Below are 115,343 nucleotides of genomic sequence, written 5' to 3'. Positions count from 1 at the left end.
GTTGTGATTATCAGCGCATTGATGATGAAGGACTGCATTTGACGGTTAATGGTGAAGCTCGTTGTCTTGATGTCGATACGATTGTTGTGTGTGCTGGACAAGAACCAAATCGATTGTTGGAGCGTGAGATTGGTCATGCGGTTCATTTTATTGGTGGCGCAGATGTGGCTTCTGAGTTAGATGCTAAACGGGCTATTAAACAGGGAACCTTGCTGGCAAGCTCGATTTAAGCAATGTTCAGAGAGTGATGGTTAGATATATAGATCCATCACTCTCTATATTTAATGTTGTGACAGTTCTCTTGGTTTTTTGTTTATCCTTCCTTGTAAGCCTTCTGTAAATGACTTTATCTTGTCGATTAATGCTGTAACGTATTAAGTATAAATTGCGTGATAAAATCAGTCATGATTTTAGACAAATCACGCCGACAGTAGATTCATTGAGTTGGAGCCTATGCAGATTTTTGACGTTTTGATTGATTGGATTCGTTTCTATTGGGTAACCATTATTGTGCTTTTACATATTGGGTTGTCAGTAGTGACTTCTCTGCATGTATTGCTTTATAAAGAAAATGATCGAACTTCACTTGCCTGGATTGGACTGGTTATTTTTTCTCCCGTTTTAGGTAGCTTATTTTACTGGTTGTTTGGCATAAACCGCATTAAGCGCTTAGCGAAAAGAGAGCATCCTCAAAAACTGAAGCAAGATTTTCGTTACCAAGAGGATTGTATTGATTTTCATGGTCAGCCGAAACATTGGCAACCGTCGATCATTGCAGGTTACACCATTCATCCCGTTAACTATGTCGATGCGAATAGTATAGAGCCACTGGTTAATGGCGATAACGCTTACCCCGCAATGATAGAGTCTATTCGAGCAGCCAAGCATCATATTGTACTATCGAGTTATATATTTGATTACGATTCACTAGGGCGAGAGTTTGTAACGGCACTGGCGCAAGCAAAAGATCGAGGTGTTGATGTTTATGTGTTGTTAGATGGAATCGGGGTGGGTTACAGTTGGCGAAAATCGGATAGGGCACTAAAGAAACGAGGTGTCAGAACCGCTCAATTCTTACCGGCTATTTCCTTGACTGGTATTCGTTTTATTAATCTAAGAAACCATAGAAAAATACTTTGTATAGACGGCCAAGAAGCTTACATCGGTGGTATGAATATCAGTAAGGGCAATTTGGTAGAGTCTGCTAAACAGCCTATTGATGATGTTCATTTTAAAGTGATAGGTCCTGTGATAGATCAGATCAGCCAGGTCTTTATTGAGGATTGGTTTTTCGCGACGGGTGAGTTAATTAAATGCCCCGCTTACAATCCAGCTACTACGGAGCTAAAAAAAGCGTCTGTTGTGTCCCGAGTGATTCAAGATGGGCCCGATGAGCATCATAATAGAATACGTTGGACATTAATGAACGCACTCGTTTGTGCGCAAACAAGCGTTAAGATCATTACGCCTTATTTCATCCCTGACCAGACCTTGATGACGTCTCTTCATGCTGCGGCTTTGCGTGGTGTGTCTGTTGAAATTATTGTGCCCGAGCGCAGTAATATTCTTTTTGTTGATTGGGTAATGGAAGCCAATTACCTTCGGATTATAGAACACGGTATAAAAATCTATAAAAATAAACGGCCTTTTGATCACAGTAAAATTGTTCTTATTGACGATGTGTGGTCGTTTATAGGTTCTACTAATTGGGATGCAAGGAGTTTAGAGTTTAACTTCGAAATTAACCTTGAGTGTTTTGATAGTAATCTTAATTCAGAGCTTACAGCGTTATATGAGTCGAAAAAGCTCAATGCAGAGCAGGTTTTAGAAGAAGATATGGCAAGCTTGCCTATGTATAAAAGGATTCGGAATAACTTGTTTCGATTGTTTTCTCCCTATTTGTAAGGTCATTTATTATGATTAAAAGCCGTTTCAGCCGCGTTGAATCATTAAAGGTTATGGGGAGTGCATCGAAGCAGGCGATAGGGCCAGATATGAGTGTCTTATTGTGGAATGTGTTCAAGTGCAAAAGAAAAGGTTGGCAAAGTGATTTCACCTCACTGATTGATGGCAAAGACTTAATTTTGCTCCAAGAGGCTATTTTGAACTCGCCTTTCGATGGTCTTTTTCATCATTCTTCACAGCATCAATGGATTATGGCCAGCAGTTTTAAGAGTGTTAAAACCAATATTGAAACAGGTGTTAAAACTGGGGCAAACGTTGAGGCAAACAGGCACTTTTTTTCGGTTTCTGCTCATAGTGAGCCTATTTCTAACACCAAAAAAATGGTGTTAGCGACTGAGTACCCCTTAATGAATATGGGCGGTTCGTTTATAGAGTCGTCCTTGCTGGTTATTAATACCCACATGATCAACTTTGTCTCCTTCGAGAAATTCAGGGCGCATCTTGATCAGGCTTTCCAAGCGTTTGAACATCACAACGGGCCAATATTATTGGCAGGTGATTTTAATACTTGGAATGGTAAACGTATGGCCTATTTTGATGAGATGGCTAAGTCCTGTTTACTAAAAGAAGTGCCTATTATGCGCCAGCCTAAGTTGGGGCATTTACTCCGTCATCTTGATCATATCTATTGTCGTGGATTGGATGTGCTTGATGTGAAGGTGCATACGGATATCCACTCATCCGACCACCATCCCATTAGTCTGTCGCTTCGTCTTGCAGAATAACAGTGGGTTAGTTAGCGAGTAATTGTGGCGTATTACGCCCTTTCTATTAACTCGTTTAAGGTTCTAAGGCGAGTAGATACTTCTTGTTTATCCAAGTCGACGAGTTGTTGTTGCTCAAGTCCGTGCTCTAACATGAGCTTCTGATGGCATACAAAAGACCAGTGTGTTGAATGGTTTGCCTGCTCCGCAATACGTATCACACCTTCTAATTGACGCAATTGCACAGCCAAGCAAGACTGAGAGTACTGGCGGATTTGATTGAAGGCAATGTTAGCTAAGTTTTCGAAGGAGGTGGTTTTGTAAGTGACTCTTTCTACACCACTCTCATCGTAAGTTATGCCTTCAGGGAAGCTTTTTTGGGTTAAATCACATACCGCGGCGGTGAGTTTATCAATGCAAGCGATGGCAGAATATGGGTCGTTGATACCTGGGGAGAGGGCTCTTAAGGCAATCTCAACCAGTTGATGAACGGCAAATTCTGGGTCTTGTATCGGGGTGCGTTTTGGTCCTAGGGTGAAACACTCATGCAATGTTTGTCTGTCTTCTTCTGAAAACGCTTCAATGTCACTTGTCATGATGACCATTCGTTTTACGACAAAGTCTCCAGGGTTCACTAATATATCCAAGTGTCCGTCCAATTTGCTCATCACATGGGTTAGATCGGCGTAGTTTATCGCCTGAATATAGCCGCATGATTGGCTTTGAAACTGGAACTGCTGTCGTGTTTTATCTGCTGTTTTTGTCCTCTGAGGTTGTTTTTGACTTGTTGAAGAGTCGGCGTCTTCTTCCTCTTTTTGTTGTTTAAAAATCTGCTTGATGCTGGATTGCAGTTCGCTATACACATTGTCGATGACGCTGTCAGATTGCAAATTGAGTGAAACATGGTGGATGAAGTAAATGAGCAGAAGAATGCCAAACAGTGTCATGGCTATTGCGCCAGCAATCGTCAGTCCTGGCAGGAAAGCACCACCGGCAAAATCATCTGTCATCCGAACCAGTATTAGGCAATAAACAAATAAGGAGATAAATACGCCAAGCACGATTTGAGTGCTTGAGTCTTCCATAAAGTTACGAATTAACCTAGGTCCAAATTGTGATGAGGCGTTAGTGAGTGCAACGATGGTAATAGAAAAGGTGATACTGACAACAGTCATGACACTGCTCGCGACGGTGGTCAGAAGATCGCGAGTGATCTCTGCATTGGCGTGGTATAAAAAAGTCAGCCAAGGCAATGTATCTAGCCCTGCGTATAAATCGATAAGCAGTAAGGTTAAACAACCTAAAATAGTGAGTGACAAAATAAGACAGGGGGTAAACCAAAAGCTGGTCTTAATGGTGTCGTATGCTTTTAAGATACTGGTGTTTTTTATTGTTGATAATGGCAATTGATTCATCCCTGTCTATGGTGTGATGTTTCTGCTATTGACTCTTTTCATTTGGTTCGCCTGTTTTTAGTATCTTGAGTAGGTCTTCTCTTTCGATACTGCCTTTTAGTGCGAGGTCTAACTGGTATTGGTATTGGTTATTCCAATCCGATGTTCTGGGGTTCAATGCTGAAAGGTCTCTCATCGCAGATTTCATGACTTTTAGGTAAGCCTGAATGTTACGCTCTTGATCAATCAAGATGTTTTTTAAAGCCGTTGAGCTACTGTGTCTAAGGTAGAGTTTTAGCACCTCGCTTTGTTCTTCAATAGTTTTTATTTTAGCGTTTTGTTGGGAAATGGTTCGCTCCATCGTGGCGATTAATTTGCTTTGGTCTGTAGAGGTATCAGCTGCTTTGGCAGTTTCTGGTGCGGGTTTAAGCAAGACATAGGCAACACCAGATGATGCTGAAACACTAAAAATAAAGCACAGCAGAAAAGCAATAATTAGCATGGTTGGCTTTTTCTTGGGAGTGTCTGCTGCAGCGTTATCAACCTGATTTTTAGGTGGCATATTATTCTCCTTTATTGGCTTTGGTGCTGTACTTCAAGGTACAAAATACGATTTGAGTGATCTTATCATCATTATGTGTATTGTCTTGCGCTGCAATCTTCTATTTGAGTTTCTTTCGCAACAGGGTCTTATTATACCCAGCATATCCTCGATATCCCTATTCAGCAGTTTAGTTTTTCCTTTTGTGCACGTAAAATACGCGCTAATTAATTTAGAGAGTAATAACCTACCAAAATAGTCAGGTAAATACTTGATCAAAACAGTAGGTTTTGTGTACTATTTGTTCTCACAGAATAATCTAAATTGGATGGCTTATGCGTCTGACAACAAAAGGTCGTTATGCGGTAACCGCCATGCTTGATTTGGCATTACACTCAGATAAGGGACCCGTATCCTTGTCTGATATTTCAAGCCGACAAGGGATATCGCTATCTTATCTTGAACAATTGTTCTCCAAGCTGCGCAAAAGGGCACTAGTAAACAGTGTCAGAGGGCCAGGTGGAGGCTATCGTTTGAGTCGTTCAAATAGTGATATTTTTGTTGCGCAAATAGTTGATGCTGTAAATGAGTCGGTTGACGCAACAGGTTGCAAGGGGCGAAGTGATTGCCAAAGTGGTAACACCTGCCTGACCCATCATTTGTGGTGTGATTTAAGTGATCAAATACATGATTTTTTAAATCAAATTAGCCTAGATCAATTAGTGCGCCGAAATGATGTCCGCCAAGTCGCAGAGCGGCAAGAACTTGAAAGCCGCCAGCGTAGTTTTGAAAATGACAAAATTAGCGCGGCGATTGTTGATTAAATAGAGAATAAATTAGTAGAGCTTGATGCACTGATTGACAGTGTATTGGTGACTATAATTGAGTGAGTTTTTATATGACTGAGCAGATAGATAAGGCGCTGGCACGGGAATACGAAGCGGGCTTTGTGTCTGATGTAGAATCAGAAACATTTGAGCCAGGTTTGAATGAAGACGTTATTCGTCGTATTTCTGGAATGAAAGGTGAGCCTGAATGGATGCTCGAATGGCGTCTAGGCGCATTTCGTGAATGGCTAGAAATGGAAGAGCCAGACTGGGCGTTAGTTGATTACCCAAAAATAGATTTTCAGTCCATTTCTTACTACTCTGCACCAAAGAGTATGAAGGACAAGCCTAAATCTTTGGACGAGGTTGACCCTGAGTTACTGCGTACTTATGAGAAGCTTGGTATTCCTCTTATTGAGCAGCAGATGTTGGCTGGTGTCGCGGTTGATGCCGTATTTGACTCTGTGTCAGTTGTGACCACATTCCGTGAAAAACTAGAAGAAGCGGGTGTTATCTTTTGCCCAATTTCTGAAGCCGTTCACAAGTATCCTGATCTTGTTAAAAAATACATTGGCAGTGTTGTTCCTAAAAAAGACAACTACTATGCCGCGTTGAACTGCGCCGTGTTTACCGATGGTTCTTTTGTTTATATCCCAAAAGGCACTCGTTGCCCAATGGAGTTATCTACCTACTTCCGAATCAATGAACAAAACACAGGTCAATTTGAACGTACCTTGATTGTTGCTGATGAAGGCAGTCATGTAAGTTATCTTGAAGGTTGTACAGCGCCACAGCGCGATGAGAACCAGCTACACGCTGCTGTTGTCGAATTGGTTGCTATGGATAACGCTGAGATTAAATACTCAACCGTACAGAACTGGTATCCAGGCGATGAGAACGGTAAAGGCGGTATCTACAACTTTGTTACCAAACGTGGCATTTGCCATACCAACGCTAAAATTTCATGGACGCAGGTAGAAACAGGTTCTTCTGTTACTTGGAAATACCCAAGCTGTATTTTGAAAGGCGATAACAGTGTTGGTGAGTTCTACTCGGTGGCTTTGACGCGTGGTCGTCAGCAAGCCGACACCGGGACCAAGATGATCCACCTTGGTAAAAATACCAAGTCCACTATCATTTCAAAAGGCATTTCGGCAGGCAGAAGTAACAACAGTTACCGTGGTCTTGTGCGTATGAACCCAGGTGCTGAAGGTGCTCGTAACTTTACCCAGTGTGATTCTTTGCTGATTGGTGATCAATGTGGCGCGCATACTTTCCCTTATGTGGAAAGCCGTAATCCGTCCGCTATTGTTGAGCACGAAGCAACGACCTCGAAAGTCAGTGACGAGCAGATGTTCTTGTGTCGCCAACGTGGACTAGATCCTGAAAAAGCCGTCTCTATGATTGTGAATGGCTTCTGTAAGGAAGTATTTAAAGAATTACCAATGGAATTTGCCGTTGAAGCGGGCAAGTTACTAGAAATAAGCCTTGAAGGCTCAGTAGGTTAAGGAATTATTAAAAATGTCGAACACGAACAGTTTGTTGACGATAAAAGATTTGCACGCCAGCGTTGAAGAAAAACAAATTATCAAAGGGTTGGATTTAGATATTAAACCTGGCGAAGTTCACGCGATCATGGGCCCCAATGGTGCAGGTAAAAGTACCCTAGGCTATGTTTTGTCTGGCCGCGATGGTTACAGCGTTGAAAGTGGTAGTGTGACGCTTGACGGTGAAGATTTACTTGAAATGGAAACAGAAGAACGTGCGCGCGCAGGTTTATTCTTAGCGTTCCAGTATCCTGTCGAGATTCCAGGTGTGAGTAATCTGGAGTTCTTGAAAGCTTCTGTTGATGCGCAACGCGAAGCTCGTGGCGAAGAGGCGATAAGTTCAGCTGATTTTCTAAAAGAAGCGAAAGCGGCTTGTAAACAAGTTAATTTGCCTGTGGCTTTCTTGAAGCGTGGCGTTAACGAAGGTTTTTCTGGTGGTGAGAAAAAGCGTAATGAGCTAATGCAAATGTTATTGCTTAAGCCAAAGCTTTGCATTCTGGATGAAACCGACTCTGGCTTGGATATCGATGCGCTGCAAGTGGTAGCGGAAGGCGTAAACAGCCAGCGTTCAGCTGATCGTAGTTTTATTGTGGTAACGCATTATCAGCGTCTTTTGGATTACATTAAGCCTGACTTTGTACATGTATTGTCTGACGGCAAAATCGTTAAGAGCGGTGATGCTTCTCTTGCTCTTGAGTTGGAAGCTCAAGGTTACTCTTGGTTGCAGAAAGAGCCGTCTGAAGACGAACTTGAGGGGTAATGCATGAGTGAATGGTTAGAAAGCGCCATTACTCGAGCGCAAGGTATTAATGACTGGTTAGCGCCAAAACGTGCACATGCACTGGATCTTTTAGCAAAGACGAAATGGCCAACACGCAAAACCGAAGCATGGCGTTACACGCCGCTTCGTCCAGTAGAGCGTACGCCGGCAAAAGTGATCAGCGATAAAGTGGATTTGTCTCCTGTCGTTATTGCTGATTTGTCTGCCATTGAAGTGGTGTTTGTTAACGGTCAGTTTGATCAAGCTCAATTAGCAAAAACATTACCTGCAGGCTTGTCTATCGCCTTGGGTGCTGATTTGAATGCAGCGCAGCAAGCGGACGCATTGACTGCATTTTCGACAATTAAGCCTGAGCGCCACATTTTTGGTTTGATTAACGATGCGCTAGCACAAGATGTGGTGGTTGTATCTGTTGCTGAAGGGGTTGAAATTACCCAGCCAGTCCGTATTAGTTCTTTATTGAGCTTAGGCGCAGAATCTCATACACGGGTTCAGGTTGTTTTAGCAGCAGGCTCTAAGTTAACGGTAATTGAAGATATTCAGGCGCAAGGTGACAGTCTGAATACGGCGTTTGTTGAATACAATATTGCCGCTAATGCACGCCTTGAACATTATCGTTTTGCTCTGCAGACAGGCAGCAATGTGGCTGTTGGCGGTAGTCACTTCAATTTGCATGATCATGCGAAAATGAACAGCACTATTGTTGGTTTTGGTAGTGAGTTATCTCGTTTAGACACAGATATTATCCATGCTGGTGAATTTGCTGATGCCAAGCTAAATGCTATGTATTTGCTAGACGGTAAAGAGTTGTTTGATCTTCATGCGACGGTTGAGCACGCGATGCCAAATGGTAAAACAGAAGAGAATGTTCGTTGTATTGTCGCGGATCGCTCTCGTGCCGTATTTAATGGCCGCATTCATATTCATCGTGATGCGCAAAAAACCTTGGCTGAACTGAATAACCGTAACTTGTTGTTATCAGACAAAGCGGAAATCAACACTAAGCCAGAGCTAGAAATATACGCTGACGATGTGAAATGTGCTCATGGCGCTACGGTTGCTCAAATTGATAAGCAAGCTTTGTATTACTTGCAAACTCGCGGTGTAAGCCGTTCCAAAGCGCAAGTGATGCTTAACTTTGGTTTTATTAATGAGCTGATTGATTTGATGCCAAATGCCGCGTTAGCTGAGTGGATTCGTCCTATTATCCGTGAGCGCTTTGCGCAAATGGAAGTGAAATAAGCGAGAATCGAATGAGTTTTGATGTAGCGGCTATCCGCGAGCAATTTCCGATTTTAAAGCGTGTCATTGACGGTAAACCACTTGTTTATCTTGATAATGCTGCGACAACGCAAAAGCCGCAGTGTGTGATTGATGCTTTGGTGGATTATTACTCGACCTGCAACTCTAATGTGCATCGTGGTGCTCACCGTCTTGCGGATGAAGCAACGCGTCGCTTTGAAGATGCTCGTGATATTGTCAAAGACTTCATTAATGCACCGAAGCGTGAAGAAGTAATTTGGACAACCGGCACCACCGAGGCGATTAATATTGTTGCCAATGGCTTGGGTTCTTTGTTGTCTCCAGGTGATGAAATTATCGCAACCGAGATGGATCATCATGCCAACTTGGTGACTTGGCAGCAGGCATGTAAAGCGTCCGGTGCGACATTAAGAACCATTCCGGTAACGGATGCGGGTGAATTAGATCAAACTGCTTATGATGCCATGTTAAATGAGCACACTAAGTTTGTCGCTTTTCCACATGTTTCTAATGCATTGGGCACCATAAACCCAATTAAAGAAATGACGGCGAAAGCCAAAAAAGTTGGGGCTTGGGTGCTGGTGGATGGTGCTCAAGGCGCTGCTCATGGCTATGCGGATGTGCAAGATATTGGTTGTGATTTTTATGCCTTTTCGGGTCATAAAATCTATGGGCCAATGGGTGTCGGTGTGCTGTGGGGTAAAGAGTCAGTATTGTCGAATTGGCCTGTCTGGCGCACTGGTGGTGAGATGATCTCTACCGTGACTTTGCAAGATGCAACATGGAATGTATTGCCGTATCGGTTTGAGGCTGGTACTCCCAATGTAGGTGATGCCATTGCATTGGGCGAGGCAATTCGTTGGTTTAGTGCTTTGGATCAAGAGGCGGTAGCTGCCCATGAAAAGGCATTATTAGATCGAGCGACAGAGCTAGCAAAAGAGTTCGAAGGTTTAACCATCATTGGTAACGCTAAAGATAAAGTCGGTGTGCTGAGTTTTGTGATGGATCAAGGGCATCCTGCTGATATTGGTTTTTTGCTAGATCGCCAAGGCATTGCAGTGCGAACTGGTGATCATTGTGCCCAGCCTTTGATGGCGCGCTTTAATGTGCCTGGAACGGCACGCGCATCCTTTGCAATTTATAATACATTAGAAGAAGTTGACGCTTTGTTTGTGGCACTGAAAAAAGTGCGAACAATGCTGGCTTAGGAGGTTTCAATGACAGTAACAACGTTTGATCCTGTCTCTAGCGTGTCTTTAACCGCTTCTGCACAGAAATATTTTGCCTCGAAATTGGCTAAACAGCCAAGTAAGCTGATTCGATTGAGTACTAAGGAAAGCGGTTGTACAGGCTTTTCTTACGTATTGGATATCGTTGATGCAGCATTGGATAATGATACCGTTTTAGAATTTGGTGATGTTGTTCTTGCGGTGGATTCGCAATCCGTTTCCATGCTTCAAGGAACAGAGATTGACTTAGTGCGTGAAGGCGTTAACGAAGTTGTGAAGTTTAAAAACCCTAACGTTGTAGCAGAATGTGGCTGTGGCGAAAGCTTTAGTGTGAGTTAGCTTCATGCAAAAAATGGTAGTAACACAGCGAGCATGTCCTGCGCGCCGAGTACCAAGCGGTGACCCTGTTAGCATTCCTGAAGGTCAGTTTATTACGATTAACCAGAGTCTTGGTGGAAATTATACCGTGACTTGGCAAGGTAATATGCTGCGCATTGATGGTACAGATGCTGAGGCGATTGGTCAGCAACCAGAGGTTTTGAATTTTGAAGATCTCGGTACTGGCGGAATCAGTGAAGAGCAGGTTTGGCAAGCTCTAGATACTATTTATGACCCAGAAATTCCGATAAGTTTGGTGTCGTTAGGCTTGGTTTATAAAGTAACAGTAGACCAAGACAGCAAGTCTGTTTTAATCGATATGACATTGACGGCGCCGGGTTGCGGAATGGGACCTGTGCTGGTTGGTGATGTTAAGTATCGAGTAGCGAAAGTGCCTAATGTCGAAACGGTAAAAGTGGAGCTGGTATTTGATCCGCCATGGTCTCGAGAAATGATGAGTGAAGAGGCACAGCTAGAAGCCGGTCTTTTCTTTTAGTCTTCGGTCACTCATTGAAATCGAATACAATATTAAACGGCCTTGGCACTTTGCCAATGCCGTTTTTGTTTTAATAGGCTTGATGTAAAAAAGAGGGTAGTCATGGCTTTACCTAGTACAGAAGACATCGTAGATGATCTGTCGTTTTTTGACGACTGGGAAGATAAGTACAAGTACATCATTGATCTGGGGAAATCCTTACCTGCATTTGATGATGAATGGCGCACTTCAGAGCGTTTGGTAAAGGGCTGTCAGAGCAGTGTTTGGATTCAGCCGGATAGTGAGCAAGATGCGACAAAAGGTGAGGTTCTGACATTTGCCGTAGACAGTGATGCCATTATAGTGCGTGGTTTACTAGGATTGGTTTTGGCTGCTTTGGACCATAAAACACCACAAGAAATTTTAGATTTTGATGTCGCTGCTTATTTCGAAGAGCTGGATCTTGAGCGACATTTGAGTCCCACTCGTGGCAATGGTTTGCGTTCTATTGTTGGGCGTATAAAAGGCATTGCACAGGCAGCGGCTTAATTGATATTGGAGAGCGTTAAATGAACACCCCTGTTTACCTAGATAATTCTGCTACCACACCAGTCGACCCTAGAGTGGCGGAAAAAATGATGGTGTGCCTAACGCAGGATGGTAATTTTGGTAATCCTGCCTCGCGTTCCCATCTCTTTGGTTGGCGTGCGGAAGAGGCGGTAGAAGAAGCTAGGTTGCAAGTGGCAAGTTTGATCAAAGCGGATTCACGTGAAATTGTTTGGACGTCTGGTGCGACGGAGGCCAATAATTTGGCGCTTAAAGGCGTTGCCTATGCTTACCGCCAAAAAGGTCGTCATATTATTACTTCAATGATTGAGCACAAGGCAGTCTTAGATCCTTGTAAGCAGCTTGAGAAAGAAGGCTTTGAGGTAACGTATCTGCAGCCTGATGTGCATGGTGTGATTTCACCGAGTCAAGTTGAAGGGGCGCTTCGTGAAGATACTATTCTTGTGTCTTTGATGCATGGTAATAATGAGCTTGGAGTTTTGACTGACATTACAGCAATAGGGCAATTGACCCGTTCGCATGGTGTCTTTCTTCACGTTGATGCAGCTCAGACGACGGGCAAAATTGACATCGATGTTAATGCCATGAAAGTCGATTTAATGTCACTGACGGCTCATAAAACCTACGGCCCTAAAGGCATAGGGGCCTTGTTTGTGCGTCGCTCGCCCAAGGTTAAGTTGGAGGCGCAAATTCATGGCGGTGGTCATGAGCGCGGTATGCGTTCTGGTACATTGGCAACCCATCAGATTGTTGGTATGGGCGAAGCGTTCCGTCTGGCGGGAGAAGAGATGGAGCAAGATTGTGCTCGAATCAAAGCCTTGCGTGAACGTTTGTGGGCATCTTTAACTGAGTTACCTGGTGTGCATTTAAATGGTGATGCGGATAACCGCGTTGCTGGGGTGTTAAATGTTGGTTTTTCAGGAGTGGATGGCGAAGTTCTGTTGATGTCTCTGAGTGATATTGCTGTTTCCTCTGGGTCCGCTTGTACGTCAGCCAGCTTGGAACCGTCTTATGTTTTGCGAACGATTGGCTTGGCAGATGATTTGGCCCACAGTTCTTTGCGCCTTTCTGTTGGACGTTTTACCACGCAAGAAGAGGTTGATTTTGCTGCTGATACGATTAAAAACGCAGTGAGTCGTCTTCGTTCTATGGCTTAGTTATCCGATTTAGCGCTTTTATGCGGATTAGCGTAAATAATGTCCGTTTGATCGTACAATTTTAATGAATTGATGCGTATAATACGCGCGCTGAACTTTTATGTCCTGGGCCATGCAAAGGCATCGCCCTCAAAATTTAATTTGGAGTTATACCATGGCGTTAGAACGTACTCTATCAATCATCAAGCCAGATGCTGTTGCTAAAAACGTAATTGGCGAAATCTACACTCGTTTTGAGCGTGCTGGTTTTAAAATTGTTGAAGCTAAAATGATTCAACTAGACGACGAATTGGCTGGTGGTTTCTACGCTGAGCACAAAGAGCGTCCTTTCTACAAAGATTTGGTTGCTTTCATGACTTCTGGTCCTGTTGTTGTTTCTGTTCTTGAAGGTGAAGGCGCTGTTCTTCGTCACCGTGAACTAATGGGTGCAACTAACCCTAAAGAAGCGGCAGCTGGTACTTTGCGTGCAGATTACGCAACGTCTATCGATGCAAACGCTGTTCACGGTTCTGATTCTGTTGAATCTGCAGCTCGTGAAATTGCTTACTTCTTCGGTAAGTAATTGACAGCTAGGACCTTTATGTCCAGTCTGTTTTGAAAAGGCGGGCGTTAGCCCGCTTTTTTACAGAGGCTTCTGAAAAGACTTTTCTTTTCAGAGGCTTTTTTCGTTTACACTTAATGCTAACCATAGCAAGCGACATTGAATTATGACTGACATCAAAAAAGTAAACCTGTTGGGTTTATCCCCTGAGAAATTGATCGAGTTTTTTGAATCCATTGGTGAGAAGAAATTTCGCGCCACTCAGGTGATCAAATGGATCCACCAAAAGGGCGCTGAAAGCTTCGATGAAATGACGGATGTCAGTAAAGCTTTACGTGCTAAATTAGAGCAAATTTGTGAGATTCGTGGACCTGAAGTGGTGTCGCAAAATATCTCAGCGGATGGCACACGTAAATGGATTATTCGCACTGAGGGCGGCAAGAACGATTGCGTTGAAACTGTGTTAATACCTGATGGTGATCGTGCAACATTGTGTGTTTCATCTCAAGTGGGTTGCTCTTTGGACTGCAGCTTTTGCTCGACAGGTAAGCAAGGTTTCAATCGTAACTTAACACCTGCGGAGATTATTGGGCAGGTTTGGATTGCGATTAAGTCTTTTGGCCCGATGGATCCGAATGGACCACGTCGCGTAACTAACGTGGTTATGATGGGCATGGGCGAGCCACTGATGAACTTTGAGCCTGTGGTTGATGCGATGATTCTAATGATGCATGACCATGCTTATGGCCTATCTAAGCGCCGTGTAACCTTAAGTACTTCTGGTGTGGTGCCTAAAATTTATGAGTTAGTAAAGCGTACAGATGTGTCCTTGGCGATCTCATTGCATGCGCCAAATGACGCTTTGCGCAATGAGCTTGTTCCAATCAATAAAAAGTATCCTATTGCTGAGTTAATCGAGTCTTGTCAGCACTATTTGGCGAATTTGCCGGACAAACGTCACATTACAATTGAATATACTTTGATGTCTGGTGTGAATGATAACGAAGAGCAAGCCCATGAATTGGCGGAGCTTCTTAAGGTATTGGAGTGCAAGATTAATTTGATTCCATTTAACCCATTCCCCCATTCTGGCTATGAGAAACCGTCAAACAATCGTACTCGTCGCTTCCAGAAGATTTTGGCCGATGCTGGGTACACTGTGACAGTTCGTACGACTCGTGGTGATGATATCGATGCGGCATGCGGTCAATTGGTAGGGGATTTCCATGATAAAACTCGCCGTAGTCAGAAGTATATTGAGTTGCGCGAAGTGAAAAGCTAACTTATTGTTCAAAAAAATTGTATATGACAAGGATGTCTGTATGCGTTTATGGTTACTGCCTTTTTTATTGGGTTGTGTGTTGATTTCCTCTTGTGCTTACCAAACAGTAGCCCCTGAGCGACCACCCATTTCAGATTCAAAGCGCCTGTCTATCATTCAGACGCATCTTCTACTTGGCCAATGGGTCTTAGCAAAAAAGCAGTTAGACCAAGTTAGCTCCTCGGAACGACACAGGGAATACTGGCGTCTACTCGGACTATATTGGTTGAGTGTTGAAGAATATGATGAAGCCATTTTGGTTCATGAAAGCGCACTCAATAACTACCCAAATGATGGCTTTTTGTTGAATAACTATGGCGTGCTGCTGGGCGTTAAAGAACGCTGGGATCTTGCTTGTGATGCATTTGAAAAAGCGGATAAAAATAGCGCTAACAGACGTCAAACTGTGAAAATTAATTTATCCAGATGTGCCATACGTCAAAATCACGTAAATTTAGCAGGGATCTATCTAAAACAGGCAAAAGAAATTGCCGATTTGCCTCTGATTGGTTTGATGACGGAGCTCAATCTTGTTTTAATACAAGGTAGTAATGACAAAGCTCGCTTAATTTTTAATAATATCCAGGCTGATAAACAAATTGCCCGAGGATCGGTGCATTTTGATGAGTACAACTGTCTGTCGCGGCATCTAATTGCACGCGAGACTGACCCTACACTGTCCTCATCTGCGAGTAATTTTACATGCCTGAATGGCTCAAGGTATTGACATGACCACTGAATTTCAAACTGATGCTCCTGAAAGTAAAACGAATATAGATACGATTAATATTGGTAAACGACTTAAAGCGAAGAGACTTGAGCTAGAGTTTGATGAAAGATATGTTGCCACAGAGCTAAAAATCCCTATTGATCAAGTACGAGCACTTGAGGCGAATAATTTCAAATATTTTCGCTCTAGTACCTTTGCTCGTGGCTTCCTTAAGAGCTACTGCCGATTATTGAACATAGAACCATCAGAAATGTTGAATGCATTCGATGCAGAGCGTTCTGGTGCCGAGTCAACCATCAAGCCTGTTGATAAAGTGAATAGACAAAGTCATCTGGGTGACCCTATCGTTATGTTTATATCGGTTGTCATCATTGCTGTTCTAGTCTTTTTAGTGTTCTGGTGGCCAGCGCAATCTACAGATGATGTGAGCATTGTAGAAGAAAGTGCTCAGAGCTCCGAACAGGCCGCTGTCGAAGAAACCCCGAGTGAGCCAGAGGCGGATGTTAATAACGCCACAGAGGAATCTCAAGATTTATCAGAAAACACTCCTGAAATGGCGGCAGCTGAAGATGTCTCAGATGATGGCGATGTAGTAACTGGTTTGTCTGCTGAAACAATGGCTATTCTAGAAGAGGCTGGTGTTAACCCTGATGAGGTAGTACGAGCAACCTCTGAAGTACCGGCTGAAACGTCCCCTGAGCCAGTGTTACCAACTTATTCTGATGATATCGTGATTGCGTTTGATGCTGACTGCTGGACAGAAGTGCGAGATTCAACTGGAAAGATTTTGTTTTCAGGTGTTAAAACGGCTGGTAGTCAGTTGGCGTTAACAGGTAATGCGCCTTACCGTGTGGTTTTAGGCTATGCCAAAGGTGTGTCATCTTTGACGTACAAAGGCAACGACTTCGATTTTTCTTCTTTTACACGTAAAGATTTGGCTCGATTTGAGCTCAAGTAGAGACCCTTATGCATTTTGAATCACCTATTAAACGACGTCATTCTCGTCAGATTATGGTTGGGAGTGTTCCTGTTGGCGGAGGTGCGCCAATTAGTGTTCAAAGTATGACAAATACTGAAACGTGCGATGTCGACGCAACGGTTGCGCAAATTCGCGCTATTGTGGATGCTGGCGCTGATATCGTTCGTGTTTCTGTGCCATCTATGGATGCCGCTGAAGCATTTAAGAAAATACGCGCAGAAGTATCTATTCCACTGGTTGCTGACATTCATTTTGACTATAAAATTGCGTTAAAAGTCGCTGAGTACGGAGTGGATTGTTTACGTATTAACCCCGGCAATATCGGTAATAAAGACCGTGTTCGCGCTGTGGTTGATTGTGCACGAGATAAAAATATCCCTATTCGTATTGGCGTGAATGCTGGTTCCTTAGAAAAGGACCTTCAGAAAAAGTACGGTGAGCCAACGCCAGATGCGCTGGTTGAATCGGCTTTTCGCCAAATTCAGTACTTCGATGAATTAGACTTTCACGAATACAAATTAAGCCTTAAAGCGTCTGATATTTTTATGACGGTTGAGGCATATCGAAAAATTGCTAGTCAGATCGATAACCCTTTACACCTTGGTATTACAGAAGCTGGGGGCTTGCGTTCAGGTACTGTGAAATCCTCTATTGGGCTTGGTTTGCTTTTGATGGATGGCATTGGTGATACCATTCGCGTGTCTCTTGCGGCTGATCCTGTGCAAGAAATTAAAGTCGGTTGGGATATGTTGCGTAGCTTAAAGTTGCGTAATCGCGGCATTAACTTCATTGCTTGTCCAAGCTGCTCGCGTCAGAACTTCGATGTTATTAAAACAATGAATGAGCTGGAAGAGCGATTAGAGGACATTACTATTCCAATGGACGTTGCTGTCATTGGTTGTGTGGTTAATGGACCTGGTGAAGCAAAAGAAGCCGATATCGGTTTGGCTGGTGGATCGCCAAATAATTTGATCTATCAAGACGGTAAGCCAAGTAGCAAAACGAAAAACGCAACACTTGTTGATGACTTGGAAGAAATGATTCGAAAAAAGGCGGTTCTAAAAGAACGTGAAATCGCCAATATTATTGTAAAAAATTAAGGATCCATTGTGGCTCGTAAAATTCAAGCAATCAGGGGAATGAACGATATTTTGCCTGATCAGTCTTCTGTTTGGTTATATCTAGAAAAAACAGTAGCGAGTGTTGTTAAATCCTATGGGTATCAACAAATCCGTTTCCCAATTGTTGAAAATACGGATTTGTTTAAACGCGGTGTCGGTGAAACAACAGATATCGTTGAAAAAGAAATGTACACGTTTGATGATCGTAATGGTGAGTCTCTTACCTTACGACCAGAAGGCACCGCAAGTTGTGTACGAGCGGCTGACCAGGCTGGTTTGTTGTTTAATCAAGTCCAGCGTCTATGGTACACCGGGCCAATGTTCCGTTACGAACGACCGCAGAAAGGGCGTTATCGTCAGTTTCATCAAATCGGTGTTGAGTCGTTCGGCATGGGAACGGCAGATATCGATGCTGAGTTGATTATTTTGTCCGCTCGGTTATGGAAAAAACTTGGCTTGCTTGAACACGTTGAGTTGCAACTAAACACGATTGGTTTGGCGTCTGAGCGTGAAGCCTATAAAGCGGCTTTGGTTGAGTATTTGACTCAATACAAAGATCGATTAGACGAAGATAGCCAACGTCGTCTGGATACGAATCCATTAAGAATTTTGGATTCTAAAGATGAATCGACTCAGGCGGTGTTGAAAGATGCACCGAACTTAGAAGATTTTATTGGTGAAGAGTCACAAGCGCATTTTGATCTTCTGCAAGCGATATTGAAAGCCAATGGCATTGCTTATGTTATTAATCGTCGTTTGGTTCGTGGTTTAGATTACTACGGGAAAACGGTGTTTGAATGGGTAACAACGCACTTGGGCTCACAGGCAACGGTGTGTGCAGGTGGTCGTTACGATGGATTGGTTGAACAGTTGGGTGGAAAATCTACTCCAGCAGTTGGCTTTGCGATGGGGATCGAGCGTTTGGTGCTTTTGCTTGAAACACTTGACCTTATTCCGGCAAGCGCTAAATTCTCAACAGACGTGTTTGTGATTAGTATGGGAGAAGCAGCGGAAGTCGCTTCTTTTGTATTGGCTGAGAATCTACGTGAGGAAAACGCTGACTTAGTTGTATTGCGTCACTGTGGCGGTGGCAATTTCAAAAATCAGATGAAAAAAGCCGATAAATCTGAAGCGCGATTTACGATTATTTTAGGCCAAGATGAAATTGAGCAAGGTATTTGTCAGGTGAAAGACATGTCAACGGGCGAGCAGCAAGCTTATGCTCTTGACGATGTTGCTGCTTATATTAATGCCAAGTTGTAATTTGATTGAATAGTGTGCGCCTTTAAAAATTTGGCTGTATACCTTGCATGAGGAAATGAAAGTGTCTGAATTAAAGACTGAAGAAGAACAAATTGAAGCGTTTAAGACATGGTGGAAAAAGAATGGCTTAGTATTGGTCATTGTTGTTGCCGCTGCTGTTGGTGGGTATTTTGGTTGGCAAGCTTGGAAAACCAATCAAGCTAATTATATTAGTGAGGCATCAGCTCTTTACCAAAACTTAGTTCAAGCTTCTGCAGACCTAAGTGATGAAAATAACCAGAAGACGGTAACCTTCATCGCTAAACAGCTTTCCGATGAGTATGGCGATACGGGTTATGCCATGTTTGGTCAGTTGTTTTTGGCTCGAGTAGATGCTGAGAATGGTAAATATGATGAAGCGATCACGGCTTTGGATAATGCTATTTCTAAAACAAGTGATACTTCTTTTATCGCTATTGCTGATTTACGCATTGCCCAATTATTGCTTCAGAAAGGCGACTTTTCTGCCGCTATGGTGCGCGCTGAAAAAGTATCTGCAGAGGAATTTGCAGTGCAGAAGCAAGAGTTGATTGGTGATATCTTTATGCAGCAAGGAAAGCGTGACGAAGCTCGAGTTGCTTACCAAAAAGCAAGTGAAGCCATTGGTACAGGTGTTAATCACCCGTTACTAGAAATAAAACTGAAGGATTTGGTGAAAGGTTAACTATGCGTAAGTCTACTATTCTCATCACATTACTCGCGCTACTAGTGCTTCAAGGTTGTTCTAACTCACGCCCAGCTTTAGCTGACCTTCCTCCACTTAAAAATAAAGTGGATTTAGGAACGGATTGGCGCTCTGGTGTCGATGGTAATTTTGGTGAGTCTAGTGAACGATTTAACCTTGTCCTAGATAGCGATTCTTTATTCTTTGTTACTGATAAAGGTACGCTTTACGAGCTTGGGCAGAATCGCGGAAAAGAGAAGCGGGTTTTCCCAACAGGGTATAAAGCCAGTTCTGGTGTGACTCGTCATGATGATGTTCTTTATTTCGGCACTTATGACGCTAAACTTGTCGCCGCTTCGTTGGCAAGCAAGTCTGTGTTGTGGGAAAAAACACTGAGTTCAGAGTTGTTGTCAGAAGCTGCCTATGCCGCTGGAAAGCTAGCTATCCAAACGGCTGATGGCTGGATAAGTGTGCTGGATGCAACCACGGGTGAAACACAGTGGCGAGCAAAAGAAGATTTGCCTTCACTGACAGTACGTGGTACAAGCGCGCCTGTTATTGAAAACGGCAAAGTGATCGTGGGTTTTGCGAGTGGTAAACTGAAAGCTTACGAATTACAAACTGGTAGCTTAGTTTGGTCGTATGACGTTGGTAAGCCAGAAGGGCGTTACGAAATCGAACGTTTAAGTGATATCAATGGCCGTCTGGTTGTAGATAATGGCGTTGTTTACGCTGTTGCTTACAATGGTACGCTTGTCGCGCTTTCTATTGAAAGCGGTCGTCCTTTATGGCAACGCAATATTTCCAGTTCGGTTGGTGTTGCGGTGAAAGGCGAGCTACTTGTTGCTGTTGATATGAAGAGTAATGTTATTGCTCTAAATGCGAAAAACGGCAATGAAGTTTGGAAGAATTCTGAACTTGAGGAGCGTGATTTAATCACTCCTGAGTTTTTTCGAGATTATGTCGCTGTGATGGATCGTGGTGGCTATGTTCATTTGCTTGACCTTGTAACGGGTGAAGTTGCTGCACAAAGATTAGCAGATGGTAAGGTTCCACCTGGTAGTCGAATGGTCACAAATGACAAGCAAATGTTTATTTTAACGCCGAACTCTAATGTGACGGCATTGAGCTATTAAAATCAGTTTGATTTTTGTTAGCGAATTTTTAAAGCGGCTGCCATCTCATTTATAGAGGTGGTGGCCACTTTGTATTTTTATAGGTAAAAAAATGATTCCAGTTATTGCATTGGTAGGTAGACCCAATGTTGGCAAATCAACTCTCTTCAATCAATTGACGAGATCTCGTGATGCTTTAGTTGCCGATTACGCAGGCTTAACTCGTGACCGTAAATACGGTGACGGTAAGCTTGGTGAGCATGAGTTTATTGTTATTGATACTGGTGGTATCAGTGGTGATGAGCAAGGTATTGATGAAAAAATGGCTCGACAGTCGCTGTTAGCGATAGAGGAAGCGGATACGGTTTTGTTTATCGTTGATGGTCGTCATGGTTTGAACCCTGCCGATGAAATGATAGCCAATCATTTACGCCGATCAAGTAAGCCTGTCACGCTTGTTGTTAATAAAACCGATGGTATTAACGAAGACATTGCTTTGGCGGACTTTTACTCTCTAGGGATGGGTGAATTACATCCTATTGCGGCCTCTCATGGTAAAGGCGTTCATGTTCTGATTGATAAGGTGATGTTGCCTTATGCAGAACGTGTTGAAGAAGCCAAGAAGCAAATTAACTTAGAGTCACGTGGTATTCGAATCGGTGTGGTTGGACGTCCAAATGTGGGCAAATCCACCTTGGTAAATCGAATGCTAGGCGAAGATCGTGTTGTTGTTTATGACATGCCTGGTACTACGCGTGACAGCGTTTATATTCCTTATACCCGCCACGATAAAGAATATACGCTAATAGATACAGCAGGTATTCGTCGACGTAAGCACGTGAAGGAAGCTGTAGAGAAGTTCTCTATTGTGAAAACATTGCAAGCGATCCAAGACGCTAACGTTGTGATTGTTGTCATTGATTCCCATGAAGACTTAGTTGAACAAGATCTACACATGATTGGTTATGTGTTGGATGCTGGTCGTGGGGTTATTATCGCCATTAACAAGTGGGATGGCCTTCAGAAAGACGAGAGAGAGCACATTAAGAGTGAAGTAGAGCGTCGTTTAGGCTTTGTTCCTTATGCTAAAGTGCACTATATCTCGGCTTTACATGGTACTGGTGTGGGCGATTTATACGATACGATAGAGAGCACTTACGAATCTTGTTATGCCAAGTGGTCGACAAATCGATTGACTCGTATTCTTGAAGATTCTGTTGCTGAGCATCAACCACCTATGGTGAATAGCCGTCGCATCAAGCTTCGTTATGCTCACCAAGGCGGGTCTAATCCTCCGCGTATTGTTGTGCATGGAAATCAGACGAATGCTTTGCCTGGTAGCTACAAGCGCTATCTTGAGAACAAATTCAGAACGGTGTTGAATATTACTGGTACGCCAATTATTTTCGAATTCAAATCCTCTGAAAACCCGTACGCACCCAAAAAATAAGCATTATTCTTAATTGCTAACAAGAGTCTCCGATCGCTTTTAGATATTAAAGGTGATCGGAGATTTTTTTTAGGTAAAATGAGTAAAATCGCTTCCTAAATATAAGGTTATTCACTATTCTCGCGCCATTGGCATTAACCTTTTTTTAAGCATCATTTGCTTTCTACTTTGTTCAAAGGACATCTATGAAAATTGCAATTCTTTCTCGTAACCCTCGACTTTATTCGACCCGTAGATTGGTTGAGGCAGGTGAAAAGCTTGGTCATGAAGTGGATGTTATTGATACGATGCATTGCTATATGGACATAACAAGTAGCAATCCTTCAGTGCGTTATGATGGTAAGCCGTTGCCTAAATACGATGCCGTTATTCCTAGAATTGGTGCTTCTGTTACCTTTTATGGAACCGCGGTTGTTAGGCAGTTTGAGATGATGGGGACGTACAGTATTAATGAGTCTGTGGCGATTAGTCGTTCACGGGATAAGCTAAGATCGTTGCAACTTATGTCTCGTAAAGGTCTGGGTTTACCTAAAACCGGTTTTGCGCATCATCCAGACAAAATTGGCGATCTCTTGAAAAATGTCGGTGGTGCCCCTGTTGTTATTAAGCTTTTAGAAGGGACCCAAGGGATTGGTGTCGTTTTGGCGGAGTCGAACAAGACGGCTGAATCTATCATTGAAGCTTTCATGGGGTTGAAAGCCAACATCCTAGTGCAAGAATACATTAAAGAAGCGGGTGGCGCTGATATCCGTTGTTTGGTTGTTGGTGGAAAAGTTATTGCAGCAATGAAGCGCCAAGGTGCGGAAGGTGAGTTTCGTTCAAACCTTCATCGTGGTGGAACGGCTTCTTTAGTTAAACTGTCACCAGAAGAAAGACGTACGGCGGTGGAAGCGGCAAAGGTAATGGGTTTGAATATGTGTGGCGTTGATATTCTGCGTTCCAATAACGGCCCGTTGATTATGGAAGTAAACTCTTCACCTGGATTGGAGGGGATTGAGTCCGCCACAGGTAAGGATGTTGCTGCTATGATTATTCAACACATTGAAAAAACAGCGCTTCAGAGCACGACAAAGACAAAAGGTAAAGGTTAATGGGAAAAACAACTTTAACAATTGGTGGTGTTGATATTCCATTGGGTGGTACAGCTCGAATAAAACTGCCAATGGTAAAGTTGTATACTGACACAAATATGTCCATGCCGGTGTTTGTTAAGCGCGGTAAGCGCTCAGGGCCGACATTGTTTCTCAGCGCCGCTATTCATGGTGATGAGCTGAACGGTATTGAGATCATTAGCCGTATTATTCAAAGTAAATATCTTGAGAACCTAAAAGGCACCCTGATCGCGGTGCCAATTGTTAACGGCTATGGTGTGTTGAACCAAAGCCGTTATTTGCCCGACCGACGTGATCTAAATCGTTCTTTCCCTGGCTCTAAACGGGGCTCTCTAGCGGGTCGCGTTGCTGATCGATTCTTAAGCGAAATAGTCTCTAAAGCTGACTATGGCATTGATCTTCATACTGGCAGTTTGCACCGCACAAACCTTCCTCAGGTAAGAGCAAACTTAGATGACCCTGAGACATTAGCGATTGCAAAAGCATTTGGCGTACCCGTTTTAATGAATTCGAACCTTCGTGATGGATCGCTAAGAGAATGCGCTAATGATGTCGGAGCAAAAGTCATCTTATATGAAGCGGGTGAAGCGCTGCGTTTTGATGAGTTGTCTATTCGGGCCGGCGTCAAAGGTATTGTTGGTGTTATGCGCCACTTAAGTATGTTGCCAAAATCCCGCAGTAAAAAATCGCTTTCTGAGCCAAGGATTGCACGCAGCAGTAGTTGGATAAGAGCGACAGACAGCGGTTTTACCACTCATATTAAAGAGCTGGGTGACCTAGTCGAAACTGGGGATGTATTAGCTGAAATTAAAGACCCTTATGGTGACATCTTAGATAAGGTGCTTTGTAAAAATGGCGGCATCATTATTGGTAAGCAGAATATTCCTTTAGTTCAAGAAGGTGATGCTATGTATCATGTTGCGCACTTTTCGTCGCCTGACGAGGTGGCAGGTCATGTTGAAAGCATGCAAGACGAATTAATGGACAGTGATGCATCTTTGAACTTAATTGACTACAAATCGTCTTAAATTATTCCTTAATTGTCTTTTTATTATAACTGACATGACATAACGATGAATCAAGAAATGATAGTGTCATCTTATTGTAATACATCGTTTTTTTAGTTTTTTTTCACTAAAATCTCGGCCTTACAAGCTGAGGTCTTTTCATGTTTATTTTTCGTGGTTTTATTTATCTTTTTGCTGTTGCCGGAGTCGCACAGCTCATATCATTGGAAGGATACCAATTTCAAACGGCTGCTCAATACAGCGAACAAACTCTAACAGAGCATATGCAAGACTTTATGTCTTTCTTTAGCTGTCTATTGTTTTTGTATGCTGCACGCTTGGATAAAAAATTAAATATAGCGGCAACATTATTGGGTGCTCTTTCAGCCATGATGTTTGTGCGAGAGTCTGATTCTTTATTAGACCAGTATGTATTTGATGGCGCGTGGCAAGCAATTGTAAGTATGATTTTTGTTTGCGTGGTTATTGCTCTATGGGGGCGTTTTTCTTCTATTTATGCTTCATTAAAAGAATACTCTCAACAGCCTAGTTTCGGTACGTTTCTCGCCGGTTTTGTCACTATAATGGCGTTTTCTCGTTTACTGGGGCGCGGCTCTTTTTGGCAGGCTGTTATGGGGGATTCCTATATGCGACTGGTGAAGAACATTGTCGAAGAGGGAATAGAGACATTGGGTTATACCTTGATCCTAATATCCGCGGTAGAGTTGGCGCTTGCTTGTCGAAGAAGACAGAAGTCAGTAAGGGCAGCCCATAGCTGATATGTATTTGAATAAAAAAACGCGCCCTGTTTTTACGGGGCGCGTTTTTTTATGTCTAGTGTTTAGCTTTGTCGTTATTGTTGGCGCGATTTTACTTTTGTCTTGCGACGCTTTGCTGGTGTTGCAGCCCCTGTTTTAGCTCGGTTATTCGTCGGCTTCGGAGTGTTTTTATTGCGAGCCTTTTCCGCTGCTGCATTTTTTTCCATAGTCGGTCTATTAGACGTATGTGACGCGCCAGTTGCCTGTCCTGGTTTGGCTTTTTGAGGGCGTCGATGGATTTGTTTATCCTTTTCTGCTGCAGGGACCAATTTGTTATCGCCATGGCCAATTAGATCCGAGCGACCCATTTTGATCAGGCTATTGCGTAGATCCTGCCAGTTGCTTGGATCGTGGTAACGCAAAAAGCCTTTTTGCACTGTTCGCTGTTTGGCGTCTTTTGGTGTGTAAACATCTTCACTCTTATAGGTAACAGGCTTCAATGGGTTTTTGCCCGAGTGATACATCGCCGTTGCTAAGGACATTGGCGACGGATAGAAGGTTTGTACTTGGTCTGGCTTGAAGTCGTTGGTTTTCAACCAGACGGCAAGGTTAAGCATATCCTCATCGGAGCTGCCAGGGTGCGCAGCGATAAAGTAAGGGATCAAATGCTGTTTTTTGCCCGCTTCTTTAGAGTACTTATCAAACATGCGCTTGAAGCGATCGTACGTTCCCATTCCAGGCTTCATCATTTTTGACAGTGTGTCTTTCTCTGAGTGCTCTGGTGCGATTTTTAAGAGCCCGCCAACATGATGCGTGACAAGTTCTTTAACGTACTCTGGGTCTTCTACCGCTAGGTCATAACGCAAGCCTGAAGCAATCGATACAGTGTGAATGCCTTCGACCGCTCGGGTTTTTCTGTATAACTGGGTAGTTGGACTGTGATCTGTATTCAAATTAGAGCAGATGGTCGGGTATACACAGGAAAGCTTACGACAAGATGCCTGAACTTCATCGTCGTTACAGTTCAGTGTGTACATGTTCGATGTCGGCCCGCCAAGATCTGAAATGTGTCCAGTGAATCCTGGCACTTTCGCTTTGATGTCTTCAATTTCGTTCAGAATCGATTCGTGTGAGCGGGATTGAATGACACGCCCTTCATGCTCCGTTATCGAACAAAAAGTACAGCCGCCAAAGCATCCGCGCATAATATTGATCGACGTTTTAATCATGTCGTAAGCAGGGATACGAGCTTTCTTGTATTTTGGGTGAGGCACTCGCGCGTAAGGTAAGTCGAACACACCGTCCATTTCAGGTGTTTCTAATGGGATTGGTGGTGGGTTCACCCATATCTCTTTTTTACCGTGTTTTTGAATCAAGGCTCGTGCGTTATGTGGGTTTGATTCAAGGTGTAAAATACGCGAAGTGTGGGCGTATAGAACAGGGTCTTTCGAGACTTTCTCAAAAGAAGGCAAACGGATGTAGGTTTTTTCCGGATCAAGCTTTTCGCCACGGCGCAGTGGGGCGGGAATGACTCGAATAGGCATGACATCGGACTCTTCTTCGTCCTTAGTTTGGCATTTGCCTTCCGGGATGTATTCGTAAGGGCTGTAAATTTTATCGACTTTACCAGGCCAATCAACGCGAGTAGAGTCGATTTCTGTGTAGCCACCAGGCGGTGTGTTACGGACAATCGTGGTGCCACGAATGTCAGTAAGTTCATCAAGCGTTTTCCCCATAGCCATTTGATGAGTCACTTCGATCATGGCGCGTTCGGCATTGCCATAAAGTAGAATATCAGCGGTAGAGTCGATTAGTACTGAGCGACGAACTTCGTCACTCCAATAATCGTATTGAGCAATGCGTCGCAGGCTAGCCTCAATACCGCCAATCATGACAGGAATGTCGTGGAAGGCTTCTTTACAGCGCTGGGAGTAGACAATAACCGCACGATCAGGGCGTTTACCGCCTATGCCATAGGGCGTATAAGCATCGTCATTACGGACTTTTAAATCCGCAGTATAACGGTTGATCATCGAGTCCATGTTGCCCGCAGTAATACCGAAGTATAGGTTTGGTCGGCCAAGGCGCATAAAATCATCAGTATTACGCCAATCTGGCTGATCGATAATACCAACACGATAACCTTGCGCTTCTAATAAGCGACCTAGTACTGCCATGCCAAAGCTGGGATGGTCCACATAAGCATCGCCCGTAACAATGATCACGTCACAGCTATCCCAGCCAAGAGCGTCCATTTCTTCCCTTGTTGTGGGTAGGAAGGGGGAGACGCCATAACACTCAGCCCAATACAATGGGTAAGAGAAAAGTTGCTTGGCGGTTTTATGTCGTTTGATCATTGTCTACTCTTGGAATCGGTGAAAATAGTGAATGACTATTTCTTTGCTAGTACGAGGATACATGGATTATAGGTGGAAAACTGTGCGCTATTATCCCAGAAAACCTCTGGGGTAGACAGTCAAATCTAAGCCAATTCCGTTATATCCTCTTTAAGACTGAATCCGCCAAACACTTTCGTTATAGGTGCTGTGTCCTTGCTCTTTATACTGCAAATTGGTTTGAGCTAAGTTTTCTGAGGCTATTTTTTGAATACGATTGCCCCAAAGTAAAGGAATGCTGTCTTCTTCGATTGAAAATGGTGGACCTTGCGTATCGCCGTCGTATTGTAAGGAGATTAACAAGACACTCGCAGTAGGGGATAAGCGTTTCAGTGTGTGAGCAACATACTCCGCGCGCTTTGAATCTGGCATTGCTACCATGGCTGCACGATCGTAACAGGCATCAAAGCCATCTTCGCAGAACTGGAAGTAGTCTCCTTCAATGATGCGTAACGATAAACCGCTATTTACCGTATGTATCTTCAAGTCGCCTTCTTGGTGTGTGTCATAGCTTAAATCGTTGTCCCCTAAAAACTGAATGACAGCGAGAGAAGACAGTTCTACACCGGTGACTTCATAACCTTGTTCTGCAAGCCAAATCATATCATTTGATTTACCACACAAAGGCACAAGCACACGACTGTTCTTTGGCAAGGCTGGCCAAAATTCTACTAGCCTTGGGTTAATGCCTTCTTGGTGAAAGCCAATACGTCCAGCTTTCCAACGATCCAACCAAAATTCATTTGTAATCACGGTAACCTCATTCAATGTGGCGTATTTATATTTTAGTTTATGAAATGTGTCTCTATCGAACAATTTTTAGCTGTAAACGCCATTATAGACAGCAAAAAAGATTTATCATTGTCTCTTTACGCATTCTGCATTTAAATTAGATCAACTTTAACAGGGAGCCCATATGTCTTTAGAGCATGCGCCAGATCACGTTAAGCTGGCTGTAGATCTTATTGAGTTACTAGAAAGTAATGATATAAAGCCACAAGTGGCTGTGGATGCGTTGACTATTGTATTAAGAGACTTCAAAGGAAAAATTCCGTCAAAAGATGACAGCCAGAAAGCGTCCAAAGTAGTAGATCAACAGAATCCAAAATAGTTTCTTAGTGTTTTACTCATAGTATGAAAACTATTCCGTTAACAAAATATAAAAATAAGAGGTTGTATTTATGGTGTTATTTTCAATGGTTGCCACGGCGCTAGTTGCTCTTTTGCATGTGTATATCATGTATATCGAGATGTTTCTTTGGGATAAACCTCAAGGGATGAGGGCATTTGGCTTAAAGCCTGATTTTGCAAAAGCAACGAAAGTGATGGCAGCAAACCAAGGACTTTACAATGGCTTCTTGGCGGCAGGGTTGTTATGGGGGTTATGGCTTGGTGCCGAGGGCTTTCAGGTGACCGTTTTTTTCTTGCTATGTGTTATTGTGGCGGGCGTTTATGGTGCCATCAGCGCCAATAAGAAGATTCTATTTGTGCAGGGTGTTCCTGGCTTAATTGCCCTAATTGCTGTTTTATTAGCGGCTTAACAAATACCTAAAAAGGTAGAGGATTATGTCGGTAAAAGAAAATATGCAGCTGATGGCGTCTTATAATCAATGGATGAATCAGGCTATTTATAAGGCCGTTGGGGAGTTGAGTCGTGCTGATCTAGTAGCTGATAAAGGCGCATTTTTTGGCTCAGTACTAGGAACGCTTAACCATAATCTTGTGGCGGACATTATTTGGTTGAAACGCTTTGCAGATCATTTTACTGAGCTTTCTAGTTTAGATCTTGTTCGTACGTTAGAACGACCTGCGGCGCTTAATACTCAGTTGTTTGATGATTTACTCTTATTACAAAGTAAGCGTTTCGAGCTAGATAAGCTGATTATTGCCATGATAGATGAAGTAACCGACGAGATCTTGGCATCGGCGCTTGTGTATAAAAATATGAAAGGCATTGATCATTCCCAAAGGTTTGGCTTTACTCTACAGCACTTCTTTAATCATCAAACTCATCATAGGGGGCAGATAACCACCTTACTTTTCCAAATGGGCATTGATGTTGGTACGACAGACTTGATAACCACCATTCCTCGTATGTAATTGGTTATAATGCGTGTAAACCTTATGTAGAAAGAGCATTGTTTTGCACACACTTGACCAACTTTATAGCGGAGAGCTGAAAGGCATTGTTCGTCTTCAGCTCTCTGACAACTTATCCCACTTTCCAGAAGCGATTTTTGATCTTGCGGATAGCTTAGAAATTCTTGATTTGTCTAATAACCATTTAAGTGAGCTGCCCGCTGATTTACCACGCCTTAAAAAACTGCGCATAATTTTCTGTTCGAACAATCTGTTTACTCATCTGCCAGACGTCTTAGGGCAGTGTGAGCAACTGGAGATGATTGGCTTTAAAAGCAATCAAATTGCGACTGTGTCATCTGCATCCTTACCGACGCAAACGCGTTGGCTTATTCTCACGGACAACAAAATTACGTCTCTGCCAGAGGATTTTGGAAGATTGACGCGATTGCAAAAACTGGCATTGGCAGGTAACCGCTTAAGCACTCTGCCAGACTCTATCATCAACTGCCGTCATTTAGAGTTGATTCGTTTGTCAGCGAATCAGCTGGTGGTTTTCCCTGATGCATTATTAGAATTGCCTCGTTTGGCTTGGTTAGCGTTCTCTGGTAATCCGTTTTGTGCGCAACGTGATTCACATGACGAATTTAAAACCGTACCTTTTGGTGATCTAAAACTGCATCAAGTATTGGGACAAGGCGCATCAGGCGTTATCTCTCTCGCGACGTGGCAAAAAAATACCTTTGGCTTTTCTGAATCAGTAGCCGTGAAAGTTTTTAAAGGCGACGTGACCAGTGATGGTTTCCCCGAAGATGAGTTGGATGCCTGTTTGGCGGTTGGTGATCATGACAATTTGGTAAGGCCGCTGGCAAAAGTGGCTGAGGCTGATTGTTCTGCTTTGGTGATGGAGTTAATCCCAACCCATTACACGAATTTGGGTCTACCGCCGAGTTTGGAGTCTTGCACTCGAGATACCTTTGCGCTGGAGCAGGTGTTTTCGATAGATAAAATTGCCAAGATTGTTGAGCAAGTGGAACAGCTGGTCACTCACTTCTCTGAGAAAAAAGTCAGTCATGGTGACCTTTATGCACACAACACCCTTATTAATGAAGAAGGTCATGTCTTGTTTGGTGATTTTGGCGCGGCCTCAAAATATGGCAATTTATCACGACAACAGCAGCAGGGTATTGAACAAATAGAGCGAAGAGCGTTAGGCTTTTTTGTGGATGATATGCTGGGCTTGTGTGCTGAAGAAGATCGAAATACCGAGGTGTATCAATCGCTACGAAGTAAGGCTTTTACCTGAGTAGTCGAACTTACTATTGAGTGAAATAAAAAATGCTCCGTATTCTTCGAATACGGAGCATTTTTGTAAACCTATTACGCTTTTGTATGTCGCGTTTGACTTTGAATTTATAGCATTTGCTTCGCTTTTTCTGTTAAGCGTATGGTTTGATCGCAAGCATTTGCTAGCTCCACCCCTTTCTTAACAAAATGACGGCTGAAGTATTCTTTGTGCTCATCGTGCTCATGGAAATTATGAGGTGTTAGCACCGCGGTAAGAACAGGTACTTCCGTTTCTAATTGCACTTGCATTAACGCATTGCAAATTGCTTGAGCAACAAAGTCGTGACGGTAGATGCCACCATCGACAACCAATGCTGTTCCTGCGATCGCAGCGTATTGTCCGCTCTTCGCCAGCAGTTTGGCTTGTAGTGGGATTTCGTAGCCGCCAGGAACTGGGATAACGTCTATCAAAGACGCGTCATATCCACGAGAAACGAGTTCTTTTTTAAAGCCTTCGACACAATTCATGACAATATCTTCGTGCCAAGAAGCATGAAGAATAGCAATACGTTTTGTCGCTGGAGTAAATTCAATGTTATTCGTTGAGCTCTGATTCATTTGTCAATCCTAAAAAAATCTAAGGTGAATCAGGGCGAACGGGCAGGCAAATACACCATAATCAATATGGCATACCTGAGGCGTCGCAAAATACGACACCACTTAAGGTCTTGTCTGACGCGCTCTCTATCATCCGGACTATAACCGTCGGCTCTGGAATTACACCAGATCTGCTGACCCTAAAAGATATGATCTTCTAGGCGCTCGCGGGCTTAGAAATAGATTCTTTACCGCCGGTGGGGAATTACACCCCGCCCCGAGAACGAAGTCGGATAAATCCGACAAAATAAATACTACTTGTTTTCGTTGTTGACTGTCAAAGAGTGTTCTTAAGAAAAATGTAGCGTTTTTGTGATAAATATCTAAGTAACAAAAAGTAACCAATAATCATGGCTCAATGAATGGAGCTTTATACCTATCTCGATATAAAATACGGTGAGCAGCAGATTTTGTGTTTTGTTGCTTTAATAGAGAAATTTGGAATATTGATTTTGAATGGAGTCATTCTTTGTGAGTATAAAAACATCACGGTTACAAAAATTCCTCGTTTGTGCGTCTTTGTTAGCATTGACTGCCTGTAGTTCAGTCACTAAAGAGACGTCATTGGATAGCGACGTTGATGACATGGGCGACATTTCACAGACTAACGCAGCGACTTACCTATGTAATGCTGCCCCTTTGCATGTTTTCTTTCATGCTGAAAATGCGCAAATTACCTGGAATGATAAAGAATACACATTGACTCGTGCCATTAGCGCATCTGGCTCGTTTTACCTTGGGGAAGGTCTTACTTTCTGGATTCATGGTGAAACGGCAGAGCTAGAAGTGGGAGCCATGGCAGCAACATGTCGTCTTGTTAAAGTAGAGTCGTAGCCTTATCACCTGAGTTGTCTTCACTTTAAATCGAAGTGTTTTCATCCCGTCAAATTAGCAATACGTGTACAATGGTTTCATTCGCGTCTTATGACGCATGATTCCATTGTAGAGAACGTATGAACAAGCTATTTGTAATGGGCATGGGCCCAGGTGATTTAGGGTTGGTTGCACCCAAAGCAACGCAAGCATTGTCAGCTTGCAGTGATTGGGTAGGCTACGGCTACTATTTAGATTTATTGGGCGAGTTGAGTGAAGGTAAGGCGTTTCATAACCTACCGTTAGGCGAAGAAATCGGGCGTGCTCGTTTGGCGCTCGATTTGGCCGCTCAAGGAAAAAATACCGCGTTAATTTCCAGTGGTGATATCGGCATATACGCCATGGCGACATTGGTGTTTGAGTTACTGGATTTACAGCTGCAAGGCAAAGAACACCATCCTGAATGGCTGAATGTTGATATTGAAGTGATTCCTGGCATTTCGGCAATGCAAGCCGGTGCAAGCCGTGTTGGAGCCATGCTAGGTCACGATTTTTGTACCATTTCACTTTCCGATTTATTAACCCCTTGGGAAACCATCGACAAGCGTTTACACGCTTGTGGCGCGGGGGATTTTGTCGTGTCATTTTATAATCCTGTTTCAAAGAAAAGAGATTGGCAACTAAACCACGCTCGTGATGTCCTATTGCAATATCGTCCTGCTAGTACCCCTGTGATGATTGGTCGCCAACTGACCCGTCCGGAAGAAGAAATTACCTTTACGACCTTGGGTGAGCTAGAGGCCAAAGATGTCGATATGTTCACCATGGTAAGTGTGGGCAATTCCGACTCAAAACACATAGTTAACGGCCAGAAACACTGGATTTACACGCCTCGCGGCTATTCCAAAAAGCTTTAGCTCTTTATAAAAGGTTAGTGACAAAATGACTGTTTACTTTATTGGCGCAGGCCCAGGCGATCCAGATTTGATGACGGTAAAAGCCGTTAAAACCATGGAGCGCTGTCCGATTGTTCTTTACGCTGGTTCTTTAATTCCGCCACAAGTGGTTGATAGTGTCCGTGGTACTGCTGAAGCCATTTACGATACGGCAGAAATGAATCTCGATGAAACCACAGCCGTGATTGAAAAAGCGGCGCAAGAGGGCAAAGACGTTGCTCGCTTGCAGTCTGGAGATCCTGCTTTGTATGGTGCGATTGGCGAACAAATTCGTCGCTTGGAAGCATTAGATATTGATTATGAAGTGATTCCTGGTGTCAGTGCCGTGGCAGCATCCGCTGCGTTATTACGTAAAGAATTGACTTTATCTGGCGTTTCACAAACCGTCATCATGACGCGCTATGAAGGCAAAACACCTTTCCCAGAGCGTGAACGCTTGCCCGCCTTGGCGCAAAGTGGCGCGACGTTAGCGATTCATCTTGGCATCACTCGTATCCATAAAATCGTTGAAGAGCTGATACCTCACTATGGTGAGGACTGTCCTGTGGCTGTTTGTTATCGCACTAGCTGGCCTGATCAAGATTACGTAGTGGGAACATTGACGGATATTGTTGCCAAAGTAAGAGAGAAAAAATTCACTCGCACCAGTTTAATATTGGTCGGAAAAGTATTAGATACAGAAGATTTCGCAGACTCCTATTTATACGACAAAGAGCAAGCGCATATTTTCCGTAAAATACATCAATCTAAGAAAAATCAGCCTAAAAGTGAAAAGGATGAATCATGCAATTGAATAAAATACCAACCACAATTGTGACAGGTTTTTTGGGCAGTGGTAAAACGACACTATTATCCAACGTCCTAAAACAAGCCGCTGGTAAACGTATCGCGGTGATCGTAAATGAGTTTGGTGAGTTGGATATCGATTCCGATTTATTGCGTTCTTGTCCACTTGATTGCCCAGAAGGTGTGGAAGAGGGAAGTCTGCGCAGTGACGATGGCTTTTACGAATTGGCGAATGGTTGTATTTGCTGCACTGTAGAAGAAGAGTTTTTGCCAGTGATGCAGCAACTTGTCGCACGCCGTGGAGATATTGACCATATCTTGATCGAGACGAGCGGTTTGGCGCTGCCAAAACCTTTAGTGCAAGCGTTTAACTGGCCGGGTATCAAAGAGCACTGCACCGTTGATGCCGTAATTACCGTGGTCGATGGTGCAGCTGTGGCGGCAGGTCGCTTTGCACATGATGAAGATAAAGTTCAAGCACAACGCCTAGCAGATGAAAGTTTAGATCACGACCCAAGCTTGCAAGAATTATTAGACGATCAACTTAGTGCCGCAGACTTAGTGGTGGTGAGTAAAAATGATTTGCTAAACGAGGAAGAGCGCGCTCGGGTACAGGCTATCATTGCCCATGAAGTGCCAAGCACAGTCAAAACCGTTTACATTGAAAATGGCGAAGCGGCATTGGATGTCTTGTTAGGCATCGACGCAGCGACCGAAAGTCGAATCGATGAGGTTCACAACCATCACGATCATCATCATGCCCATGGTGAACACCATGATCATGCCCATGATCACTTTGACTCTTTTGTTGTGACATTGGGTGAAGTGCAGTCCGATTTATTGCAAGACACACTGACTCAGTTAATTGAAGAACACAATATTTTCCGTGTAAAAGGTTTTGCAGCGGTTCATGGCAAGCCTATGCGCCAAGTATTTCAAGTGGTGGGAACGCGTTTGGATCGTTACTTTGACCGTTTGTGGAAGCCAGAAGAAGTACGTAAAACGCAATTGGTGTTCATCGGCAAGGGTATCAATAAAGAGCAGATTGAGAATGTTCTGCATGATGCTTTGAGTGCTTAACCCCCTCCCAGCCTCCCCCTTGAAAAGGGGGAGGCGCTAGACATTCCCTCCCCTTGCGAAGGGGAGGGTTAGGGAGGGGTTAAGAGGGCTATGCCCAAGCTCTTAATGGAAAAACTATGGATTCCCGCTTTCGCGAGAATGACGGTTAAGTAGAAGAAGTAATTGGAGAAACCGTGCACTTATTAGCAGCCAAACCGGGTGGCTTTGTTGACGACGAGGGGATTGTTGATCTTGGGCAAACCCCAGCAGACTTAGTTATTTTGGCCGCGGCGGATAGTGTGCTCGGTGCACTTGGTAGTGCACTTGATCAAGTCGCTTCTCTCAATCGTCCCCATGATGGATTGGAGGGCGTAAGATTACCGAGTGTTCGCCTTGCCAATTGGATGCAGTTGGTCAAACCCGCTGCTTACGATTTGTACGAGCACAAGGTGCTTGATCATGCCAAGGTTGTGGTTGTGTCACTGCTTGGCGGTGAGCACTATTGGGAATATGGCTTCCAGCGGCTTCAAGATTGGGTGAATGCTAAAGCGGGTCGCACCCTGATTTTTGTCCCTGGGGATGATTCTGAAGACCCTTCGTTGATGAGTGTTTCTACTGTGCAAGCTGAAGACTGTCACCGAGTGTGGCGTTACTTGCGTGAAAGTGGTCAGGTCAATTCTCAGCAATTGTTTTATTTCCTTATGGACCGTTACCTTAACACGCCTTGTTCGTGGCAAGAGCCTGCCCCTCTGCCTAGTGCTTTAATTTATCATGCTGGGTGTTCGTCCGGTTTCCTTCAATGGCAAAACCATTATGCGGATAAATTAGCGCAAGGCTTTCCAGTCGCTATCTTGGCGTTTTATCGTTCACATCTACAAAGCGGCAATACCGCGATGTTTGATGGCCTGATTGGAATATTAGAGCAAGAAGGCTTAGTCCCTTTGGCTGTAGCAGTAAGCTCCCTAAAGGACGATGTGTCCGTTGGGCTGATCGAATCGTTAGTTGATCGGACCCATGCTAAGGTGATTTTAAATACCACAGGTTTTGCAGCGAATCGGGTGGGAAGCCCTGATCTAGCCTCGGAGCCGACGGATTTCCAGTCGGCTTTTGCATCACCTATTCCGGTTTTACAGTTGATCCTTTCCGGCAGTACTGAAGAAGATTGGCAAGCACAAACTCAAGGCTTGCGCAGCCGTGATGTGGCGATGCAAATTGTCTTGCCAGAAATGGATGGACGTATTATTACTCGCGCGGTCAGTTTTAAAGCATTGAGCCATTACAACGACATTGCCCAAGTAGACTTAGTACGTTATGAATTGCAGGAAGAGCGTGCGCGTTTTGTCGCTCAGCTTGCCAAGCGTTTTGCCAATTTAGCCAGTAAGCCTAACCATGAAAAGCGTATTGCGTTTGTGCTGGCAAATTATCCAACCAAAGATGGTCGTATTGGTAACGGCGTTGGTTTGGATACGCCAGCCTCGGCAGTGAACCTACTAAAAGCCTTAGAAACCGCGGGTTATCCCATCGACAATATTCCCACTCATGGTAATGCCTTGATCGAAGAATTACTCGGCGCGGTGACCAACAACCCCAACACTTTGCATGAACGTGGTTGCTGGCAAAGCCTCGCCTTAGAAGATTACTTAAAGTACTTTTATCAGCTTCCGTTGGAGTGCCAAAACGCCGTTTGGGACCGCTGGGGACCACCGGAAGACGATCATAAATGCCGTGAGCAAAACGGCCAACGTCGTATTATGTTGGCGGGTATTCGCTTGGGCGAAACCTTTGTCGGTATTCAGCCTGCTCGAGGTTTCAATTTAGATTTGGCGGCGAATTATCATGACCCAGATTTAATCCCACCTCACAGTTATTTGGCATTTTATTTTTGGTTACGTCATGTTTATCAAGTTGATGCTTTCGTACATGTGGGGAAACACGGTAATCTTGAATGGTTACCGGGGAAAGGCACGGCTTTGTCGGCGTCTTGCTGGCCGGATATTGCTCTTGGCCCCATGCCGCATTTTTATCCTTTTATCGTCAACGACCCAGGTGAGGGAGCGCAAGCCAAACGTCGTACGCAAGCGGTGATTATTGATCATCTTATGCCGCCCATGACCCGTGCTGAAACCTATGGCGACATGGCGGAATTAGAAAACCTAGTTGATGAATATTACCAAGCCATGGGCATGGATGTGCGCCGCGAGACTTGGTTGCGTGAACAGATCCTCAAAAAAGTCCAAGAGTCCCATTTATTAGAAGAGCTTACGGGTGTTGAATCCGGTAATGACGATGCGGTGCTTGAGGGACTAGACACCTATTTATGTGAAATCAAAGAAGCGCAAATTCGCCATGGATTACATCGTTTGGGAGAGCTGCCCGAAGACGATAAGCTCGCTGATACGCTGGTGGCTTTGTTACGCTTACCGCGAGGCAGTGAAATCACCAGTCAAGGTATTATTCATGCCTTGGTAAAGGACTTTTCGCTGCAACAAGACGGTTTTGATCCGATGAAAAGTGAGCGTACTCCTTGGGTAGGTGATAAGCCTGAACGTTTGTTGTCGGTCAGCAAACTGGCGTGGCGTACCCATGCGGATACCAAAGAGCGTTTAGAATTATTCGCCAAAGAGTTGGTGCTCAGCCATGTGATTGGCGAAGGCTCCACTGATGAGTTGGCAACAAAACTCCCTCAAACTGCCGTGTTATTGGCGCACAGTAAAAAACGCTTATGGGTTGCTTTGCAGCAAAGCGCTCAGGATGAAATTCAAGCGTTAATAACAGGTTTGGCGGGCGGTTTCATTCCCCCTGGTCCAAGTGGTGCGCCGACAAGGGGCCGGCTCGATACCTTGCCTACTGGGCGTAATTTTTTCTCTGTCGATAATCGGGCGATTCCATCCCCTGCGGCCTGGGCGATTGGTCAGCAGTCAGCGGAAGCTTTAATACAGCGCCATTTGCAAGAGCATGGCGATTACCCAAAAGACTTAGGTTTATCTGTTTGGGGAACTGCCACCATGCGAACCGGCGGTGATGACATTGCCCAAGCCTTTGCCTTGATGGGCGTTCGTCCGATTTGGGCGCCGGGGTCAAACCGCGTGACCGATTTTGAAATCTTGTCTTGCATGCAGCTAGGTCGCCCACGAGTCGATGTGACTTTGCGTGTTTCAGGCTTTTTTCGAGACGCTTTCGCCAATGTAATGAGGCTCTATGATGCCGCGGTTCAAGCCATTGCAGACTATCAAGAACCCGGTAATGGCAATGTTATTCGCGCCAATGTGGAAGCCCGTAAGAGCAAATTACTTACGCAAGGCATGAGTGAAGCAGAAGCGAATCGTCAAGCGACTTACCGTGTTTTTGGCAGTAAACCAGGCGCTTACGGTGCTGGCTTGCAAGGTTTGATCGACGAGCGTTGCTGGGACACTAAGGCGGATCTTGCCGAAGCTTATGTGAACTGGGGTGGTTATGCCTATGATGGCAATCATTATAATGGTAAACAAGATGGTATAGAGGCGAAGTCTGCCTTTGTTGAGCGTTTGTCTCAACTAGATGCCGTGGTGCAAAACCAAGATAACCGAGAGCACGACATTCTTGACTCAGACGATTATTATCAGTTTCAAGGCGGTATGACCAATGCTGTTACTGAGTTTAGTGGTCAAGCGCCGAGTGTTTATCACAGCGACCACTCTAATCCGAGCTCACCAAAAATCCGTACTTTAAAAGAAGAGCTTAATCGTGTGGTGCGTTCACGAGTACTTAACCCTAAATGGATTGAAGCCATGCAAACTCATGGCTACAAAGGGGCGTTTGAAATGACCGCCACTGTGGATTATTTATTCGCTTATGATGCGACCACAGACTTAGTTGCGGATTATCAGTATGAGCAAGTGACCGATCGATTGTTACTTGATCCAGACAATCAAGCCTTTATGCGCGATAATAACCCTCACGCATTAGAAGAAATGGGCGAACGGCTATTAGAAGCAATACAGCGAGGCATGTGGCAGAACGCCGATGGGTATCGTGAGAAAATACACTCCTTGTTGCTTGATTTAGATCAGCAACAAGAACAACGTCAGTGATCTTGGGTAGAAGATCTCTTGTAACCTTGCTAGTTGTATTTAGACTATTCAACTAGCTGAGATGAATAAAGTAGAGAGAAACAATGAGTAATAGAGAACAGGCCAAAAAGGGCATTATGATCTGTGGTCACGGCAGTCGTGATAAAGACGCTGAGCGCGAATTTGGTCTAGTGGCGAAAGGGCTTAAAGAGCGTTTTCCTGACTTGCCTGTGGAGTATGGATTTCTAGAGTTTTCTGCACCGAATATCCATATGGGGTTAAACAGCTTGGTTAATCAAGGTGTTGAAGAAATTTACGCCGTGCCGGGTATGTTGTTTGCAGCCACTCACGCAAAAAACGATATTCCTTCTGTATTAACCACCTACGAAGAAAAGCACCCTGGTCTTCATATTACTTACGGCCGTGAATTGGGGTTACAAGACGACATGATCGACGCATTCCAAGCGCGCATTTATGAGTCTCTTGGCTTAGATCCTGAAAACCCACCAGAAAACCTGTATGACACCATGTTAGTCGTTGTTGGCCGAGGCACATCAGACACTTCTGCTAATGCTGAAGCGGCGAAGCTAACTCGTATCGTCAATGAGAATATGGGGTTTGGTTGGGCTGATACTGTCTATTCTGGCGTAACTTATCCATCTGTCGGTGTGGGTCTTGAAAAGCTAATGAAGCTTGGCTTTAAGCGTATTGTTGTTGCGCCATACTTTTTGTTTACTGGTCGTTTGATCAAGCGAATTCAAGGGTATGTAGACAAGGTTGCTCAAGAGAATCCAGCCATTGAGTTTATTCAAACGCCTTATTTGAATGATCACCCTCGTGTTATTGATGCATTCCAAAATCGTGTGGAAGAAATCATGCAGGGCGAATTACAAACGGGCGAAGAGACCTTGATGAATTCCTTCAAGCGCCGCCTTGCGGCAGGCGAAGTAGATGTTCATCATCACCATGCTGAGTTTGTTGACCCGCAAGACGATACGCAAGGCTTGTCTGCATCTGACGTTAAACACTTTACTAACGTGGTTCTATCGGAAGGTCACGGGCACTCGTCGGTATTAAATCCGAATGGCCATTCTCATAGTCATGGACATGACCATAGTCACGATCACGGTCATAGCCACGGTCATTCCCATGCTCATAGTCACTCTCATGATCATTCCCATGGCCATAGTCACGGCGTGTATAAACACATTGGTCACCCAATGGGGCCAAGAACCATGATTGGTGAGGGGATTTGTTGCTGCTTTATGAGCCAGTTTACAGATGAAATACTCGAAGAAGAGAAAAGCAAAATCGACGGCGATTGCACGAAAACAGCATTTGCTCATCAATAGTTAAAGTTTTTTGTCAAAAAGGCCAGCTAATTTAAGATATTCATCTTCGATTAGTTGGCCTTTTTTATTTCTATTTACTCCAGTTTAATACTACCTTCTCAAGGTTAATTCCTAATTAATGATTAATTTATTTACTAAATAAAAAGTTTCGATGTATTATTGTTGTAACAGTATAGACATCATCTTAAATGGTCTGTAATGTGTTTTATTAAGGTCTATTAATAAGTGTGGATTTAGCACATTATTTTTCTAGGTGTTGGTAGTATGAGTCCTTATTTGGAAAACTTTTCGTCAAAAATAGTATATAAATTAATATTTATACTTTTTCTGTTTTTGAGTATTGCTGTCGTTTTTTTCGCTAATTCCTCATATAACACAAAGACATTGGATTTAATTTCAATGGCTGAGAAAAACCAAGTTGTCATAGAGGCGTCAGGTACTGATGTTACTCTCACAAAGGTAAAAAATAGCTTTATTGTTGAATGTAATATTACTGTTGTAGGTCATGATATATGTGGTTTATATATCGGTTTACCTGACGATGATGGAATAGGTTTCTCTCTAAAATATTTTGAATCATTAAATTTTAATATAATAGAGAAATCAACTAGCAAAAATTATGACGATAGAGTTCGTGTATTTGTAAGAGCAAATTTAAGTTCTGAAGAAAAAGCTAGTTTAGGTGTGAAATATAAGTACCATGCTGTTCGAATAAAGGCTGAAGGTGATGGTGTAGTTCCACTTTCTCGTTTTAAGGTAGAAACATGGTGGGAGGATATGTATAAAGTACCTTTCGAACTTGCTTACTATGATATAAATAACGTTAGTAGTATTGAGTTCTTTTTTAATGAAATGCCAATTGTATCCCCTGGAAAGTATTCCTTGTCATTATCTAAGTTAAAAGTATCTGGAAAAATAATCCATCTTGATGTTGTTTATAAGATTTTAACATTGGTTTGGCTTTTTATAGCGGTATTAGCTATATTTTCGTATTTGTTTTTTAAATTTAAAGAATTTAAAAAACTTAAAGGTCAAGCTTATAAGGATTCAAGTGTTAATCTTTTAAATGCTTTAGGGTTTGAGGCTAGATATTCAAGATATGTTGGTAAAAAAGTAGTAGTTTATCGTATAAAAATTATCAATTGGCAAAAACTATTACGTCACTTTGGCCTCGCCACAGCAAATCATCTACTTAGTAAGGTTATTGAAAGAAGTGCTCTTCGCTATAAAAATGATTTTTATTTAAGTGCAAGATTAAATGAAAATGATCTTATACTCTTAAAAAAAGGTGAGCGCTTTTCGGCAGAAATGGAAAAGGACTTTTTAGACTCCTTATTGTCTTCGATACATATCATTGGGTTAGGTGATTTGTGCTTAGATATAAAGGTTGGGATATGTGAGGAGATATCTCTTCCGGGTAATAAAGATATAATATTGGAGCGCACTGAAATATCTATTCAGTCAATAGTTGGTAGTAAGTCTCTTTTACAGTTATATACTAGCGAGATAAGCAGAGAGGCTGAAAATAAAGCACACTTAGAAAAACTAATTGAAATCGCACTAAATCAAGATGCTTTTTATCTTTTGTATATGCCTTTATATCGCGCATCGTCAAATAAAATAGTGGGTGTGGAAGCGTTATTACGTTGTAGTTTACCTGAACTTTATAGTCTGTCTCCGGAGGTATATGTTTCTGTTGCAGAAGAAACTGGCCTTATCCGAGATATTGATTTAATGGTGATAGAAAAAGCTCTGACTGACTTTTCGAACTTCGAGTTGTATGAAGACCTTACGCTCTCCATTAATATTTCATCTAAAGAATTATTAGACACTTCTTTTGTTGGGCATTTTGAAGAGAGAGTATTAAAGAGTGGTGTTAGCTTTGAAAAAATTTGTTTAGAGATAACTGAAACCTTTTTGCTAGATATCGATTGCACCTGTATTAATACGCTTAATGAAATTCGTGGAATGGGATGTAAGGTTTCACTTGATGATTTTGGTACTGGTTATACCTCTTTTCAACATCTTATTAATTTCCCTGCAGATGAAATTAAAATAGATAAAGGTTTTATTAGCGGTATTAAAAGTGATCAAGGTTACAGTGTTATTGTCGACTCCTTATTTTTAATTGCAGATACCTATCAGTATAATATAGTAGCTGAAGGAGTGGAGACTAAAGAAATTTATGATTTTCTTGTCGATAAAGGTTGTGATGTATTTCAGGGTTACTTTATATCGAAGCCTATTCCCTTGGAAGGTGTTGTGCTTTTAAATAATAAAATCGACAAGGACGGTTTGTAAGCTTTTCTAGTGAATAACGTTTTTCTTGATATGCAATAAAAGTACCCCCGCAGTAGCGGGGGTATTTTTAAGGTCTTCAAACATTTTTCGGAAAGATTAAAACGTGAAAGGATGATCGCCTGTCTCGTCTTTAATGCGAGTCGGTAAGCCCATTTCGTTTAATAAACCCAAGAAAGGTCGTGGATCAAGTTGCTCTACGTTGCGCATTTCTTTTGCATCCCAAGTGCCGTTGGCAACTAGGATAGCGGCAGCTACAGGTGGCACACCAGCGGTATAAGAAATACCTTGGCTACCCACTTCGTTGTAAGCGTCTTTGTGGTCTGCTACGTTGTAGATGAAGACTTCTTTCTCTTTGCCGTCTTTGATGCCTTTAACAACATCACCGATGCAAGTTTTACCTGTGTATTCAGGAGCAAGAGAAGATGGGTCAGGAAGTACGGCTTTCACTACTTTAAGTGGCACAACTTCAAGGCCTTCTGCTGTTTTAACTGGCTGTTCAGACAATAGCCCTAGGCTTTGCAATACGGTGAAAACGTTGATGTAATGTTCACCAAAGCCCATCCAAAAACGTACGTTAGGTACATCTAAGTTTTGAGAAATAGAGTGTACTTCGTCATGGCCGCTCATGTAGGACGTTTGCTTTCCTACTATTGGTAGGTCATCGGTACGACTTACTTCAAACATCTTGTTGACGTTCCATTCGCGATTCTGCCAAGAATACACAACACCGGTAAATTCACGGAAGTTGATCTCTGGGTCGAAGTTAGTCGCGAAATATTTACCATGGCTACCTGCGTTGATATCAATGATGTCGATATCACTTACGCTGTCGAAGTAGTGGTTGTAAGCAAGCGCCGCATAGGCATTTACCACACCTGGATCAAAGCCCACGCCTAGAATGGCAGTGATGCCTTTTTCTTTACAAGCGTCACGACGTTTCCATTCGTAGTTCGCGTACCATGGTGGTGTTTCACAAATTTTTGCTGGGTCTTCGTGGATGGCTGTATCTAAGTAAGCGGCACCTGTTTCCATACAAGCTTCAAGCACAGACATGTTGATAAATGCTGATCCCACGTTGATGACGATTTGAGATTCTGTTTCTTGAATCAGTTTAACCGTCGCTGGCACGTCAAGAGCGTCTAGGGCGAATGCTTGAATGCGTCCCTCTACTTTCATGCTGCCTTTGTCGAGGACACTGGATACAATATTGTCGCATTTCGAAACGCTGCGCGAAGCAATTGCAATATTGCCCAGTGTGTCATTGTGTTGGGCGCATTTGTGTGCCACAACTTGTGCCACGCCTCCGCCGCCAATAATTAGGACGTTTTTTTTCATAATAGTGCTTTCTCCAAAGTGGTATCTTTTAACAGAATTAAGATAGATTCTGCTCAAAATCGTCGTAACCGAATTCCTTTACAAGTTCGATGCTGCCATCCAATTGGCGTATGGCAATAGACGGCATCTTAACACCGTTAAACCAGTTCTTTTTCACCATGGTATAACCGGCCGTATCTTGGAAAGACAGGCGATCACCCACTTGCAGTGCTTTATCAAATTTAAATTCGCCAAAAATATCGCCTGCTAAGCAAGATTTACCACAAATCATGTATTCGTGGTCACCATCACAAGGTGCCATTTTAGCATTTTCACGATAGATCAGCAGGTCCAGCATATGAGCTTCTATTGAACTATCAACAACCGCTAAGTTTTTGCCGTTGAACAAAGTGTCCAATACGGTGACTTCAAGGGTTGTACTTTTGGTAATAGAAGCTTCCCCAGGCTCTAGGTAAACTTGAATATCATAGGTTTCTGCGAAACGTTTTAGGCGCTGACAAAACTTGTCGATGGGGTAACCTTCGCCAGTAAAATGAATGCCACCGCCAAGGCTCACCCATTTCACTTGTGTGATCAGGTGGCCGAAACGCTCTTCAATTAGAGTTAACATTTCGTCAAAACGATCAAAGTTGTCATTCTCACAGTTATTGTGGAACATGAAACCAGAGATATCGTTAATAACGGTTTCGATTTTTTCAGGGTCCCATTCGCCTAGGCGGCTGAAAGGTCTTGCTGGGTCAGCAATTAAAAACTCAGAGGTGCTCACTTGCGGGTTAACGCGCAAGCCACGAGTTTTGTCTTTGCTCACGTCTTTGAAGCGATTGAATTGGCCGATCGAGTTGAAAATGATCTTGTCAGAGTGATCGAGTACTTCATTAATCTCATCGTCTGAATAGGCCACACTGTAAGCGTGCGTTTCGCCTTTAAATTTGGTTTTGCCGAGTTTGACTTCATAAAGAGATGAGGAGGTTGTACCGTCCATATACTCTTGCATTAAGTCGAACACAGACCAAGTAGCAAAGCATTTCAAAGCTAACAAGGACTTAGCCCCAGACTGCTGGCGCACATAGGCGATCTTTTCTAAATTCTTTAGAAGAGCCGCTTTATCAATGAGGTAATAAGGAGTCTTGATCATGGCAACTAGCCTGTCCGCAAAAGCGCGTATTCTAGTTCAAATGAGGGGAAGTTTTCTACCGCGAGGGAAGCCTTTTTTAATCGAATCGCGAATTGTCCTTTATCTCGACTTTGCTTTCATCTGATTTAGCGGGTTGGGGGGCGAAAATAGCGGGCTTTATTATTCCCATGGGAAACAGTACTTGAACATACTATTGTTCCTAACGGAATACCGCTTAGGTGTTCGGAAAGTGCTTTTCAAATTTTCAAAACAAGGTACTCTTACCTCCAATAATTTTTTGTCCCTAGGGACGCTGCTTTACAGAAAGAATAGCAGTGCTAAATTTTGTTTACCGTTTAGTTTAGGAATCGAGTTTATATGTTGATTATTGTAATAGGGTTGGTCATTTTTTTTGGTTTGCACTCCATTCGCTTGATTGCACCGCAATGGCGTGAAACGAGTATGGCAAGACACGGCGCATTACGCTGGAAAATGCGCTTTGGCATGTTAACCTTGATTGCTGCGGCTTTTATTGTAATGGGCTATATGCAAGTTCGTCTTGAACCCGTTTGGTTATGGTTTCCGCCTGTTTGGACTCGCCATTTAGCGGGTTTGTTGGTGTTGGTTGCGCTTTTCTTCGCAGGTTCTGCGTTAGTGCCTAATACGACGATGAAAAATAAAATGGGCTACCCAATGTTAATCGCGGTTAAGCTTTGGGCATTTGCGCATTTAATCAGTAATGGCACGTTAGCAGATGCGATTATCTTCGGCAGCTTCTTGGTTTGGTCGATTGTGAGTTTTGCTGTATATCGTCGTCGAGATCGTAAAGCGGGCGTTGTTTATAAAGCCTCAGACGAATCCACTGTTCCGATGAATTTGATTGCTTTTGTTTTTGCTATGGTGTCTTGGTTCACAATTGTATTTTACCTACATGAAGCCATTCTTGGTGTATCACCGCTCGTTTAATCTGTCGCGAAAACATTTAGATACAAGAACGAAAAAAAGGCTCTATCAGGTTTCCCTGATAGAGCCTTTTTATTGTCATCAGTGTGTTATGTTCTGAAGTGGTTGATGTTTTTGATCAAGTCATCCGCTAGTACTTTTAGCTCTTCGGCGCGCGCTGCACTTTCTGCTGCGATTGCAACCAGCTCAGTAGAACCTTGCTGTATGTCAGCGGTGTTTTGGTTCACCTCAGCAGTAACACTCGTTTGTTCTTCGGTTGCCGTTGCGATTTGGGCTGCTCGATCGTTAATAGTGGTAACGGATTGTTGAATCTTGTCTAAGCTTTCTCGGGCTTGATTGACATCTTCAACGCTACTGTTTGCTCTGGTATGGCTTAACTGAATTTTATTCACTGCATCTTTGGTGATCTTTTGCAACGATTCAATCATTTTTTGAATTTCTTCAATCGAGCTATAAGTGCGTTGTGAAAGCACACGAACTTCATCGGCAACCACGGCAAAACCGCGACCTTGTTCCCCTGCACGTGCCGCCTCAATCGCAGCGTTTAGGGCCAATAAATTGGTTTGCTCTGCGATACCTGAAATCGTCGTTAAGATCGCGTTAATGCCATCGGCGTTTGTGCTTAGGTCATTAATGACGCCAGCCACACCTTGAATATCTTCCGCTAAAGTTCGAATGCTCTCTTGGCTTTTCAGTACTTGTGATTGGCCAATGTTACTGGCTGCAACAGTCTCATCCGCATTGATCGCGGTGTTTGTCGCATTACTGGCGATTTCTTGTGTTGCCTGCGCCATTTGATGGATGGCGGTAGCAACCATCGAAATGTTGTGTTGCTGTTCTTCTAGTTTCAAAGAGCTGTTTCTAGAAGATGAATGAGAAGCGCTGGCTTGACCAGATAGCTCATGGCCGATCTTTTTGAGATGCGACACAGTGCCATGAAGTAGGGCGACGAACTTATTAAAATTGTCTACCAATACCGCGATTTCATCTTTAGAACTGGCGGTTAGGCGCTGAGTTAGGTCTCCGTTACCTTGGGCAATTTGTGCCATGCTGTCAGAAACGCGACGCAAATCTTTTAATAGGAATCGTGTTATTTGGACGACGAGCAATATGGCAATCGAGAGCAAAACCAAAACAGCAACAAGGATATTGGTGCCCAAACCCACAAGCGGCGCATTGAGAACGTCTTTGTCCATCATTAAGCCCAGCACCCATGGATTGCCTTTTATATTGCTGGCAAACATTTCAATATTTTTGCCGTCTAAATTAAGCTCAGCAAATTTAGCCTGATTGCGAATGTCTCTGAAGAAAGAGTCGGTTAATACAGGTGACAAGTCGGTAGCATCTTTTAAAATTTGCTCTGTATTTGGATGAGCAATGATTTTGCCGTCACCATCAAATAATACGCTATAGCCATTGCCAGCGACTTTCATGGCGAGAACACTGTCTAATACGCTATCTAAAAATACTAGACCACCAATGGCGCCAACGAATTGACCATTAATAGTAATGGGTTCGACAAATGTCATAGACAGTTTTTTAGTGGAGGCGGAGATATAAGGCGCAGTGACATAAGCGCTGTTTTTTGCTTTGGCATCAATGTACCAGCTGCGTTTACGAGGGTCGTAATCGGCACTGTTTAGCGATGGGTCGTGACGGTACATTGCGCCATTTTCCATCCCTAAAAAAGTCATACCAAACCCAAGACTGACCTGAGCTTGTTGGAGGATATTAAGAATGTCTTTTTCGTTGACGTCTGGGTTTTCCTGCAGGGAGGCCTCTATTTTTTGTTTAATGGCTTCCATGGTGCTGATGCGATCATTGGACCAACTATTTATATAGGTGGAGATTGCATTAGCTTGCGAGCTGGCTTCTGATTTTATACGAGCATCACTGTCGGTTTTAAAGGCGTAAAAGGAAACACCGCCAACACCGAGTGCAATGATTATAGCCACAATAATGGATTGAAGCGTTATTTTGGTTTGTAGTGAAAGGCGCATTCCTTTTCTCCGCAGTAATTTTAAAGTGGATTATTACTTAAGTTATGTTTCTAATCTGTTGCATGGCTGCAATTTTCTGTTAATTAGCGTAATCATTCTAGAGTTAACAGGAGGCTTGTTTGTTTTGATACTTTTGAACCTTTCTGTTATCGTCCGCGCCCCGTTGTATTGGTCAGTATAGGTAGATTTTAGATGATTTGTGGATTTGATTACGGAACATCAAATTGTGCATTAGGTATAGTTGAGGATTCGGCTGTGCGCCTAGTTGCTTTAGAAGACGAGCATGCTTTTTTGCCTTCTACATTATATGCGCTAGATCGAGACCTTATTACCGAAGCGGTTGGGCGAGGCCTTAAGGATATTCATGCCAGACAAGCGTTTGCCGAACTACGCCAAAATGCGCTAACTCGAGCAAAGCGAGCGCGTTATGAAGAAGACATAGCGGATGAAGATCAAACACTATTTTTTGGGCGCGCAGCCTTTGAAGAATATTTTCAGTGGCCAGAAGAAGGGTACTTTGTTAAGTCTCCTAAATCCTTTCTAGGTGGTGCCGGACTTCGAGCTGAACATATACATTTTTTCGAAGACATAGTGACTGTGATGATGCAAAACATCAAACAGCGCGCCGAGAACAGTTTGGGGGCCGACATTACTCATACTGTTATTGGTCGCCCTGTTAACTTTCAAGGTCTGGATGCGGATGCAAGTAACCGCCAAGCACTGGAGATTCTGACCACAGCAGGTAAACGTGCTGGCTTTAAAGAAATTGAGTTTTTGTATGAACCCATTGCTGCAGGCTTAGATTTTGAAAAGTCCTTAGCGGATAACAAAACGGTGCTGGTTGTGGACATTGGTGGTGGTACGACTGACTGCGCCATGGTTCGAATGGGGCCGGAATATCTTAAAAAAGAAGACCGACGAAGTGATTTCTTGGCGCATACGGGTGAACGAGTAGGCGGTAATGATTTGGACATACAAATCGCGGGTAAGCATTTTATGCCATTATTTGGTATGGATACCTTGCTTAAGACAGGCTTGCCTATGCCGACTCAGCTTTATTGGAATGCAGTGACGACAAATGATGTTTCTGCGATTGCTACTTTTAATAGTATGGAAACAAAGAACCAAATAGAACAGCTACGTCTTGATGCCGCGAATCCAAAATTGATAGAGCGCTTCCTAAGAATGCGTGAAGAAAAGCACAATTATCATATTGTGCGAAGTGCGGAAGAAGCCAAGATCGCGCTGTCTGACTCTGAGCATTATTCAGCTTCACTGGATTATATCGAAGCCGCTTTGGGAGCAGACATTAGTCGTGACCAGTTAGCACAATCTATTGCTTCACCGCTAGAGAAGATGTTGAGTTTAATGAAAGCCGCTATTGAGCAAGCTGGCGAGAAGCCAGACCTAATTTATATGACAGGTGGCTCGGCTAAATCCCCCGTTATTCGAGATGCGATTCAGGCAAGTATCGGTAACATTCCTGTTTTAGATGGGGATCACTTCGGTAGTGTGGCAGCAGGTTTGACAGTTTGGTCGGATAGAATCTTCAAATAAATTTCACCAGATCAATAAAACTTATAAAAAAGGGAACAAGCCATTGGCTGTTCCCTTTTTCATTGCACACAAATTAACTACTTATGAGACTGACGTTACAGAGAGAATCTATCCACAGAAACTTTCAGTTTTTCTAATACTTCAGAAAGCGTCTGAGTGGTTGCCATCATTTCTTTGACGCCGTCGGCGGTTTCATTTGATACGTGACGAATGCTCGATATGTTTTCATTAACACTGACCGCCACAGCAGATTGCTCTGTAATTGAGCTGGCAATGTTAATAGACATAGAGTTAATTAAGCTAACAGACTCCGTTACTTTCATTAAGCCCTTACTTGCTTCGATCGCTTTTTCTGCATTTCCAGCGGCCTGATCGCGCCCGCTGATGACTTCACTAGAAGCGGTTTTAGAAAGTTTTTGCAGTTGCTCAATCATACCTTCAATTTCAGATGTCGCATCCTGAGTTCGTGTTGCCAGCGTTCTGACTTCGTCTGCTACCACAGCAAAACCTCGACCTTGCTCGCCTGCTCGCGCTGCTTCAATGGCGGCGTTTAGGGCGAGTAGGTTGGTCTGTTCCGCAATACTGCGAATAACATCGAGAACGGAGCCAATATTCACACTCTCTTTTTCCACTTCTTCCATGACAGAAGAGGCATGACCTATAACCTTAGCGAGCGCTTGCATATCGGTAGCGACGTTATTGACTACCTGAGTGCCAGCTCGAGTTTCCTCGTCTGCTTTATGGGTTTCATTGGTTGTCTCGGTGATATTTTTTGAGACATCCTCAACCGCAACAACCATCTGGTTCATCGCGGTAGCAACCAAATCTGTTTCAACTTGCTGTTTGGTCATTCCTTCTGAAGCCAGTGAAGCGGTTTTTTGTACTTTTTGGCTGGAGCTGGCAAGCAACTCCATGCTGCTTCTTACTTCCATTTGCATGGAGCGTAATTGCTTAATGGTATTTCGTCCGTGCTCGAATAAAATCGAGATTTCATTGCGGCTATGAATTTGATTTTCTTGTCCGTTCTCAAAAAGGTGTGTGGAAAGGTTTCCGTTACCTAGTTCTTGCAGGTCTTGGCCTACACGTTTTAAAGGGGAGAGAATACGCTGGGTAATAAAGGCAATCAAAACGACAAGAATAATGGCGCAAATGATTGAGATGATAATTAAACTATTACGAACAGAGTTAGCGACTAGAGTAAATTCATCAACTGGCCCTCCTGTTAATAGCGCCCAATTCCAGTTTTCGGCATGACGAAATGTCATGATGTTTTCTTTGGTAACACCATTGATGGTTTGTTCGGTGAAAAATGTCCCGCTATTTTGATTTTTCATTAACTCTAAATGTTTTTCTGCATTGGCTAGGCCAATTTCGCTAAATAGCTTACCTTTGTTTTTCGAATCAATAACCACTCGGCCGAAGTCTTTGCCTTCTTTTAAGTTGATCACCGTGGCTCTGCCAGTATCGCCAAAGGATAGGGTATTAATTTCATTCTCTAAACTTTTTAGCCCTTCCGTGTAATCAAAACCAATGTAAAGAATGCCAGCTACTTTGCCCGTTGCATCTTTAAATGGAACGTACTTCGTCATGTAGTTGCGGCCAAATAATGCGGCGGGTCCGGCGTAGGTTTCGCCATTGATGAGCTTTTTATAACCCGGATGGCCTTTGCCTAATAACGTTCCGAAAGCGCGGTCGCCATTTTCTTTTTTAAGGGAAGTACTAACGCGTAAAAAGTCATCGCCATAACGAATAAAAACCGTCGCTGTGCCACCTGTCATACTTGTAAACTGGTCTGGCTTACTAAAGTTTAAATTAATGGTTTCGCCAGAGTTGGTTGCTAAAGGACTGTCGTATTCACCAATTTTTACCGTTTCTGAATCACTAACTTTGATTCCACCAGGAAAAAGAGTGAAGAATATATCGGCTAATCTGTCTGTATTGCTTTCTAGGTTTTCATAATAGAAATCCAGCAACATGCTGCCTTGGTTGGCGCTAGTTTGTAGCTCGTGATCTATGCTGGTCATAAAACCATCGTAGGACTTATTTGATGCTAACCAACTTAACGCGCTAAAACAAAGAATGGAAACCGTGAACACTACAACACCAAGCTGGTGGGTTATAGGCATGGCTTTTATACGCTGAATCATAAAGGTATTCCTTCTATTGAGGTATGCTTATTATCAGTTTAGTAAAGCATTTGATAAAGTTTTTATTTTTATAGTGGTCTTTATATTTTGACTCCACAATGGCCTGAGGACGGGCTTTTGAAAAGATAAATAATCTAAAAATAGTCTGGAAATGTTCGCTCAATCGGAACATTTTCTATAAAGGCAACAAGACATGATTTGTCTTGTTGCCTTTGCATTTTGTCACCGATTCTACGTTTATATTAACGACTACAAGTTCGGGTGTGTATTTTCTACATGGTGCTTCTCTTTCACAGGACGAACCATTAAGTTCGCGAAAAAACCAACTACCAGTAACCCAGCCATAACATACATCGTTGTATTGTAGAGGCTAGACGTTGGGTCGACTGTTCCTGCTGGAGCGATTTCCATTAATTTAGCAACGGTCACCGACTTCGCTGCGATGAGTTCATTTAGCTGGGAGATAGGAGCATTGAACTTTTGCTCGAACGCGGCTGTGTCTATCTTGCTAACCAAATCGGTAATGGCATTTTCTACAGAAAGATTTCTTAGGTAGGTGATAACGAAAGGCCCAAGAACCCCTGCCGTTGCCCATGCCGTTAGCAATCGACCATGGATACCACCAACGTGTAGCGTGCCAAAAATATCCGCGAGGTACGCTGGAATCGTTGCAAAACCACCACCGTACATAGTGAAGATAATCATGGTTGCTGCGTAGAACATGATCAGCCAAGTCACTGATGGATCAGCGCTTACCGCTGAGGCGGCATAAGGAATGGACAGATACAAAAGTGTGCCAAGTACGAAGAAGCAATGGTAGGTATTTTTGCGTCCAATGAAGTCGGAAGTCGATGCCCAAAAGAATCGACCACACATATTAAAAACTGAAATCATTAATACGTATGTGCCAGCAAAGCTTGCTGTCGCAATGGTCGGGAGTGTTGACCCAAAGATTTCCGTCATCATGGTTTTTGCAATGCCAATGACGCCGATACCTGCGGTCACGTTTAAGCACAATACAGCCCACAATAGCCAAAACTGAGGCGTTTTTAATGCCTGATTAATATGAACATTGTTGCGACTAATCATAACGTTAGCGGCATTTTTTGCGGGTGGCGTCCAACCCTCAGGCTTCCAATCTTCAGGTGGCACACGATAAGCAAAGGCTGCAACCATCATGATAATAAAGTAGACAATCCCCAGCGTTAAAAACACGCTAGACGCGCCAGTGTCACCTGTGCCAACAACATAAACCCCAGCTTCACCTGGAGTAGGTAGCTTTGCCGCTTCAGCAGCGCTGGCAACGACCACTTCTAATTTGCCACTGGCCATTTCTGCAAAGCGCTTACCGCCTTCAGTGATTAGATTTACGGCCGATTCAGGCCCAAGGTAGGTAGGTGCGACAGCGAATTTTTCTAATAAAAAAGCTTTTAGAGGCGCGCCAATCATCGCTCCGCCACCGAATCCCATTATTGCCATGCCTGTTGCCATACCGCGTTTATCAGGGAACCATCGCAGCAGCGTAGAAACAGGGGAGACATAGCCAAGCCCCAAGCCACAGCCACCTAAAACACCATAACCTAAATACACCAGCCATAATTGGTGCGTTGATATCCCAACGCTGCCGATAATAAAACCGCCTCCCCAAAGGAATGCCGCTGTAACACCAACACAACGCGGACCTACTTCTTCAAGCCATTTACCGGCAACGGCTGCCGATAGACCAAGAAATACAATGGCCACAGAAAATATCCATACCACACTGCTAAGACTCCAGTCTTGAGCTGCGCTCGTGACAACGCCAAACTCTTTCGTCAATGCCGGATTAAAAATACTCCACGCATAAACAGAGCCAATACATAAGTGAATAGCAATTGAAGCGGGTGGAACTAACCAACGGTTAAAGTTTGGAGATGCAATGATTTTATCCTTCATGAGGAAGGATAAAAGAGTCCTAATCAGGTTCATAATCTGTGTCCTTGTAGAATTATTGTGATTTCGGCAACCAGTTACAAAATATTACATAGAGATTATAATTTTTTATAGCAGAAAGGATATGTATATTTCGCAAATATTGTCAGTTAGGTCGTTTTTCTTATCTTTGGCAAAGTGCTAAGTCGAAGGTGTGCTTTTCTTTCATGGAAAATTTATAACAGTGATATACTGTTTCCATAGTAAACATTCTTATCGGAGTATTTCTTTGTTCAACGCGTTATTAACTCAATTAAAAGAGCTTTTTGCTTGGAGCGATATCAAGCGTCCTTGGCATCTCGCCGTTCTTGCTGCTGTTTGTGTCGGTGTGCCTGTTTTAATTGGTGCAGCGTTAGATCAATTTGCAGTAGCGACCTTGTCTAGTTTAGGGGCCATGGTGATATTGTATTTACCTAAAACTCGAACTGCGCACCGTATGGTGACGCTTGCCATGTGCTCTTTTGGTTTTATGATCTGCTTTAGTATTGGTTCTCTTTCCAGCTTTAATCATTATGTCGCGGCTTTAGCTCTTGGGTTGTTGTCTTTTGGCTCTATTGTCATTACACGCTATTACCGTCTACCACCACCGGGTAGTTTTTTCTTTATTCTGGTATCTGCCTTGGCTATTTACTTACCGTTTGATCTTGGTAGATGGTCATCAAATATTGGCATGGTGGCATTGGGTGGGATGTTATCCTGCTTTTTGGCATTCTTTTACAGCCTGATGACGGGAGCCAATGATTTACCTGTTACCAAGATAGAAACGGACCCTCGGGTGAATGCGATTATTCTAGAAGCCGCTTTGGTGGCGTTCTTTATTGCTTTCTCCTATTTTATCGCAGTTATATTTGAACTAGAAAATGCGCTTTGGGTGCCCATTTCATGCGCGGCTATTTTGCAGGGCGCCACTTACCGTATGATTTGGCATCGTAATATCCATAGAATAGTAGGAACGGCACTTGGCATGGGAGTAGCGTATTCGCTATTTTCTTTTCAGCCTAACTATTGGGTACTGGCGTTAAGCATGATTTTCTTCCAGTTTGTTGTGGAGTTGCTGATTGTCAAAAACTACGGTGCCGCGGTGATTTTTATTACACCTTTAACCGTGATTATGGCTGAAATTACCAGTGCGAATATCAGTACAGAGGTCTTACTAGAACATCGGCTTGTCGATATTTCTATTGGTAGTGCGATTGGTATTCTCGGTGGCACTATTTTTCACCGCACTTCTCTTTTAAAACACATTGAATCTAGAATGAATACACGTAGCTCGCTATCAGGTCGTAAGCCTTCCTAAGCGTGTTTTGTTATTTGTTAGTTGCTTAAAGCCTTCTATAGACGTACGCTGCAAAACTCTGCGGATTGATAAAAAATTGCTTCCGCAGTTCTTATGAAGGTGCCTGTAATAGGGTGAAACGGGAAACAGGTGCGTTTTAAAAACAAAGCCTGTACTGCCCCCGCAACGGTAAATAAGTGGTGTGTTTCTTCTTAATTCCACTGTCTTTTAGATGGGAAGGAATAAGAGTATTAGAAATACAGATCTGCCAAACACTTATCAGTCCGGAGACCGGCCTTCATTAATTTGGACACTTTTTTCGGTATTTTTTGCCGCTTAATTGTCCGCTAATTTGAATCATACGGGTGAGTATGAAACATATTTTGGAGGCACATAGTGCATATTGAACCTGGCGTCGTTGATGGCGCGAAAATTGTTTTGAGTTACGCTACCGCTTTGGCAGCTTTGGGCTTGTCGGCGAAAGCATCTATCGACATGATCAAAAAAGACGGACTAGTGTCTTTAATCAGTCGCAGTGTGTTAACCACGCTTTTTGTCTTTGCCTTTTTTGAACTCTTGCCGCATCACGCTGTTGGTGTGTCTGAAGTGCATCTTATCTTAGGCTCAACCCTATTTTTGATCTTTGGCCCTGCAGCGGCGTCTATTGGCTTGATATTTGGTTTGTTAACACAAGGCGTGTTCTTTGCTCCGTTTGACCTGCCACAATATGGTATGAACGTTACGACCTTGTTATTACCGCTATTTGCTATGTCGGCCGTGGCTCGTCGTACGATTGCAGAAAATACGGCTTATGTAGATATTTCTTATAAGCAGGCATTGCAGCTGTCTTTAACTTATCAAGGCGGTATTGTTGCTTGGGTGGCTTTTTGGGCGTTTTATGGTCAAGGCTTCGGCGCTGAAAACTTAACCTCTGTGGCGACGTTTGGTATGGCGTATTTGAGTGTTGTGCTGCTAGAGCCTGTGCTTGATCTTGCGGTATTAGCTGCCGCAAAAAGCTTGCATCGTTTTAAGAACTCTTCTTTGCTTGAAGCGCGTTTATTTAATTAAACATCTTGGTATGTTTTTTATATGCCTATCCTGTCTTTGTACAGGATAGGCATTTTTATGTATTCAGCGCTTATATTGTCCGTGCTCGCTGACAAACTCTAAAAAGGCGCGATTGGCTTTTGATAGATAACTGTCTTTACGCCACGCAATACCTAGGTCTAGCCAGATTGGCGGATCAAAAGAGCGAGTAATTAAGTCGTCGTCATCTTCAATCACCATGGCAAGTAGGGTGGATATGCCGAAGCCCTGTTGAGTGATGGACTTAATGAGCGGAATTAAGTTGGTTTCAAAACCGATTTTAGGTGTCTTTTTGCAGACTTTCGCCAGTTTATCGACAATACGGCGGTGAAAATAGCCTTCTTTGAACATCACCAACTCTTCATCGAAAAACGCTTCTGGTGAGATTCGCTCTAATTGACTAAAAGGGTGATCCGTCGCAATCGTTACCAGCATTTCTTCTCGTATTAGCGCTTGTGTTTCTAAGCTATCAGGTAAGGTTTCTGCAACAATAACACTAAGATCTAACTCACCATTTTCGAGCATTTTCTGTAGCTGCCAAGTGCCTCCTTCAATAACTTTTAAGGCAATGCTTGGGTATTTATGGCGAAATGCCATAAGAATAGGGGGGAAGTAATAAGAGCCAAGCATACTTGGAATACCGACACGAACTTCACCTTGGCTTAAGCCTTTTAACTCACTCATTTCTAGTAAAGCGTCGTCTGTTGCCTGAATAATTTTTTCCGCATGCGTCAGCAGTTTTTGGCCTTCATCTGTTAAGCCTATATTACGGTCTGCTCGATGGATTAAGGTCAAGCCCAGGTCTGTCTCTAGTTTTTTTATTGCCATACTCACAGCAGGTTGTGCAACGCCAAGCTGCTGAGCGGCTTTTGTAAAACTCTCGGTTTTTGCAATGGCAATGAAATAACGCAGCGGTTTAATATCCATCAACAACCCTTATGAATTGGATAAGATGGATATATTTTATTGATTATTTTCCTAAGCGTATAGTGTCGTATTAATTTATATTGTATTCGGAGCAACTTTGCGTTTGATGTTGCTGCGATCGTTGGAGAATGTTTGTGATAGAAGTGGGTAGTTCTGTTTTTTGGCGAGGCACCATAGCGCTCATTATTGGCTCTTTCATGATTTTTGCTAACGTCTATGTGACACAGCCTTTGCTACCTATGATTGCTAATGAGTTTTCCATTAGTCCACTGCAAGCCAGCGGTAGCTTTACCATCACGACACTGACCTTGGGTATCTCTTTACTTTTCTATGGGCCGATTTCAGACGCCTTAGGCCGCAAAGGTATTATGGTTATGACCATGGTTGGTATTACTTTAACGACTTTCTGTTTGTCCCTCGTACAGAGTTATGAATCATTACTAGTTTTACGTGGCCTGCAAGGTTTCTTCTTGGCTGGGCTACCTGCCATAGCCGTTGCTTATTTGGGGGATGAATATACGCCAGAAGCGTTAATGGTAGCGGTTGGTTTGTATATCAGCGGAAACACATTAGGCGGCATTGGTGGTCGTCTTATCGGTGGTTTTGTTGGCGAATGGCTAGGGCGTTCAGCGACCTTTGGCGTGATGAGTGCGATCAGTTTACTGTGTTTATTGGCTTTTTTCTTTCTGCTGCCAAAATCTCAGCATTTTGAAGCAAAACCTTTGCGTGTTGGTCACATTCTGATGAACATGAAAAGTCATTTACAGAACCGTCGTTTAATAACCAGTTACTGCATTGGCGGTTTTAGCTTCTTTATTTTTATTAACCAATACAGTTACGTGACCTTCGTTTTGGAAGCTGCGCCTTATAACTTATCGGCTAAATACGTTGGCTTGCTCTTTTTGACCTACCTGTCTGGCACCTTAGGCTCAGCTCTTTCTGGCAAGCTTGCCAAGCGCTGGAGTCAACCGAATATTATGGTGCTAGGCACTTGTATTTTCATGTTGGGGTCTTTAGTTACCTTGGGCGATTCTTTAATAGCAATCATCACAGGGTTATTGATAAACAGTTTTGGCTTCTTTCTATGCCATTCTACTGCCAGCAGCTTTGTGAGCCGCAATGCTAAACACTCTAAGGCAAGCGCTTCATCTTTGTACTTGGTGTTTTACTATCTAGGCGCGAGTCTTGGTGGGTTTTATCTTGATCCTTTCTGGCAAACGGATGGCTGGACTGGAGTGATTTTAGGCTCGTGGTTGGTATTAGGTTTCGTTGTATTGGCTGGGGTGAGCTTGATTCGACAAACGAGAACCGCGAATCAATTAAGCTCCGACGCACTATAAATGTTGGAGCTTAATAAAATATGAATGACGCTGATATTAAAGGAGTTGCCAGACACGAATGATCACCGCAGGGTTTTCATTGTAATCATCGGCTAGGTCTACAGTCCCTAAAAATATTGATTTATTCATCCATTCATATGGACTACCGATCGGCGCTTCAAAACTAAGTACACTTCTAGCGTAGTTATGTTTTGGGTCACTTTCGGTAGGTTGAGCTCTGATGATGGCTTTATTTTGCACTAGGATGATAAAGCCATCTTCGGTTTTAAGCGCGTATTTTGCCTCTAATTCTCTACTACCATCAGGTCTACCAAGCTGCCAGTCACCGCCACCAGAAATAACTTCACCTTTTAGAGATGGGCCTTCAAATTCGCCACCTGTGATCCAAATGATGCCTCGTTCGCCATATTTACTTTGCCCAACAGTGACTCGTTCTTTGTCTATCTTCACACGAGATTCGTAGATGAATTTGGTTTCAAAGCGATTGTCTCTATTTGGATCTTCGTTGGCTGCTAATGCGCCAGCGCTGGTTAGCAAAGACATTGCACACACTGCGATGGTCGAAATGATTTTAAACATACTTGTTCTCCTTTTTTATTGTTAGCGCTTGTATTGCTTAAGAGGATCCTTTCGCAAATGAAGGTATTTTGATATCAGGAAGATAATGTTTAACTATACAATTATTTGAAGTAGAAACGTTATTATATTTTGTTATAGGTTTAGACTGTATTGTAGGGTAATAAGGGCTCTTGTTGAGCCCTTATTATCAATAACTCACCGAAAAGCTGTCATAAATGGTCCATTGAAATTACCATACTCGTTATTGCATAATCGAATGCCTCCAACAGAGTAAAATATGAACACCAAAATATACAAAGAAGTGCTTTATCTCGCCAAAGAACTCATGACCTGCGCCAACAAAAAAGACCAAGCGGGCTTTGATGCTTATTATGCGGAATTGAAAGCTATATGTGATGACAACGACGGCACAGACAAAGACCACCCAGTACAGTGGGAAACTCTAGGCGACTTTACCGACGATCTAGAACAGGCGATTGTTATCTATGACAAAGCCTTAGAAAAAGCCGCTGCTATAAACTCCAAAGATTACCTTTCCTCCATTGGCTTCGCGGCCGCTCAACTGAAACTAGAACTTGGCGACAAAAACGGTGCCATTGAATACCTAGAACAAGCCAAAATCCACAGCAATAAAATCATCGATAAAGAGCTAAAAGCGGAAATTCACGACGTGCTGTTTGACCTGAAAAAAGCCTAAAGAAACAAGAGACACAGAATGGAACGTCCTACCAAGGAACAGATTAGCCAATTACCCTTATATATTGGCCTAGGCCTTCGTGACATCGTCATCGTTGAAAACGAACTTGATGCCGCACAAGCCATAAAAGAGCTAGAAAACGAAACCTCTATTGGATTCGATACCGAGAGCAAACCGATTTTCCAAAAAGGCCAAGTCAGCCCAGGTCCATCGCTTATTCAACTGGCGACTGAATCAAAAGCCTTTCTGTTCCCTGTTCGATTTCCTGTCGCCGTTGCGGCAGTGAAGGAAGTGTTAGAGAACCCAAAGATCAAAAAAATCGGCTTTGGTATTAAAGACGACAACAAAGAACTGCGCAATAAACTCAGCATCGACATCACCAACACCCAAGACTTATCCTTCACCTTAAAGCAACTTGCTGGAGAGAAAAACAGCATCGGCGCCCGCGCCGCCGTCGCCATGGTTCTTGGAAAACGCCTTGGCAAAGGCGCCCAAAAATCCAACTGGGGCGCTTATCCTCTTAAAGAAAACCAAATTCTGTATGCCGCCAATGACGCGCATTCGGCTATTTGTGTGGATAGGGCGTTGACTTCATTAAGGTCTTAGTTTCTTCCCCTTTTCAAGGGGAAGACGGAAGATGGGGTTATTGGTTCTATTCAAACGCTTTGTATTCCCAAAAAATTCCAGTTACTACGATATTTTAGTAGCTGGAATACTTACACTATATCAGATGTTATTTTTCGATAATTGGTGCGTATGGGCCATTCAGTAGCCCCTGATTTGGTTTATATATTGCGATATTATTTGCTGTTCTGGCGACAGTAGGTGTTTGATCCGAAATAGAGTTCATTATTTGTGATGCAACTGCGCTTACTAGGCTGCCAATTAGGCCATTGCTACCTGAGTTAGAACTTTGGACAACAGAAGCGCTTGCATCCCATAAGAGAACGCCTGTTTTTCCATCAACTAATCTCATTGATACGTTAACGACAGTATCAGAGGAAAGCACATTAAACTTTTGCCCCCAGTCATTAATTTCTACATATAGAACGGCATCAGCACCAATATGTTCATATAGTTTTTCGAGAGGAACGGAGTTCATTTCTTCTGGCGTTGGCAATCCATTTTCTTTCATAAAAGTATCAATGACAGCCACTGGAAATACGTAATAGCCTTTTTCACCTAAGGGTCTACTTATTGTTGATAAGTAAATATACGGTGCGTTTACCTCAACAGAGTTATTTTTAGGAGGAATAACTAAGATTGACCTAGGTTCAGATGCCAAGAGTGCTTCATAATTATATGGCGGTGGTGTTGAACACCCTGTAATTAAAAGAACTAGTGGGAGTGAAAATAGTAAAAATGCTTTTTTGAAAAATAGCATTATTTAGCTCCTTCTAAACGGTTCATCATTCCATCTATCAGTATCGCAGACTCTGGAAATAGGGATTTTTCAGTCATGAATTCTGCTTTAGATTGAGCTACATTTCCTTCTAAAGCATACATATACCCAAGATGAGCATGAATGCCTGGTGCTATGGGTATATTCTGAGCTTCTGCTTTTTGAATATCAGTGACTAAAGTTGAAATTTGAGTCGTTGAATCAGCACTACCGGGCTCAATGTACATCCCATACAGCATGTTTTCGTATTCTCCCCAGTAGAAAGTGCTTTTCTTAGTGGCGCAGCCACTCAAGATAAACAGCGAAAAAAATACTATAGCGAAAGATACTTTATTGGAGTGTTTGATGTTTTTATTACTGCTCATTTGATAGCACCACCCATGTGCCGTTCTCTAGATCACGTACAATATTATTTACTGCTTCTGTTATGGCGAAGTTTAGTACTTTGCCGTTTAGTGTTGCATCGTAACTAGCAGTTGATCCAAAGCCTACTACTTCTCGATTACTGAGTTCATATTCACCAGCGGCTTGAGTGGAATAAACAATTTCTCCATTCACAACATCGACAATGTTAATGCTGACTTTTGCATAGGCTGTTTGAGTTTTTGCTGATCCAAGAATTCCAAAAAGCTGTTTATCCCCAGTTACCTTTCGTCCAAATTCTGTTACATCACCGGTAATTGTATATCTAGCGCCAGTTAAAGTTTGTTTTACACCATTCAGCTCAGCTTCACGTTTTAAAACTTCTAAATTCTCTCTGTCTACTACTTTAAAACGATTAGTTTGTTGAAGGTGTGTCTTCAGAATGGTTTTAGATTGGTTTCCTAGTTTGTCAGTGCCTGACGAAAAAAGGCCTTGCATGTATGAAGAGCGGTTTTGGAAGTTGCCAACAACCAACGTTGTTTTTATTCCTTTGTAATCAGTGTTATAGCTTTTTACTGTCTCCGATTCGACAGAACGATGCGACTGGTTTACCGAGCAACCAGCTAAAGTTAAAGCTGTTGCTATAGATAAGCAAACCATAGAATTTTTTAAATTTCGAAAGAAAGGGCTTGTCATTTGATACTCCATGTAAAAATACAAATTAATTTTTCTGATTTAAAAATCGAGGCGATTTTATCCATATCTGGGTACAATAACCAGAATTATCGATCACAAAGTTTCCCTTATCTTTGTTGTTTTTTTACAGGTGATACTTAAGCAAGTTTTGGTCAAAATCAATGTAGGTAGTTTTTATACTTCGTTAGGATTAGGAGTATTAATATCTTGTGAATGAGACATCCATCATGGATCGTAAATATTTTTTGAAATGAGGGTTAGATGAAGAATCCCTCTGTTTTTCATACAACCCTGGCTAACCCTTTATTCCCCTTAGTCTTGGAATAAACGTCGTTCAAGAAGAGATTGCATATCACGACGACCATCAGCGATCACCATGACATAAACTGACTGCGAACTGATTCGATAAATAATACGATAGGGTTTGAAATAGATTTCTCGATACTCTCGTAGACCGATAGCTAGCAGCTCATTTGAGTAACTCCCGCGCTCGGGATTATCAGCAAGGCTTAAAAATGCCTCTTCAATGTTGTCTAGAACGTAATCTGCTTTTTCTAGAGCATCATGAGATTCGATATAGTTGTATAGAGCCTCAAGATCGTAAGCAGCATCATCAGTGAGAAAAACCTGATAGCTCATTAGCGGCTTTTACTCCGGTTACGAAGCTTGGCGACAACGTCACCAGCAGGCTGAACTTTACCTTCGTCTACTTGGCGCTGCCCCAGAGCCAATATCTTAAGTAGCGCCATAGTCTCTTGAGTTTGCTCATAGCTTTTGATGTCTTGTATAACCGCCTTAGCCTCACCGTTTTGAGTGATCACCATCGGCTGCATGTTAGTAGACAGGTTACGCACGACCTCAGCAGCGTGAGCTTTCAAATAGCTAATAGGTTTGATTTGATCTGATAGTTTCATAAATACCTCTTTGTTACGACCAAATATAGTCCTTAAACAGGTCCTCGGTCAATGAGGGTAGTCGTGATAACGCGGGGTTTAGTTTCTTCCTCTTTTTAATGGAAGGGCAGATATGTGAAGTATTGGGGACGTTGTTGTGATGCAAATTGCTACAAAAGTAGCATTTTGCTACAGTTCTTATGCAACACTAAGGAGATTTTATTATGTCTACAGCAAGTATTCGACTTGATCAAGAACTGGTTGATAGAGCGGCTATCATGGCAAAAGCCTTAAACCGTACAACACCTAAGCAAATTGAACACTGGGCGAAAATTGGTGAAATGATGGAAGATAACCCTGATTTGCCTTATGAGTTCGTAAAACAAGCCATTATTGCCAAAGCGGAAAAAGAAGCCGGAAAACTTGAGGAATACAGCTTTGGCTAACATTACTCAAGTTCTTCAAACAACCACATTTAAAAAAGCGGTCAAAAAACTGCATAAAAACCAAAAAGCGGATCTGGATAACGCGATCAGAGAATTGATTGAAGATCCGCTTCTAGGGCAGCAAAAGAAAGGCGATTTATCCTTCCTCCGTGTTTACAAATTTAACATGGTGAAAAAACTTACATTACTTGGCTACAGCTACGAAGATGGCACCCTTACACTCGAACTCATGGCATTGGGTTCTCATGAAAATTTTTATCGTGATGTGAAAAATAGTGTTTGAGTGGCTATGAGCCATAATGGTTAAGCCCGCTTCAATGGTTCCAGATATTTCTTAGGCTTAGAACAAAGGACTAATTTTCATCTGACCCTAATTGTTCGACAAACATGTTTAATTTTTATCTGGGGATAATTGCTCCTATAACTTCAAGACTCACTTTTGATTTATAACGCCCGCGTAAAGCGCGCGAGATACGAGCGTCGCATTTGACGCGATTGTTAGGTGCTATACGTGATGCAACCATTTTCTATACTCTTCCACACTTTCTAGAGCCTTTTCGAATGATTCCGGTGGACCTTCACCGCGCACAAGGCTTACAAGTGTAGGTATGCTCATTGTTGAAACTACGCTCCCATTCGGCGCTTGATTTGCCCTTGCGATATGATGAAACGTAACTTTCTGAATTGCCTCTTCGCTTCTGTCTTTTAGGTCTGCGATTAACTCATTTAAATGAAGATAAGCTATATTCCCGTAAGCAAGAGTTTCTGAAACAGACGGAATATAGCCTTTGTGAACTACCGCATTACGAAATTCCTTCCATGTTCTAGTATTGTTTTTTGAAACGCCATCGAGATTGGGTTTATCATTGTCAATTATTGGTGGTTCGCCACCATTATGGTCTATTAAGTATGCGAAAAGGTAAGCACCAAACTGCCGCTCGGACTGATTTGCAACGTGCCTCCATGCTTTTTGAAAATCGGTTAGTTCCATGCCGTGTTTCAGGCAGATAGTGGCCACATAGAACTCATAGAATCGCTCAATAGCAGCAGCAATGCTGGTGACGGCTTCCCTTGGGTAGCCATCGATTAATGCCATAGCACCAAAGTCGAACAGCACCTCAAACTTCTGTTGTTGGATTACTGTAAGAGTTGTGTGGCCGTTGCTGCATGTTGACGAATATAGGCCGTCATCACGAATTTCAACAGGTTGAAATTCTAAAGATGGACGCCCTTGCTCTTGAAAGCATTGCATACAGTTAATTCGTAGCTTCATAACTTCCTTGCACCTAATATTTTGTTAATGCACATGCGAGTTTAGATAATTTCAAAATCATCAAAATCTCCCTATAACCAACTGAATAATAAAGTTTTTATAAGGACATTAAAAACTCAAAACTGGAAAAACGAGCACGCGCGTTTACACCTTTATCCACAGCGCGTTATTTCTGTGCTGTAGATCCTTATTCATTGATATTAGGGGACTTTCTTGTTTTCTGCCAGTGCAAATACGCAAAACACGACTATTCAAAACTGGGAAACCAAGCCAAAATTTGGCAGCCATAAAAATACACTGTATATGCACCCATAAATTGCGTTTTAAATTTCGGCTCAAAAAGGTAGTTTCTTATCCTAGCCCATAAGAGATCTATTCCCGCCTTCGCGGAAATGACTTATTTTTAGTGGGAATAATGAAAGCTTCGCTTTCCACGGCGGATCACGGTCGTTCCTCCCTCATCGCGCCCTACGAAAGACCTGCATCACAGAGGAAGTCAGTTCGACGCAATCCCGATTGCGCGACTTTATGGAGTTTCAGAGTCAGTTAAAAGTATCTTCTCTCCAGCCTGCAAAACAATCTATGCCTTACGATGTAAATCGTCTTGCTAAAACTGATAATAAATAAAGTGAATCAGACGTTTGGGCGATAGCCCGACAAGCGAATTTTTGGTTACTTTTTGGGCGCTAGCAAAAAGTTACCCGCTCAGCAGAGCGGAATAAAGATTGGGAATATAAAGCGTTTGAATGGAGCATAAATTCCGCGTCGGGCTGAATCTGAGATCCTAGACCATAAGAGCTTGATTCCCGCCTTCGCGGGAATGACGTGTCTACGTAGAGGCTCTTAGTGGGAATAATGAAGCCCGAAAAAGATATTAACCCCATCCTCCGCCTTCCCCTTGAAGATAAAAGGGGAAGGGACTTGGTGATCAGTAGACATTACCTTCCGCGCTTGAAATCCCGATGAAATCAGTTCGACGCGACGAAGTTGCGCGACTTTATGGCGTTTCAGAGTCAGTTAAAAATATCTTCTCTCAAGCCTGTAAAAACAATCCATGCCTTACGATAAAAATCGTCTTGCTAAAACTGATAATAAATAAAGTGAATCAGACGTTTGGGCGATAGCCCGACAAGCGAATTTTTGGTTACTTTTTGGGCGCTAGCAAAAAGTTACCCGCTCAGCAGAGCGGAATAAAGCTCTTAGCTCAAAGCAATAGATTGGAAACAAAGGGCACGCCTAGCAGGGCGGAATAAAGCTCTTAGCTCAAAGCAATTGATTGGAACCAAAGTACGAAAAGAGATTGATTCCCGCCTTCGCGGGAATGACGGTTTGGGGGATAAAAGGGGTTTGACCCCTTGAGGGACTAAAAAAAAGCCCCGCAGAGCGGGGCTATAAAACTAGGGAGTGACTACGATAAGGTCACGCGCTGCTTTGACACAGCATTCTGATCCGATGATGAGTTAAAAAACACATCACCAAACGCAGACTGTTTTCCCGTTACGCCATGTCTGGTATTACTGCGGCGTAACGGGAAGATTTTTTTAAATGGCTTTGTTGGTTAATTCGGTATTTTTCAATACTTCATCAAGGTGTAGCCAGGTTTCGATGACGGTGTCTGGGTTAAGAGACATGCTTTCGATACCTTGGGCTACTAGCCAGTCGGCGAAGTCGGCGTGGTCAGATGGGCCTTGGCCGCAGATACCAACGTATTTGCCTTGTTCACGACAGGCGGTGATCGCCATTTTTAGCAGTTTTTTAACCGCTGGGTTACGTTCGTCGAATTTGTCTGCGATCAATCCTGAGTCGCGGTCAAGTCCGAGTGTTAGCTGAGTCAAGTCGTTGGAGCCGATTGAGAAGCCATCGAAGTATTGTAGGAACTCGTCAGCCAGTAGGGCGTTAGACGGTAGTTCGCACATCATGATGACTTTCAGGCCGTTTTCACCTCGAGCCAAGCCTTGTTCTGCAAGCAGTTCGGTCACTTGTTGTGCCTCTTCCAAGGTACGAACAAATGGAATCATGATTTGTACGTTGGTTAAGCCCATGTCGTTACGAACGCGGCGAATGGCTTCACATTCTAGGGCGAAGCAGTCACGGAAGGAGTCGTCGATGTAGCGCGCTGCACCACGGAAGCCAAGCATTGGGTTTTCTTCGTCTGGTTCAAACAACGGACCACCAATAAGGTTGTGGTATTCGTTTGATTTAAAGTCGGACAAACGCACGATGACGGGTTTTTGGGAGAAAGAGCACGCCAATGTCGCGACGCCTTCAACCAATTTGTCGACGTAGAATTCCACTGGGCTTGAGTAGCCAGCAATACGGTGGCTGATTTCTTCTTGCAGTGCAGGCGTCATTTCAGCGTAGTTCAATAGGGCTTTCGGGTGAATGCCGATCATGCGGTTGATGATGAATTCTAGGCGAGCCAAGCCAATGCCTGCGTTGGGTAGCATGGCGAAGTCGAAGGCGCGATTTGGGTTGCCGACGTTCATCATTATTTTTACTGGCAGTTCTGGCATGTTGCCGACTTCAGAGGTAATGATGTCGAATGGCAGTTCGCCTTGGTAGACCATACCCATGTCACCTTGTGAGCAAGATACGGTGACGATTTGACCATCTTGCAATACGTCTGTGGCGTCGCCACAACCAACGACCGCTGGAATGCCCAACTCACGGGCGATGATCGCCGCGTGACAGGTACGACCACCACGGTTGGTGACAATCGCTGAAGCGCGCTTCATGATAGGTTCCCAATCTGGATCGGTAATGTCGGTCACTAGAACGTCGCCCGGTTGGATACGATCCATTTCGGTAATAGAAGACAATACTTTTACGGCGCCTGTGCCGATTTTGTGACCAATTGCGCGGCCTGTGATCATCACCTGAGAAGTTTTCTTCAGGTTGTAGCGTTCCATGCTTTGAGCGTTGCCTTGGCTACGAACGGTTTCTGGTCGCGCTTGCACTATGTAGATTTTGCCGTCGACACCGTCTTTTGCCCACTCGATGTCCATAGGGCGTTTGTAGTGTTTTTCGATGATGCAAGCTTGGCGAGCAAGGTCTTCGATCTCGTCGTTGGTTAGTGCAAAACGGTTTTGATCATCTAAAGCCACTGGGACGATTTTGACAAATTCGTCATCGCTGCCGGCTTCGGCGTATTCCATTTTTTGTGCTTTGCTACCAAGGCTTTTGCGGACAACCGCTGGGCGATTGGCAGCTAATGTTGGCTTATGAACATAGTATTCGTCTGGGTTGACGGTGCCTTGCACCACCATTTCGCCAAGACCGTATGCCGCGGTGATGAAAACCACTTCGTCAAAGCCTGATTCTGTGTCTAGGGTAAACAATACCCCAGAAGCGCCTATATCACTGCGCACCATTTTTTGAATGCCTGCGGACAAAGACACGCCTTGGTGTTCAAAGCCTTGGTGAACGCGGTATGAAATGGCGCGGTCGTTAAAGAGAGAAGCAAATACGCGTTTGATTGACGCTTTAATGTCTGCCAAGCCTTTCACGTTTAAGAAGGTTTCTTGCTGACCTGCGAAAGACGCGTCTGGTAAATCTTCTGCGGTGGCAGAAGAGCGCACGGCGAATGAAGTGTCGTCTGCGTTGTCGTCACACAGAACGGCGAACGCGGCTTCGATTTCTTGGTCGAACTCTGGTGAGAAAGAGGCGTCTTCAATCCATTGGCGAATTTTCACGCCCGTTTCGGCAAGGGCGTGAACGTCGTCAACATCCAATGCGTCTAGTGCTTGGTGGATTTTTTCGTCTAGGCCACTTTCTGTGATGAAGCTTTGATAAGCATAGGAAGTGGTTGCGAAACCGTTTGGTACTTGAATACCAAGGTCTGTCAGGTTAGAAATCATTTCACCCAAAGAGGCGTTTTTACCGCCAACTTCACCGACATCTTCCATATGAAGATCTTTAAACCACTTAATAAACTTGCTCACAAGAGACTCCAGTTTTTTATATAAATTAATGGTAGGAATAGTTCTTAGCCAGTTTTTCCTAGTACGTCAGGTACTTGTCAAAGCACTTGATCTGGGTTCATTGTATGTAGGCGAGTTGCTTTGAATAAAATCGATTATTCGATGTAGTTTTATTTCAATCGAAAAAACGAATGTCGTTAGATAACAACAAAATAGGTAAATATTGAATGAAAGTGTATTTCGTCTCTGATGGAACGGCGATTACCGCTGAGGTGTTTGGGTCGGCAATGTTGTCGTTTTTTGATGTGGCAGTAGAGACAAAAAGTGTGCCTTTTTTGACCACTAAAGACCAAGCAGAGGGGTTGAAGCAGCAGATTAATTTGGAACTGAATAGCGGCATTGCTTTGTTGGTTTTTTATACTATTTCTGATGCGTCTATCCGCGATATCATTGAGTCCTGCGATTGCCATTGTTACAACTTGTTTGGTGATTTATTGTCACCCATAGAGCAAGCTTTGGGAGTAAAAGCACAGCCCACAGCGCAAAAAGCTCATGGTATGAAAGAGGGTGTTTATGATGGTCGAATAGACGCCATAAACTATGCTTTAGCCAATGATGACGGGGCATCTGTGAAGAATTTCGCTGAGGCCGATATCATTTTGTTAGGCGTATCTCGGTCAGGTAAAACGCCGACCAGTTTGTACTTGGCGATGCAGTACGGTATCAAGGCTGCAAATTACCCGATTACCGAAGACGATTTTTCGTCCACTGGTTTGCCTAAAGTATTAAAAGACCACAAGAAAAAGCTATTTGGTTTGACCATTGACGCTCAGCGATTACATGAAATTCGCACTGGGCGAATGGCGGCGAGTAAGTATGCCTCGTCTCGTCAATGCCGCTATGAAGTAGATGAAGTAGAGTCTTTATATCGCCAAGAACGCATACCGTTTTTGAATTCGACAAAACTGTCTGTGGAAGAAATTTCCACCAAAGTGATGGCTGAGATGAATTTAGTGCGTCATAGACAGTAAAAATGATGCGTTAAGTGATCGAATAATTCGATGGATTCACTGTTTTTGCACGAAAAACAGACAAAAATAGCATAAAAATATTTCGCTTAGGTCAAAATGGCATTACCAAAGTGGGATAAATGACCCGAACATCCCCGTATTTTTGTTTGTTTGTTGTGTAATTACAAACAAACACTGGGATAGACTGTGAAGATAATGTTAAGAGCGACGCGAACTGGAAGAGTATTTGGTGAATATGCTCTATAATGACGATTAATTGAGCGCATAATTAATTTTAAGGATGTGAGAAACGAACTCCGAGCGCTCTGAATAGTGAGATGTTCATATTTCTATTTTATAAAAGGGATATCTTATTAAAAAAACCAAGGATAAAAATACATTGAGTAATAAAAAAATTAACGATCCACACATGCAGCGAGAAGCGTCTAAGTACGATAACCCCGTACCAAGCCGTGAATTCATTCTAGAGTTTCTTGCTACCCAAAATAAAAGCATGGGTCATCTAGAGTTATGTAAAGAGTTTTCGCTAACTGGTGAAGACGAAATTGAAGCCCTCCGTCGTCGTCTCATTGCTATGTGCCGAGACAATCAAATGACCAGCAACCAAAATGACGAGTACTCGCCGATTTTAGAGAGTGACCTGATTGAAGGTTACGTCCAAGGCAATAAAGAAGGTCATGGTTTCTTGTTGCGCCAGAGCGATGACGACATTTTCCTATCTGCCCGTCAAATGCAGAACGTGATGGATGGGGACAAAGTGAAAGCCCGTTTGTCTGGCCGTAGCGTTAAAGGTCGCTTAGATGGTGTTGTGGTTGAGGTGCTAGAACGTAAGCACACTCAACTTGTTGGCCGCTATTATGAAGAGAGCCGAACGGCTTTTGTTACACCAGAGAACCCACGTATCGCGCAAGATATCTTGATCACTACAGAGTCTGGTTTGACGCCGGCTCATGGTCAATATGTATTAGCTGAGATCGTGACTTACGCTGAGCGCGGCAAACCAGCTCAGGGTTTGGTGAAAAAGATTCTTGGCGACTTCATGGCGCCGGGCGTTGAAATTGAAGTGGCGATGCATCGCTACGAAATTCCACATGAATGGCCGGCTGCGGTAGAAAAGCAAATTAAAAACTTCAGCACAGAAGTTGCTGAAGAAGACAAAGCGCATCGTGTTGATTTACGTGATACGCCGTTTGTGACCATTGATGGTGAAGACGCGCGTGATTTTGATGACGCCGTATATTGTGAAAAAACACCGGGTGGTTGGAAGCTGTTTGTTGCTATTGCCGATGTTTCTCATTATGTGAAAAAAGACACGGCACTCGATGAAGAAGCCATTGTGCGCGGTAACTCGGTTTATTTCCCCGGTCGCGTTATTCCTATGTTGCCGGAAGTGTTGTCAAATGGCTTATGTTCACTTAACCCAGATGTAGATCGTTTGGCGATGGTGGCAGAAGTGTCTTTGACGAGCAAAGGCAAGATGCGTGGCTTCAAGTTTTATGAAGGTATCATTCGCTCCCATGCTCGCCTAACTTACAGCAAAGTCGCGAAAATGATCGCTGATGAGCCAGAAGAACAAGGTATTGAGTTGCGTGACCGTTATGCGTCTATCGTGTCTCATATCGATGATTTAAATGGTTTATACCATGTCTTGAAAGGGGCTCGTGATGAGCGCGGTGCGATGGAATTCGATACCATCGAAACTCGCATGGTGTTCGATGAAAATTCTAAGATTGAACACATTATTCCTGTCGAACGTAATGATGCGCATAAGCTAATCGAAGAATGTATGTTGTGTGCCAACGTGGCAGCGGCAGAGCTATTGATTAAAGCGGATTTGCCTGCCTTGTTCCGTGTTCACGAAGGGCCAAAAGATGACCGTTTGTTAACCTTGCGTACCTATTTAGGTTTGCTGGGCCTTGAGCTGACAGGTGGCAATAAACCGACGCCTGCGGATTATGCGGCACTCTCTGAAGCGATTAAAGACCGAGCAGACGCTCGTAGTATTCAAACCATGATGCTGCGTTCTATGTCTCAGGCTGTGTATCAAGCGGATAATTTGGGCCACTTTGGTTTGAATTACGAAGCCTATACGCACTTTACGTCGCCAATTCGTCGTTACCCAGATTTGTTAGTTCATCGCGCGATTCGTTATTTGATTCGTGGTGAAGGCCGTCCGGCAGTGCGTCAGGCGCATCGTGTCGCTGGCAGTCCAGAACTGAAAGAACGCAAAATCTATGGTTATAACCACGCGGATATGGACGGTTTAGGGGATTCTTGTTCCTTGACCGAACGCCGTGCAGATGAAGCCACTCGTGACGTAGAAGCCTGGTTGAAATGCCAATACGTGGAACAACATTTGGGCGAACCGTTTGACGGGGTTGTCACAGCAGTGACGTCGTTTGGTTTATTCGTCGAGTTGCAAGGCTTGTTTGTTGATGGTTTGGTGCATATTTCTGGTCTTGGACAAGATTATTTTGTTCACGATATGGAACATCAGGCGATTGTTGGTGAACGCACAGGTCGTGTCTTCCGCCTTGGTGATACCTTGAAAGTTCGCGTCTCAAATGTGAATCTGGAACAACGTAAGATTGATTTGAGCCTGGACGAAAGCGGTTCTCGTCCAGCGCGCAAAAAGGTAGAACGTACAGAACAAACTGAGCTTGAAATGCAATTAGCTCAATTGCCACCAATTGAGCTGGGTGGTCGATCTAAGCCGAAGTCTGCTGCCAAAGCGGAAGGCGATAAGCCTAAAGATGGCAAATCAGCAAAAGATGGCAAAGAGTCTGATGGCAAGGCGAAGAAAAAACGTCGTTCGCCTGTGTCTAAGGGCAAACGTATCAGACAGAAAAAGTCCGGTACGGTATCGGCTAATGGCAAGCCAACGGCAGCGGCTAAAAAACCGAAAAAGCCTAAGAAGCCAAAAAAGAGCAATGCTAAGCCGAAAGCAAAAGACTGATCAGAAGCTTTGAATTGAGTTTTCTAGATGAATAACTTTCTAGATGAGTAAAAGGGGGGCGTAGGCCCCCAAATTAATAGAGTAGATAATGTCAGATTTAGAATGGATATACGGCATACATGCCGTGGAAAATGCATTGACTCAACAGCCAGAACGCGTCAAAGAAGTGCGTTTTCAAGAAGGCCGCGACGATAAGAAAAACCAGCGACTAGTGCAACTTTGTAAAGCAAACAAAGTGCGTTACAGCGTGGTACCTCGTAAAGAACTGGATCAGCTTTTCAGCAAAAACAAAGAGCGTGCTGTTCACCAAGGCGTGGTGGCTTACACCACAATGAACAAAGCGGGCAGTGAAGCAGACTTGCATACTTTGGTGGCAGGTTTGGATGAAACGCCTTTGATTATTATCTTAGACGGTGTGACTGATCCTCATAATTTAGGCGCATGTTTACGTAGTGCGGACGCCGCGGGTGCCCATGCGGTTGTGATGCCAAAAGACAATTCAGCGCCTCTGAATGCAACGGTTAGCAAAGTGGCATGCGGTGCAGCAGAAAGTATTCCTGTTTACGCGGTGACAAACCTTGCTCGTACTATGAAAAAGTTGCAAGACCAAGGCGTGTGGATTTTTGGTACGGCTGGTGAAGCGACACAAACTATTTACGAGCAAGACTTATCTATTCCGACGGCGATTGTAATGGGAGCAGAAGGCGACGGTATGCGTCGTTTGACTCGTGAACAGTGTGATTACCTTGTGAAACTGCCTATGGCTGGTGTGGTTTCTAGTTTGAACGTGTCTGTAGCGACAGGTGTTTGTCTCTACGAAGCAGTGCGTCAACGTGCTGTTAAGGCCAAAGGTTAAGGGGCAAAAGAGCCTTGTTTAAGCAATTTAATATTGTGTCTCCTTCGGCTGATATTTCAGCCGAACTTCAACAGAAAATCGACACTAAAACGAAACCGTTAGGTGCGTTAGGTGAGTTGGAAAACATTGCTTTTCAGCTAGGTAAAATCCAGCAATCGCTGACGCCAGATGTGTCTAAACCTAAAATGATCATCTTTGCCGCTGACCATGGTGTGGTGGCGCAAGGGATTAGTTTGTTCCCGCAAGAAGTGACGCCACAAATGGTCATGAACTTCCTGATGGGCGGTGCTGCGGTCAGTGTGTTTTGCGAACAACATAATGTGCCATTACGCATTGTGGACGTGGGTGTCAATGCAGAGTTAGAAGCCCATCCGCTATTAGGCGATCGTAAAGTCGCGTTTGCGTCTAAGGATTTTAGCCAGCAAGCAGCGATGACTGCAGAGCAGTTAGAGCAAGCCATTTTAGCGGGCGTTGATGAAGCAAACATGGCCATCGATGATGGTGTGAATTTGTTGATGTTCGGTGAAATGGGCATTGGCAATACTTGTGTATCCTCTTGCATGATGACTGCGTTAGTGGGTGTGAGTGCGGCTGATAGTGCTGGGCGAGGTACTGGTTTGGATATGGCCGGTGTTTCTCACAAGGCGCAAATTATTGAACTATCTTTAAAGCGCGCAGAACGCGAAACAGGTCAGATCATCTCGGAATGGAGCGCTCAAACGCTTGCTCAGCAAGTGGGGGGCTTTGAAATTCTCGCCATGGCGGGTGCGATGTTGCAATCGGCGCAACGCCAAACCGCGTTTGTGGTAGATGGTTTTATTTGTTCTGTCGCTTTGTTGTTTGCTCAGAAAGTCGCGCCTGCTGTGCGTGAATATGCCATTTTTGCTCATCAGTCGAATGAAAAGGCCCATAAAACATTGCTCGAACATTTGCATGCCGAACCTATTTTGTCTTTGGATCTGCGTTTGGGTGAGGGCTCTGGTGCGATTTTGGCTTACCCTTTGATTCAGAGTGCCTGTGTCTTTTTGAAAAAAATGGCAAGCTTTGAAAGCGCTGGTGTAAGTGATTCTAAGTAGTCTTGGTTAAACATTTTATTAGGTAATAATACATTATGAAAGGCGTGATTATTGCTCCTTATTGGCAAGGCTTTAAACGCAGCTTGGTTACTTATACACGGATCCCATTAAAAGTGGATTGGAGCGATGATGTAAAGCACACCCCTGCGGTGTGCTTTTTACCATGGGTGGGGCTGCTGGTTGGCTTGTTGAGTGCTTGGCCCTTATGGTTTGACTGGTCGCCTTCATTGCAAGCCCTGTTGATGTTGTTAACGGCAGTACTCATTACGGGTGGTTTTCATGAAGACGGTTTGATGGATAGCTGTGATGGTTTAGTGGGTGGTTGGGATAAAGAACAACGCCTGACTATCATGAAAGACTCGCGCATTGGCAGTTATGCCGCTTTGTCTATTTGGTTTTCATTGTCGTTAAAATGGTTACTGCTCAATGAGCTTCTTCAAGCCATTCCTGATTCGTTTTTAGGCTTTATTTATACGTTAAGTGGTTGGTGTGTGGTGCATGTCATCGCACGTTTTATACCTTTGCTATTAATGCACACGCTCACGTATGTAAGTCTTGGGCAGAGTAAGGCTTCAAGCATGATCGCTAGGCTAAACCCTGTCGAATGGGGTGTGGCATTGGCGCCTTGTTTGTTGGTTGGCATATTGGCTTTCAATTTGTGGTATTTGATTCTTACCCTTGTTTTGTCGCTGGCGCTGGTTTTTTTGGTTCGTGCTTATTTGCGCCAAAAAATCGCTGGTTTCAATGGTGATACGTTAGGAGCAAGCGAGCAGCTGGGTGAGATTTTGGTTATTGTTTGTTTGCTGGTTTCTTATTCGTGAAGCTTTATCTGATTCGTCATCCAAGACCCGAGGTTGCCAAAGGATTTTGTTATGGTGACATGGATGTACCGCTTGCCGATGGTTGGGAAGAGGGGGCTGAGGCATTAAAACAGGCTTTATCGATTGAATTTGATGGCGAAGCCAATGTGTGTTTTCACAGCCCATTAACTCGTGCTGCGCAATTGGCAGAGCATATTTCTGATGGGCGCTCTCATGCGACTGCCGCTTTGAAAGAGTTGGATTTTGGTGATTGGGAGGGGCTTTGCTGGCATGACATACCCAAGCAAGAAATAGATGTATGGGCTGAGGATATCGTGCACGCCGCGCCTTATAACGGTGAATCACTGCAAGTGGTTGCTGACCGTGTTTGGCGATGGTGGCTTTCAGTGAAAGACACACCGATGGAGACGTGTGTCGTGGTTGCTCATTCTGGTGTTATCAAGGTGTTTGTTAGCATGCTTTGCCAATGGCCTTTGAATCAGTGTCACCGAATTGATGTTGGTTTTAGTAGTTTGACAGAACTGTCTGTACAAGGTGAGTTTGTCATGCTGAAGCGTTTGGGGGCTGGAGATTGGGTATAACTCAATCATCTGTGTCTGTTATTTTTTGGTTAGGTATTCACCTAGCTGTCTTAGGCTCTTTTGAGTAAATAAAGAAATGTTGTTATATCTTTTAGGTATGTTTGGTATTGCTGCGTTTGCAATAACCGGCGTTATTTCATCCGGAAAAAAAGACATGGATTTGTTTAGCGTGGTATTTCTTGGCATGGTGACGTCCTTAGGGGGCGGCACGATTAGAGATACGGTTCTATCCGTTGAGACGGTTTATTGGGTGGAGGATACGTCCTATTTATGGGTGGCATTTTTGTCATCGGCCTTGGCGTTTTTTACTGTCCGATTTATTGAAGATAGGCAGACAGTTTTTCATTATGCTGATTCTTTTGGTTTGGCTTTGTTTACTGTTGTGGCAACCGAAAAGGTTTTAGATTTAGGCTTTTCGCCGACGATCGCGATTACTATGGGCATCATTACGGGCGTGGCTGGTGGCATTATTCGTGATGTATTAAGCCATCGTCCGCCTTTGGTGTTGGGTAGAGAGTTTTATGCAACGCCTGCGTTTTTGGGCGCTCTGTTATTGGTGCTGCTTGAAAAAAACGTACCGACTCATGAGTTTAACTCGATTTACGCGGTGGCTTTAGTCTTTATACTAAGGGTGTTTGCGATACATAAAGATTTGTATTACCCGAGTTGGTTGCTGTACAAGAAAAGGTAGTGCAGGCCAAAGCAGCACGAAAACTAGCATAAGAAAGAGATAAATTATGACGGATCTTTCCCTAGATAAAAAAAGTCTAGAGCAAAAAGACGAACTGGCTGAGAAGAATGAGGCGCGCCTGCTAAAGAAGAAGGCCGTGGTTGATCAACGTATTGCAGCGGCAACGGAAGAGCGTGGCGTGACTATTTTGCTGACAGGCAATGGTAAGGGCAAAAGCTCTAGCGCCTTTGGGACTATGGCCCGTGCTTTAGGCCACGGTCAAAAAAGTGCGGTTATTCAGTTTATTAAAGGCCGTAAAGCAACAGGTGAACAGTTGTTTTTTGGCTCCCACCCTTTGGTTGATTTTCATGTGATGGGTCATGGCTTTACGTGGGAAACACGTAATCCAGAATTAGAGAAAGAAGCAGCAGAACAGGCATGGGAGCTTGCTAAGCGTGTGCTTGCTGATCCTAGCGTGCATTTTGTCTTATTAGATGAAATTACCTATATGTATAAATATGGCTATTTAAACGAAGACGATTTGATTGCTGCATTGGCGGCTCGGCCCGTTCATCAAAATGTAATGATGACAGGACGTACGGCGCCACGTGTCTTGCTAGATAGTGTGGATACTCATAGTAAAATTGCTAACGAGCGTCATGCTTTTGCGAATGGGGTTAAAGCGCAAATAGGGATTGAATGGTAGCTCGCGTTGCGAGCTGCACCTTCTTCTATTCCTCCTTCCTGTTTTCTTCTTTGTGGTATTTCATCCCCTGAGTATTGGCTTTTAAAAATTAAATGAGATTAATTCTCAATATTGCTGGATTTATTTGATTTCTTTTACGATAATGATTCTCATTAAATAAATTGTGTGTCATAACAAATCGTGGAGAAGACAATGCAGGACTGGGAGCGTTTAACTAGACAAGCGAATAAGGCTTACTCAAACAATGCTTTTACTGATGCTGTTGATTTGAATCGACAAGCTCTGTCCGAAGCCGAACGTTCGTTTGATGAAGATTTTTTTCGGGATGCTGAATCTGCTGTAGCGGCGGCGGCTGTTAGTTTTCTCAATATTGCGGAATCATACACAGCTCTCGGTGATTTCATTTCGGCAAATACGCAGTTTGAGCGAGCTGTTCATTTTTTACAAACCGTAATATCGCGTCCAGATATGAGCACTGAGCAGCGCAGTCTGATCATGCGCACTGCGACTCATATTCGCTTTGAATGGGATCTTTTCACGCAGTGTTATAAAAAAGATGTCTCGGCGCAAAGTAAGAACTTGATGCAGGCGTTATCCAGTGCGATTACAACGCCAAATACTTACGTATGTCATTAGTTGCTAAAGTGCCATTAATCATGGGCATGGCACTGAGTTCTTACTTGCAGGCAAGTTCAAGCCAAGGTGTTTCTGAATGGGGGATGAGCGAGCTCTTTCATTTGTTCGCGGTTGGCACTGGCCTTTTTATCATCTTTGGTGGTTTTGTTTATAAACAGTGGGCACGTCATCGAAAAAAAGTGATCTCTGGAGGGTAACAATCATGATGCATAATCTGATAAAAATCTTAGATAAAGTGATGGCTTTTAAGGTCGCAAAAGCGTTATGCGAGCAGCCAGGTAGCGAATAGCAGTCTATAGGTGTGAATATGGTTCACTTAATAAAAGTGCAGGGGCATAGCATGGCCCCATATTTACAAGATGGAGACTTCGTTTTTATCAGCCGATGGCATCGTAAGCTGACTATCGGCCATATTGTGGTGGTTGATCATGCTTTCTATGGTTTGATTATTAAAAAGGTTTTGCATATCGCCCCCGATGGTCAGCTTTGGCTTGGTGGTGAAACAAACAAAAGTCTGCAATCGGAACGTATTGGCTGGGTCTCACCTCGGCGGGTCATTGGAAAAGTCATTAGTCGTATCTGTGCCCACAAAGAGTGTACAGAAATCTAGACGGTTTTCTAAAAGTGAGTAAAACGGTTTAAGTGTCAGATATTGGTCTAGGGTATTTTTTTCTCTAGAATCCACGCCTATCAATCTTAACCATTTATTCAGTGAGAAAATCATGTCAACTGCCGAGCAACCAATCGTGAAAAAACATACGCGCCTTGAAGATGTCCAAGCTGTCCTTCTTGGCACTATGATCATCGCGCTGGGCGTGAATCTTTATACTCATAGTGGCCTGCTGACGGGTGGCTCTGCAGGATTGGCTTTTCTTATGAAGTATGCAACGCCTTTGAGTTTTGGACAGGCATTTTTCTTAATCAACCTGCCATTTTATGCTTTAGCGATTATGCACTTTGGTTGGGAGTTCACCATCAAAACTTTCCTTTCTGTGTTTAGTTTGTCAGTGTTTGCTGATGTGACCCCAATGCTAGTTAACTTCAATGAAGTGAATCCACTGTACGCCAGTATCGCTGGTGGCTTTCTGATGGGTGTGGGCTTTTTGATGTTGTTCCGTCATAACGCAAGTCTTGGTGGTTTGAATATTCTTGCCCGTTATTTGGCTGAAAAATATGGTATCTCCATGGGTAAATTCCAGATGGCGGTTGATTGCATGATTGTATTGCTGTCTGTATTTATTGTGGATTACACGTTAATTCTTATCTCGGTTGTTGGTGCTGTTGCATTAAATATGATCATTGCAGTGAATCATAAGCCTGGCCGTTACATGGGGAATGTGTAGTCATAGCGAACAGCGCATGATGAAAAACAGTAAAAAGACGACTTAGCTCGTCTTTTTTTATGTCTTAACGTTGAACAGGCTGGCAGGCGTTTCCTAACAGAGCTGCGCTCAGGTATTATTACCTTAATCAAAAGTGCGAGGAAAAGCGTTTGGAATTACTTAAAGTAGACAACCTTAACCCCTATCTGGATGATCTTGTTGAACTCTTGTGTGATGCTGTGGATTCAGGTGCGCCAATTGGCTTTTTACCACCAATGAGCGAATCGGAAGCAAAGGCGTATTGGCAACTCGTGAACGACGATCTGCAAGCCAATGCTCGACAAGTTTTGCTGGTTCGTGAAGACGACAAAGTCGTTGGAAGTGTACAGATTGCTATGTCTCCAAAAGCGAATGCTCTGCATCGTTGTGATGTGGAAAAGCTGATGGTTCATACGCAAGCACGAGAAAACGGTTTAGGAAGCACCCTTATGCAAGGGGTAGAGCGCGTTGCTGCAGCAATGCAAAGGCAACTGCTAATATTGGAAGTAAGGAGCGATGATATTGCTCACGACATGTATGTCAATATGGGCTATATTCCGTTTGGTGAAGTACCTGGTTACACGCGCAGTGCAAGCGGTATGCTGCATAATGCCACGTTTTTCTACAAAGAAATTGAAACCACTCACGAAGTATTCTCTTAATTTAAACAAAGCCATAGGCGATTCCCTTGAGACTTGATTTTTATATATCCCACGTGACTGAATTGGCACGTAAGGCCGCGAAAATTGCGGCATCAAAAGGCCGTGTTACTGTAAACGGTGAAGTGGTTAAGAAAGCCAATTACACCGTACAAGAAGGGGATAAAGTTTGCCTAGATGACACCCTTTTGGCATGGCCATCTGAAGGGTACTATTTGTTGTATAAGCCAGCTGGCTACGTTTGTGCAACTCAGGATCCTGATCATCCAACGGTGTTGGATCTTTTGCCTTCTCACCTAGGGCAAGAGTTGAAAATTGTTGGTCGTCTAGACAAAGACACAACCGGCTTACTCTTGCTTACTACGGATGGCCAATGGCTACATCGTATTACGTCACCACGTAATGCTTGTAACAAACGCTATCGTATGATGTTAGCGGACCCAATTAGTGACGCAGATTTGAAGCAGTTGGAAGAAGGCGTGATGTTGCATGGCGAATCACAGCCAACGTTACCAGCCGTTGCGGAGCGGATTAGCGAATGCGATATATATCTGACGATCCAAGAAGGTAAATACCATCAGGTGAAACGCATGTTAGCAGCGGTTGGTAATAAAGTAGAAGAGCTTCATCGCGATCAAATCGGTCCACTGATGTTGGATGCCGACCTAGAGGCAGGTGAGTTCCGTCAATTGACTGAAGAAGAAGTCGCTTACTTTTAATAAGAGATAACATAATGAAAGAATTATCGATGGATGAACGCGTCCAGTTGTTAATCGCACCGGATAGTGAGCGTTTAGCGTATTTTATTGAACAAGCAAAAGCCACAGAAGTGGTTTGGAGCCTAAGCAACGAAGAAGGCTTTGTCATGGTTGAAACCGATGAGGGCGATTGCGTGATGGTTTGGCCTGATGCGGAATTTGCTAGTCAGTGGGCGATAGAAGATTGGGATGACTGCGAACCTGTGTCTGTATCCTTGGAGACATTTAAAGCTGAGTGGTTACCAAGCCTTGCCTTAGACAATATTACCGTCGCTGTTTTTCCAAATATTGAAGACGAAGGTAAGTTATCTACAGCACAAGAGTTAACGGATTTATTGGCTTAATACGATAGAAATAACGCCTTTTGCAAAGGCTGCTGGTTGCTTAAAGACAATAATCTCGTCCTAACTGCCCGTTCAAACACGTAAGGGCGGGGACCAAATCTGGCTTGCTCCTCCCCTGATCAAAGGAGAGGTTGGAAGGGGGTTATGTCTTGCTCCAGTGTTGTTTGTAAAAATACAAATAAGGACTCAACTCCCCCATGAGCAAACGTCAAAACCACCGTGAAGAAGTCTTTGTCAAAATCTTAGAGGCCGCTGAAACGGAATTCGGCTTGAAAGGATACAATGGCGCAAGTTTGCAGCATATTGCTGAGCGAGCAGGCTTACCGAAACCCAATATCATTTATTATTTTCAGTCCAAAGCCAATTTATACAAGCAGGTACTTGATCAAACACTGATGGGTTGGAACGACCTATTTGATCGTGCCACCTTAGATGATGATCCGGCTGTGGTCTTAGACAGTTTTATACGAGTGAAACTAAAGCAAAGTTTTGATAATCCAGGTACCTCGCGGTTGTTTGCGATGGAGGTGATTGGCGGTGCATTGCATATTGGCGATTACCTCAAAGAAGAACTTAGGCCTTGGTTTAAATCTCGTACCGAGTTGCTGCAAGGTTGGATGGATGCAGGCAAGATGCGCCAATGCGATCCTGCTAGCGTGATTTATATGATTTGGTCAACGACACAACATTATGCAGACTTTGAAGCGCAGGTTTTGGCACTAAGTGGTATAGAATCACTGGGCGAAGAAGATCTACATCGTATTGGTGATACCGTTAGCGGTATTATTCTAGCGGGTTGTGGCCTTACATTGCCTACTGAAAGCTAAGTTCTATTATTCGGCTGCTTCCCTCAGTTTGTGAATATGTTGTACCAAAGCCCGTAATTTTGCGGGCTTTGCTGGTTTTGCCATGTAGGTAATATTGAGTTGATTACACTGCTCGACCAGTTCGGGGTCTCGTAGTGCTGTGATCAAAACCGCTGGTATGGATTTTCCTGCTCGCGCTCTCAGAGCTTTGATTAGCGACAAGCCGTCTTTATTATCATCAAGGTGATAATCCACTAACAGCAATTCTGCCTCGCCTTCAGCGTCTAACGCATCTTGGAAACGATTAAAGGTTCTACAATCACACTGCCAATGGGTGAGAAGTGTGTTCATCGCCATTAGATTGTTCTTCTCATCGTCGATACACCAAATATAACAATGCGCCAAATTTTCAGTCTCGATGTTTGTTTTTTGTTGTGTTGCTAGGCCGACAATGTGATCACTTTTTGCTAAAGGTATACCAATGCTGAAGCAGCTCCCACGCCCTGGAGTAGAATGAATTTTTGTCGCCAAGCCCAATTGCTTTTGCATACGGCGTACTAATCCTAGCCCTAACCCCATTCCAGGCTCTTGGGTGTTTTCCCAGCGATAGAAATCATCAAATATTTTCTTTTGCTCAGAATCTGGAATACCAACACCGGTGTCCCATACTTGTAGATAGACCACGCCATCTTTAGGGCGGACACTTAAGAGGACTCTACCTTGCTGGGTGTATTTAACGGCATTAGAGACGAAATTTTGGATAATACGACGCAAATAAATGGGGTCTGTGTGAACTCTGAATGGACGTAAACGCGTGGTCAGCTTTAGATTTTTGCTTTCTGCAATGACACCGAATTCGGCGATAATAGGCGCTAAAATATCCTGTAAGCAGCAGTCGATCAGCTTGGGTTGAATGGCGCCTTGGTCCAGCCGAGCGATTTCCAACAAGGTTGAAATAAGGGCTTCTGTCGATTCTAAGGAATCGGATAATTTACCAATAACTTGGCTTGTATCATCAGGTAGTTGGCTGGACTGTAAAATTCCCATGTAAAGTTTGGCTGCGTTTAATGGCTGCAGAATATCGTGGCTAGCAAGAGCAAGGAACTCGGTCTTTGAGGCATTGGCTTTTTCGGCTTCAGCTTTGGCACTAATTAGTGCTTTTTCTGCTTGATTACGACGTTCAATTTCTTGCATCAATTCATTGTTAACGCCTTGCACTTCTTCTGTACGAGCTTCAACGCGCTTTTCTAAATCAATGTTGGCTTCTTTGAGTGCTTGCTGACTTTCAATGTGCTCGGTGACATCCGTAAAACTGGTCACAAAGCCGCCGTCAGGAAGCGGATTACCCACCATTTCGATGACGCGACCACTGGCACGACGGCGTAAAAAGCGGTGTGTTGTGCCTTTTCTTAGATGCTCTAATCGTTTGCTAACCAGCTCTTCAATTTCGCCAACACCGCATTCACCACGCTCAGCATTAAAGCGAATCAGTTCTTCTACAGGCAGTCCGACCTTTAGCATTCCCTCTGGATAGGGGTAAAGCGACAAATAGGTTTTGTTCCAAGCGACTATCCGTAGGTCTTTATCCACCACGCTGATGCCTTGGTCTAAATTATCCATGGAGACAAATAAGAGGTTTTGACTGAACTGAATGGCTTGGGTGGTTTCATCCAGGTAAGTCACCATTTCTTCTACTTTGATTTGTTTATCAACCAAGATGGAATTAATAATGGTGCGCGCTGACGAACCGCCTAATACGCCACCAAGAATTCGTTCGCAATAGTCGACAAATAGACGGTTTGGCGAGGCATTGTTTGGCAGAGTCTGGTTGTAATCTTGTTCGAAACTGGATAAGACTTGCTGGCATTTTTGTTTGCCCAAAAAGGTTTGCAGTAGAACAAAAAAATCACCGTTAGTTGCTTTGCTTTTCGGTTTAAAGAAGCCTTTTTCTAGCTCGGTTGTCGGGCTCACAAAGGCTGTTGCTTGAATGCGGTCAATCAGGCGCTCTGTCGATAATAAAGAGCCGGTAATGTAACCAAAAATGTTAGCAATAAGGCTGATAAAAGCCCCGTAGCTGATCAGCTCAGAACGCGATTGCGCACTGTACAGAGTCCAATCCATGTTGCCAGTGAGAGGCAGCATCATGAGTAACATCCAAGATAAAAACCCGAGTGTTAGCCCCGCATAAACGCCATGGGCATGGGCGCGTTTCCAATATAAACCGCCAAGTACAGCAGGCATAAGTTGCAAAACGAGTGAGAAGGCCAGTATGCCTGTGCTGGCTAATGACTCGGCATTCGCCATGTTCTGGTAGTACAAAAAAGACAAGGCTAAGATCCCAATCATCGCCAAGCGCCGGATCATTAATATTCGACGCCGATAAAGTGGTAATGCTTGTTGCTGAGCGCTGGCGCGCGCCAACATGAGAGGTAAGATCACATCGTTGCTGATCATGATGCTCAGGGCAAAGGCGGCAATAATGATCATGGCTGTTGTGGCTGACATTCCGCCAAGAAAAATCAGCATTTGTAGCGGAAGATTGTCAGAGACTAAGGCGAACTGAATAACGTAGGTGTCTGGATTAACATCGGCGGAAAATAGGCTTTGTCCAGCGATGGCGATGGGTGGAATGATGGCAGCAAAAATCAATAGATAAAGAGGGAATAGCCAGCGTGCAGTATTGGACTGTTTATCATTTTGGTGGTCCACCACCGTGACATGGAATTGACGTGGCAAACAGATGACGGCAGCCGCCGACATAAAGGTTTGCATCAGAAATGGAAATGACAAAAACTGCTCAGGGTTCCATACTCTGAAATCGACATTCTGACGCATTTCATCGAATGAAATTTCTTGCGTCATTAATATAGCGACTAGGCCAACGGCCACAATCGCAATAAGCTTGAATAACGACTCTGTTCCTATGGCGAGCATCATACCTGAGCGATATTCCGTCACTTCAACTTTACGCGTACCAAATAGCATCGCAAATATGCCAATCAGAATCGTTGCGACCAATACGACAAAACCCGTTGATGATTCGTCTTGATTGACAAATAAGGCAAAATTTGACCCGATGGCTTTAAGCTGTAAGGCAATATAAGGAATGATAGCAAGCATACTAATTAGTATGACCAAAGGGGCTGTCATTGGCCGTTTGCCATAACGAGAAGAAATGAAATCTGCAATGGAAGTGATGTTTTGCTTGCGGCTTACTGTGATCATTTTTCGCAGCATTGGGAAGGCAAACAAATATAAAAGAATGGGCCCGAGTAAAATAGGCAGATAGCTCCAACCTGAGCGCGAGGCTTCACCAATCGCTCCGTAGAATGTCCATGCCGTACAATAAATAGCCAGAGAGAGGCTGTAGACCAAGGGATGGCGAGTCAGCTTTTTGGCCGCTGGACTTTCTTTATCGCCCCAAATAGCGATCCAGAATAGGCCTAGAACATAAAGGATAGCTAACAGAATCCAGAAAACAGTCATTTAATTCGATACCTGAATATAGGCTGAAAGATTATGGTTGTATCAATTAAATGTAACACAGCTTCTTAAAGAATCCTCTACGACTAAGGTAGCGTAATGTATGGGAGCATTGTTTCTGATCTAGAAATACTGCTTTTACTCCAACAAGCTCTAATGAATGGCTGACTAATGCTAGAATTAACATTAAGAAATTAACGATATATACCATAAGGCTTGGAGTAAAAAATGAGCACACTTCCTTCATACAAGAGCATCAAAGCGTTCCATGCTCATCTTTATTACCAAGACGAAGCGGGCGTTGAAATCGCTAAACAGGTGGCTGAGCAAGCTAGTGAACTGTTCGATATTCGTGTTGGGCGTTTCCATCAGAAACCCGTTGGCCCACACCCAGTTTGGAGCTGTCAGCTTTCATTCACTGCTGAGACGTTCGGTAAGATCATTCCGTGGTTAATGTTAAATCGTCAGTCATTAGATGTTTTTGTGCATCCGATTACTGGGGATGAGTACGTGGATCATACGCAGGGTGTTAGCTGGTTAGGGAAATCATATGAACTTGATATTTCTCAGTTCATGTCCCCGAGTGAATGAGTTTTTACGTAATCTGATTAGCTGATTTACAAGACTGAAACCTGCGATGGGGCGAAAAAGTTTTATACTTCGCTCGGTTTTTCCATTATGAAAACGCAATCTGTTTTTCAATTGTAGGGAGAGCTTGTTGATTAAATTGTGTTTCAAATTTGATCAGCTTGGCTTTTTTTGTCTTTTTTTTAATTTTTTTGTCTTTTTTTTAATTTTTTTGTCAAACATCCCTTTAAAAATCATCGAACGTACCAAACTTCTACGCTTACATGGTAGTTATTGGGCTTATGGGACGTTATCATAATGCTACAAACTATTGTTTGGGTTCGTGTTGTGGCGGTGTAACGCTTATTGTTGAAATGTAAGATTTGCTTGTATCAAGCTCTCGTTCCCTCATTATTAATTATTTACTCATTAGGAGAATACAATGCAAATTACAGAAAACGCCGTTGTTAGCATGCACTACACACTAACTGATGAACAAGGCCAAGAGCTTGACTCTTCTGTTGGTCAAGAGCCTTTAGTGTTCCTAAGTGGCGCGCAAAACATCATTGATGGTCTAGACAAAGCGCTTCAAGGTAAAGTGGCTGGTGACAAGCTTGCCGTTTCTGTTGCGCCTGAAGATGGCTACGGTGCAGTTCATCAAGAATTGATCCAAAAAGTACCAACAGAAAATTTCCAAGGTGTTGATGAGATCCAAGTTGGCATGCAATTTATGGCTCAGACTCCAGGTGGTCAACAGCCAGTAACGGTTATCGCCGTTGAAGAAGATGGCGTTATGCTAGATGGCAACCATCCTCTAGCTGGTAAAACATTGAGCTTTGATGTTGAAATCATCGACGTACGTGCTGCTTCTGAAGAAGAACTAGAGCACGGACATGTTCACGGTGAAGGCGGTCATCACCACTAAGCCTATTTCTTAGAAATAGCAAAGTATCCACTAAGCGACTTCTGACTTGTTTGTCAGAAGTCGCTTTTTTATGGATAAGACACACTGAAGAAGACGTTATCATCGTGTAAATTCTTTGTTACCTTTATTATTGTAATCCGATTGTTTGCTGTTTTCGTAAAGGGTAGATATAAAATCGATTTATATTACGTGACTTAAGGAACGGGATCGCCAATGAAAAAAGCTAAGTTATCTATCGTACTATTGTTTAGCTTTATTTTGAGCGCTTGTTCCTCTTCCTTCGCCTACAACAATCTTGATTGGTTGCTCTATTGGTATGTCGACGACTACATAGATTTATCGTCGGATCAAGAAGCCGCGTTGGACGAGCGTATTGCTTCGTGGCATAGCTGGCATCGTTCGACAGAACTTGAAAAGTATCAAACCCAGCTTCACAACCTAAGAGCCAAACTAGAGTCTGGTGCTCTCACTGAAGAACAATGGTTGAGAGAGTTCGCTGAAGCGCAGCAACATTTAAATCGCTTTCGGACGAAAATTGCGCCAGAGTTGGCTGATATTGCGCAAACATTATCTACAGAGCAAGTAGAAGATTTCTTGTCTGCGTGGCATAAGAAAAGACAAGAACGCCAGTCTGAGTCAGATAAACGAACAGAGTCAGAGCGACTAATGCGCCGAGAAGAGCGCTTAGTTGAATTCATGGAAGATAATGTGGGTAAGCTAAGTGAACAGCAGACAAATATTATCAAGCAATATGTGCCGACATTTATCTCCATATCGACGGAGCAAACTGCTTATCACTCACGCTTACAAAATGCGCTAAGAGACATTTTTTCGAATCGAGATAGCGTTGAGTTTACGCTGCGACTTACCGATCTTATCCGTAACCCAGACCAGTATAAAACCGTTTCATATCAAGCCAGTTTAGATCATAACGCAAGTTTGTATGCGCGTATGTTGGCAGACCTCAATCTTACCTTTACTGAAAAGCAAAAGTTGAAGCTCGATGATGCGCTTGAAGATTGGATTAATTTGATTGAGGATTTGATTTCAGATTAATTCTATAACGGATAAAAAACCATGGCGGATGCCTTTATCACACTCAAACAAGATATTTTGCGCTGTCAGCATTGTGCGGACGTTTTACCTTATCCCCCTAAACCCATTTTACAAATCCACCCGGATGCTAGGCTTTTAATTGCCGGGCAAGCACCAGGTCAAAAGACCCATGATATTGGTCGTCCCTTTGATGATTTAAGTGGCGAGCGCTTACGAGATTGGCTAGGGCTATCTGCTGATGAATTTTACGATGAGCAGCAAGTGGCGATTGTTCCTATGGGCTTTTGCTTTCCAGGCAATAGTGTCCATAAAAGTGGCCCGTCAGCAGGAAAGAAATCTGGTGATTTACCACCACGCCCTGAATGCGCAGGTAAATGGCGAGAGGCTGTACTAAGCCAGCTGACGAATATTGAACTTACGATTATTCTTGGCGCTTATGCGCAAACGTATCATTTAGGTCAGTCCGGAAACGTGACAGAACAGGTGAGGCAGTGGCGTTATTGGCTGGAGCAAGGCAAGTTGGTATTGCCTCACCCAAGCCCAAGGAATAATCGCTGGCTCAAGCAAAACTCTTGGTTTGAAGCAGAGGTTTTACCAGAGCTAAAATCGCGAGTTAACGCTTTACGTCAGTCGTCCTCGTCATGAGGTAATGTTCTATGCCATCTTCCATGTAAGGTTCGGAGACTGTGGTAAACCCGTGAGATTGGTAAAAGCGTTCAAGATGAGATTGAGCGCCAATTTTAATCGGGCTGTCTGGCCATAGGTTAAGGGTTTCTTTAACCGCATTTGTCATAAGTACATGGCCGATTTTATCTTTACGGCTTTCCTTTGCAACAACGACTCGACCTATACTGGTGTAGCCAGAGTAAGAAACATCTTTGGCCAGCAGTCGAGCATACGCCACGACTTTATTGTCTTTAAGAGCGTAAAGGTGTCGAGTATCCGGCAGGGTGTCCACATCATCCAAATCGGGAAAAACACAATTTTGCTCAACGACAAAGACATCGATGCGAAGCTTGAGTATCGCATACAAAGTGTGACTGGTTAGTTCATTAAACGGCTGACAGTGCCAGATCATATTGATTCCTATGCGCTTTTCTTAATGAGAGAACTTAATGTGTCTGTGGTTAAGCAAAACGTTTTTCTAAGTATTTAATGATCTCAGAGGATTCGTACAGCCATTCGGTTTTGCCGTCTTGATCTATGCGTAGACATGGCACCTTTATTTTTCCTCCACCTTGTAACAAGTCTTCGCGATGCGGTGAGCCTTCTTGCGCATTGCGCTTTTCAATAGGAAGGTTCAGCTTATATATAGCACGACGTGTTTTAATGCAGAATGGACAAGCAAAAAACTGATAAAGCGCTAAATTGGCAGCTTCGTCATTTACTTGCTGCTGCTTTTCTGGTGATCGCTTGAGCTTTGTTCCTCGTGTTAAAACATCCAGTGTTGCAATGATGAGGCCCAATAAATTTCGGATAAGTTTAATAAATAGTTTCATGCTGCTTTTTGCCCTGTTGAAAGTGGCAATATTCTAACGCTAAAGCGCATAATGGTTAAGTGATAGTCTTATGAGAAGTAAATTGTCTTATTAAATCGTATTTCGACGTATGACGGCGAAAAAGTAAAAGACAGTGTTTATGCAGTTAGAAAAGGATATACAAAGAGAAGGGTGAGCAGGGAAGCGCTTTATGTTTTTATTCTAGCGCCATTTCCTGTTCAAAAAGTCTGTTGGTGTAAGCCAAAATATCTACTTATAAAAGTGGATGCTTACCCAAAAAGGTCGACTTTTTGTTTTATTAAGCGTGTTGAGCTGAAGAAGATACGAACGTCGTTTTCAATTTTAGTACTGCTTTTTTAACCGCTTGAACAGCAGAAGACAAACTAGCAACGATGTATTCAGCGCGTTCAGCACGAGCCATTGCTTCATATTTTTCAGCATCAGTTAAATATGCAGTGTTAACGTTTTCTAGAAGTTCACTAATAGTTTGAGTGTTTTTCATAATCTAATCCTTATGTATCTATGGTTTAAAAGATAGCCAAAACAAACTTTGTTTTGATGCTTATATGGTAGGAACTCTGTGTAAATAAGACAAACGATAAAAAATACAGCCATAGATGAAAAAAACTAAACAATGAGTTTTGGACTGGTTGTCAGCCTATTCCCAGACAGTGATAGGGCTGCTATGTTGTTTGGCTACGCCTAAGGTAATGTGTGATTAATAAAGGCTGTTAATAGCTTTTAATATGGAGATAAAGTGATGGCACCTAGTTTAGATTTAGCGTTTGTTCGCTCTCAGTTCCCAGCGTTTAAAGAGCCTTCTTTGGCTGGTCAGGCTTTTTTTGATAATGCTGGTGGGTCGTATGCCTGCCAAGCTGTGATTGATCATTTGGGTCAATATTATCGAGAGACGAAATTACAGCCTTATCATCTTCATCCAGCGGCGCAAAAAGCCGGAGCTCAGATGGATCTGGCATATGAACGTTTGGCGTCTTATCTAAATGTCGATACCAGTGAGGTGCATCTTGGACCTTCTACGTCTCAGAATACTTATGTGCTGGCGCAAGCCTTTGGCAAAATTTTAAAAGCCGGTGATGAGGTTGTGGTGACTAATCAAGATCATGAAGCCAACATAGGTGTCTGGCGTGCGCTGGAATCTCGTGGTGTTGTGATTAAGGAATGGCAGGTCGATGCCAAGACGGGTTCGTTAGATACTGACGCTTTAGAATCTCTGCTCTCTGAGCGCACCAAGCTTTTAGCTTTCACTCATTGCTCGAATATTGTGGCAGAAGTGAACCCTGTGGCGGAGATTTGTGCACGAGCCAAAGCGGCGAATGTGACAACGGTCGTAGACGGTGTTTCTTTTGCTGGTCACGGTTTGCCAGATGTGGATGCACTTGGCGCTGACATTTATTTATTCTCGCTTTATAAAGCCTACGGAACCCATCTTGGGGCTATGGTGATTCGTGATGCTGTGGCTGACAAACTAGGCAATCAGGCACATTATTTTAACAACGCTTATCGTCAAAAATGGTTTGTTCCAGCAGGGCCAGACCATGCCCAAGTAGCAGCAAGTCGAGGAGTATTGGATTACTTTGATGCGTTGCATGATCACCACTTTGACGAGACAAACTCTGTCAGTGAAAAAGCGCAGCGTGTGCGAGCTTTGATGCATGAAGCCGAACAATCGCTTTTGGCAACGTTATTGCGCTATGTTGATCACCATCCGAAGCTTCGATTGCTTGGAACGGCCGATCCTGCCAAGAAAGCGGCAACAGTGTCTGTTATTCCGATAGGTCAAACGCCTCAGCAATTTGCCCAGAAGCTTGTTGATCAGGGGATTATTTGTGGGGCGGGGCATTTCTACGCAGTGCGCTTGTTAGACGCCATGGGGGTAGATCCAGATACCGGTGTGGTTCGCTTATCATTTGTTCATTACACAAGTGAAGAAGAGATGAATCAGTTGATTGAGGCTTTAGACAAAGCGCTTGCATAACTATTGAGAAAGGCAGACATAATGTCTGCCGTATCGCAGGTTCAGTTCTGGTTATTTTTTTGATGACTCTGGCCAAGATTCATAGTGAATCGCAGAGCTAGCGTCTCGTCTTGGTAGCCAGCCCGCTCTTTCTAGGTCTGGTGTGTCATGAAATTCTTCCACATAGCCCACGCATAAATAGGCAATGATATCGATGGATTCAGGTATGTTAAGCGTGTCTCGTATGACTTTGTCATGAACAATACTAACCCAACCAACACCCAGATTTTCTGCTCTCGCGGCTAACCATAGGTTTTGCACAGCGCAAACCGAACTGAATAAATCCATTTCTGGTTTGGCGGTTCGTCCTAACACAACGGAACCTGTTCGGCTTCGGTCGCAGGTTACACAAATACCCAGTGGCGCTTCTTCAATACCTTCTAGTTTGAAGCTTTTGTATTGTTCTTTGCGCTCACCTTCAAACAGTTCAGCTGCTTCTGCGTGCGCTTGTAAGAAGCCTTGTTTGATTTGTGTTTTGGATTCGCGCTTGGAGACAAGAATGAAGTCCCAAGGCTGCATAAAACCAACACTTGGAGCATGGTGAGCTGCGAGTAACACGCGTTCTAACACATCGTGTGGTATGGGGTCGGGTTTAAATTCTCGACGGACATCACGACGAGAAAAAATGGTTTTGTAAACCGCGTCACGCTCTTCTGGAGAGATGTTCATAATGATCGACTTTTGGCATTGTAAAAGCCGACATTATGAGGTGTGGAGTGTATTTAAGCCAATGAGTAAAACTCGAGTTAATGTGTGCGTTATGCATTTATGCTTGGTTGTCACAAACGGCTTTTAGTAATAGGTTGTCGCTTTCAATAGGGTGCCATGTTGGCTGAGATTCCGCGTTTGAGCTATTTGATGCACTGAACGATTGAGTGAAATCGGCTCTGGCGCCTTGCAAGCAATCGATAATTTGTGGCACACGCTTCGCCATGTGACGACGCTCAAAAAAGTACAAATCGACTAACACAAGGTTAGGGTCAATTTTGTTCTTTGCTGAGTTTGCGACATCAGCCGCGATAAAACGCATTGTTTGTGGGAAAACATAACTCCAAGGGCGCCATGGCGCTTCCTCTTGAACTGTTTTCACAACGACAACGCCTTCAGGTAGCAGGCTGGCTTGATGTTCATACCAGTCGTATTCACCCTGAATTTGGAAGCCAAGCATGGCAACGCCAGCAAACACAGGAACCAGCCATTTAGGGGCAGTTTGCTTGGTTATTTTTCTTAACAACAGAGCAATACCAGCGCCGCCAATACCTGCAAAAACGGTAGCAATAAGTTCCCAAAACATAAGTATTCTCTTTTTGAATTTGTGTGGATTCTTATTATAGGGAAAGTGGGCCTCACAAAGAAGTGAGGCCCACTTGATAGCAAGTGCTGTGTTTAAACCTTAATGGTCAATTGCACCGCCAGCACCTTGAGGGTAACGAACGCTTTCAACAAGGTCTTGGATTTCTTTTGGTGGTGGTGCTGTCATTGAAGAGACAGTGAACGCAACCACAAAGTTAATGAGCGCACCAATGGCACCGAATGACAATGGTGAAATACCGAACAACCAGTTGTCTGGCGTGTTGGCGAAAGACGCCGTACCTGGAATGAAGAACCAACCAAGGAATAGGAAGATATAAACCAAGGTAGCAATCAAGCCAGCTAGCATGCCCGCAACTGCACCAGTACTGTTTACGCGTTTAGAGAAGATACCCATCATAAGCGCTGGGAAGATAGACGCTGCGGCGATACCGAATGCCAGTGCTACTACCTGCGCTGCGAATCCGGGTGGATTCATACCTAGATAGGTTGCAACGATTATGGCGACAAACATCGATATCCTGGCGACCAGTAGTTCGCCCTTATCACTGATGTTTGGATTGATTGAGCCTTTTATTAAGTCATGACTTACTGCGGATGAAATGGCCAATAGTAAACCTGCAGCTGTCGACAAGGCGGCAGCAAGACCACCAGCGGCGATCAGACCAATAACCCAACCAGGTAAGTTGGCGATCTCTGGGTTTGCCAATACAAGAATGTCTCGGTTAACCACAAGCTCGTTGCCTTCCCAACCACGTGCTGTTGCTTCTTCTTGGAAAGCAGGCACATCGTTGTAGAATTGAACACGACCGTCACCATTTTTATCTTCAAACTTGATCAATCCAGTGGTTTCCCAAGTTTGTACCCAATCAGGACGCTCAGCGTACTCAATTGGGGCTTCTGTTGGGCCAGAAGGATAGATAGTGGTCATTAGGTTCAAGCGAGCCATAGACGCAACAGCAGGAGCTGTTAGGTACAATAAGGCAATGAATACTAATGCCCAGCCAGCAGACCAACGAGCGTCAGCTACTTTAGGCACTGTGAAGAAACGAATGATAACGTGTGGCAGACCTGCAGTACCTATCATCAAGGATAAGGTAAACAGAACCATGTTCAGTTTGTTGTCTACATCCGCTGTGTAATCGGTAAAGCCAAGTTCGCGAACCACTTCATCCAATTTTTGTAACAGTGGAATACCAGATTCAGTATGGTTAGAGAAAAGGCCGATAGCAGGAATAAACGTATCTGTCAGCTGTAAGGAGATGAAAACAGCTGGGATAGTGTAGGCAATGATCAATACAACGTACTGTGCAACCTGAGTATAAGTGATACCTTTCATACCACCCAATACTGCATAGAAGAATACAACAATAGCTGCAATGATAAGACCAGTGTTGTTATCGACTTCTAGGAAGCGTGAGAAGGCAACCCCCGCACCAGTCATTTGACCGATAACGTACGTAACAGAAGCAATGATCAAACAGGCAACGGCAACTAAACGCGCCGTGTTGCTGTAGAAGCGATCACCAATGAAATCTGGCACGGTAAATTTACCAAACTTACGTAAGTAAGGGGCTAAGAGCATTGCAAGCAATACGTAACCACCAGTCCAACCCATCAAATAGGTTGAGTTAGCGTAACCACCTGCGGCGATTAAGCCGGCCATAGAGATAAAGGAGGCTGCTGACATCCAGTCTGCTGCCGTTGCCATACCGTTTAAAACCGGATGTACACCGCCACCTGCGACATAGAATTCTTTTGTTGAGCCAGCGCGAGCCCAGATAGCGATACCGAAGTAAAGCGCAAAGGAGCCACCGACGAAAAGCAAATTTATAGTAAACTGATCCATGCGACTTACTCCTGAAGGCCAAATTCTTCATCAAGCTTGTTCATTCTCCAAGCGTAGAAGAAAGTCAAAACGATGAATACAAGAATGGAACCTTGCTGAGCGAACCAGAAGCCTAAATCAGCGCCTCCGATCATGATGCCTGAGAGCATGGGACGAAGTAGGATAGCGCAGCCATATGAGGCTAGCGCCCAAACCACCAAGCTGCCTAGTATCAGCCTTAGGTTTGCTTGCCAGTATTTTTCTGCATTATTGTTATGATCTGACATGGTAGATCTCCTTATAATTATTTTTATACGCCTTGTTAATTTAGCAGGCAGTCGATGGATAAGAAGTCAGACTTTAGTCGCATAGTGTGATTTTATATTGGAAGTGCTCTATACGAGATTCGTGCGAGAGAGCCTTAAAAAAGGAAAGAAAAACGTTGAATACAGAAATTAAGCAGAAGATTCTCTCGGTATGTGCTGACAAAATCAAACAAAAAGGCGACGGTGTTCAAGTCTCTTTTTATGCATTTTTTGCGAATAAAAACCATGACCCTATTACTTTAATGGCGGTTGCGCGCTGGTGGATAGAAGAGCATCAACTAAATCACTTTGAAAAAGCCACTAAGATCTACGCCATGGTAGCCTCATTAGATGATACTTCGGCTTTCCAGTCATCGCCCATCGTCCAGCATAATGGCTTTAACCATCTGACCTTAAGTGTGTCTAATCTTGACGCATCAATTGAATTTTATTGTGGTCTGCTAGGGTTTAAGGGAGAGGTGCGCTGGAAAACCGGTGCGTATTTGTCATATCAAAATTGTTGGCTGTGTTTAACCTTGGGCGACGTTAAGCCTTGTCAGGATTACACGCATTTTGCGTTTACTTATGATTCAGACGCTATGACTCAAATTCAACTAAAAACGGCTTTTCAGGCTGTGAGACAGTGGCAATCTAACAGCAGCGAAGGCGATTCCTTGTACATTAAAGACCCAGACGGTCATAAATTAGAATTGCATTCTGGTTCCCTTGCTACGCGTCTTGATTCTTTAAAAGTTAAACCCTATGACGGATTGGAGTGGCTAAATTAAATCTGTACCATGTTAGTCCGATCAAACAGCGAAAGACTTGTTTAGGAGACAAAGGGTGATTCAAGCAATTTTCGTATCGAAAAAGTCTAAACAATCTCAGATGGGAATTGATGCCGTCAAAGTGGACGCTGGTAAAGGTATCGTAGGCGACAGGTATTATGGGAAAAAGGGCTTAGATGGCCCAAATATCACCTTTGTTGAAAGCGAAGAGATTGCGGCGTTTAACGCTAATTTTGGGCAGAGTATTAGTCTTTCAGCGACCAGAAGAAACATTGTTACCCAAGGCGTGCGACTGAACCAGTTAGTTGGACAAGAATTCTCTATTGGCGATGTCCGCTTCTATGGTGTCGAATTGTGTGAGCCCTGTGACTCATTAGGAAAATCATTGGCGAATGACTCTATCTCTTCACCACAAGTAGTGAGAGCTTGGCTACACCGTGGTGGTTTAAGAGCCAATGTGTTGAGCACAGGTATCTTACGAACTGGAATGCAGTTTAATTTGATCCAGAAAAGCGCTAAATAGCCCTTTTCTGGATCCTTCCATTAATGATCTTCGGTCCGTTCTGGTTAGGCAAAATCCTCAGCCAATACAAAACGCTTAATATCACTAAACTCTTGATTGAAGGGTTGTGGTTGCGGAGTGTATTTTCCTGCCAAGCAATTTTGAACTATCTCTTCTGCTTGGGTTAGGTAGTGACTTCTGTCTGGTGTCGAGCTTGGCTTTTGTTGCGCTGTTGGTTGCTGCCAAAGCAAGTTTGCAAGTGATTTAGGCGTGTTTGACTGCCCTTGGAAGCGCCATAAGTCTGAAGTCTGATCATAAGCGTAATACGGTAAGAGAGTTGTGCCGTGTTTTGCCACAAAACTGATTGCATCCAGAATAAATACCGCTTCCGCATCGTCTAAGAAATAGTTCAAGTTGAAGCGAACCCAACCTGGTTTTACTAGCTTCTCGCCTTTTTTCAATGCCAGCTGAATGCGCTCTGATTCCGTTTTGTCTATGCCTAAAAGCTGGTGCCCATAGGGTCCAGCGCAGGAACAACCGCCGCGGACTTGAATACCAAATAAGTCATTTAATAACGCGGTGACAAATCCATGGTGTAAATAGCCTAATTCGGTTTTGATGCGAAACGCGGTAATGGATAAGCGTGCGGCATCAGCGTGTCCAAGACGTTCGATGTTCGGGTGATTATGCCAATGTTTGTCGATCAATTGCACAAGCTCGTGCTCGCGTGCTTCGATGATTTTTTCGCCAACGGCTTGTTTCAGCTGGAACACTAATCCAGCACGAATAGATTCAATGATGCTTGGAGTGCCGCCTTCTTCTCTACGTTCACCAACAGGCAAGAAGGTATGATCTTCTGGGGTCACAAAAGATACGGTGCCACCGCCAACATGACTGGGTGTTTGATTGGCGATAATGGCTTTTTTGACGACGAGAATTCCCGGCGTGCCAGGACCACCGATAAATTTATGGGTGGAAAAAAACATGGCATCTTTGGCAAGGGTTGGGTCTGAACTTGGATTCATATCCAGCGTGACGTAAGGTGCAGCAGCCGCGAAGTCCCAAAAAGCCAAGGCGTTATAACGATGTAGCAAGGCTGTGATGGCATCTTGGTCACACAAAATTCCAGTGACGTTCGATGCGGCACTGAAGCTACCAATAAGGCGCTTATTCTTGTTTGCCTGTAATTGCTTTTCTAAGGTGACTAAGCATACATCGCCACTTTCTGATTCGGGAATTCGAATCACTTCAATTCCTAACTCTCTCCAAGGTAATTCGTTGGAGTGATGTTCATAAGGCCCAATGAATACTGTCGTCTGGGACTTTTCTTCCGTGCTAAGTTTGCGTAAGCCTAATTGGCTAATTAAGGTATTGATCGCGCTGGTGGCACCGCTGCCGCAGAATACGACTAAGTCCTCTGTTGATGCATTGACGGCTTCTCGTATTTGTTGGCGAGCTTGTTCACGAAACGTGGTTGTCTGTTGGCCGGTGGCATTGGCTTCGGTATGCGTGTTGGCATAAAGCGGCAGCACATGTTGACGAATGGCGTCCTCAATAAAATCTAGGCTACGACCCGATGCTGTGTAGTCGGCGTAGGTGAGGGTTCTTGCGCCAAATGGTGTATCAATTTGCGTGTCCTTGCCTATGATGCCGTCGCGAATACGGGCAAGTAGAACCTCTTCATTAGACAGCTCTTTTGTGTTTGGTTTGACGCTTTTTTCTGCGACAGCAATAGACATGGCGGTTTCCTTTTCTTGGCTTACCGCATTAATCAATCTACTGCCGTTCACTCTGTTGGACTAGGTAAGGGCAACTGAGTTGTCCACTTGATCTGTTCCATAGCGAAGTTAGAGGTGACGTCGGTTAATGCGGTGGCACTAATTAATCGTTTATAAAATTTGTCATACGCAGGGATGTCTTTGACCAGCACTCGCAATAAATAATCGTACTCCCCAGCCATGCGGTAAAACTCCACGACTTCAGGGAATTGCGCCACAACGTGAGCAAATTCTTCTGCCCAGTTTGCATCGTGCTGATTGGTTTTCACTTGTACAAAAACGGACACGCCAAGGCCAAGTTTATCTGCGTCTAACAGAGCGACACGGCGCTTGATAAAGCCTGCATTTTCTAGCTTTTGAACCCGTCGCCAGCAAGGGGTTTTGGATAAGCCAACTTGCTGGGCCATAGACTCTGTGGAAATACTATCATTACTTTGAATTAAGGCAAGTAGTTGCAAATCTATGTCATCTAAGTGCATTTTGTTCTCTTTTTATTGGTTTTTTTAGAAATATATTTCTAATTGTCGTGTTTTTTCTTCTCTTCTGCAATCTCATTCTTGCATTGTGCTGAATAGTGGAATTGCGTTTTTTATTTGGCGCGAAAAAATGGCGTTTAAATGCCAATTATTTAAGGGGAAAGTAAATAAAACGGGGCTAAGTGCAAAAAAATAGCAATGCAAGGTTTGTGTGGAATGTTCTCTGGGCTTTGTAGTCTCAACATTGCGTTAAACAATGTTGTAGGGATTTCCATTTAAGGATAGGTATGAAAGTGATGAATGTTATTGGTGGTGTTGGTTTAGCTTTAGTATCAGGTTTGGCCTTTGCCGCGAACCAAGGGGCTGTGTCAGATGAAGAAATTCTAAGACAGCGCCAAGCCTTACAGAAAAACACAGCAGGGTTGAATGTAGGGCCACAATCTCCACGGGATATTGATAGGATCTTTGGTCGTAACCTACAAACGTTCGCGCCAGCGCCAGCATCGAACAAGATGAATCTGTGTAATATTCATTTTCACAAAAATGCCGAGCACAAGGGCGGAGAGTTTACTCAGTATGCTGGCAATGGCGATGGAAAAGGGTTTCAAACAGGTTATGTCTATTCGGGTAAGTTAAGCCAAAGAGAATTGGAACCTGTTAAAGCTGGCGCGATTTGTAAAGGGAAGCATAGTGAGCTTTTTCCCGGTGATACTATCGAAGTGCACTATGTGTATTCCAGTGCTGAAGTTGAACCTGGACCAACTTTATCCGCCTGTGTTGTGAAGGGTGAAGCCATGCCACAGTTGCGAGTAGAGGCTCAAGTGTATGTCGTGGTTAATGATGATAAGGCATTAAATTTTAATACTTTGGCATCTCATGATGTAAGAGATGGCTTGTATCAAGCAACGGGGATTCCTAGTGATACTGGTGATCCTGTTACTTATGCAGGCTCCACAACAGGCCCAGACTACAATGAAAAAGCCTCACCTTTTGAAGTGACATGGAATGTTCGACCCAGAGTGACGAAGGTTGATATTCATTCAGTAGGGGACTGGTGCGATAGCGAAAACATCTATAAAGAAGATCACGCTCATGGTGTGAGAAATCTAATAACCAATCCAGATTTGTTGTCAAAGATTGATTAAATGTCATTTTAGAAATGAAAAACTGGGCAGAATAATATTTATTCTGCCCAGTTTTATTCCGTTTATGGAAGCTTAACAGATTGAATGTTAATTGCTTTTAATATTGGTACAGAAGAATGCTGTGTTGTATTACTTGGTACAACTCTTATATTGAAACTTGTTGTATTACCTTGCCCCATTTGAGTGAAAGCCTGCAACTTTTTATGAAGTGGCACTTGAAAAACTGTGTCATGTGACATATTCATGTGTTTCATCTTAGGGCCAAAGAAGGCAATAGTTCCAGCGTAATAAGGACTATCAGCATCTACTTGAGTAATGTGGTCTGGTGCATTTACGATTACATCATATTCTCTTGAGCTTGAGGAATTATTCGACCGTGGTATTACTATTTCAGCAATGAGCTGACTGTTTTCGTTTAAGTGGGATTTTATATCATCATTAGAAATAGCTGCTGTTGCTATATTGTTCTGAACTTTAGCAACCACGGTCGAAATGGTACTTCTGGTAGTATGATTTTTGTAAGGTTTGACAAACTTTTCTCCGAAGCCATCAGCATATTTATAGTGGAATATGTTGGTGCTCAGAAAGTCACCAGCCTCTTTAGGGCCAACGTGCTTGCCGTTACTGTCTACAAAAAACTCAAAGCGTTGCTGAACATAATTAAGTAAATCACTGCCGTTAGGAAGATCTGGAAGTCCATTTGCTTTTTGCTTTCTTGACCACACATCCCATAAACGGTCCATATTCGCGTGATGTAAGAAGAAAATAGGATCAACGGGAGAAAGGAAATTTGTCATATTCCCATATGGGCCTGGATCAGTATGAGATACACCACCGATACAGTTATGCACCTTGTTATGTGGAAAGCCTTCTAGAATTGAGAACTTGGTTGCGCTATTAGGCGACACTGTATGAGATTTTGTTTTAGAACTAGCAAAGCTCATATAGTTATTTTCTTCATAAAATGTAGTGGGTAATACAATACCTGCACCGACAACGAGTGGTGAAACATCAAACCTTGTTTTCGGGTCAAGATAAGGGTTGCCTTTTGACAGAAATCGAGCGCCTAGAGTGTTTACATAAGCCATGTCTCCGGCGATACCTTGGCCGTCATTTATGCCTACAACGCTATTCCATAGATCTTCAAATGTATTGTAACCACGTTCAGCTTGTTGTTTTCTTTGTGACGGGGTAAGAGTTTTCCAATAATTAGAAAGTTCAGGTTTAATAAAGTCTGTAAATACAGCTAAGTTCTCTGTATAGGGTAGATATTCTTTGGCTGTAGGGCTAAGTACACTATCGAACATAGTGGATGGTATTTCAGGAGTTTCTGTCCAGTCCCAAAATGGTAATGTAAAATTGTCGTTACCACTAAACTTCCTGATCGTCTCTTCAAAATAGCCTATGTAGGCACGGTGCCAAACATAAAACCACCAATTTCCATGGGGGCAATCCATCATATGAATAAAGGCGTTCCTAAACCAATTGTTTGGATGGTCTGCTGGCAAACTAAGCATTACCTTGATGCCTTTTATATAACTTTTAAGCATCTCTTGCCCTTCTGGAGTAGTTACATTGTAGCGGACATATTTACTGCTTTCACTGGCAAATACTGGTGGTATTGCAGAGCCAGCTAATGCTGTTGTTGATGCTAAAATAAAATCTCTTCGAGTGATGTTAGTCATTGAATCTTCCTTGAAGTAATTGGTGATTAGTTAGGCTTCCTTGTTGCTTAGATAGCCTGATATAGATGTTAGCAGGGATTTTTAAGCCCACAAGTATTAGTTTAATTGCTCTTAACATAGCTGCTAATTTTTTCTTTCAAATCAGTCTAGTTCACGCCGCTGTAAGATATGTTGGTGTCAAATTGGATAAGGCTTAGGGCTGCCTAATATAACCATCCAGAAAATAGCATATCCTCACGATGGCCATTATCAATCTCTGAGGCCATGACTTTATGCCTATCTTGGTTTGTGTTAATGTTATAACATAACACTAAATTTATGAGGGAAAAGGCATGGCAGATATGCAGAGCAAATTGCCGGTGACGGTATTATCTGGTTTTTTAGGCGCGGGAAAAACGACCGTTTTAAGCCATATACTCAATAATCGTGATGGCTTGAGAGTCGCGGTGATTGTGAATGATATGAGTGAAATAAACATTGATGCGGCGACCATTAAACAAGAAGTGTCGCTAAATCGTAGCGAGGAAAAGCTCGTTGAAATGAGCAATGGCTGCATCTGCTGCACGTTGCGAGAAGACTTGTTGATTGAGGTTAGAAAGCTTGCCGAAGACAATAGCTTTGACTATTTGGTTATTGAATCAACCGGTATTTCCGAGCCCTTGCCCGTTGCGGAAACCTTTACTTTTGCCGACGAAGACGGTGTGAGTTTATCGGATATTGCTCGCCTTGATACCATGGTAACTGTCGTTGACGCCGTGAATTTCATGAAAGACTATGACGCTGCTATCTCGCTGCAGGAAACGGGGGAGTCTCTTGGTGAAGAGGATGAACGCAGCGTGGCGGATTTATTGATCGATCAAGTCGAGTTTGCTGATGTTATCTTGATCAGTAAAACCGATTTGGTGAATGAGGCGGAGTTACGACAGCTTGAATCCATCCTGCGTAGCTTTAATACAGAAGCGGAAATTATTCCTATTCATCAAGGCAAAATAGAGCCTAAACGCTTGCTAGGCACAGGTAAATTTAGCTTTGAAAAAGCGCAACAAGCGGCGGGTTGGCTAAAAGAAATGCGTGGTGAGCATGTGCCAGAAACGGAAGAATATGGCATTGGCAGCTTCTCCTATTTGGCTCGACGACCTTTTCATCCTCAGCGCTTTTATGATTTTCTTCATGGAACAGAAGCGTATGGAAAATTGCTACGGTCAAAAGGCTTTTTCTGGCTAGCGACCCGCCCAGAGTTTGCTGGCCAATGGAGCCAAGCCGGTGGTATCGCGCATTATGGTTTTGCTGGCATGTTTTGGAAAGCCGTTCCTAAAGATAAGTGGCCACAAGACCCAGAATACCTTGAGTCGATAGCAGAGCAATGGGTCGAACCTTTTGGAGATATGCGACAAGAGCTGGTGTTTATTGGTCAGAACTTGAATAAAGAGGCTGTAATAGAAGCATTAGACCGCTGCTTATTAAGCGACCAAGAGCTACTGGCTGGAAAAAATGCCTGGGCTGCTTTGCCTGATCCTTTCCCAGAATGGGGTGAGGTCGCTTAGTCTCCTAGTGTATTAAATAAGCATAAAGACTCCCTGTCTGGCCAAGACAAGGAGTCTTCTTTTATTATTCTTTGCCTTCGTTAATTGGCTCTAATACTTCTACTGTCTTGTTTTTTAATCGATTTATAAGCAGATGGATATCTTCTTTTATCATGAGCAGTACGGGGATTAAAATCAGCGTAATAACGGTGGCAAACATGATGCCATAAGCGAGAGAAACCGCCGCAGGAATGAGCATCTGTGCTTGCCTTGATGTTTCCCCGAGAATAGGGATCAAGCCTGCAAAGGTGGTGAAAGAAGTCAGTAGAACCGCTCTTAAACGGCTTTGACAAGCAAGGCTGATGGCTTTTTTAACATGACTCGTTTCGTAGCGTAGGTCATTGAACCGAGACACTAACAATAGACTGTCATTGACCACCACTCCGCTTAGCGCAAGTATGCCGTTAAGAGAGAAGATCCCAAGTGCTAAGTTGTTCATCCAATGGCCTAACAAAGCACCAATGATGCCAAATGGAATCGCCATCATAATGATAAGCGGTTGCGAGTAAGATTTTAGCGGAATGGCTAGCAGGCCATAAATAATTAAGAGCGCAATAAGAAACATCTCGGACATAGACGATTGTGTTTTCTCTCTTTGCTCTGCCTCACCCGAGAAGAAGATAGAAACCCCAGCAAACTGGCGTTTCATCTGTGGCACCACGGCATTTCGTAAGTATTCAACCACTTCGGTAGATGACATGGTGTCTTTATCGACTTCGGCCGACAAATACAAAGAACGTTTGCCGTCGATGCGGATAATACGCGTTTCAGCATCTTGTTGTGACAATGTGGCGACGGTAGAAAGAGGAACCCGAGTACCATCTTCCAAAACAATTTTGGTATTCATGACGGCAGCAGGAGATTCTTTTTGGTCATTAGGGTAGCCAAGGCGAACTTCAACTTCTGAATTATCACGCTGGTATTTTTGTACGACTTGGCCGTCAAAATTGCGTGCTACTTGAGTAGCGAGAGCGCTGGTAGACAAACCTAATAAGCGCCCTTGATCTGTTAGTTTTAAAATGAGCCTTGATTCGGTTGGCGTGTTGTTTTGCTCAACCCCAGTGACAGCGGGAAGTGTGGCTAACTGCGTTAATAATTCTTCCATTGCGCCATCAAGGACACTGGTATCATTGCCTCGCAGTTCAATTTTTAATGCATCGACTGTTTCACGAGCACTACGAATACGCAGGTTTTTTACGCCTTCTGGCATGCCTGCAAGTTGCTGCCATTTACTGGCGAATTGTGCCGAGGTATAGGGTCTATTCTCGTCAAGTTCTATGCGGATGTTACCGGATTGATCACCGCTTGCGGTGACTTGTATATTTTTAATGGCCACATCACCCTTGGGTGTTTGCGTTTCTCCAGCTACTTGGGTATTGCTTGGTTGGGTTTTTGTTAGCGTACTGCGTAATACAGTGTCTGCTTGGTAGGCTTTTTGTTCTAGTTCGAATAAGGTTTTGTTCGTCTGTCCATAGCTGACATCGTTGTACATGGTCAATGTACCGCGCACAGTATCCCCTGGAATTTGAGGAAAGAAACTCATCCGAATCGCGCCAGTAAATGGCATGGAAATAACCAATATAAAAACAGCGATAAACAGCACGCAAACCGCGTATCTATAATGAAGCGCGAGCTCTATAGTGGGGCTATAAATACGGTTACTGAACCACTGTAAGCCAGAATCAGCTCCACGTTGGACCATGGCCCATGCACCAGATAGTGGATTCGTTTTAGTGGATTTTTGGGTGTTTATGTGGGCGAGGTGAGCAGGCAAGATAAGCTTAGATTCAATGATAGAGAGGATCAAACAAATTGCCACCACGGTTGCAAACTGAGCATAAAGTTGACCTAAACGACCTTCGATATTGGATAGCGCCCAAAATGCAGCAACGGTGGTGAATACCCCAAAAAGAGTCGGCACTGCTACCATCATGGTGCCTTTAATGGTATTGCCTATGGTATCGCCTTCTTTAGAGCGAACCGTGTACACGCTTTCTCCAACCACAACCGCATCGTCGACCACTATGCCCAACGCCATGATAAAGCCAAACGTGGTGAACATGTTTAAGGTCAGGCCGACACTTTCTGTTCCCATGAAAAATAGGGTGCCGAAAAAGATAAAAGGCAGCCCCATAGCAACCCAAAATGCCACGGTAACGTTTAGAAAGATCGCTAATAAAATAAATACCAGCAATACGCCAGTGACGGCATTTCCTATCATCAAATCAAGGCGCTGATTAATAGACTCACTCCGGTCATACCAAGTACCCAGTGTTACATTGGCTGGCAAGCGTCCGCTGTTTTGCCATTCTTCTATTACTGCTTTTGCCCCTACAACAGAGTTAGAAATATCACTATTGCCTGTGGTTAATACTTGTATACCTAAGCTGTTCTGGCGATTAAAACGTGACAATACGTATTCATCTTCATCGAAAGCATCGCGAATGGTAGCAATATCACCCAATAATAGTTTTCCGCCTGAGCTGTTATATTGCACTGGAATGCGAGCAAATTCGCTTTTCATATACGCTTGCTCTGAGGCACTAATGGTGAGGTAGATAGCTTCATCACGCAGTGTGGCGACTTGGGCTGGCGATGACTCAGCGTTGATGGCTGTCGCTATGTCCGACAAGGTAAGCCCATAGGTTTCTAAAGCATTCTTGTCGAGTTCAATCATGATGGTTGGATCTAGCCAACCAGATATTGAGGTCGAACTGATGTTTTCGTTTGCCAATAAATCGGATTCCAGTTCGCTGACTAGCTTTTGAAGCGTTCGTCGATCTGCGTCACCGTATAATTGAATCCAAATAGCGTGCTCTTCCCGTGTTGCTTTACTGACCACTGCTGGGTCTGCTTCATCAGGAAAGGAAGAAATTTGGGCAACCTTGTCTTTCACATCGTCAAATAGCGTGTCGATATCATAGCCGTCCAGCATTTCGATGGTGGTGCTGGTGGACTTGGCTGTAGAGGAGGTGGTGATATTTTTAATACCTGATACACCTTGCAGCGCTTTTTCTAACGGAATAGCGATGCCTTCTTCGTTCTCTTTTGCTGAGCCACTGTCGTTACTGACTGAAATTGCAATGCGATTTGGCGTTAAGCTTGGAAAGGCCTCTTTGTTAATGGAGCCCATGTTCAGAACGCCTAGGCTAATGACCAAAATAAGCAATAGGTTGGCCGCAACAGGGTTATTCGCAAACCATGGAATAATGCCTTTGGGTTGATCAATAGGAGTCATTATTGCGCGCCTTTATTGGCTGGTAGGTTCAGTGACTTCACTAGGGTGCCTTTTAAATAGCTGTTGTAGGGCTGAACAATCACTTGGTAAGAAGCGTCAAGCATGTGGGGCGGTACTTGGATATAAACGTATTTGGAATCGACAAAACGCGGTGTGGTTTCAAACGCGGCAAGACGACTGTCTTCGTCTATATACCAGATTTCACTTTTTTGGCTAAGCGCAGTATTGGGGAGTTTCCATAGGTTATTCAGTTGTTTGCCTTTAATGGAAACTTCAACAAATGACCCTGGCAGTAAAATAGGCGTTTGGCTCAAAGGATTGTCCAGGCTAACCAATAGACTGCGCATTCGGGTGGTTTCATCGATATGTTGATTGACACTAAGAATCTTGCCTTGCCATGTGTCCTGTTTATCCATGCTTGAAATTTGTACAGGCCAATCACTGCTTAGCAGAGTGTTCATATCAGGGAGTTTCATCCAGTCGTTGTTGGATAAATCGATTTTTATGTCTGCACGATCGGTGCTGTAAAGCGTACCAATTTCACTGCCAGAACTAATGTATGAGCCAAGTGAGGCTTCGCGAGTCACCACTAAGGCATTAAATGGAGCCGTTAGTTTTGTGTGTTGCAGTTTAGCTTTTGCATTGTCTAACGCGGCCTTGGCAGCATCAAGCTCGGCTTTGGCCGCGGCAAGTTGTGGCATTCTTAGCACTAGATCAGAGTCTGGATCCCCCTTAAAGCCAGCCGCTTCCCATTCGGCTCTGGCTTGTTCACCTTGGCGCATTTCTTCTTTTAACGCGAGGTTTGCCGCCGCTAGAGCATTTTCTGCGCTGGCAACATTGCTGTTTAGCTCTGTGTTTTGCAACTGTGCTAACACATGCCCTTTGCTGATGACTTGCCCAGGTTCAAATTGATTTGATAAGCGAGTGATTTCACCACTGACTTGGCTGGTCATGGTCAATGCATAGCGTGTTTTGACTATCCCAGATGCCGTAATGGTCGCAGCATAACTGCCAGCTTCGGCTGTGATGGTGGTAATCTCAAGGGCTTGTTCTGGTGCGGCAGGTCGTGGTGTTCGCACTCTATTTTTTTGCGCATCCATGGCGCTGGTGACATAGACATACACACCGGCAATCGCAGCGCCCGCTAATAATAAGGTGATCCACTGTGAAAGATGTTTCATTAAGGTTTTACTCCAAGCCCGAGTGCGAGCCCTAAATCGACTCTATTGGATAGTTGCTGATAAATTAAGTTGTCTAACTGCGCTTCTAAGTTAAATGCTGTGGTTTGGGCATTGATTAAATCGCTTAGTTCAACCAAACCAGAGCGGTACTTTTGTTCATATTGAGTTAAGTTCTTTCGAGCGCTATTTAAGGCGTCTTTTATGTGCAGGACTTGTTGGGATAATACGCGTTCTTGACCTAGCGTATTCTCGATGTCATTGACTGCAGTGAGCAGAGTTTCTCGGTAGTTTTGATACGCTTGAGCCGTTTCCAATTTAGCAATTTCTACCGCCGCTTTTCGTTGCCCTCCCTGATAAATAGGTTGGGTAATTTGGGCGAGTAAAGACCAAATAGGAGAACCGAATAAGGCGGCACTAGGAGATGACGCTGTGTCACTTAATGTCGCGCTTAAACTGATACTAGGGAGCATATCTTTGTAGGCTACCGATGTACTTAAATCCGCGGCTTCAATGGCAAGGTAGGCGGCTTTTAAGTCTGGTCGGCGCTGTAAGCTCTGTTGAGGCAGCTCGTTTAAGCTCAGAATAACTCGGGGATATTGTGGGTTGGCAATAAAGCTGGGAAGCCGATTTTCTCCGAGATACAGCTGCAAATTACGTTTTTCAATCGCCAGATCTTCTTGGTATTCGATTAAATCTGCTTTGGATTGAGAGGTGGCGGTGCGGGATTCATCCATTTCTTCTAGTGTCCCTAAGCCATTTCTAAAGCGTCTTAGGATCAGTTTTTCATTTGATTGCAATAAGGCTAAACGTTTCTGCTCGATTTCTATCGCGTGTTGTTTGGCTGTAATGGAGAGCCAGGATTTTATCACATTCGCCACTAATGTATCGCGGCTGGCCTGATAGAGCGCTTCGTCACTGGCAAGCGATTTTGCTGAAGCTTGTTCAGACTGAGCCAACTTTTGCCATAAATCCAGTTCCCAGCTTATGCCTAGGTTTGCTTTATAGGCGGTGTCGCTGCCTTCGGTTTTATTGCCTGATAAACCTGCTTCCACGCTGGGCAGTGAGTTCCCTTGCTGGGAACTCAGGCTCCATAAACTCGCTTTTAAGGTAAGCTGAGTTTTCTGCAAACTTGGGTTTGCTGCGAGTGCTTTGTGTATTAGCTCATCAAGTTGTTCGTCTTTTATGAGGTCGGTCAAATAACTGGTCGGAGCAACGTCGTCCATTGACTGCCATTGTGAGCTTGTTGATTCGCTCACGGAGTCTAATTCTTGTTGCGCTTTATCAGCATAGTCTTCACGTTGTTGTGAACTGCTGCAGGCGGCTAGCATCAAGCTTAGGCTCAGTATTGTGATGGTTAAGAAAGACCGTTTAAGCATTAAATTATCCTAGTGAAAAGGGCCTAGTCGATGTTGTGTTTATACGCTAGTTTGATACATCCAGTGTTTGCTTTTTAAGATTATGTCGCCTTTAAATTAATGCCTTAAGAGTATTTGCGTTTCTTTACATTCGATCTTATATCAATACAGACGTCTCTGGCGCACTGTGTTTTATCCTAGTGTCGGAATCTTGCAAAATAGCGGCCAACCTCTTTATTGCCCATTCTCTTTTTTCTTTATTTTGTTCACTGAAATTTAACCGAAAACAGTTACGATATTTGCCTGTTGCTGAAAATAATGGCCCAGGAGCAAAGTTTACGCCTTCTTCGCGGCAACGTTCGACGAGTTTCATCGTATCGATACTTGGGTGAAGCTCAACCCACAAAATGAAGCCCCCAACGGGGAAGCTGACCCTGGTGTCACTGGGGAAATGTATTTTGATCGCATTGAGTATGTGATCGCGTTGTTGTTCGTAGTTCTGTCTCATCTGGCGTATGTGTTTGGCATAGCTACCTATACGGATAAATTTTGCGATTGCCAGTTGCGGGAGAACGGGACACATAGAACTGCTGACATATTTTATATGAGTGACTTTATCTCGATAACGTCCAGGCGCAATCCAGCCAACTCTCGTTCCCGGCGCAATGCTTTTGGAAAAAGACGAGCAGAGTAATACGCGACCATCTTGGTCAAAGGCTTTGATTGCTTTGGGACGAGGAAATTGATAGGAAATATCCCCATAAATATCGTCTTCAATGATGGCAATATCGTAACTTTGCGCCAGTCGGTACAGCTGTTCCTTTTTCTCCTCGGGCATATTGTATCCCATTGGATTGTTGCAGGTGGGAGTCACAAAAATCGCTTTGATAGGCCATTGATCAAGCGCGAGTTCTAGGGCTTCTAGACTTATCCCTGTTTCTGGGTGAGTGGGGATTTCCATGGCTTTTAAGTTAGCGGCTTTAATCGCCTGCATGGAACCATAAAAGCTTGGAGATTCAATAGCAATAATATCGCCAGGTTCTGTCACCGCTCGTAAGCAAACGGATAGCGCTTCTTGGCAGCCAGATGTGACGACGATATCGTCTGGGTGAAGTTGGCAACCAGAGGCTACCGTTAGACGGCAAAGTTGCATGCGCAGTTCCTTTGATCCTCTAACGTCCGAATAACCTAGCCCCAATTCTGGTTTCTGTTTTGTTAAGTCAGATAAGGTCTTTAGCAGAGGCTTTAAGGTTGAGGCTTTCATGTCAGGCATGGCGTGTTGCAACTGCACTCCTTTGTTGCCACTGCGATTCATTAACATGTTGAGCACTTCTTCCCATTGGGAGACTTCCAAAGGGCGCTGAGGGGGGCGAGAAATACTGGGTAAATTATCCTTTTTGGGTATACAGACAAAGTAGCCAGATTTCGGACGAGCTTCAACAAGCTGTTCCTGTTCAAGCTGACGATAGGCTTCTTGCACGGTAGAAATGCTCACGCCATGTTCTTGCGCCAATTGTCGTACTGAAGGTAATTTATCGCCAGACTTATAAAAGTCATGCTGTATGTGTTCACGCAGGCGAGTCGCAAGCTTTTGATACAGTGTCATGGTCTTTCCTTTGAAGCTTCTGTGTGTCTCTGTGTCTGTATTGATTATATAAAGATAAACAGTGGTAAATTACCATACAGATTTGAGGTTATTTTGCCATACAGGCGAATTGAATGGGGATCTGTATGTTTATTAAAGTGGTTTTCTGAGGCTGTATTGGTTTTCTGTCTTCTCTTAAAGTGGTTACTCATACACATAGCACCTATGACGTATTGCAGGGTGCCACTCAGAAGGAGAAGGTTATGTTAATCGTTAGCTTATTTGTTTGTATTCAGCAAAGTATTGAGCGTTTTCAAACACGTAAAAAGCTTGCAAAACTTAGCGCAGAGCAACTTAATGACATTGGCATGACCAAAGAGCGCCAACAAATAGAAGTGTCCCAAGCAACTTTCTTGCAGCTACTGCGTGATGTTGTGTTGAGGGTGAAAAACGCTAGGAGGGCGCAAGGATAGATGGCTCCTTGTCATTGCTGGGGATTTGTTTAATCTAACAATGGGGACAGCGACCGCATCAACATTGTTTTTAATGATTGGCAGTTGATGGTGAGTTACTAAGCGTTGAAAGGGCATAAGGTGAAAGAAAATAAAGAGCAGAAAGCGTCTTTAACAGAAGCTCAATGGAGTCTTTATATGATAAAGACTCGTTTAAACACGCTTTATACTGGTATCAGCACGGATGTGGAGCGCCGTTTTAAAGAGCATTCTGGCAGCAGTAAACGTGCGGCTCGGTATCTTAGAGGGAAGGGGCCGCTAGAGCTGGTTTGGTCTCAGTCTGTCGGTTCAAAGAGTGAGGCATTAATACTGGAATATCGAGTGAAAAAGCTAAACCGCCGTCAAAAACAGGGCTTAATTGATGGGGGCATTAAGCTGGTTGATTTGCACCAACAAACAGACGAATAAAGGGTTTTTTGCGCTTGTTTTTCTAAGAAATCATTCGTAGCATGTTAAATCATTAATTGGTCTTTCAAAGGGAGGCAAGGGGTGATGATTAGCCACATTGACCACATTGTTTTAACTGTGGCGGATATAGACAGAGCAGTCGCTTTTTATGAATCTGTACTTAAACTTGAATCATTTACCTTTGCTAATGGAAGAAAGGCTGTGCGCTTTGGCCAGCAAAAAATCAATTTCCAAGTGCTTGGGCAAGAGCTAAGAAATCATGCAATGGAAGGGTCTGGTGATGTATGTTTAATAACGAACTGGTCGTTAGACGAAGTGATTACTCATCTAAAAGCCAATAATGTCACTATTCTTGAAGGCCCCGTGTCTAAATCTGGAGCACAAGGGCCAATTCAGTCTGTTTATTTTAATGATCTTGATAATAATCTCATTGAAGTAAGTGTCTACGAAGAGCCACTTAATGATGGCCAAGAAGTTGAGTAACCGCGTCAAGCACAGATGAATAACTCTTTTCCTCATAAACGCCAAACCCACTTAGTTGACGAGCTTTCACTTTCGTAAAAATAGGCTGTATTAACCCCGTCAGAAAACGAGTGATTAACACCGCAGTAACCTGAGTGGTTGGGCTTTTGCTACTGAGGTAGTGGGTAAATTCTCTAACGTATTCTGTCATATTGCTCCAAGCTTCTGCTCCCTGTTGTGCTGGTGGCGCAAATACCAAAATGTTTCCTCTGCAAACTGAGCAATGGCCACAATGCTCAGGTGCATGCTGATCACCAAAGTATCGTGCTAGATTATTATTTAAGCAGCGATCTAGCTGGAAAAAGCGAATCATGGTGGCGATTCTTGCAATCTCAGCGTTTTGTTTTTCTTCTACATAATGATGCAGTTGGCTGGCCAATGTTTGGTGATGAAAGTGCTCAGTATGCACTTCATAGACGTCGGTTAAGCCTTTACTTTCTAGTGTCAGGACATTGTTATCTGCAGCGTATTCTAATATTTCTAGTACATCGCCTCGTGACAATCCTGCTTCGTTAAATAGCTTGTCAAAATCAGGTGTGCCCCAAATTTTTTTATATTGAATGCCTTTCAATAATGCTTGGTAGGCTGCTTGCCATTCGTCGGGAATACGGTTAGCAAATTCGTTTCGGTCGCCTTCCCATTTTAATCTGACATCAGAATAATAGGTGTACTTGGCCGTCAGCACGTTGAGCAATTCGAGCTGTACCAACAGTGTTTTTAATGGCAAAGCTCTGATGTTGGTCTGCATAGATAAGCTGTATGACTGCGTTTCCCACAATGACTGAGTGCTATTGTAAGAGTGTGTAGACTGAGTGGTTTGCTCTGTAATACTGTTGAGCAGTGTATCTATGTTTTGCGGTTCTGGTGTATCGCCATAGACAAAGTTTTCGAGTGTGCTCAGGCCTTCAAGGCTGGCGAGTAGTACGCAGCGGCTTGGTTGACGATCTCGACCTGCACGGCCAATTTCTTGGCTGTAGTTTTCAATGGATTTTGGTAAATCAAAATGCACAACGAGACGGATATCGGCTTTGTCTATGCCCATACCGAACGCGATGGTCGCGACTATGATGCGCGTTTTACCAGCCATAAAATCGGCTTGAATAGTGCGTCGCGTCTCACTGTCTAATCCAGCGTGATAAGCCGTCGCAGAGTAGCCGCTGGTTTGTAAATGGCGAGCCACATCTTCGGCCGTTTTCTGCTGAGTTACGTACACGATGCCCGCGCCTTGGGTGTCGTCGATTTGGCTTTTTAAGGTCGTTAGTTTGTTGCTACTGTCGACAGCAATCAGGTCGATGTCTAAGTTTGGGCGGTAAAACCCCGTTTGCACTATGTGTTCTGGGTGAATAGCGAATTTTTGCGCCATATCACGTTGAACCCGACGTGTTGCGGTTGCGGTTAACAATAGCACCAAAGGAATAGCTAACTCTTGTTGATAAGAGGGCAGCTTTAGATAATCCGGCCGGAAATTATGACCCCATTCAGAAATACAATGTGCTTCATCCACAACCAACATAGAAATAGGGATGTGTTTAATAAAGCGGCGAAAACGCTCGTTTTTAAAGCGTTCAACAGAAATCATCAAGATTTTTATCGAGCCGTCTTGGACGCCAGACATGACTTCCTGGCTTTCATCTTTGCTCTGACTGGAATCCAAACAGGCTGCATTGATACCTTTTGATGACAGAAAGGCTAATTGATCATGCATCAGGGCAATTAATGGCGAGATCACTAGGGTTAAGTGTGGTAGTTGTGTTGCTGTAAATTGGTAGCATAAGGATTTACCCGACCCTGTTGGAAAAACCGCCAAAGAAGAGTGCCCAGATAAGAGTTGTTCAATTGTTTGCTGTTGCCCCTCACGGAACTCACCAAAGCCAAAGAGTGAATGCAGGTTTTGCTCTAATGAGATCATCGAGAAATTTGCCCCCATTCCAATTCGCAACTTTTTAACTCGTTTAAATGGTTTATCCAATATTCTTCAGAACCAAACCATGAAAACGCTTTGACGAATGCAGGGTCATGCCAGCGGCTCTGTAGCCAAGCGGCATAGCTGATCACGCGAACGCTTTTGAATACATCCACCAAATCCAATTCACGCGTTTCAAAAGGCAGATAAGATTCATAACCTTCGATAATCTCACTCAATTGTTGTCTAGGGTTTTCTGTTTGAGTGATGTGTAGCCATAAGTCTTGTACGGCAACGCCATTTTGGCAATCATCAAAATCCAATAAATGAAATTGTCCCTCATGAAGCATGAGGTTACTGCGGTGACTGTCACCATGGATGGGTCTAAGTTGAGTGGGCCAGTATGCTTGGATTCTTGTCTCACTTAATTCTCTTAACCTAGCAATTTGCTTTATATATAAGGGTTTAAGCTTTTCTGGTAGCTGTAATGCCTTTGGCAGAGGGGCTTTGAGAAGCGTGTTGCCTGTTAAAATTTGATTTGCTGCCACATCCATTTGTGCTAGCGGAGAAACGTTCAGTCTCTCTTTAAACATTGTTGTTGATAAGGCTTGATGAAGCTTTCCAATCAGTTCGCCAAGTTGATATAGCTGATCTAAATTGTCCGCTTCAGGGTGTTGTCCAACCAATCTTGGATATAGGCAAAAATACATGTCTTTATGCTGAAACAAGCTAGCGCCATTAAATTCTAATGGTGCCACTACAGGAACACTGGCCGCTTTCAGTTTGAGTAGGGTTTGGTGTTCTTCCTGAATTTGCGCTTCGTTCCAGCGTTCAGGGCGATAAAATTTTGCAATAACAGGGGAGCTGTCTTCGATCCCAATTTGGTATACACGGTTTTCGTAACTGTTAAGTGGGTAGATACGTGAATCACTCCACAAACCGGTGGATTCCACCGCATCTAAGATGACATCAGGAACAAGCGTTGAGAAAGAATGGGGTGCCGTCATAAAGGAGTACTCTGATGCTAAAAAAAGAAATGTCGATGACCATAACGATGTGTTTGGATTATAGCAAGCCGAGTTGCTTTTTTAGCGCGTGTTTTTGCGTACTTGAAAGATCAGAGGCGTGGTTGTTGATATGAAAAACGATAGAGATCAAAAAGTGTTTGTTCCTTTTTGATCCCTTTTGGACATTAAGCGATGCCTAGTTTTCTTTGTAAGGTTAGCTCTTGTTCTCGTGTGATTGATGAGGCTTTTCCTGACGCGATGAGTTGCTTCCATTGCTTCCAAGATTTAATAGCATCTTCTCGACGCGAACGGTGTAGGTACTGTTGAACTTCTACACGGAAAGAGTTCGTAACGGCAGTTGGGTTGTCTTTCCCTAACTGTCGTAACCTTGTCAAAGAGCGTTTTAGCTTCTCTGCAATTTGCGGATCTTGAGCGTCATTTTCCTGGATCGCAATAAGGCATTTTAGATGCTCATAATAGTATTCTATTTTTTCATGCTGAGTGTTTCTTGTTAAACGAATGACTCGTGAATAAGCTTGTTCAGCCGTTTTCCAGTCTTTTATTTTAATGCTCAGCTTTCCAAGGCGTTTGGTTCTTGCCAAGGATCTAGGTGATACTTCTAAGCTTTTTGCCATGGCTTTCTGGGCCCCTTTGAAGTCTCTTAATTCTTCATGGGCATCAGCAAGGTTATCGTAAGCGGGTAGAAAGTGACGACTAATATTAATGGCTTTTTCTAGGTTCTCTATCGCAGACATTG

109 protein-coding genes, 1 pseudogene and 2 riboswitches (2 of these 112 only partly in view) are annotated in these 115,343 nt (G+C 43.5%); of the genes and pseudogenes, 73 read left to right on the top strand and 37 right to left on the bottom strand.

The genetic code is table 11. The features are described 5' to 3' along the window. From C1X04_RS13375 to C1X04_RS13365, 3 genes are all read left to right on the top strand, one after another. On the top strand, positions 1-230 hold the 3' end of the coding sequence (locus tag C1X04_RS13375; RefSeq protein ID WP_137170220.1) for an FAD-dependent oxidoreductase. It extends 1,792 nt beyond the left edge of the window; only the last 230 of its 2,022 coding nucleotides appear in the window; its start codon lies off the left edge, out of view; the stop codon is at positions 228-230. Positions 231-453: 223 nt separating this feature from the next. Continuing rightward, entirely contained in the window at positions 454-1,905 is a 1,452-nt protein-coding gene (locus C1X04_RS13370; RefSeq protein ID WP_137170219.1) for a phospholipase D-like domain-containing protein, read from the top strand. Between the two features lie 11 nt (positions 1,906-1,916). After that, on the top strand, positions 1,917-2,690 hold the full coding sequence (locus C1X04_RS13365; protein WP_137170218.1) for an endonuclease/exonuclease/phosphatase family protein: 774 nt from the start codon (positions 1,917-1,919) through the stop codon (positions 2,688-2,690). Between the two features lie 32 nt (positions 2,691-2,722). Here C1X04_RS13365 and C1X04_RS13360 read toward each other — a convergent pair whose 3' ends face one another. Together C1X04_RS13360 and C1X04_RS13355 are read right to left on the bottom strand one after the other, a co-directional pair. After that, on the bottom strand, positions 2,723-4,075 hold the full coding sequence (locus C1X04_RS13360) for a DUF2254 domain-containing protein (protein ID WP_175404947.1): 1,353 nt from the start codon (positions 4,073-4,075) through the stop codon (positions 2,723-2,725). A 34-nt stretch (positions 4,076-4,109) separates the two neighbouring features. Further along, positions 4,110-4,625, bottom strand: coding sequence for a hypothetical protein (locus tag C1X04_RS13355; protein ID WP_137170216.1), 516 nt, complete (start codon positions 4,623-4,625; stop codon positions 4,110-4,112). Between the two features lie 314 nt (positions 4,626-4,939). On the opposite strand from C1X04_RS13355, the gene iscR reads away from it, so the two are divergent. The 21 genes from iscR (at position 4,940) to C1X04_RS13250 (ending at position 24,949) form a co-directional block, all read left to right on the top strand. Beyond that, positions 4,940-5,428, top strand: coding sequence for a Fe-S cluster assembly transcriptional regulator IscR (gene iscR / locus C1X04_RS13350; RefSeq protein ID WP_110574397.1), 489 nt, complete (start codon positions 4,940-4,942; stop codon positions 5,426-5,428). A 74-nt stretch (positions 5,429-5,502) separates the two neighbouring features. Beyond that, a complete protein-coding gene (sufB, locus tag C1X04_RS13345) occupies positions 5,503-6,939 on the top strand; it encodes a Fe-S cluster assembly protein SufB (RefSeq protein ID WP_110574395.1) in 1,437 nt (478 codons plus the stop codon). A 13-nt stretch (positions 6,940-6,952) separates the two neighbouring features. Further along, positions 6,953-7,738: a Fe-S cluster assembly ATPase SufC gene (gene sufC / locus C1X04_RS13340; protein ID WP_110574393.1), complete on the top strand. Its 786-nt coding sequence runs from the start codon at positions 6,953-6,955 to the stop codon at positions 7,736-7,738. A 3-nt stretch (positions 7,739-7,741) separates the two neighbouring features. Further along, on the top strand, positions 7,742-9,001 hold the full coding sequence (gene sufD, locus C1X04_RS13335; RefSeq protein WP_137170215.1) for a Fe-S cluster assembly protein SufD: 1,260 nt from the start codon (positions 7,742-7,744) through the stop codon (positions 8,999-9,001). Positions 9,002-9,012: 11 nt separating this feature from the next. Next, positions 9,013-10,230, top strand: coding sequence for an aminotransferase class V-fold PLP-dependent enzyme (locus C1X04_RS13330; protein WP_110574389.1), 1,218 nt, complete (start codon positions 9,013-9,015; stop codon positions 10,228-10,230). A 9-nt stretch (positions 10,231-10,239) separates the two neighbouring features. Then, the gene (locus C1X04_RS13325; RefSeq protein ID WP_110574387.1) at positions 10,240-10,590 is read left to right on the top strand and encodes an iron-sulfur cluster assembly accessory protein; all 351 of its coding nucleotides are present in this window, start codon (positions 10,240-10,242) and stop codon (positions 10,588-10,590) included. 4 nt (positions 10,591-10,594) lie between these two features. Further along, positions 10,595-11,125 (top strand): putative Fe-S cluster assembly protein SufT, encoded by a 531-nt coding sequence (sufT, locus tag C1X04_RS13320; RefSeq protein ID WP_110574385.1) that lies wholly within the window; start codon positions 10,595-10,597, stop codon positions 11,123-11,125. A 102-nt stretch (positions 11,126-11,227) separates the two neighbouring features. Then, the gene (locus C1X04_RS13315) at positions 11,228-11,653 is read left to right on the top strand and encodes a SufE family protein (protein ID WP_110574383.1); all 426 of its coding nucleotides are present in this window, start codon (positions 11,228-11,230) and stop codon (positions 11,651-11,653) included. A gap of 20 nt (positions 11,654-11,673) precedes the next feature. Continuing rightward, a complete protein-coding gene (locus C1X04_RS13310) occupies positions 11,674-12,828 on the top strand; it encodes an IscS subfamily cysteine desulfurase (protein ID WP_137170214.1) in 1,155 nt (384 codons plus the stop codon). A 154-nt stretch (positions 12,829-12,982) separates the two neighbouring features. Then, a complete protein-coding gene (gene ndk / locus C1X04_RS13305; RefSeq protein ID WP_013796955.1) occupies positions 12,983-13,390 on the top strand; it encodes a nucleoside-diphosphate kinase in 408 nt (135 codons plus the stop codon). Between the two features lie 145 nt (positions 13,391-13,535). Then, positions 13,536-14,651, top strand: a complete 1,116-nt coding sequence (gene rlmN, locus C1X04_RS13300; protein ID WP_110574379.1) for a 23S rRNA (adenine(2503)-C(2))-methyltransferase RlmN — start codon at positions 13,536-13,538, stop codon at positions 14,649-14,651. A gap of 40 nt (positions 14,652-14,691) precedes the next feature. Next, a complete protein-coding gene (locus C1X04_RS13295; protein WP_137170213.1) occupies positions 14,692-15,417 on the top strand; it encodes a hypothetical protein in 726 nt (241 codons plus the stop codon). Between the two features lies 1 nt (position 15,418). Continuing rightward, positions 15,419-16,378, top strand: coding sequence for a RodZ domain-containing protein (locus C1X04_RS13290; RefSeq protein ID WP_245927008.1), 960 nt, complete (start codon positions 15,419-15,421; stop codon positions 16,376-16,378). A gap of 8 nt (positions 16,379-16,386) precedes the next feature. After that, complete coding sequence (ispG, locus tag C1X04_RS13285; protein ID WP_137170212.1) at positions 16,387-17,499, top strand: flavodoxin-dependent (E)-4-hydroxy-3-methylbut-2-enyl-diphosphate synthase; 1,113 nt, start codon at positions 16,387-16,389, stop codon at positions 17,497-17,499. A gap of 9 nt (positions 17,500-17,508) precedes the next feature. After that, a complete protein-coding gene (gene hisS, locus C1X04_RS13280) occupies positions 17,509-18,783 on the top strand; it encodes a histidine--tRNA ligase (protein ID WP_110574371.1) in 1,275 nt (424 codons plus the stop codon). Positions 18,784-18,844: 61 nt separating this feature from the next. Further along, a complete protein-coding gene (locus tag C1X04_RS13275) occupies positions 18,845-19,486 on the top strand; it encodes a tetratricopeptide repeat protein (RefSeq protein ID WP_137170211.1) in 642 nt (213 codons plus the stop codon). A 2-nt stretch (positions 19,487-19,488) separates the two neighbouring features. Next, complete coding sequence (bamB, locus tag C1X04_RS13270) at positions 19,489-20,622, top strand: outer membrane protein assembly factor BamB (protein WP_137170210.1); 1,134 nt, start codon at positions 19,489-19,491, stop codon at positions 20,620-20,622. Positions 20,623-20,713: 91 nt separating this feature from the next. Continuing rightward, positions 20,714-22,051, top strand: coding sequence for a ribosome biogenesis GTPase Der (der, locus tag C1X04_RS13265; RefSeq protein ID WP_110574058.1), 1,338 nt, complete (start codon positions 20,714-20,716; stop codon positions 22,049-22,051). Between the two features lie 185 nt (positions 22,052-22,236). Further along, entirely contained in the window at positions 22,237-23,142 is a 906-nt protein-coding gene (rimK, locus tag C1X04_RS13260; protein ID WP_110574056.1) for a 30S ribosomal protein S6--L-glutamate ligase, read from the top strand. Next, positions 23,142-24,191 carry a succinylglutamate desuccinylase/aspartoacylase family protein gene (locus C1X04_RS13255; protein WP_110574054.1) on the top strand — a complete coding sequence of 350 codons (1,050 nt, stop codon included), beginning with the start codon at positions 23,142-23,144 and terminating at the stop codon, positions 24,189-24,191. The genes rimK and C1X04_RS13255 overlap by 1 nt, the downstream gene beginning before the upstream one ends. 140 nt (positions 24,192-24,331) lie before the next feature. Beyond that, positions 24,332-24,949 (top strand): hypothetical protein, encoded by a 618-nt coding sequence (locus C1X04_RS13250; RefSeq protein ID WP_110574052.1) that lies wholly within the window; start codon positions 24,332-24,334, stop codon positions 24,947-24,949. Between the two features lie 74 nt (positions 24,950-25,023). Here the strand turns inward: C1X04_RS13250 and C1X04_RS13245 are convergent, their stop codons facing one another. Then, positions 25,024-27,285 (bottom strand): YgiQ family radical SAM protein, encoded by a 2,262-nt coding sequence (locus C1X04_RS13245; RefSeq protein ID WP_110574050.1) that lies wholly within the window; start codon positions 27,283-27,285, stop codon positions 25,024-25,026. A 150-nt stretch (positions 27,286-27,435) separates the two neighbouring features. After that, positions 27,436-28,077 (bottom strand): thiopurine S-methyltransferase, encoded by a 642-nt coding sequence (locus C1X04_RS13240; protein ID WP_110574049.1) that lies wholly within the window; start codon positions 28,075-28,077, stop codon positions 27,436-27,438. Between the two features lie 163 nt (positions 28,078-28,240). Here C1X04_RS13240 and rsmS point away from each other — a divergent pair, with 163 nt between their 5' ends. The 4 genes from rsmS to C1X04_RS13220 all read left to right on the top strand — a co-directional run bounded on the left by rsmS (position 28,241) and on the right by C1X04_RS13220 (position 30,709). Beyond that, positions 28,241-28,435 carry a pleiotropic regulatory protein RsmS gene (rsmS, locus tag C1X04_RS13235; RefSeq protein ID WP_137170209.1) on the top strand — a complete coding sequence of 65 codons (195 nt, stop codon included), beginning with the start codon at positions 28,241-28,243 and terminating at the stop codon, positions 28,433-28,435. A gap of 70 nt (positions 28,436-28,505) precedes the next feature. Next, a complete protein-coding gene (locus tag C1X04_RS13230; protein ID WP_137170208.1) occupies positions 28,506-28,865 on the top strand; it encodes a DUF1304 domain-containing protein in 360 nt (119 codons plus the stop codon). A 25-nt stretch (positions 28,866-28,890) separates the two neighbouring features. Next, positions 28,891-29,424 (top strand): DinB family protein, encoded by a 534-nt coding sequence (locus C1X04_RS13225; protein WP_137170207.1) that lies wholly within the window; start codon positions 28,891-28,893, stop codon positions 29,422-29,424. A 43-nt stretch (positions 29,425-29,467) separates the two neighbouring features. Continuing rightward, on the top strand, positions 29,468-30,709 hold the full coding sequence (locus C1X04_RS13220; RefSeq protein WP_137170206.1) for a leucine-rich repeat-containing protein kinase family protein: 1,242 nt from the start codon (positions 29,468-29,470) through the stop codon (positions 30,707-30,709). A gap of 107 nt (positions 30,710-30,816) precedes the next feature. Here C1X04_RS13220 and C1X04_RS13215 read toward each other — a convergent pair whose 3' ends face one another. Continuing rightward, the gene (locus C1X04_RS13215) at positions 30,817-31,308 is read right to left on the bottom strand and encodes a 6,7-dimethyl-8-ribityllumazine synthase (RefSeq protein WP_137170205.1); all 492 of its coding nucleotides are present in this window, start codon (positions 31,306-31,308) and stop codon (positions 30,817-30,819) included. A gap of 117 nt (positions 31,309-31,425) precedes the next feature. After that, a riboswitch (FMN riboswitch) is annotated at positions 31,426-31,576 on the bottom strand. 242 nt (positions 31,577-31,818) lie between these two features. Here C1X04_RS13215 and C1X04_RS13210 point away from each other — a divergent pair. The 7 genes from C1X04_RS13210 (at position 31,819) to C1X04_RS13180 (ending at position 42,663) form a co-directional block, all read left to right on the top strand. Continuing rightward, the gene (locus C1X04_RS13210) at positions 31,819-32,181 is read left to right on the top strand and encodes an MliC family protein (protein WP_175404946.1); all 363 of its coding nucleotides are present in this window, start codon (positions 31,819-31,821) and stop codon (positions 32,179-32,181) included. 119 nt (positions 32,182-32,300) lie between these two features. Beyond that, positions 32,301-33,077 carry a precorrin-3B C(17)-methyltransferase gene (gene cobJ / locus C1X04_RS13205; RefSeq protein WP_137170204.1) on the top strand — a complete coding sequence of 259 codons (777 nt, stop codon included), beginning with the start codon at positions 32,301-32,303 and terminating at the stop codon, positions 33,075-33,077. A 25-nt stretch (positions 33,078-33,102) separates the two neighbouring features. Then, a complete protein-coding gene (cobM, locus tag C1X04_RS13200) occupies positions 33,103-33,909 on the top strand; it encodes a precorrin-4 C(11)-methyltransferase (RefSeq protein ID WP_110574032.1) in 807 nt (268 codons plus the stop codon). Beyond that, the gene (gene cobW, locus C1X04_RS13195; RefSeq protein WP_137170203.1) at positions 33,900-34,982 is read left to right on the top strand and encodes a cobalamin biosynthesis protein CobW; all 1,083 of its coding nucleotides are present in this window, start codon (positions 33,900-33,902) and stop codon (positions 34,980-34,982) included. The genes cobM and cobW overlap by 10 nt, the downstream gene beginning before the upstream one ends. Positions 34,983-35,155: 173 nt before the next feature. Then, complete coding sequence (cobN, locus tag C1X04_RS13190) at positions 35,156-39,031, top strand: cobaltochelatase subunit CobN (protein ID WP_137170202.1); 3,876 nt, start codon at positions 35,156-35,158, stop codon at positions 39,029-39,031. A gap of 83 nt (positions 39,032-39,114) precedes the next feature. Further along, entirely contained in the window at positions 39,115-40,362 is a 1,248-nt protein-coding gene (locus tag C1X04_RS13185) for a sirohydrochlorin chelatase (RefSeq protein ID WP_110574026.1), read from the top strand. Positions 40,363-40,626: 264 nt separating this feature from the next. After that, positions 40,627-42,663 (top strand): EAL domain-containing protein, encoded by a 2,037-nt coding sequence (locus C1X04_RS13180; protein WP_110574024.1) that lies wholly within the window; start codon positions 40,627-40,629, stop codon positions 42,661-42,663. Positions 42,664-42,759: 96 nt separating this feature from the next. On the opposite strand, the gene C1X04_RS13175 is transcribed toward C1X04_RS13180, so the two are convergent. Both C1X04_RS13175 and nspC read right to left on the bottom strand, forming a co-directional pair. Then, entirely contained in the window at positions 42,760-43,998 is a 1,239-nt protein-coding gene (locus tag C1X04_RS13175) for a saccharopine dehydrogenase family protein (protein WP_110574022.1), read from the bottom strand. A 37-nt stretch (positions 43,999-44,035) separates the two neighbouring features. After that, the gene (nspC, locus tag C1X04_RS13170) at positions 44,036-45,133 is read right to left on the bottom strand and encodes a carboxynorspermidine decarboxylase (RefSeq protein WP_137170201.1); all 1,098 of its coding nucleotides are present in this window, start codon (positions 45,131-45,133) and stop codon (positions 44,036-44,038) included. 357 nt (positions 45,134-45,490) lie between these two features. Between nspC and C1X04_RS13165 the strand changes: the two genes are divergently transcribed. Further along, positions 45,491-46,078, top strand: coding sequence for an NnrU family protein (locus C1X04_RS13165; RefSeq protein WP_110574018.1), 588 nt, complete (start codon positions 45,491-45,493; stop codon positions 46,076-46,078). An 86-nt stretch (positions 46,079-46,164) separates the two neighbouring features. Here the strand turns inward: C1X04_RS13165 and C1X04_RS13160 are convergent, their stop codons facing one another. Further along, complete coding sequence (locus C1X04_RS13160) at positions 46,165-48,075, bottom strand: methyl-accepting chemotaxis protein (protein ID WP_137170200.1); 1,911 nt, start codon at positions 48,073-48,075, stop codon at positions 46,165-46,167. Positions 48,076-48,267: 192 nt separating this feature from the next. Here C1X04_RS13160 and yegD point away from each other — a divergent pair, with 192 nt between their 5' ends. Beyond that, entirely contained in the window at positions 48,268-49,632 is a 1,365-nt protein-coding gene (gene yegD, locus C1X04_RS13155) for a molecular chaperone (protein ID WP_110574014.1), read from the top strand. 95 nt (positions 49,633-49,727) lie between these two features. On the opposite strand, the gene C1X04_RS13150 is transcribed toward yegD, so the two are convergent. Both C1X04_RS13150 and C1X04_RS13145 read right to left on the bottom strand, forming a co-directional pair. Beyond that, a complete protein-coding gene (locus C1X04_RS13150; RefSeq protein WP_137170199.1) occupies positions 49,728-51,779 on the bottom strand; it encodes a methyl-accepting chemotaxis protein in 2,052 nt (683 codons plus the stop codon). A 249-nt stretch (positions 51,780-52,028) separates the two neighbouring features. After that, a complete protein-coding gene (locus C1X04_RS13145; RefSeq protein WP_137170198.1) occupies positions 52,029-53,747 on the bottom strand; it encodes an OFA family MFS transporter in 1,719 nt (572 codons plus the stop codon). A 232-nt stretch (positions 53,748-53,979) separates the two neighbouring features. Here C1X04_RS13145 and C1X04_RS13140 point away from each other — a divergent pair, with 232 nt between their 5' ends. Both C1X04_RS13140 and C1X04_RS13135 read left to right on the top strand, forming a co-directional pair. Beyond that, the gene (locus C1X04_RS13140; protein WP_137170197.1) at positions 53,980-55,047 is read left to right on the top strand and encodes an FUSC family protein; all 1,068 of its coding nucleotides are present in this window, start codon (positions 53,980-53,982) and stop codon (positions 55,045-55,047) included. 80 nt (positions 55,048-55,127) lie between these two features. Beyond that, positions 55,128-55,341, top strand: a riboswitch (cobalamin riboswitch). Between the two features lie 81 nt (positions 55,342-55,422). Continuing rightward, positions 55,423-56,094: an energy-coupling factor ABC transporter permease gene (locus C1X04_RS13135; protein WP_137170196.1), complete on the top strand. Its 672-nt coding sequence runs from the start codon at positions 55,423-55,425 to the stop codon at positions 56,092-56,094. A gap of 63 nt (positions 56,095-56,157) precedes the next feature. Here the strand turns inward: C1X04_RS13135 and C1X04_RS13130 are convergent, their stop codons facing one another. Next, positions 56,158-57,039: a LysR family transcriptional regulator gene (locus C1X04_RS13130; RefSeq protein WP_137170195.1), complete on the bottom strand. Its 882-nt coding sequence runs from the start codon at positions 57,037-57,039 to the stop codon at positions 56,158-56,160. A gap of 134 nt (positions 57,040-57,173) precedes the next feature. Between C1X04_RS13130 and C1X04_RS13125 the strand changes: the two genes are divergently transcribed. Next, on the top strand, positions 57,174-58,379 hold the full coding sequence (locus tag C1X04_RS13125; RefSeq protein WP_137170194.1) for an MFS transporter: 1,206 nt from the start codon (positions 57,174-57,176) through the stop codon (positions 58,377-58,379). Between the two features lie 36 nt (positions 58,380-58,415). Here C1X04_RS13125 and C1X04_RS13120 read toward each other — a convergent pair whose 3' ends face one another. Beyond that, on the bottom strand, positions 58,416-58,958 hold the full coding sequence (locus tag C1X04_RS13120) for a DUF3237 domain-containing protein (protein ID WP_110574001.1): 543 nt from the start codon (positions 58,956-58,958) through the stop codon (positions 58,416-58,418). A gap of 277 nt (positions 58,959-59,235) precedes the next feature. Here C1X04_RS13120 and C1X04_RS13115 point away from each other — a divergent pair, with 277 nt between their 5' ends. Continuing rightward, positions 59,236-59,655 (top strand): tetratricopeptide repeat protein, encoded by a 420-nt coding sequence (locus C1X04_RS13115; RefSeq protein WP_110573998.1) that lies wholly within the window; start codon positions 59,236-59,238, stop codon positions 59,653-59,655. A gap of 18 nt (positions 59,656-59,673) precedes the next feature. Next, positions 59,674-60,261, top strand: coding sequence for a 3'-5' exonuclease (locus C1X04_RS13110; protein ID WP_137170193.1), 588 nt, complete (start codon positions 59,674-59,676; stop codon positions 60,259-60,261). Positions 60,262-60,388: 127 nt separating this feature from the next. Here the strand turns inward: C1X04_RS13110 and C1X04_RS13105 are convergent, their stop codons facing one another. The 5 genes from C1X04_RS13105 to C1X04_RS13085 form a co-directional block, all read right to left on the bottom strand. Further along, positions 60,389-61,039, bottom strand: coding sequence for a GNA1162 family protein (locus tag C1X04_RS13105; RefSeq protein WP_137170192.1), 651 nt, complete (start codon positions 61,037-61,039; stop codon positions 60,389-60,391). After that, a complete protein-coding gene (locus C1X04_RS13100; RefSeq protein ID WP_137170191.1) occupies positions 61,039-61,422 on the bottom strand; it encodes a DUF4810 domain-containing protein in 384 nt (127 codons plus the stop codon). The genes C1X04_RS13105 and C1X04_RS13100 overlap by 1 nt, the downstream gene beginning before the upstream one ends. Continuing rightward, positions 61,412-62,116, bottom strand: coding sequence for a CsgG/HfaB family protein (locus C1X04_RS13095; protein ID WP_254682267.1), 705 nt, complete (start codon positions 62,114-62,116; stop codon positions 61,412-61,414). The genes C1X04_RS13100 and C1X04_RS13095 overlap by 11 nt, the downstream gene beginning before the upstream one ends. A gap of 312 nt (positions 62,117-62,428) precedes the next feature. Next, positions 62,429-62,755: a type II toxin-antitoxin system RelE/ParE family toxin gene (locus C1X04_RS13090; RefSeq protein WP_137170190.1), complete on the bottom strand. Its 327-nt coding sequence runs from the start codon at positions 62,753-62,755 to the stop codon at positions 62,429-62,431. Next, a complete protein-coding gene (locus C1X04_RS13085; protein ID WP_137170189.1) occupies positions 62,755-63,030 on the bottom strand; it encodes a type II toxin-antitoxin system Phd/YefM family antitoxin in 276 nt (91 codons plus the stop codon). Before C1X04_RS13085 ends, C1X04_RS13090 begins: the two co-directional genes overlap by 1 nt. A gap of 203 nt (positions 63,031-63,233) precedes the next feature. Here C1X04_RS13085 and C1X04_RS13080 point away from each other — a divergent pair, with 203 nt between their 5' ends. Further along, a complete protein-coding gene (locus tag C1X04_RS13080; RefSeq protein ID WP_137170188.1) occupies positions 63,234-63,455 on the top strand; it encodes a hypothetical protein in 222 nt (73 codons plus the stop codon). Further along, positions 63,448-63,738, top strand: coding sequence for a type II toxin-antitoxin system RelE/ParE family toxin (locus tag C1X04_RS13075; protein WP_137170187.1), 291 nt, complete (start codon positions 63,448-63,450; stop codon positions 63,736-63,738). The genes C1X04_RS13080 and C1X04_RS13075 overlap by 8 nt, the downstream gene beginning before the upstream one ends. A 222-nt stretch (positions 63,739-63,960) precedes the next feature. Here the strand turns inward: C1X04_RS13075 and C1X04_RS13070 are convergent, their stop codons facing one another. Both C1X04_RS13070 and ppsA read right to left on the bottom strand, forming a co-directional pair. After that, entirely contained in the window at positions 63,961-64,728 is a 768-nt protein-coding gene (locus C1X04_RS13070) for a hypothetical protein (RefSeq protein WP_137170186.1), read from the bottom strand. A 1,541-nt stretch (positions 64,729-66,269) separates the two neighbouring features. Then, positions 66,270-68,669, bottom strand: coding sequence for a phosphoenolpyruvate synthase (ppsA, locus tag C1X04_RS13065; RefSeq protein ID WP_137170185.1), 2,400 nt, complete (start codon positions 68,667-68,669; stop codon positions 66,270-66,272). A 206-nt stretch (positions 68,670-68,875) separates the two neighbouring features. On the opposite strand from ppsA, the gene C1X04_RS13060 reads away from it, so the two are divergent. The 16 genes from C1X04_RS13060 to C1X04_RS12985 all read left to right on the top strand — a co-directional run bounded on the left by C1X04_RS13060 (position 68,876) and on the right by C1X04_RS12985 (position 81,930). Further along, positions 68,876-69,679, top strand: coding sequence for a pyruvate, water dikinase regulatory protein (locus C1X04_RS13060; protein WP_110573978.1), 804 nt, complete (start codon positions 68,876-68,878; stop codon positions 69,677-69,679). 379 nt (positions 69,680-70,058) lie between these two features. Beyond that, a complete protein-coding gene (gene rnr / locus C1X04_RS13055; RefSeq protein ID WP_368073951.1) occupies positions 70,059-72,635 on the top strand; it encodes a ribonuclease R in 2,577 nt (858 codons plus the stop codon). Between the two features lie 88 nt (positions 72,636-72,723). Then, on the top strand, positions 72,724-73,491 hold the full coding sequence (gene rlmB, locus C1X04_RS13050) for a 23S rRNA (guanosine(2251)-2'-O)-methyltransferase RlmB (protein WP_110573976.1): 768 nt from the start codon (positions 72,724-72,726) through the stop codon (positions 73,489-73,491). 14 nt (positions 73,492-73,505) lie between these two features. Then, the gene (cobT, locus tag C1X04_RS13045) at positions 73,506-74,567 is read left to right on the top strand and encodes a nicotinate-nucleotide--dimethylbenzimidazole phosphoribosyltransferase (RefSeq protein WP_137170184.1); all 1,062 of its coding nucleotides are present in this window, start codon (positions 73,506-73,508) and stop codon (positions 74,565-74,567) included. 35 nt (positions 74,568-74,602) lie between these two features. Then, entirely contained in the window at positions 74,603-75,388 is a 786-nt protein-coding gene (locus C1X04_RS13040; protein WP_137170183.1) for an adenosylcobinamide-GDP ribazoletransferase, read from the top strand. Continuing rightward, positions 75,385-75,969, top strand: a complete 585-nt coding sequence (locus C1X04_RS13035) for a histidine phosphatase family protein (RefSeq protein WP_110574471.1) — start codon at positions 75,385-75,387, stop codon at positions 75,967-75,969. The genes C1X04_RS13040 and C1X04_RS13035 overlap by 4 nt, the downstream gene beginning before the upstream one ends. A 76-nt stretch (positions 75,970-76,045) precedes the next feature. Continuing rightward, positions 76,046-76,660 (top strand): trimeric intracellular cation channel family protein, encoded by a 615-nt coding sequence (locus tag C1X04_RS13030; RefSeq protein ID WP_110573970.1) that lies wholly within the window; start codon positions 76,046-76,048, stop codon positions 76,658-76,660. A gap of 46 nt (positions 76,661-76,706) precedes the next feature. Next, the gene (gene cobO / locus C1X04_RS13025) at positions 76,707-77,345 is read left to right on the top strand and encodes a cob(I)yrinic acid a,c-diamide adenosyltransferase (RefSeq protein WP_175404945.1); all 639 of its coding nucleotides are present in this window, start codon (positions 76,707-76,709) and stop codon (positions 77,343-77,345) included. 192 nt (positions 77,346-77,537) lie between these two features. Then, positions 77,538-77,981, top strand: coding sequence for a tetratricopeptide repeat protein (locus tag C1X04_RS13020; protein ID WP_110573968.1), 444 nt, complete (start codon positions 77,538-77,540; stop codon positions 77,979-77,981). Further along, positions 77,972-78,178, top strand: a complete 207-nt coding sequence (locus tag C1X04_RS13015) for a hypothetical protein (RefSeq protein WP_137170182.1) — start codon at positions 77,972-77,974, stop codon at positions 78,176-78,178. Before C1X04_RS13020 ends, C1X04_RS13015 begins: the two co-directional genes overlap by 10 nt. Before the next feature lie 110 nt (positions 78,179-78,288). Next, complete coding sequence (locus C1X04_RS13010; protein WP_137170181.1) at positions 78,289-78,591, top strand: S24/S26 family peptidase; 303 nt, start codon at positions 78,289-78,291, stop codon at positions 78,589-78,591. A 112-nt stretch (positions 78,592-78,703) separates the two neighbouring features. Further along, positions 78,704-79,324 carry a YitT family protein gene (locus C1X04_RS13005; RefSeq protein ID WP_137170180.1) on the top strand — a complete coding sequence of 207 codons (621 nt, stop codon included), beginning with the start codon at positions 78,704-78,706 and terminating at the stop codon, positions 79,322-79,324. Positions 79,325-79,473: 149 nt separating this feature from the next. Further along, positions 79,474-80,004, top strand: coding sequence for a GNAT family N-acetyltransferase (locus tag C1X04_RS13000; protein WP_110573962.1), 531 nt, complete (start codon positions 79,474-79,476; stop codon positions 80,002-80,004). A gap of 26 nt (positions 80,005-80,030) precedes the next feature. Continuing rightward, positions 80,031-80,720: a pseudouridine synthase gene (locus tag C1X04_RS12995; protein WP_137170179.1), complete on the top strand. Its 690-nt coding sequence runs from the start codon at positions 80,031-80,033 to the stop codon at positions 80,718-80,720. A 14-nt stretch (positions 80,721-80,734) separates the two neighbouring features. After that, positions 80,735-81,103, top strand: a complete 369-nt coding sequence (locus tag C1X04_RS12990) for a DUF2750 domain-containing protein (protein ID WP_110573958.1) — start codon at positions 80,735-80,737, stop codon at positions 81,101-81,103. Positions 81,104-81,300: 197 nt separating this feature from the next. Then, positions 81,301-81,930, top strand: a complete 630-nt coding sequence (locus C1X04_RS12985) for a TetR family transcriptional regulator C-terminal domain-containing protein (protein ID WP_110573956.1) — start codon at positions 81,301-81,303, stop codon at positions 81,928-81,930. Positions 81,931-81,936: 6 nt separating this feature from the next. Here the strand turns inward: C1X04_RS12985 and C1X04_RS12980 are convergent, their stop codons facing one another. Further along, the gene (locus tag C1X04_RS12980; protein ID WP_110573954.1) at positions 81,937-85,395 is read right to left on the bottom strand and encodes a PAS domain-containing hybrid sensor histidine kinase/response regulator; all 3,459 of its coding nucleotides are present in this window, start codon (positions 85,393-85,395) and stop codon (positions 81,937-81,939) included. A 225-nt stretch (positions 85,396-85,620) separates the two neighbouring features. Here C1X04_RS12980 and C1X04_RS12975 point away from each other — a divergent pair, with 225 nt between their 5' ends. The 4 genes from C1X04_RS12975 to C1X04_RS12960 all read left to right on the top strand — a co-directional run bounded on the left by C1X04_RS12975 (position 85,621) and on the right by C1X04_RS12960 (position 88,585). Further along, a complete protein-coding gene (locus C1X04_RS12975) occupies positions 85,621-85,983 on the top strand; it encodes a DOPA 4,5-dioxygenase family protein (RefSeq protein WP_137170178.1) in 363 nt (120 codons plus the stop codon). 418 nt (positions 85,984-86,401) lie between these two features. Next, positions 86,402-86,884: a peptidylprolyl isomerase gene (locus C1X04_RS12970; protein ID WP_110573950.1), complete on the top strand. Its 483-nt coding sequence runs from the start codon at positions 86,402-86,404 to the stop codon at positions 86,882-86,884. Positions 86,885-87,097: 213 nt separating this feature from the next. Further along, entirely contained in the window at positions 87,098-87,940 is an 843-nt protein-coding gene (locus tag C1X04_RS12965) for a DUF6279 family lipoprotein (protein ID WP_137170177.1), read from the top strand. A 21-nt stretch (positions 87,941-87,961) separates the two neighbouring features. Further along, positions 87,962-88,585, top strand: a complete 624-nt coding sequence (locus C1X04_RS12960; RefSeq protein WP_137170176.1) for a uracil-DNA glycosylase family protein — start codon at positions 87,962-87,964, stop codon at positions 88,583-88,585. Here C1X04_RS12960 and C1X04_RS12955 read toward each other — a convergent pair. The 3 genes from C1X04_RS12955 to C1X04_RS12945 form a co-directional block, all read right to left on the bottom strand. After that, positions 88,554-89,018, bottom strand: a complete 465-nt coding sequence (locus tag C1X04_RS12955; RefSeq protein ID WP_137170175.1) for a GNAT family N-acetyltransferase — start codon at positions 89,016-89,018, stop codon at positions 88,554-88,556. The two genes, C1X04_RS12960 and C1X04_RS12955, sit on opposite strands and share 32 nt — an antisense overlap. A gap of 49 nt (positions 89,019-89,067) precedes the next feature. Continuing rightward, positions 89,068-89,439 carry a glutathione S-transferase N-terminal domain-containing protein gene (locus tag C1X04_RS12950; protein ID WP_110573942.1) on the bottom strand — a complete coding sequence of 124 codons (372 nt, stop codon included), beginning with the start codon at positions 89,437-89,439 and terminating at the stop codon, positions 89,068-89,070. Positions 89,440-89,737: 298 nt separating this feature from the next. Next, a complete protein-coding gene (locus tag C1X04_RS12945) occupies positions 89,738-89,941 on the bottom strand; it encodes an RSP_7527 family protein (RefSeq protein ID WP_110573940.1) in 204 nt (67 codons plus the stop codon). Positions 89,942-90,199: 258 nt separating this feature from the next. Here C1X04_RS12945 and C1X04_RS12940 point away from each other — a divergent pair, with 258 nt between their 5' ends. After that, complete coding sequence (locus tag C1X04_RS12940) at positions 90,200-91,435, top strand: aminotransferase class V-fold PLP-dependent enzyme (RefSeq protein WP_137170174.1); 1,236 nt, start codon at positions 90,200-90,202, stop codon at positions 91,433-91,435. 51 nt (positions 91,436-91,486) lie between these two features. Here C1X04_RS12940 and bluB read toward each other — a convergent pair whose 3' ends face one another. The 4 genes from bluB to C1X04_RS12920 form a co-directional block, all read right to left on the bottom strand. After that, positions 91,487-92,143, bottom strand: coding sequence for a 5,6-dimethylbenzimidazole synthase (gene bluB, locus C1X04_RS12935; protein ID WP_137170173.1), 657 nt, complete (start codon positions 92,141-92,143; stop codon positions 91,487-91,489). A 97-nt stretch (positions 92,144-92,240) separates the two neighbouring features. Further along, positions 92,241-92,768, bottom strand: coding sequence for a hypothetical protein (locus C1X04_RS12930; RefSeq protein WP_110573933.1), 528 nt, complete (start codon positions 92,766-92,768; stop codon positions 92,241-92,243). Positions 92,769-92,867: 99 nt separating this feature from the next. Then, the gene (locus C1X04_RS12925) at positions 92,868-94,634 is read right to left on the bottom strand and encodes a sodium:solute symporter family protein (RefSeq protein WP_110573931.1); all 1,767 of its coding nucleotides are present in this window, start codon (positions 94,632-94,634) and stop codon (positions 92,868-92,870) included. A gap of 5 nt (positions 94,635-94,639) precedes the next feature. Next, complete coding sequence (locus C1X04_RS12920) at positions 94,640-94,900, bottom strand: DUF4212 domain-containing protein (RefSeq protein ID WP_110573929.1); 261 nt, start codon at positions 94,898-94,900, stop codon at positions 94,640-94,642. Positions 94,901-94,986: 86 nt separating this feature from the next. Here C1X04_RS12920 and C1X04_RS18505 point away from each other — a divergent pair. The 3 genes and pseudogenes from C1X04_RS18505 to C1X04_RS12910 all read left to right on the top strand — a co-directional run. Further along, positions 94,987-95,247 (top strand): annotated as a pseudogene (locus C1X04_RS18505) (DUF6500 family protein); the annotation flags it as partial. Between the two features lie 6 nt (positions 95,248-95,253). Continuing rightward, positions 95,254-95,706 carry a VOC family protein gene (locus tag C1X04_RS12915; protein WP_137170774.1) on the top strand — a complete coding sequence of 151 codons (453 nt, stop codon included), beginning with the start codon at positions 95,254-95,256 and terminating at the stop codon, positions 95,704-95,706. A 55-nt stretch (positions 95,707-95,761) separates the two neighbouring features. Next, positions 95,762-96,229 (top strand): MOSC domain-containing protein, encoded by a 468-nt coding sequence (locus C1X04_RS12910; RefSeq protein ID WP_137170172.1) that lies wholly within the window; start codon positions 95,762-95,764, stop codon positions 96,227-96,229. A 44-nt stretch (positions 96,230-96,273) separates the two neighbouring features. Here the strand turns inward: C1X04_RS12910 and C1X04_RS12905 are convergent, their stop codons facing one another. After that, positions 96,274-97,947, bottom strand: coding sequence for an aminotransferase class V-fold PLP-dependent enzyme (locus C1X04_RS12905; RefSeq protein ID WP_137170171.1), 1,674 nt, complete (start codon positions 97,945-97,947; stop codon positions 96,274-96,276). A 47-nt stretch (positions 97,948-97,994) separates the two neighbouring features. Then, the gene (locus C1X04_RS12900; protein ID WP_137170170.1) at positions 97,995-98,465 is read right to left on the bottom strand and encodes an Lrp/AsnC family transcriptional regulator; all 471 of its coding nucleotides are present in this window, start codon (positions 98,463-98,465) and stop codon (positions 97,995-97,997) included. Between the two features lie 284 nt (positions 98,466-98,749). Between C1X04_RS12900 and C1X04_RS12895 the strand changes: the two genes are divergently transcribed. After that, positions 98,750-99,607, top strand: a complete 858-nt coding sequence (locus C1X04_RS12895; RefSeq protein WP_175404944.1) for a delta-class carbonic anhydrase — start codon at positions 98,750-98,752, stop codon at positions 99,605-99,607. A 62-nt stretch (positions 99,608-99,669) separates the two neighbouring features. Here C1X04_RS12895 and C1X04_RS12890 read toward each other — a convergent pair whose 3' ends face one another. Next, positions 99,670-101,292, bottom strand: a complete 1,623-nt coding sequence (locus C1X04_RS12890) for a tyrosinase family protein (protein WP_137170169.1) — start codon at positions 101,290-101,292, stop codon at positions 99,670-99,672. Between the two features lie 332 nt (positions 101,293-101,624). Between C1X04_RS12890 and zigA the strand changes: the two genes are divergently transcribed. After that, complete coding sequence (gene zigA / locus C1X04_RS12885; protein WP_137170168.1) at positions 101,625-102,836, top strand: zinc metallochaperone GTPase ZigA; 1,212 nt, start codon at positions 101,625-101,627, stop codon at positions 102,834-102,836. Between the two features lie 64 nt (positions 102,837-102,900). Here zigA and C1X04_RS12880 read toward each other — a convergent pair whose 3' ends face one another. The 4 genes from C1X04_RS12880 to C1X04_RS12865 all read right to left on the bottom strand — a co-directional run bounded on the left by C1X04_RS12880 (position 102,901) and on the right by C1X04_RS12865 (position 110,255). After that, complete coding sequence (locus tag C1X04_RS12880; protein ID WP_137170167.1) at positions 102,901-106,113, bottom strand: efflux RND transporter permease subunit; 3,213 nt, start codon at positions 106,111-106,113, stop codon at positions 102,901-102,903. Next, positions 106,113-107,294: an efflux RND transporter periplasmic adaptor subunit gene (locus C1X04_RS12875; RefSeq protein ID WP_137170166.1), complete on the bottom strand. Its 1,182-nt coding sequence runs from the start codon at positions 107,292-107,294 to the stop codon at positions 106,113-106,115. Before C1X04_RS12875 ends, C1X04_RS12880 begins: the two co-directional genes overlap by 1 nt. After that, on the bottom strand, positions 107,294-108,670 hold the full coding sequence (locus tag C1X04_RS12870) for a TolC family protein (protein ID WP_137170165.1): 1,377 nt from the start codon (positions 108,668-108,670) through the stop codon (positions 107,294-107,296). The genes C1X04_RS12875 and C1X04_RS12870 overlap by 1 nt, the downstream gene beginning before the upstream one ends. A 136-nt stretch (positions 108,671-108,806) precedes the next feature. Then, on the bottom strand, positions 108,807-110,255 hold the full coding sequence (locus tag C1X04_RS12865; RefSeq protein WP_137170164.1) for a PLP-dependent aminotransferase family protein: 1,449 nt from the start codon (positions 110,253-110,255) through the stop codon (positions 108,807-108,809). A gap of 242 nt (positions 110,256-110,497) precedes the next feature. On the opposite strand from C1X04_RS12865, the gene C1X04_RS12860 reads away from it, so the two are divergent. The 3 genes from C1X04_RS12860 (at position 110,498) to C1X04_RS12850 (ending at position 111,637) form a co-directional block, all read left to right on the top strand. Next, positions 110,498-110,707 (top strand): DUF1127 domain-containing protein, encoded by a 210-nt coding sequence (locus tag C1X04_RS12860; protein WP_110573909.1) that lies wholly within the window; start codon positions 110,498-110,500, stop codon positions 110,705-110,707. Positions 110,708-110,827: 120 nt separating this feature from the next. Beyond that, on the top strand, positions 110,828-111,154 hold the full coding sequence (locus C1X04_RS12855) for a GIY-YIG nuclease family protein (RefSeq protein ID WP_368073950.1): 327 nt from the start codon (positions 110,828-110,830) through the stop codon (positions 111,152-111,154). Positions 111,155-111,238: 84 nt separating this feature from the next. Further along, positions 111,239-111,637 (top strand): VOC family protein, encoded by a 399-nt coding sequence (locus tag C1X04_RS12850; RefSeq protein WP_137170163.1) that lies wholly within the window; start codon positions 111,239-111,241, stop codon positions 111,635-111,637. On the opposite strand, the gene C1X04_RS12845 is transcribed toward C1X04_RS12850, so the two are convergent. The 3 genes from C1X04_RS12845 to C1X04_RS12835 all read right to left on the bottom strand — a co-directional run. Continuing rightward, positions 111,612-113,585 (bottom strand): ATP-dependent DNA helicase RecQ, encoded by a 1,974-nt coding sequence (locus C1X04_RS12845; protein WP_137170162.1) that lies wholly within the window; start codon positions 113,583-113,585, stop codon positions 111,612-111,614. The genes C1X04_RS12850 and C1X04_RS12845 overlap by 26 nt on opposite strands. Then, the gene (locus C1X04_RS12840) at positions 113,582-114,586 is read right to left on the bottom strand and encodes a serine/threonine protein kinase (protein WP_137170161.1); all 1,005 of its coding nucleotides are present in this window, start codon (positions 114,584-114,586) and stop codon (positions 113,582-113,584) included. The genes C1X04_RS12845 and C1X04_RS12840 overlap by 4 nt, the downstream gene beginning before the upstream one ends. Positions 114,587-114,771: 185 nt before the next feature. Beyond that, positions 114,772-115,343 carry the 3' portion of a response regulator gene (locus C1X04_RS12835; protein WP_254682265.1) on the bottom strand. Its footprint extends 676 nt past the window's final position, so only the last 572 of its 1,248 coding nucleotides appear in the window; its start codon lies off the right edge, out of view; it ends in the stop codon at positions 114,772-114,774.

The organism is Marinomonas sp. FW-1, assembly GCF_005222245.1.
Classification (GTDB): domain Bacteria; phylum Pseudomonadota; class Gammaproteobacteria; order Pseudomonadales; family Marinomonadaceae; genus Marinomonas; species Marinomonas alcarazii.
Note: the sequence above shows the minus strand (reverse complement) of the source record. Positions and strands in the feature narration are given on the sequence as shown.

Coding starts and splice junctions, on each gene's coding strand:
- C1X04_RS13370 (WP_137170219.1), top strand. CDS start 454: ATGCAGATTTTTGACGTTTTGATTGATTGGATTCGTTTCTATTGGGTA.
- C1X04_RS13365 (WP_137170218.1), top strand. CDS start 1,917: ATGATTAAAAGCCGTTTCAGCCGCGTTGAATCATTAAAGGTTATGGGG.
- C1X04_RS13355 (WP_137170216.1), bottom strand. CDS start 4,625: ATGCCACCTAAAAATCAGGTTGATAACGCTGCAGCAGACACTCCCAAG.
- iscR (WP_110574397.1), top strand. CDS start 4,940: ATGCGTCTGACAACAAAAGGTCGTTATGCGGTAACCGCCATGCTTGAT.
- sufB (WP_110574395.1), top strand. CDS start 5,503: ATGACTGAGCAGATAGATAAGGCGCTGGCACGGGAATACGAAGCGGGC.
- sufC (WP_110574393.1), top strand. CDS start 6,953: ATGTCGAACACGAACAGTTTGTTGACGATAAAAGATTTGCACGCCAGC.
- sufD (WP_137170215.1), top strand. CDS start 7,742: ATGAGTGAATGGTTAGAAAGCGCCATTACTCGAGCGCAAGGTATTAAT.
- C1X04_RS13330 (WP_110574389.1), top strand. CDS start 9,013: ATGAGTTTTGATGTAGCGGCTATCCGCGAGCAATTTCCGATTTTAAAG.
- C1X04_RS13325 (WP_110574387.1), top strand. CDS start 10,240: ATGACAGTAACAACGTTTGATCCTGTCTCTAGCGTGTCTTTAACCGCT.
- sufT (WP_110574385.1), top strand. CDS start 10,595: ATGCAAAAAATGGTAGTAACACAGCGAGCATGTCCTGCGCGCCGAGTA.
- C1X04_RS13315 (WP_110574383.1), top strand. CDS start 11,228: ATGGCTTTACCTAGTACAGAAGACATCGTAGATGATCTGTCGTTTTTT.
- C1X04_RS13310 (WP_137170214.1), top strand. CDS start 11,674: ATGAACACCCCTGTTTACCTAGATAATTCTGCTACCACACCAGTCGAC.
- ndk (WP_013796955.1), top strand. CDS start 12,983: ATGGCGTTAGAACGTACTCTATCAATCATCAAGCCAGATGCTGTTGCT.
- rlmN (WP_110574379.1), top strand. CDS start 13,536: ATGACTGACATCAAAAAAGTAAACCTGTTGGGTTTATCCCCTGAGAAA.
- C1X04_RS13295 (WP_137170213.1), top strand. CDS start 14,692: ATGCGTTTATGGTTACTGCCTTTTTTATTGGGTTGTGTGTTGATTTCC.
- C1X04_RS13290 (WP_245927008.1), top strand. CDS start 15,419: ATGACCACTGAATTTCAAACTGATGCTCCTGAAAGTAAAACGAATATA.
- ispG (WP_137170212.1), top strand. CDS start 16,387: ATGCATTTTGAATCACCTATTAAACGACGTCATTCTCGTCAGATTATG.
- bamB (WP_137170210.1), top strand. CDS start 19,489: ATGCGTAAGTCTACTATTCTCATCACATTACTCGCGCTACTAGTGCTT.
- der (WP_110574058.1), top strand. CDS start 20,714: ATGATTCCAGTTATTGCATTGGTAGGTAGACCCAATGTTGGCAAATCA.
- rimK (WP_110574056.1), top strand. CDS start 22,237: ATGAAAATTGCAATTCTTTCTCGTAACCCTCGACTTTATTCGACCCGT.
- C1X04_RS13255 (WP_110574054.1), top strand. CDS start 23,142: ATGGGAAAAACAACTTTAACAATTGGTGGTGTTGATATTCCATTGGGT.
- C1X04_RS13250 (WP_110574052.1), top strand. CDS start 24,332: ATGTTTATTTTTCGTGGTTTTATTTATCTTTTTGCTGTTGCCGGAGTC.
- C1X04_RS13245 (WP_110574050.1), bottom strand. CDS start 27,285: ATGATCAAACGACATAAAACCGCCAAGCAACTTTTCTCTTACCCATTG.
- rsmS (WP_137170209.1), top strand. CDS start 28,241: ATGTCTTTAGAGCATGCGCCAGATCACGTTAAGCTGGCTGTAGATCTT.
- C1X04_RS13230 (WP_137170208.1), top strand. CDS start 28,506: ATGGTGTTATTTTCAATGGTTGCCACGGCGCTAGTTGCTCTTTTGCAT.
- C1X04_RS13225 (WP_137170207.1), top strand. CDS start 28,891: ATGTCGGTAAAAGAAAATATGCAGCTGATGGCGTCTTATAATCAATGG.
- C1X04_RS13215 (WP_137170205.1), bottom strand. CDS start 31,308: ATGAATCAGAGCTCAACGAATAACATTGAATTTACTCCAGCGACAAAA.
- cobJ (WP_137170204.1), top strand. CDS start 32,301: ATGAACAAGCTATTTGTAATGGGCATGGGCCCAGGTGATTTAGGGTTG.
- cobM (WP_110574032.1), top strand. CDS start 33,103: ATGACTGTTTACTTTATTGGCGCAGGCCCAGGCGATCCAGATTTGATG.
- cobW (WP_137170203.1), top strand. CDS start 33,900: ATGCAATTGAATAAAATACCAACCACAATTGTGACAGGTTTTTTGGGC.
- C1X04_RS13185 (WP_110574026.1), top strand. CDS start 39,115: ATGAGTAATAGAGAACAGGCCAAAAAGGGCATTATGATCTGTGGTCAC.
- C1X04_RS13180 (WP_110574024.1), top strand. CDS start 40,627: ATGAGTCCTTATTTGGAAAACTTTTCGTCAAAAATAGTATATAAATTA.
- C1X04_RS13175 (WP_110574022.1), bottom strand. CDS start 43,998: ATGAAAAAAAACGTCCTAATTATTGGCGGCGGAGGCGTGGCACAAGTT.
- nspC (WP_137170201.1), bottom strand. CDS start 45,133: ATGATCAAGACTCCTTATTACCTCATTGATAAAGCGGCTCTTCTAAAG.
- C1X04_RS13165 (WP_110574018.1), top strand. CDS start 45,491: ATGTTGATTATTGTAATAGGGTTGGTCATTTTTTTTGGTTTGCACTCC.
- C1X04_RS13160 (WP_137170200.1), bottom strand. CDS start 48,075: ATGCGCCTTTCACTACAAACCAAAATAACGCTTCAATCCATTATTGTG.
- yegD (WP_110574014.1), top strand. CDS start 48,268: ATGATTTGTGGATTTGATTACGGAACATCAAATTGTGCATTAGGTATA.
- C1X04_RS13150 (WP_137170199.1), bottom strand. CDS start 51,779: ATGATTCAGCGTATAAAAGCCATGCCTATAACCCACCAGCTTGGTGTT.
- C1X04_RS13145 (WP_137170198.1), bottom strand. CDS start 53,747: ATGAACCTGATTAGGACTCTTTTATCCTTCCTCATGAAGGATAAAATC.
- C1X04_RS13130 (WP_137170195.1), bottom strand. CDS start 57,039: ATGGATATTAAACCGCTGCGTTATTTCATTGCCATTGCAAAAACCGAG.
- C1X04_RS13120 (WP_110574001.1), bottom strand. CDS start 58,958: ATGTTTAAAATCATTTCGACCATCGCAGTGTGTGCAATGTCTTTGCTA.
- C1X04_RS13115 (WP_110573998.1), top strand. CDS start 59,236: ATGAACACCAAAATATACAAAGAAGTGCTTTATCTCGCCAAAGAACTC.
- C1X04_RS13110 (WP_137170193.1), top strand. CDS start 59,674: ATGGAACGTCCTACCAAGGAACAGATTAGCCAATTACCCTTATATATT.
- C1X04_RS13105 (WP_137170192.1), bottom strand. CDS start 61,039: ATGCTATTTTTCAAAAAAGCATTTTTACTATTTTCACTCCCACTAGTT.
- C1X04_RS13100 (WP_137170191.1), bottom strand. CDS start 61,422: ATGAGCAGTAATAAAAACATCAAACACTCCAATAAAGTATCTTTCGCT.
- C1X04_RS13095 (WP_254682267.1), bottom strand. CDS start 62,116: ATGACAAGCCCTTTCTTTCGAAATTTAAAAAATTCTATGGTTTGCTTA.
- C1X04_RS13090 (WP_137170190.1), bottom strand. CDS start 62,755: ATGAGCTATCAGGTTTTTCTCACTGATGATGCTGCTTACGATCTTGAG.
- C1X04_RS13085 (WP_137170189.1), bottom strand. CDS start 63,030: ATGAAACTATCAGATCAAATCAAACCTATTAGCTATTTGAAAGCTCAC.
- C1X04_RS13080 (WP_137170188.1), top strand. CDS start 63,234: ATGTCTACAGCAAGTATTCGACTTGATCAAGAACTGGTTGATAGAGCG.
- C1X04_RS13070 (WP_137170186.1), bottom strand. CDS start 64,728: ATGAAGCTACGAATTAACTGTATGCAATGCTTTCAAGAGCAAGGGCGT.
- C1X04_RS13060 (WP_110573978.1), top strand. CDS start 68,876: ATGAAAGTGTATTTCGTCTCTGATGGAACGGCGATTACCGCTGAGGTG.
- rlmB (WP_110573976.1), top strand. CDS start 72,724: ATGTCAGATTTAGAATGGATATACGGCATACATGCCGTGGAAAATGCA.
- C1X04_RS13040 (WP_137170183.1), top strand. CDS start 74,603: ATGAAAGGCGTGATTATTGCTCCTTATTGGCAAGGCTTTAAACGCAGC.
- C1X04_RS13030 (WP_110573970.1), top strand. CDS start 76,046: ATGTTGTTATATCTTTTAGGTATGTTTGGTATTGCTGCGTTTGCAATA.
- cobO (WP_175404945.1), top strand. CDS start 76,707: ATGACGGATCTTTCCCTAGATAAAAAAAGTCTAGAGCAAAAAGACGAA.
- C1X04_RS13020 (WP_110573968.1), top strand. CDS start 77,538: ATGCAGGACTGGGAGCGTTTAACTAGACAAGCGAATAAGGCTTACTCA.
- C1X04_RS13015 (WP_137170182.1), top strand. CDS start 77,972: ATGTCATTAGTTGCTAAAGTGCCATTAATCATGGGCATGGCACTGAGT.
- C1X04_RS13010 (WP_137170181.1), top strand. CDS start 78,289: ATGGTTCACTTAATAAAAGTGCAGGGGCATAGCATGGCCCCATATTTA.
- C1X04_RS13005 (WP_137170180.1), top strand. CDS start 78,704: ATGTCAACTGCCGAGCAACCAATCGTGAAAAAACATACGCGCCTTGAA.
- C1X04_RS12990 (WP_110573958.1), top strand. CDS start 80,735: ATGAAAGAATTATCGATGGATGAACGCGTCCAGTTGTTAATCGCACCG.
- C1X04_RS12985 (WP_110573956.1), top strand. CDS start 81,301: ATGAGCAAACGTCAAAACCACCGTGAAGAAGTCTTTGTCAAAATCTTA.
- C1X04_RS12980 (WP_110573954.1), bottom strand. CDS start 85,395: ATGACTGTTTTCTGGATTCTGTTAGCTATCCTTTATGTTCTAGGCCTA.
- C1X04_RS12975 (WP_137170178.1), top strand. CDS start 85,621: ATGAGCACACTTCCTTCATACAAGAGCATCAAAGCGTTCCATGCTCAT.
- C1X04_RS12970 (WP_110573950.1), top strand. CDS start 86,402: ATGCAAATTACAGAAAACGCCGTTGTTAGCATGCACTACACACTAACT.
- C1X04_RS12965 (WP_137170177.1), top strand. CDS start 87,098: ATGAAAAAAGCTAAGTTATCTATCGTACTATTGTTTAGCTTTATTTTG.
- C1X04_RS12960 (WP_137170176.1), top strand. CDS start 87,962: ATGGCGGATGCCTTTATCACACTCAAACAAGATATTTTGCGCTGTCAG.
- C1X04_RS12955 (WP_137170175.1), bottom strand. CDS start 89,018: ATGATCTGGCACTGTCAGCCGTTTAATGAACTAACCAGTCACACTTTG.
- C1X04_RS12950 (WP_110573942.1), bottom strand. CDS start 89,439: ATGAAACTATTTATTAAACTTATCCGAAATTTATTGGGCCTCATCATT.
- C1X04_RS12945 (WP_110573940.1), bottom strand. CDS start 89,941: ATGAAAAACACTCAAACTATTAGTGAACTTCTAGAAAACGTTAACACT.
- C1X04_RS12940 (WP_137170174.1), top strand. CDS start 90,200: ATGGCACCTAGTTTAGATTTAGCGTTTGTTCGCTCTCAGTTCCCAGCG.
- bluB (WP_137170173.1), bottom strand. CDS start 92,143: ATGAACATCTCTCCAGAAGAGCGTGACGCGGTTTACAAAACCATTTTT.
- C1X04_RS12930 (WP_110573933.1), bottom strand. CDS start 92,768: ATGTTTTGGGAACTTATTGCTACCGTTTTTGCAGGTATTGGCGGCGCT.
- C1X04_RS12925 (WP_110573931.1), bottom strand. CDS start 94,634: ATGGATCAGTTTACTATAAATTTGCTTTTCGTCGGTGGCTCCTTTGCG.
- C1X04_RS12920 (WP_110573929.1), bottom strand. CDS start 94,900: ATGTCAGATCATAACAATAATGCAGAAAAATACTGGCAAGCAAACCTA.
- C1X04_RS12915 (WP_137170774.1), top strand. CDS start 95,254: ATGGTAGCCTCATTAGATGATACTTCGGCTTTCCAGTCATCGCCCATC.
- C1X04_RS12905 (WP_137170171.1), bottom strand. CDS start 97,947: ATGTCTATTGCTGTCGCAGAAAAAAGCGTCAAACCAAACACAAAAGAG.
- C1X04_RS12900 (WP_137170170.1), bottom strand. CDS start 98,465: ATGCACTTAGATGACATAGATTTGCAACTACTTGCCTTAATTCAAAGT.
- C1X04_RS12895 (WP_175404944.1), top strand. CDS start 98,750: ATGAAAGTGATGAATGTTATTGGTGGTGTTGGTTTAGCTTTAGTATCA.
- C1X04_RS12890 (WP_137170169.1), bottom strand. CDS start 101,292: ATGACTAACATCACTCGAAGAGATTTTATTTTAGCATCAACAACAGCA.
- zigA (WP_137170168.1), top strand. CDS start 101,625: ATGGCAGATATGCAGAGCAAATTGCCGGTGACGGTATTATCTGGTTTT.
- C1X04_RS12880 (WP_137170167.1), bottom strand. CDS start 106,113: ATGACTCCTATTGATCAACCCAAAGGCATTATTCCATGGTTTGCGAAT.
- C1X04_RS12875 (WP_137170166.1), bottom strand. CDS start 107,294: ATGAAACATCTTTCACAGTGGATCACCTTATTATTAGCGGGCGCTGCG.
- C1X04_RS12870 (WP_137170165.1), bottom strand. CDS start 108,670: ATGCTTAAACGGTCTTTCTTAACCATCACAATACTGAGCCTAAGCTTG.
- C1X04_RS12865 (WP_137170164.1), bottom strand. CDS start 110,255: ATGACACTGTATCAAAAGCTTGCGACTCGCCTGCGTGAACACATACAG.
- C1X04_RS12860 (WP_110573909.1), top strand. CDS start 110,498: ATGTTAATCGTTAGCTTATTTGTTTGTATTCAGCAAAGTATTGAGCGT.
- C1X04_RS12850 (WP_137170163.1), top strand. CDS start 111,239: ATGATTAGCCACATTGACCACATTGTTTTAACTGTGGCGGATATAGAC.
- C1X04_RS12845 (WP_137170162.1), bottom strand. CDS start 113,585: ATGATCTCATTAGAGCAAAACCTGCATTCACTCTTTGGCTTTGGTGAG.
- C1X04_RS12840 (WP_137170161.1), bottom strand. CDS start 114,586: ATGACGGCACCCCATTCTTTCTCAACGCTTGTTCCTGATGTCATCTTA.